Annotated in this window: 86 protein-coding genes, 13 tRNA genes, 3 rRNA genes and 1 pseudogene (2 of these 103 running past the window's edge); 75 read left to right on the top strand and 28 right to left on the bottom strand. The window is 52.9% G+C overall.

The features are described from left to right. The 3 genes from NYE26_RS02175 to NYE26_RS02185 all read left to right on the top strand — a co-directional run. On the top strand, window positions 1–71 hold the 3' portion of the coding sequence (locus NYE26_RS02175; protein ID WP_339253547.1) for an N-6 DNA methylase. 1,354 nt of this gene lie to the left of the window's left edge; the window shows 71 of its 1,425 coding nt (coding positions 1,355–1,425); the start codon falls outside the window, past its left edge; the stop codon is at window positions 69–71. Further along, the gene (locus NYE26_RS02180) at window positions 64–1,431 is read left to right on the top strand and encodes a restriction endonuclease subunit S (protein WP_339253549.1); all 1,368 of its coding nucleotides are present in this window, start codon (window positions 64–66) and stop codon (window positions 1,429–1,431) included. Before NYE26_RS02175 ends, NYE26_RS02180 begins: the two co-directional genes overlap by 8 nt. 135 nt (window positions 1,432–1,566) lie before the next feature. Further along, complete coding sequence (locus NYE26_RS02185) at window positions 1,567–1,866, top strand: hypothetical protein (RefSeq protein WP_339253550.1); 300 nt, start codon at window positions 1,567–1,569, stop codon at window positions 1,864–1,866. A gap of 554 nt (window positions 1,867–2,420) precedes the next feature. Here the strand turns inward: NYE26_RS02185 and NYE26_RS02190 are convergent. Beyond that, window positions 2,421–2,666, bottom strand: a complete 246-nt coding sequence (locus tag NYE26_RS02190) for a helix-turn-helix transcriptional regulator (protein ID WP_339253552.1) — start codon at window positions 2,664–2,666, stop codon at window positions 2,421–2,423. 152 nt (window positions 2,667–2,818) lie between these two features. Between NYE26_RS02190 and NYE26_RS02195 the strand changes: the two genes are divergently transcribed. From NYE26_RS02195 to NYE26_RS02215, 5 genes are all read left to right on the top strand, one after another. Next, on the top strand, window positions 2,819–3,316 hold the full coding sequence (locus tag NYE26_RS02195) for a hypothetical protein (RefSeq protein ID WP_339253553.1): 498 nt from the start codon (window positions 2,819–2,821) through the stop codon (window positions 3,314–3,316). A gap of 140 nt (window positions 3,317–3,456) precedes the next feature. Next, complete coding sequence (locus NYE26_RS02200; protein WP_339253555.1) at window positions 3,457–4,146, top strand: nuclease-related domain-containing protein; 690 nt, start codon at window positions 3,457–3,459, stop codon at window positions 4,144–4,146. Between the two features lie 3 nt (window positions 4,147–4,149). Further along, window positions 4,150–4,473, top strand: coding sequence for a nucleoside triphosphate pyrophosphohydrolase (locus NYE26_RS02205; RefSeq protein WP_339253556.1), 324 nt, complete (start codon window positions 4,150–4,152; stop codon window positions 4,471–4,473). A 54-nt stretch (window positions 4,474–4,527) separates the two neighbouring features. Then, window positions 4,528–5,259: a copper amine oxidase N-terminal domain-containing protein gene (locus NYE26_RS02210; RefSeq protein WP_339253558.1), complete on the top strand. Its 732-nt coding sequence runs from the start codon at window positions 4,528–4,530 to the stop codon at window positions 5,257–5,259. 1,289 nt (window positions 5,260–6,548) lie between these two features. Continuing rightward, window positions 6,549–7,652: a slipin family protein gene (locus tag NYE26_RS02215; RefSeq protein ID WP_339257290.1), complete on the top strand. Its 1,104-nt coding sequence runs from the start codon at window positions 6,549–6,551 to the stop codon at window positions 7,650–7,652. A 64-nt stretch (window positions 7,653–7,716) separates the two neighbouring features. On the opposite strand, the gene NYE26_RS02220 is transcribed toward NYE26_RS02215, so the two are convergent. From NYE26_RS02220 to NYE26_RS02240, 5 genes are all read right to left on the bottom strand, one after another. After that, window positions 7,717–9,474 (bottom strand): hypothetical protein, encoded by a 1,758-nt coding sequence (locus NYE26_RS02220; RefSeq protein ID WP_339253559.1) that lies wholly within the window; start codon window positions 9,472–9,474, stop codon window positions 7,717–7,719. A gap of 57 nt (window positions 9,475–9,531) precedes the next feature. Then, window positions 9,532–10,422 (bottom strand): carbohydrate ABC transporter permease, encoded by an 891-nt coding sequence (locus tag NYE26_RS02225; protein WP_339253561.1) that lies wholly within the window; start codon window positions 10,420–10,422, stop codon window positions 9,532–9,534. 11 nt (window positions 10,423–10,433) lie between these two features. Then, complete coding sequence (locus NYE26_RS02230; RefSeq protein ID WP_339253562.1) at window positions 10,434–11,396, bottom strand: ABC transporter permease subunit; 963 nt, start codon at window positions 11,394–11,396, stop codon at window positions 10,434–10,436. Between the two features lie 192 nt (window positions 11,397–11,588). Continuing rightward, window positions 11,589–13,154 carry a response regulator gene (locus tag NYE26_RS02235; RefSeq protein ID WP_339253564.1) on the bottom strand — a complete coding sequence of 522 codons (1,566 nt, stop codon included), beginning with the start codon at window positions 13,152–13,154 and terminating at the stop codon, window positions 11,589–11,591. A 12-nt stretch (window positions 13,155–13,166) separates the two neighbouring features. Beyond that, window positions 13,167–14,933: a histidine kinase gene (locus tag NYE26_RS02240; RefSeq protein WP_339253565.1), complete on the bottom strand. Its 1,767-nt coding sequence runs from the start codon at window positions 14,931–14,933 to the stop codon at window positions 13,167–13,169. Between the two features lie 215 nt (window positions 14,934–15,148). Here NYE26_RS02240 and galA point away from each other — a divergent pair, with 215 nt between their 5' ends. Continuing rightward, a complete protein-coding gene (galA, locus tag NYE26_RS02245) occupies window positions 15,149–17,920 on the top strand; it encodes a beta-galactosidase GalA (protein WP_339253567.1) in 2,772 nt (923 codons plus the stop codon). Window positions 17,921–18,347: 427 nt separating this feature from the next. Here the strand turns inward: galA and msrAB are convergent, their stop codons facing one another. From msrAB to NYE26_RS02270, 5 genes are all read right to left on the bottom strand, one after another. After that, complete coding sequence (gene msrAB, locus NYE26_RS02250; RefSeq protein WP_339253569.1) at window positions 18,348–19,901, bottom strand: bifunctional peptide-methionine (S)-S-oxide reductase MsrA/peptide-methionine (R)-S-oxide reductase MsrB; 1,554 nt, start codon at window positions 19,899–19,901, stop codon at window positions 18,348–18,350. A gap of 18 nt (window positions 19,902–19,919) precedes the next feature. Further along, the gene (locus tag NYE26_RS02255; protein WP_339253571.1) at window positions 19,920–20,636 is read right to left on the bottom strand and encodes a cytochrome c biogenesis protein CcdA; all 717 of its coding nucleotides are present in this window, start codon (window positions 20,634–20,636) and stop codon (window positions 19,920–19,922) included. A 44-nt stretch (window positions 20,637–20,680) separates the two neighbouring features. Then, a complete protein-coding gene (locus NYE26_RS02260; protein ID WP_339253573.1) occupies window positions 20,681–21,721 on the bottom strand; it encodes an ATP-binding protein in 1,041 nt (346 codons plus the stop codon). Next, entirely contained in the window at window positions 21,721–22,425 is a 705-nt protein-coding gene (locus NYE26_RS02265; RefSeq protein ID WP_339253575.1) for a response regulator transcription factor, read from the bottom strand. Before NYE26_RS02265 ends, NYE26_RS02260 begins: the two co-directional genes overlap by 1 nt. Before the next feature lie 75 nt (window positions 22,426–22,500). Beyond that, window positions 22,501–23,097: a hypothetical protein gene (locus NYE26_RS02270; RefSeq protein ID WP_339253577.1), complete on the bottom strand. Its 597-nt coding sequence runs from the start codon at window positions 23,095–23,097 to the stop codon at window positions 22,501–22,503. Between the two features lie 223 nt (window positions 23,098–23,320). On the opposite strand from NYE26_RS02270, the gene NYE26_RS02275 reads away from it, so the two are divergent. From NYE26_RS02275 to NYE26_RS02290, 4 genes are all read left to right on the top strand, one after another. After that, window positions 23,321–24,478 carry a 5-methyltetrahydropteroyltriglutamate--homocysteine methyltransferase gene (locus NYE26_RS02275; RefSeq protein WP_339253579.1) on the top strand — a complete coding sequence of 386 codons (1,158 nt, stop codon included), beginning with the start codon at window positions 23,321–23,323 and terminating at the stop codon, window positions 24,476–24,478. An 894-nt stretch (window positions 24,479–25,372) separates the two neighbouring features. Further along, window positions 25,373–26,440: an iron-siderophore ABC transporter substrate-binding protein gene (locus NYE26_RS02280; protein ID WP_339253581.1), complete on the top strand. Its 1,068-nt coding sequence runs from the start codon at window positions 25,373–25,375 to the stop codon at window positions 26,438–26,440. 1 nt (window position 26,441) lies between these two features. Next, window positions 26,442–27,209: a (2Fe-2S)-binding protein gene (locus tag NYE26_RS02285; RefSeq protein WP_339253583.1), complete on the top strand. Its 768-nt coding sequence runs from the start codon at window positions 26,442–26,444 to the stop codon at window positions 27,207–27,209. A 51-nt stretch (window positions 27,210–27,260) separates the two neighbouring features. Next, window positions 27,261–28,985, top strand: a complete 1,725-nt coding sequence (locus tag NYE26_RS02290) for a helix-turn-helix domain-containing protein (RefSeq protein WP_339253585.1) — start codon at window positions 27,261–27,263, stop codon at window positions 28,983–28,985. A gap of 31 nt (window positions 28,986–29,016) precedes the next feature. On the opposite strand, the gene NYE26_RS02295 is transcribed toward NYE26_RS02290, so the two are convergent. Both NYE26_RS02295 and NYE26_RS02300 read right to left on the bottom strand, forming a co-directional pair. Then, entirely contained in the window at window positions 29,017–29,448 is a 432-nt protein-coding gene (locus NYE26_RS02295; RefSeq protein ID WP_339257292.1) for a hypothetical protein, read from the bottom strand. Then, window positions 29,448–29,651, bottom strand: coding sequence for a helix-turn-helix transcriptional regulator (locus NYE26_RS02300; protein WP_036730779.1), 204 nt, complete (start codon window positions 29,649–29,651; stop codon window positions 29,448–29,450). Before NYE26_RS02300 ends, NYE26_RS02295 begins: the two co-directional genes overlap by 1 nt. A 170-nt stretch (window positions 29,652–29,821) precedes the next feature. Here NYE26_RS02300 and NYE26_RS02305 point away from each other — a divergent pair, with 170 nt between their 5' ends. The 5 genes from NYE26_RS02305 to NYE26_RS02325 all read left to right on the top strand — a co-directional run bounded on the left by NYE26_RS02305 (window position 29,822) and on the right by NYE26_RS02325 (window position 37,125). Continuing rightward, window positions 29,822–31,555, top strand: coding sequence for an ABC transporter ATP-binding protein (locus tag NYE26_RS02305; RefSeq protein ID WP_339253587.1), 1,734 nt, complete (start codon window positions 29,822–29,824; stop codon window positions 31,553–31,555). Further along, entirely contained in the window at window positions 31,552–33,306 is a 1,755-nt protein-coding gene (locus NYE26_RS02310) for an ABC transporter ATP-binding protein (RefSeq protein ID WP_339253589.1), read from the top strand. The genes NYE26_RS02305 and NYE26_RS02310 overlap by 4 nt, the downstream gene beginning before the upstream one ends. Before the next feature lie 73 nt (window positions 33,307–33,379). Next, the gene (locus NYE26_RS02315; RefSeq protein ID WP_339253591.1) at window positions 33,380–34,927 is read left to right on the top strand and encodes a GGDEF domain-containing protein; all 1,548 of its coding nucleotides are present in this window, start codon (window positions 33,380–33,382) and stop codon (window positions 34,925–34,927) included. Beyond that, on the top strand, window positions 34,917–35,858 hold the full coding sequence (locus tag NYE26_RS02320) for an aminoglycoside phosphotransferase family protein (protein ID WP_339253593.1): 942 nt from the start codon (window positions 34,917–34,919) through the stop codon (window positions 35,856–35,858). Before NYE26_RS02315 ends, NYE26_RS02320 begins: the two co-directional genes overlap by 11 nt. Window positions 35,859–35,955: 97 nt before the next feature. Beyond that, complete coding sequence (locus NYE26_RS02325) at window positions 35,956–37,125, top strand: DUF4317 domain-containing protein (RefSeq protein ID WP_036730773.1); 1,170 nt, start codon at window positions 35,956–35,958, stop codon at window positions 37,123–37,125. Window positions 37,126–37,801: 676 nt separating this feature from the next. On the opposite strand, the gene NYE26_RS02330 is transcribed toward NYE26_RS02325, so the two are convergent. Beyond that, window positions 37,802–38,404 (bottom strand): DUF4304 domain-containing protein, encoded by a 603-nt coding sequence (locus NYE26_RS02330; RefSeq protein WP_209991962.1) that lies wholly within the window; start codon window positions 38,402–38,404, stop codon window positions 37,802–37,804. A gap of 152 nt (window positions 38,405–38,556) precedes the next feature. Here NYE26_RS02330 and NYE26_RS02335 point away from each other — a divergent pair, with 152 nt between their 5' ends. The 3 genes from NYE26_RS02335 to NYE26_RS02345 all read left to right on the top strand — a co-directional run bounded on the left by NYE26_RS02335 (window position 38,557) and on the right by NYE26_RS02345 (window position 46,836). Then, window positions 38,557–39,291 (top strand): hypothetical protein, encoded by a 735-nt coding sequence (locus tag NYE26_RS02335; protein ID WP_339253595.1) that lies wholly within the window; start codon window positions 38,557–38,559, stop codon window positions 39,289–39,291. Window positions 39,292–39,573: 282 nt separating this feature from the next. Beyond that, complete coding sequence (locus NYE26_RS02340) at window positions 39,574–45,885, top strand: S-layer homology domain-containing protein (RefSeq protein WP_339253597.1); 6,312 nt, start codon at window positions 39,574–39,576, stop codon at window positions 45,883–45,885. 528 nt (window positions 45,886–46,413) lie between these two features. Beyond that, window positions 46,414–46,836 carry an NUDIX domain-containing protein gene (locus tag NYE26_RS02345; protein ID WP_339253599.1) on the top strand — a complete coding sequence of 141 codons (423 nt, stop codon included), beginning with the start codon at window positions 46,414–46,416 and terminating at the stop codon, window positions 46,834–46,836. A 7-nt stretch (window positions 46,837–46,843) separates the two neighbouring features. Here NYE26_RS02345 and NYE26_RS02350 read toward each other — a convergent pair whose 3' ends face one another. Then, window positions 46,844–47,785 (bottom strand): AraC family transcriptional regulator, encoded by a 942-nt coding sequence (locus NYE26_RS02350; protein ID WP_339253601.1) that lies wholly within the window; start codon window positions 47,783–47,785, stop codon window positions 46,844–46,846. Between the two features lie 194 nt (window positions 47,786–47,979). On the opposite strand from NYE26_RS02350, the gene NYE26_RS02355 reads away from it, so the two are divergent. The 4 genes from NYE26_RS02355 (at window position 47,980) to NYE26_RS02370 (ending at window position 55,646) form a co-directional block, all read left to right on the top strand. After that, window positions 47,980–48,999 carry a glycoside hydrolase family 88 protein gene (locus tag NYE26_RS02355; protein ID WP_036730724.1) on the top strand — a complete coding sequence of 340 codons (1,020 nt, stop codon included), beginning with the start codon at window positions 47,980–47,982 and terminating at the stop codon, window positions 48,997–48,999. Window positions 49,000–49,011: 12 nt separating this feature from the next. Next, window positions 49,012–51,183 (top strand): 1,3-beta-galactosyl-N-acetylhexosamine phosphorylase, encoded by a 2,172-nt coding sequence (gnpA, locus tag NYE26_RS02360; protein ID WP_339253603.1) that lies wholly within the window; start codon window positions 49,012–49,014, stop codon window positions 51,181–51,183. A gap of 79 nt (window positions 51,184–51,262) precedes the next feature. Next, the gene (gene yaaA / locus NYE26_RS02365) at window positions 51,263–52,021 is read left to right on the top strand and encodes a peroxide stress protein YaaA (protein ID WP_339253605.1); all 759 of its coding nucleotides are present in this window, start codon (window positions 51,263–51,265) and stop codon (window positions 52,019–52,021) included. 241 nt (window positions 52,022–52,262) lie between these two features. Beyond that, window positions 52,263–55,646 carry a HEAT repeat domain-containing protein gene (locus NYE26_RS02370; RefSeq protein ID WP_339253607.1) on the top strand — a complete coding sequence of 1,128 codons (3,384 nt, stop codon included), beginning with the start codon at window positions 52,263–52,265 and terminating at the stop codon, window positions 55,644–55,646. Here NYE26_RS02370 and NYE26_RS02375 read toward each other — a convergent pair. Continuing rightward, window positions 55,641–56,096: a GNAT family N-acetyltransferase gene (locus NYE26_RS02375; RefSeq protein WP_339253609.1), complete on the bottom strand. Its 456-nt coding sequence runs from the start codon at window positions 56,094–56,096 to the stop codon at window positions 55,641–55,643. The two genes, NYE26_RS02370 and NYE26_RS02375, sit on opposite strands and share 6 nt — an antisense overlap. A 463-nt stretch (window positions 56,097–56,559) precedes the next feature. On the opposite strand from NYE26_RS02375, the gene NYE26_RS02380 reads away from it, so the two are divergent. The 6 genes from NYE26_RS02380 (at window position 56,560) to NYE26_RS02405 (ending at window position 63,068) form a co-directional block, all read left to right on the top strand. Next, window positions 56,560–57,687 carry an ROK family transcriptional regulator gene (locus tag NYE26_RS02380; protein WP_339253611.1) on the top strand — a complete coding sequence of 376 codons (1,128 nt, stop codon included), beginning with the start codon at window positions 56,560–56,562 and terminating at the stop codon, window positions 57,685–57,687. A gap of 203 nt (window positions 57,688–57,890) precedes the next feature. Next, a complete protein-coding gene (locus NYE26_RS02385; RefSeq protein WP_339253613.1) occupies window positions 57,891–58,931 on the top strand; it encodes an NAD(P)-dependent alcohol dehydrogenase in 1,041 nt (346 codons plus the stop codon). A 455-nt stretch (window positions 58,932–59,386) separates the two neighbouring features. Beyond that, a complete protein-coding gene (locus NYE26_RS02390; protein WP_339253615.1) occupies window positions 59,387–60,010 on the top strand; it encodes a glycoside hydrolase family 11 protein in 624 nt (207 codons plus the stop codon). Window positions 60,011–60,175: 165 nt separating this feature from the next. Further along, window positions 60,176–61,036, top strand: coding sequence for an SUMF1/EgtB/PvdO family nonheme iron enzyme (locus NYE26_RS02395; RefSeq protein WP_339253617.1), 861 nt, complete (start codon window positions 60,176–60,178; stop codon window positions 61,034–61,036). Window positions 61,037–61,264: 228 nt separating this feature from the next. Next, the gene (locus NYE26_RS02400) at window positions 61,265–62,830 is read left to right on the top strand and encodes a glycosyltransferase family 39 protein (protein ID WP_339253619.1); all 1,566 of its coding nucleotides are present in this window, start codon (window positions 61,265–61,267) and stop codon (window positions 62,828–62,830) included. Further along, on the top strand, window positions 62,820–63,068 hold the full coding sequence (locus NYE26_RS02405) for a hypothetical protein (protein ID WP_339253621.1): 249 nt from the start codon (window positions 62,820–62,822) through the stop codon (window positions 63,066–63,068). The genes NYE26_RS02400 and NYE26_RS02405 overlap by 11 nt, the downstream gene beginning before the upstream one ends. Before the next feature lie 62 nt (window positions 63,069–63,130). Here NYE26_RS02405 and NYE26_RS02410 read toward each other — a convergent pair whose 3' ends face one another. Both NYE26_RS02410 and NYE26_RS02415 read right to left on the bottom strand, forming a co-directional pair. After that, complete coding sequence (locus NYE26_RS02410) at window positions 63,131–63,661, bottom strand: ClbS/DfsB family four-helix bundle protein (protein WP_339253623.1); 531 nt, start codon at window positions 63,659–63,661, stop codon at window positions 63,131–63,133. Between the two features lie 315 nt (window positions 63,662–63,976). Then, the gene (locus tag NYE26_RS02415) at window positions 63,977–64,531 is read right to left on the bottom strand and encodes a histidine phosphatase family protein (RefSeq protein WP_339253625.1); all 555 of its coding nucleotides are present in this window, start codon (window positions 64,529–64,531) and stop codon (window positions 63,977–63,979) included. Between the two features lie 66 nt (window positions 64,532–64,597). Here NYE26_RS02415 and NYE26_RS02420 point away from each other — a divergent pair, with 66 nt between their 5' ends. Together NYE26_RS02420 and NYE26_RS02425 are read left to right on the top strand one after the other, a co-directional pair. After that, window positions 64,598–65,515 carry an AraC family transcriptional regulator gene (locus tag NYE26_RS02420; RefSeq protein ID WP_339253627.1) on the top strand — a complete coding sequence of 306 codons (918 nt, stop codon included), beginning with the start codon at window positions 64,598–64,600 and terminating at the stop codon, window positions 65,513–65,515. A gap of 24 nt (window positions 65,516–65,539) precedes the next feature. Further along, window positions 65,540–66,103: pseudogene (locus NYE26_RS02425) on the top strand (GNAT family protein); the annotation flags it as partial. A 636-nt stretch (window positions 66,104–66,739) separates the two neighbouring features. Here NYE26_RS02425 and NYE26_RS02430 read toward each other — a convergent pair. Both NYE26_RS02430 and NYE26_RS02435 read right to left on the bottom strand, forming a co-directional pair. Beyond that, complete coding sequence (locus NYE26_RS02430; protein ID WP_339253629.1) at window positions 66,740–68,515, bottom strand: ABC transporter ATP-binding protein; 1,776 nt, start codon at window positions 68,513–68,515, stop codon at window positions 66,740–66,742. Next, on the bottom strand, window positions 68,502–70,277 hold the full coding sequence (locus NYE26_RS02435) for an ABC transporter ATP-binding protein (RefSeq protein ID WP_036730671.1): 1,776 nt from the start codon (window positions 70,275–70,277) through the stop codon (window positions 68,502–68,504). Before NYE26_RS02435 ends, NYE26_RS02430 begins: the two co-directional genes overlap by 14 nt. Before the next feature lie 231 nt (window positions 70,278–70,508). Here NYE26_RS02435 and NYE26_RS02440 point away from each other — a divergent pair, with 231 nt between their 5' ends. Then, entirely contained in the window at window positions 70,509–71,888 is a 1,380-nt protein-coding gene (locus NYE26_RS02440; RefSeq protein ID WP_339253632.1) for an amino acid permease, read from the top strand. A gap of 252 nt (window positions 71,889–72,140) precedes the next feature. On the opposite strand, the gene NYE26_RS02445 is transcribed toward NYE26_RS02440, so the two are convergent. Beyond that, window positions 72,141–73,118 carry a DUF4003 family protein gene (locus NYE26_RS02445; RefSeq protein ID WP_339253634.1) on the bottom strand — a complete coding sequence of 326 codons (978 nt, stop codon included), beginning with the start codon at window positions 73,116–73,118 and terminating at the stop codon, window positions 72,141–72,143. Between the two features lie 170 nt (window positions 73,119–73,288). Here NYE26_RS02445 and NYE26_RS02450 point away from each other — a divergent pair, with 170 nt between their 5' ends. The 12 genes from NYE26_RS02450 (at window position 73,289) to NYE26_RS02505 (ending at window position 89,796) form a co-directional block, all read left to right on the top strand. After that, on the top strand, window positions 73,289–75,682 hold the full coding sequence (locus NYE26_RS02450) for an NdvB protein (RefSeq protein WP_339253636.1): 2,394 nt from the start codon (window positions 73,289–73,291) through the stop codon (window positions 75,680–75,682). Between the two features lie 19 nt (window positions 75,683–75,701). Next, window positions 75,702–76,541, top strand: a complete 840-nt coding sequence (locus NYE26_RS02455) for an aldo/keto reductase (protein WP_339253638.1) — start codon at window positions 75,702–75,704, stop codon at window positions 76,539–76,541. Window positions 76,542–76,699: 158 nt separating this feature from the next. After that, window positions 76,700–77,596 carry an SDR family oxidoreductase gene (locus NYE26_RS02460; protein WP_036730661.1) on the top strand — a complete coding sequence of 299 codons (897 nt, stop codon included), beginning with the start codon at window positions 76,700–76,702 and terminating at the stop codon, window positions 77,594–77,596. 174 nt (window positions 77,597–77,770) lie between these two features. Next, a complete protein-coding gene (locus NYE26_RS02465) occupies window positions 77,771–78,472 on the top strand; it encodes an ABC transporter ATP-binding protein (RefSeq protein ID WP_339253641.1) in 702 nt (233 codons plus the stop codon). Between the two features lie 13 nt (window positions 78,473–78,485). After that, window positions 78,486–81,032 carry an ABC transporter permease gene (locus NYE26_RS02470; protein WP_339257294.1) on the top strand — a complete coding sequence of 849 codons (2,547 nt, stop codon included), beginning with the start codon at window positions 78,486–78,488 and terminating at the stop codon, window positions 81,030–81,032. 596 nt (window positions 81,033–81,628) lie between these two features. Further along, on the top strand, window positions 81,629–83,374 hold the full coding sequence (locus NYE26_RS02475; RefSeq protein ID WP_339253643.1) for a peptide-binding protein: 1,746 nt from the start codon (window positions 81,629–81,631) through the stop codon (window positions 83,372–83,374). A 120-nt stretch (window positions 83,375–83,494) separates the two neighbouring features. After that, on the top strand, window positions 83,495–84,466 hold the full coding sequence (locus tag NYE26_RS02480; RefSeq protein ID WP_036730648.1) for an ABC transporter permease: 972 nt from the start codon (window positions 83,495–83,497) through the stop codon (window positions 84,464–84,466). Between the two features lie 59 nt (window positions 84,467–84,525). Then, window positions 84,526–85,485 (top strand): ABC transporter permease, encoded by a 960-nt coding sequence (locus tag NYE26_RS02485; protein ID WP_339257296.1) that lies wholly within the window; start codon window positions 84,526–84,528, stop codon window positions 85,483–85,485. Next, entirely contained in the window at window positions 85,452–86,468 is a 1,017-nt protein-coding gene (locus NYE26_RS02490; protein WP_036730645.1) for an ABC transporter ATP-binding protein, read from the top strand. The genes NYE26_RS02485 and NYE26_RS02490 overlap by 34 nt, the downstream gene beginning before the upstream one ends. Beyond that, complete coding sequence (locus tag NYE26_RS02495) at window positions 86,465–87,490, top strand: ABC transporter ATP-binding protein (RefSeq protein WP_339253646.1); 1,026 nt, start codon at window positions 86,465–86,467, stop codon at window positions 87,488–87,490. The genes NYE26_RS02490 and NYE26_RS02495 overlap by 4 nt, the downstream gene beginning before the upstream one ends. Before the next feature lie 185 nt (window positions 87,491–87,675). Then, window positions 87,676–89,106 (top strand): hypothetical protein, encoded by a 1,431-nt coding sequence (locus NYE26_RS02500; RefSeq protein ID WP_339253648.1) that lies wholly within the window; start codon window positions 87,676–87,678, stop codon window positions 89,104–89,106. Window positions 89,107–89,139: 33 nt separating this feature from the next. After that, window positions 89,140–89,796, top strand: a complete 657-nt coding sequence (locus tag NYE26_RS02505; RefSeq protein WP_036730739.1) for a SprT family zinc-dependent metalloprotease — start codon at window positions 89,140–89,142, stop codon at window positions 89,794–89,796. Window positions 89,797–90,161: 365 nt separating this feature from the next. Here the strand turns inward: NYE26_RS02505 and NYE26_RS02510 are convergent, their stop codons facing one another. Further along, the gene (locus tag NYE26_RS02510) at window positions 90,162–91,037 is read right to left on the bottom strand and encodes a GNAT family N-acetyltransferase (RefSeq protein WP_339253650.1); all 876 of its coding nucleotides are present in this window, start codon (window positions 91,035–91,037) and stop codon (window positions 90,162–90,164) included. 59 nt (window positions 91,038–91,096) lie between these two features. After that, window positions 91,097–91,681: a GNAT family N-acetyltransferase gene (locus NYE26_RS02515; RefSeq protein WP_036730637.1), complete on the bottom strand. Its 585-nt coding sequence runs from the start codon at window positions 91,679–91,681 to the stop codon at window positions 91,097–91,099. A gap of 270 nt (window positions 91,682–91,951) precedes the next feature. Between NYE26_RS02515 and NYE26_RS02520 the strand changes: the two genes are divergently transcribed. From NYE26_RS02520 to NYE26_RS02550, 7 genes are all read left to right on the top strand, one after another. After that, the gene (locus NYE26_RS02520) at window positions 91,952–93,877 is read left to right on the top strand and encodes an asparagine synthase-related protein (protein WP_339253652.1); all 1,926 of its coding nucleotides are present in this window, start codon (window positions 91,952–91,954) and stop codon (window positions 93,875–93,877) included. 28 nt (window positions 93,878–93,905) lie between these two features. Continuing rightward, entirely contained in the window at window positions 93,906–94,031 is a 126-nt protein-coding gene (locus NYE26_RS02525) for a paeninodin family lasso peptide (protein ID WP_036694602.1), read from the top strand. Between the two features lie 138 nt (window positions 94,032–94,169). Continuing rightward, window positions 94,170–95,108, top strand: a complete 939-nt coding sequence (locus NYE26_RS02530) for an aldolase (protein WP_339253654.1) — start codon at window positions 94,170–94,172, stop codon at window positions 95,106–95,108. Beyond that, the gene (locus NYE26_RS02535) at window positions 95,105–95,410 is read left to right on the top strand and encodes a lasso peptide biosynthesis PqqD family chaperone (RefSeq protein ID WP_036730627.1); all 306 of its coding nucleotides are present in this window, start codon (window positions 95,105–95,107) and stop codon (window positions 95,408–95,410) included. The genes NYE26_RS02530 and NYE26_RS02535 overlap by 4 nt, the downstream gene beginning before the upstream one ends. Then, the gene (locus NYE26_RS02540; protein WP_036730624.1) at window positions 95,407–95,865 is read left to right on the top strand and encodes a lasso peptide biosynthesis B2 protein; all 459 of its coding nucleotides are present in this window, start codon (window positions 95,407–95,409) and stop codon (window positions 95,863–95,865) included. The genes NYE26_RS02535 and NYE26_RS02540 overlap by 4 nt, the downstream gene beginning before the upstream one ends. Window positions 95,866–95,878: 13 nt before the next feature. Next, complete coding sequence (locus tag NYE26_RS02545) at window positions 95,879–97,675, top strand: ABC transporter ATP-binding protein (protein WP_339253657.1); 1,797 nt, start codon at window positions 95,879–95,881, stop codon at window positions 97,673–97,675. Window positions 97,676–97,768: 93 nt separating this feature from the next. Further along, window positions 97,769–98,260, top strand: a complete 492-nt coding sequence (locus NYE26_RS02550) for a hypothetical protein (protein WP_339253659.1) — start codon at window positions 97,769–97,771, stop codon at window positions 98,258–98,260. A 62-nt stretch (window positions 98,261–98,322) separates the two neighbouring features. On the opposite strand, the gene NYE26_RS02555 is transcribed toward NYE26_RS02550, so the two are convergent. Continuing rightward, the gene (locus NYE26_RS02555) at window positions 98,323–99,519 is read right to left on the bottom strand and encodes a nucleotidyltransferase family protein (protein ID WP_339253661.1); all 1,197 of its coding nucleotides are present in this window, start codon (window positions 99,517–99,519) and stop codon (window positions 98,323–98,325) included. 229 nt (window positions 99,520–99,748) lie between these two features. Between NYE26_RS02555 and NYE26_RS02560 the strand changes: the two genes are divergently transcribed. Then, entirely contained in the window at window positions 99,749–100,459 is a 711-nt protein-coding gene (locus tag NYE26_RS02560) for a DUF554 domain-containing protein (protein WP_339253663.1), read from the top strand. 55 nt (window positions 100,460–100,514) lie between these two features. Here the strand turns inward: NYE26_RS02560 and NYE26_RS02565 are convergent, their stop codons facing one another. Both NYE26_RS02565 and NYE26_RS02570 read right to left on the bottom strand, forming a co-directional pair. Beyond that, window positions 100,515–100,931, bottom strand: a complete 417-nt coding sequence (locus tag NYE26_RS02565; protein WP_339253665.1) for a hypothetical protein — start codon at window positions 100,929–100,931, stop codon at window positions 100,515–100,517. 164 nt (window positions 100,932–101,095) lie between these two features. Beyond that, the gene (locus NYE26_RS02570; protein WP_339253667.1) at window positions 101,096–102,043 is read right to left on the bottom strand and encodes an NADP-dependent oxidoreductase; all 948 of its coding nucleotides are present in this window, start codon (window positions 102,041–102,043) and stop codon (window positions 101,096–101,098) included. 202 nt (window positions 102,044–102,245) lie between these two features. Here NYE26_RS02570 and NYE26_RS02575 point away from each other — a divergent pair, with 202 nt between their 5' ends. Then, a complete protein-coding gene (locus NYE26_RS02575) occupies window positions 102,246–102,686 on the top strand; it encodes a HEAT repeat domain-containing protein (protein ID WP_209875235.1) in 441 nt (146 codons plus the stop codon). An 83-nt stretch (window positions 102,687–102,769) separates the two neighbouring features. After that, window positions 102,770–103,360 (top strand): hypothetical protein, encoded by a 591-nt coding sequence (locus NYE26_RS02580; RefSeq protein WP_339253670.1) that lies wholly within the window; start codon window positions 102,770–102,772, stop codon window positions 103,358–103,360. Window positions 103,361–103,497: 137 nt separating this feature from the next. On the opposite strand, the gene NYE26_RS02585 is transcribed toward NYE26_RS02580, so the two are convergent. After that, window positions 103,498–105,036 carry an AMP-binding protein gene (locus tag NYE26_RS02585; RefSeq protein ID WP_339257298.1) on the bottom strand — a complete coding sequence of 513 codons (1,539 nt, stop codon included), beginning with the start codon at window positions 105,034–105,036 and terminating at the stop codon, window positions 103,498–103,500. A 281-nt stretch (window positions 105,037–105,317) separates the two neighbouring features. Here NYE26_RS02585 and NYE26_RS02590 point away from each other — a divergent pair, with 281 nt between their 5' ends. Both NYE26_RS02590 and NYE26_RS02595 read left to right on the top strand, forming a co-directional pair. Further along, window positions 105,318–105,875, top strand: a complete 558-nt coding sequence (locus tag NYE26_RS02590) for a GNAT family N-acetyltransferase (protein WP_339253672.1) — start codon at window positions 105,318–105,320, stop codon at window positions 105,873–105,875. Between the two features lie 107 nt (window positions 105,876–105,982). After that, a complete protein-coding gene (locus NYE26_RS02595; protein WP_339253674.1) occupies window positions 105,983–106,699 on the top strand; it encodes a hypothetical protein in 717 nt (238 codons plus the stop codon). A 90-nt stretch (window positions 106,700–106,789) separates the two neighbouring features. Here NYE26_RS02595 and NYE26_RS02600 read toward each other — a convergent pair whose 3' ends face one another. Then, complete coding sequence (locus NYE26_RS02600) at window positions 106,790–106,915, bottom strand: DUF4023 family protein (RefSeq protein WP_076081926.1); 126 nt, start codon at window positions 106,913–106,915, stop codon at window positions 106,790–106,792. Between the two features lie 397 nt (window positions 106,916–107,312). Here NYE26_RS02600 and NYE26_RS02605 point away from each other — a divergent pair. The 17 genes from NYE26_RS02605 to NYE26_RS02685 all read left to right on the top strand — a co-directional run. Further along, window positions 107,313–108,873, top strand: a 16S ribosomal RNA gene (locus NYE26_RS02605). A gap of 285 nt (window positions 108,874–109,158) precedes the next feature. Then, a 23S ribosomal RNA gene (locus NYE26_RS02610) occupies window positions 109,159–112,085 on the top strand. A 145-nt stretch (window positions 112,086–112,230) separates the two neighbouring features. Next, a 5S ribosomal RNA gene (rrf, locus tag NYE26_RS02615) occupies window positions 112,231–112,347 on the top strand. The 16S, 23S and 5S rRNA genes sit together here with 13 tRNA genes alongside, the layout of an rRNA operon. Before the next feature lie 51 nt (window positions 112,348–112,398). Then, a tRNA-Asn gene (locus NYE26_RS02620) sits at window positions 112,399–112,474 on the top strand. A 3-nt stretch (window positions 112,475–112,477) separates the two neighbouring features. Continuing rightward, window positions 112,478–112,567 (top strand) — tRNA-Ser (locus tag NYE26_RS02625). A 22-nt stretch (window positions 112,568–112,589) separates the two neighbouring features. Then, window positions 112,590–112,664, top strand: a tRNA-Glu gene (locus NYE26_RS02630). Between the two features lie 134 nt (window positions 112,665–112,798). Next, window positions 112,799–112,874 (top strand) — tRNA-Val (locus NYE26_RS02635). A 32-nt stretch (window positions 112,875–112,906) separates the two neighbouring features. After that, window positions 112,907–112,983: transfer RNA gene (locus NYE26_RS02640), tRNA-Met, on the top strand. A 4-nt stretch (window positions 112,984–112,987) separates the two neighbouring features. Next, window positions 112,988–113,065: transfer RNA gene (locus NYE26_RS02645), tRNA-Asp, on the top strand. 95 nt (window positions 113,066–113,160) lie between these two features. Further along, window positions 113,161–113,235 (top strand) — tRNA-Gln (locus NYE26_RS02650). A gap of 26 nt (window positions 113,236–113,261) precedes the next feature. Further along, window positions 113,262–113,337, top strand: a tRNA-Lys gene (locus tag NYE26_RS02655). A 16-nt stretch (window positions 113,338–113,353) separates the two neighbouring features. Further along, a tRNA-Leu gene (locus NYE26_RS02660) sits at window positions 113,354–113,437 on the top strand. 7 nt (window positions 113,438–113,444) lie between these two features. Then, window positions 113,445–113,519 (top strand) — tRNA-Gly (locus NYE26_RS02665). A gap of 10 nt (window positions 113,520–113,529) precedes the next feature. Further along, window positions 113,530–113,606 (top strand) — tRNA-Arg (locus NYE26_RS02670). Window positions 113,607–113,758: 152 nt separating this feature from the next. After that, window positions 113,759–113,832, top strand: a tRNA-Pro gene (locus NYE26_RS02675). 17 nt (window positions 113,833–113,849) lie between these two features. After that, window positions 113,850–113,920, top strand: a tRNA-Gly gene (locus NYE26_RS02680). 1,027 nt (window positions 113,921–114,947) lie between these two features. After that, a protein-coding gene (locus NYE26_RS02685) for a WYL domain-containing protein (RefSeq protein WP_036731198.1) crosses the window boundary here: on the top strand, window positions 114,948–115,343 show its beginning. It continues 558 nt past the right edge of the window; only the first 396 of its 954 coding nucleotides appear in the window; its start codon is at window positions 114,948–114,950; the stop codon falls past the right edge of the window.

The raw sequence follows: 115,343 nt of genomic DNA on the forward strand, positions 1-115,343 counted from the left end.
AAGCAGCAGTTCTTTTAATTCAAAGCGTGGTAAAGGAATTGAGGTCATTGGAGGTTAAATCTAATGGCTAAGAAAAATCAGCTGTCTGCAGAATTAACTTTAGAACAGGCGTTAATATCAATGGATAGACAGCCGTATACAGTGCCTGACAACTGGATTTGGACAACAGTGAGGAATATTAATAAATACACGGGCTCCTCTGTTAATCCCTCGCTTACCCCAGCTGAACTATTTGAACTATACAGTGTTCCGAGTTGTGAGGATGATAATCCAGAGCTCTTAGTAGGGAGCGAAATAGGTTCAACGAAACAAACAGTAACTAAGGATGATGTGCTGATTTGCAAAATAAATCCAAGAATTAATAGAGTTTGGATTGTCTCGCAACACACCGAATACCATCAGGTGGCATCATCTGAATGGATTGTTGTACGTAATCAAAGTATTAATGCTAAGTATCTTATGTGGTATTTTAGATCGAAATACTTTAGAGAATATATGCTTTCGAACGTCTCTGGAGTAGGAGGCTCCCTCATGAGAGCACAACCGAAATACGTTCAAACTTATCCTGTACCAATACCGCCGCTTGCTGAGCAGCAGCGTATTGTTCGTCGCATTGAAAGTCTCTTCGCTAAACTTGATCAAGCGCAAGAAATGGCACAGAATGCTTTAGATAGTTTTCAATCACGTAAAGCTGCTATCCTACACAAAGCGTTTTCAGGGAAGCTAACTGTGAAGTGGCGTCAAAATCATGGTATAAGTATGGATAGTTGGAAAACTACACCATTATTCGAATTGGCGTCTATTCAAACAGGTTTAGCAAAAGGGAAACAGATTACTTCAGATACCACTACTATGCCTTACCTACGGGTTGCAAATGTCCAAGATGGATATTTGGATCTTTCTGAAATCAAATTAATTACTGTGGAAAAAGATAAAATTGAACGTTATCGTTTAATAGAAGGTGATGTACTTTTTACTGAGGGTGGTGATTTTGACAAACTCGGACGAGGTACTGTTTGGAGAGCAGAAATAGATAATTGCTTGCATCAAAATCATGTTTTTGCCGTGCGTCCTGAGCCAACGGTTTTAAACTCTTTCTATTTGGCTTATTTAGCAAGCAGTCGATACGGGAAAGCCTACTTTTTAAGTTGTTCAAAGCAGACAACCAATCTCGCTTCAATAAATTCTACACAATTAAAAGCATTTCCAGTGATTTGTCCTAGTATTAATGAACAACTAGAAATTGTACGTATACTGGACAAACTGTTGAAAGAGGAACAGAAGGCTAAAGAGCTGTCTAATATCATAGTAAAAATCGATCAGATGAAAAAGGCAATCCTAGGACGTGCATTTCGTGGCATGTTGGGCACTAACGATAACAATGAGGAAAGTGCCGCAGAGCTGTTGACTGGGGAGTCTGTTACTAATTAGTTAGAGAAGTAAACACATAAGCACTTGAAACAGAGGTACGGCCTACTGTTTATAAGTGCTTTTCTTTTCATTGATGATAAATTACATGTTTGTTTAGCGAATGGGGTTCTTTGGATTCGTTAATTAAAAATAGTAATGGCACACCAATTTAGACCGTTGAGGGCTGGTTCGGACTTGCTCCTCCAACTAGAGGCAATCACAGGATTGACGGAAGAGGCTCCAAGTATTTGGAATAATATGGGTTTAAAGTTAGAAGAGCTGGTGCAGTTACTACTGAGTTATGATAATACTACCGCTGACTTTGAATTTACTTACAGTACACCTGAATACAATACCACGCTTGATCGTTTTAAAGAGGGCACAAGAACTCACGATGTTGTGTTAATTGGAAACTCCTTAAAGGGCGAACCTTTATTGGTATTGACACTAAGGTAGACGTACCTTTGGGTGACATAGCTTCACAATATATGCTGTCAGAAGCGTAAGGGCGAATCCTAAATCAAGGTTGCAAAGTGGTTTAAACAACTCCTACTTCGTTTTTGGTTTAGCTGATGCAAGCTACTTAAGATATCAACTGATACAAGCTGTGGCTGGGACAGATTTTAAGGCGCACAATCAGGAGCTCTACAAGCTGTTCTGCGATCTACGCCGACGCGATTCCAAAATATTATATTCAAGGCTGATATAGGCTTAAGTTATGCGGTGCCTGTTAGCCACAGAAATCAGACGGTAAGTCCCTCTTTCGTAACTTGTTCAAGCAAGCCGGAGGAGGTTTCTTGAAAAGAACTTTACTTCCTTGTTGATATCTTGTTGATGAAGAGTTTCTACAAGCAAAAAATGTATGCAGATAGAATTAAATTAAAAGTTATAAATATGTGATTTATGGGTTTAGCTACATGGATTGCCGATGATCTCATATGTTCATAATATATGTGAGATGCTACGCACTTTTGATTACATATTAAATGAGGAATTTGCAGTATCCTTCTTCACCTATCCCCCAACAATTCTCCAACCGAAACCTCCAACGCCTTGGCAACCGCCACAACCTCATAATCTTGTACCAGCCTATGCTGGCCTTCCAATCTTGATAAACTGGTTGGGCTTATGTCCAATCCAAAGGTTTGTAACCGGGCAAGGAAATCCTTCTGCTTCATTTTCTTAGCTTTGCGAATTGCTACAACTCGGCTCCCAATGATGTTTTTGTCACCTGGGGGCTCTTTACGATGTCTCATTTCCGTGTCACCTCACAATATTAACCAAATTGTATGCGAGGTAGGAGTTGTTTTAATGCGAATATCGAATTAAAATAAAATAAACCGATAAACGCATTAAAATCTCTATACATCATCTACAACCATAGCTTTGTCAGAAAGGTGAGGGTGCAATGCACAATCTAATTCACAAGTATGAGGAGGAGAAGCAAAGGCTGAATGAACTCGGGCAAAGGTTACTGGAAGAAGGGGTTCAGTTAAGCACTAATGAGGCGCTTCAGGCTCAGAGTCGTAGGGTGGATGAACTTATTAATCAGATGTATCAAGAAAGGAACGGATATTCAGAGGCTTTGCGGTTAAACTTTTGTCCAGGGGGAGATGTGGTGAGTTTTCCGGCATGGTTTATTCAAACGATTCAGGGTCGATTGAATGAGGTAACGGCACAAATAGAATATGAGTCTGAGCCTAGACAAGCTTTTGAAGAGGAAAGCGAGGCTTTTCAGGCGTTGTTCGACTCCTTAGATATTGCACGTAAGCCGCAATTTGAGGATTGGGAGAACAAACTTCAAGTAAAGCAGTCCGTTCTTTATGAGCGCCTATATCTACAAGGACTTAAGGATGGAATGCAGCTTGCAAATACCTTTAATGCTCCATCTGCGCTCTCGGAGTAATCACAATAGACAAATAAACATATTCATGTTTGGACTGTTCACGCGACAGTCCTTTTCTTATGCTCTTTTTGGGAGGGAATCCTTCCCATATTGTCGAATTACCATACATATTGTAAATCCAGAGGATATGAGGTTGGGTTATGTTTGAAGCACTAAAGAAACTCTTCCAAAAGTCAGACCCTAAGCCGCCACAGGCTGTACGTAAGGCACACGATCCAAAAGCTAAGCCCAAGGTTGCACCCACCCGCATTGGCGAGCTGGGCGAGCATAAAATTAACATTCAGCTTGATCAATTACCTAAGGACTGTAAATCTCTAAGTGATCTGCTGCTTCCTAATCCTAAGTCTAGAATAGGTTACGCCCAGATTGATCATGTTGTTATTTCCCCGTATTGCGTATTTGTCATTGAGACGAAAAACTACAATGGAGAAATTAAAGGTGGGCGGACGGATCAGCAGTGGTCAGTGAGCAACCGTTACAATATGTATAACCCGCTGAAGCAGAATTATGGGCATATCAAGGCCATTGAGAGTCTGCTGAAAGATGTAGCCGTCATAAAATACATCTCTATGATTTCATTCACAATGAGATGTCGGTTCAGTATTGACCCGGAGCTGCGGAACATTCAATCGGATGAACTGGTTGTCTATGACGTAGAATTAAGTGAGTTTATCTCTAGAAAGCTGATCAGCTTGAAGACGGTGAACCCCGAGCCTCTTATTTCTATGGCGCAGATCCAAACTATATATGATCATCTGGTTCAGGCTAATATCACCGATACCGAGATTCGTAAGCTGCATGTGACAAAATCAAGAAAAGGAGCTGAATAAGGAATGCTGATCTACAACAAGCTTGTTCGTGACAAAATCCCTGAGATTATCCAAGGCACAGGTAAGGTCTCTAATTGCATAACTTTAGAGTATGAATCCTATGTTTCTGAACTGAAAAAGAAGCTTCGTGAAGAGGTAGAAGAGTATAACCAAGCTGGTGGTGATGCAGAAGCGGTGGAAGAGTTGGCCGATATTCTAGAGGTGGTCCATGCTCTTGCTCAATTACATAAGATCCTGCCAGAGGATCTAGAAAAGGTACGCGCAAAGAAAGCTGAGGAACGTGGAGGCTTTGCAGATCGAACTTTTCTAATTGAAGTGAAGGAGTAGTCATTAGGCATCTAACTCTATTCAAATCATAAACAATAAATGGAGAGAATAATTATGAATCATCGCCAACGTCCATTCTTTAGGCTCGCTATGAAAGCCTTGATTATGCTGCTGTGCGCCGGTCTGCTGCCAGTCGTACATACGGCGGCTCAGGTGCAGGCTGAACCGGTAGTGGGGAATCAGATCAGGCCGCTGCTGATCAATAACCAATATGTGTTGTTTCCAGGTAAGCTGGCGCCCTATATACAGGCAGGTAAATTAATGGTACCTGTCCGCTCGTTCGCAGGAGCACTGGGTGCGAAGCTGACGTATAATGCCGCCAGCAAGAGCTCTACGATCTCGCTTCTTGGGGAAAGTGTGGGGAAACTGCGGGCTGGGCAGGCTACGGCGGTAACCAAAGACGGGAGTGCGATAGCGCTGGGAGTGTCCCCGCAGTTGCGGGATGGTGTGCTGTTTGCACCCATGAGCCCAATCCTCACCGGACTGAAGAAGGTGAAATGGGAGAACATGTCCAACCTGCTTAACCGCAATGTACTGATAGTGCAGGGCCGGGGTGACACAGTGCTGCCGCAGGCCAAGTCGTGGCAGAGCGTGACTCCGTTTGGAGATGTGCCTGGGGAGAACCAGAATCCTTTTTACCCTACACTGTTGACACAATCTGCTGATGGGAAAGGCTTCCGGCTAAGCCTCAGCGTGCTTAATGACTCCGGGTTCGTCATTCCTAAGGGCGCTTCCAGCTTGGAGTTCGTCGCTGTGAACAGCCAAGGGCAGGCGGTAGTCCGGTAGCTTCCCGGCCCTTCTCAGGCTACTCCTAAGGCAGGAGCCTTGTCATTCACAATCAATGTCCCCACAGCACCGGATTATGTGATTTTCAATTCACGGATCGAGTAAAGAACACAAGGAAGTAAGGTACGGAAGAGTGGGCTCGGGCTAATGAGAAATTCTAAGAGAGTGGTGCAATAGGCAGGAGAAAGTATAATAAAAAAAGAGAGCCGTGCTGGACACACGACTCTCGGAGCAATAGCCACCTTTAAGGGCGGAGGCTTCTAAAGGTTATCCATTGAAATAGGACGCTTACCGTTGGCCGGGGTGGCCTGATTCTTTTTGTGGAAAGAGAGAATCAACACAACCAGAGTCACGAACGAAATCATTAGGGTCAATGCTTGGTATACCTCCACAGGCATTACCTAAAAGCTCTCGCAGAAAGCTACTTCATAAGCTTAAGCTTTTCCAGGCTACTGAGTAATTCTAAGAGAGTGGTGCAATAGGCAGAAGAAAGTATAATGAAAAAAGAGAGCCGTGCAGCGAACACGACTCTCGAAGCAGTATCCACTTTTAAGGGCGGTGGCTTTCGGAATAGCAGTCAAGAAATAGACCGATTCCTTTGGTGAGGGCGGTCTATTTTTTTGTAGTAATTTTTAATATACAAACGCAATCGCCATACCCAAGCTCAAAAGCAGGCTCCCCACCTGCTTTTGGGCTTTTTCCTGTGCCTCTTAAAATCCCCCTCTGGAAATTTATTCTCCCATCGTAATACTTCCGCCATGTTCGTTCCGCCCGATCTAAGCGATGATGGACCCTGTAAGATAACGCTGAGCGCGTTCATCCTACATCCGGTTCTTATCCGAACGGGCGTAACGAGGCGGGGATCTCAGGTGATCCCGCAGTGCCGGCATGTATGTTACGGTATCCTGTACGGTCCGTTGCGGTAAGAGCAGATAAGGGGTTCGATTCCCCGATCGCCTTCACAGCGACGTTGGTTACAGTACTCGATTTCCATCGAGCCACAATTGAAGCACAATCGGAGTAAGGAAACCAATGGACAGAATCTCTGGCGGCTAGTCTAGCGCACTGCGGAAGGGCTTTGCAATCCGTGGATACCGATGGTGCGGCAGCAGGGGAGGACTAGGTAAGGACGGAAGGGAACGAAGGCTGGCTGAAGGTTGGGTTAGCCTCGGACCTCAAGCAGTCCTCCCGGACCTCCCGGCAGACCGCCTGTCTCAAACGTGATTCCGCCCGGTCTGCAGCGGGATTCTGTCATCCATTGGCCAAACATGAAGGGGGTAATACATATGATGTTGAAGCCAATCACGATTCAAGCGGACCAGCGCGGTCTGCTCTTTCATAAGGGAAGTTATGTGAAGCGGCTGCTGCCAGGAACCTACCGTTACTTCTCATGGTCGCAGCATACGGTAGTAGTATTGAACATTGGCAGACCTTTTAGTGTCGAGGGCAAAGATCTGGAGCTGTTCTTACAGGAGGATGAACTCCTGAAGGAGCTTGATGTGGTGCGCGTACAGGATCATGAGAACGTGCTGCACTATGAGGATGGTCAATTCATGCAGCTGCTGAAGCCGGGGGTGTATGCGTATTGGAACCTCCTGAGGAAGCACACCTTCGTGCATACGGATATCCGGCAGCCGGAGCTGCCTGTCGGGATCGACCGCTCGATTATCCCGAAGCTTACTCCATATGTGCAGTGCTACGAAATCGCGAGCTACGAGCAGGGATTCCTGTTCTATGACCATACGCTTCAGCGGGAGCTTACGCCGGGTAAGTATTATTTCTGGAAGGGACCGGTCTCGGTGCTGACGAAGACGGTCGATCTAAGACAGCAGCAGATGGATCTGGTGGGCCAGGAAATGATGACTGAAGATAAGGTCTCGCTGCGTCTGAACTTCGTATGCCAGTACACCATCGTAAGTCCGCACCGCGTTCTGGAGATGAAGGGGTTTGACGAGCAGATCCACATCCAGCTTCAGCTCCTGCTCCGGGAATATGTCGGGACGCTGAAGTTGGACGATCTCCTGAAACGAAAAGAGGATGTTGCCACCTTCATTCTGTCCCGTATCCAGGAGAAGGGAGAAGAATTCGGGGTACGTTTTGTCGGGGCGGGGGTGAAGGATGTGATTCTGCCGGGGGAAATGAAAGACATCCTGAACACCGTCCTGCTCGCCGAGAAGAAGGCGCAGGCGAACCTGCTTACCCGCCGGGAAGAGACAGCTTCAACACGCAGCCTGCTGAATACGGCGAAGCTGATGGACGAGAATCAGACGCTGTTCCGGCTCAAGGAGCTGGAATTCCTGGAGAAGATATGCGACCGGATCGGTTCCATCTCGGTTACGGGCGGCGGCGATCTGCTGGAGCGGTTAAGCTCGCTCATCGGCAGCAATAAGTAGACCACTTAAGATATAAGTAAAAGACGCCCGGGAATGTCTCCCCGCAGCGTCTTTATTTGTTGCCTTATTGATAAGTTCCAGTATACTTAGGCGATACCAGCTTAGTGCCAGTGGCTTGCTTGAGTTCCTGGACACGGGCATTCTTCGCGGCTTCGATATCCTTCAGGCCCAGCTTGTCCAGGGTGGCGAGGGCTTCGGTGTAGACGGATTCGAATTCGGCATCACTTTTAGCGAAAATGATTTTGGGAACGACTTGTGCCCAGTAGACATTGATTTTCGCTTCGGCATTGGCTTCCTTGGAGCCGGGCTCATAGGCATCGAACAGGTTGCCGGAATCCATAACGTCATTACTGAACATATATTTGGCTGTGCCGGAGAACAGCTTGTCCATGTATTCCGTCTGCTCGGTCTTTTCGGCTTCTTTGACATCCTTCAGCCATACTTCATTGACCATCCACCAGATGGAGTCGAAGCCCCATTTCTTGGAGGCGGCGTTCCAGTCCTTATTGATGGCTTCCTCAATCTCGGTGTTCAGCTTGTATTTGCCGTCTGCCGTTACCGTGAAGGTCTCGCCTTCCTTGCCGAAGCTGTTGACGGTCTGGCCATGCTCGCTGTACAGATATTCCAGGAACTGAATCGCGCGGTCCTGCTGCTTGGACTTTTTGTTAATAAAGGTTAAGGTCCAGCCTTTGTTGAGCGATCTGCCGTATTGCGGCAGCGTGCCTTCCTTGGACTGAATCGCGTCAACGGTTACATATTTCGCTTCTTTATCGGCTTGGTAGAGATTGTTGACCGGGTCTTTGTAGTCGGCGTAGCTGCCGATCTTCATGAAGATCGAGCCCTGCGTCATTTTCTCCGCAATCTGGTTGTGGTCGCTTGTGAAGTTCTCCAGTGACAGCAGATCTTCCGAATACAGCCGGTTGACGAATTTCAGCACGTGCTTGAATTCGCTGGTGCGGCGGACATCCGAATAAGAGCCATCCTCTGTCTCGCTAACGGCGCCGAAGGAGCCGCTCAGCACACTCAGGGAGTCGTTGATATATTTATCCTTATCGTCCAGATAGACTGGAATGACATCCATGCCGTTATATTTCACCCCGGCGGCCTTCACCTTCTTCAGCGCTGCAATCAGGGAATCCTCCTGCTGCAGGTCTTCCATGGTAATGCCAAGATCATTCATGATGTCCTGGCGGACCAGAATCTGGCCGTTGGAGCGTTCATTGTAGAACTTCTTCACCCCGGGATACTGATCCAGCATCTCCGGAGATACATAGTAGTTCGGAATGGAGTAGAGATTGCCGTCCGGCTGGGTGTACCAGTCTACCATGGATGGCGGCAGAATGGTCGTCAGGTACGGATCATACTCCTCCATCAGCTTGTTAAGGGGAGCCACTGTGCCGCTGCTCATCAGCGTCTGGATCAGCGAGTTGCTGTTCCAGCGGTCGAGCGTGATAATGTCAGGCAGATTGCCGGTTGCCATCATCACGTTGAATTCGGAGTTCACATCATTCCCGGCGAGTACATAATCGACGCTGACGCCGGTCTCCCCGGTAATAAGCTTGTCTACATAGTTGTTCTGCGCATCCCATTTCTTGGAGTACCCCGGTACGCCTACATACCAGGACAAGGTAGCAGGCGCCGTGTTAGATTTCCAGCCGGGTTCTGAGGATGTCGCTGCATTCGCGCTTGCGCCTTCGCTGCCGGCAGCCGCTGTAGGTGACGGGGTGGTTTCGTTAGTGGCGTTGCCCGCTTTGGAGCAGCCGGTTAATACGAGTGTCAGACTGAGACAGATGGATAATAAGGCCGTTGCTGTTTTCTTCATTTTTTTACCCCCAAGTTATCATCGTAAGCTATATGTTCATCCCACCTTAAGGCGGATTTATCCTTTGACAGAGCCAATGAGCATGCCCTTGATGAAATACTTCTGTACAAAAGGATAAATCAGCACAATCGGGAGCGATGCGGCGACCATGGCGGCCAATTGCAGGGTTGTTGTCGTGACGGTACTGTGCGATGTGCCGACGGTTCCCGACATATTAGCCAGCAGTAGAGCGGCTTCCGTGCTTTGAACCAATTTCAGGATATAGAGCTGGACCGTCTGCAGATGATCGCCGAACGTATAGATCATGGCGTCATAATAAGCGTTCCAGTGGCCGACGGCCGTGAAGAGCGAGACCGCGGCGATCACGGGCTTGGACAAAGGCAGGATAAACTTGAAAAAGATGGTGTATTCCCCGGCGCCGTCGATTTTGGCCGATTCGATCAGCGCTTCCGGCAGCTCGGCGAAATAGGAGCGGAACAGTATCACGTTCCAGAAGCTGAACAAGGCCGGAATAATGAACACCAGGAAGTGATTATACAGCCCCAGCGAGTTGATCAGAATGAAGAACGGAATCATTCCGCCGCTGAGGTACATGCTGCTTAGTCCCAGCATGGAGTAGAATTTCCGGTATTTGAGGTTCCGGCGGGAGAAGGCGTAAGCGAACATAGCTGTAAACACAATATGGGTGAACGTACCGATCACCGTCCGGGCCACCGTAACCCCGAAGGCCCGGATCAGAGCGCTGTCGCTGAACAAAGCGCTGTAGTTGTCCCAGGTGAACTGCCGGGTGAACAGGTACACGCCGCCTCTGGCGTAGTCTGCGCCTTCGTTGAAGGAGCCGATCACGGAATACCAGAACGGATAGAGCGTAAATACAATCAGAATGAGCATAATCAGAACATTGCATGCATTGAACAGATGTTCCCGCCATGAGCGATCCTTAACCACGAGCGTACCCCCTAGAAGATTCCTCTTTTTGTTATTTTTTTGGCCGTGAGGTTGGCAAGATAGAGCAGGACGAGCGCAATGACCGTCTTCATTAAGCCAACAGCCGTAGCGTATTCCATACGGAACTCCCTGAGCCCCACCTTGTAGACATAAGTGTCAATGACCTCGCTGCTATCAATATTCAGAGGATTCTGAAGCACGAAGAACTGGTCGAAGCCGCTATTCAGGATATTACTAATGGAGAATACGAGTAAAATGACAATCGTGCCGGTAATGGACGGCAGCGTAATATGCCAGATGCGCTGGAAGCGTGTGGCCCCGTCCATATAGGCTGCTTCATACATTTCCTGATCAATGCCCGCAATGGCGGCGAGATAGAGAATGGCCCCCCAGCCCAGCTCCTTAACGAGATTCGTGAGCACGGCAAGCAGCCAGAAGTAGTCCTTTTCCCCAAGGAAATGGATTGGCTCGGAAATGATCCCAAGCTGCAGCAGCACATAGTTAACGACACCGCTGCTCGGCGACAGAATGTTGATAATCAATCCGCCGAAGATGCTCCAGGAGATAAAGTGAGGCAGATAAGTGACCGTCTGCGTCAGCTTTTTGAAATGCTGGGAAGTCAGCTCGTTAAGCATCAGTGCGAACAGGATGGTCAGGGGGAAGTTGATGAGCAGCCCCAGGATATTGATGCCAAGCGTATTGCGCAGCATATTCCAGAAGTTGATATCGTTCACGAACTCTTTGAAATTGTCCAATCCGACCCACTCTGCCGTAAAGATGCCTCGAATTCCGGTGACGATGTTATATTCCTTGAAGGCAATCAGTACACCGTAGAGCGGAATAAATGTAAAGACGAGAATGAATATAATACCGGGAAGAATCATGGTCTGAAGCGACAGCTGATCCTTGTTCCGGAAGTTCCTGCCTGTGCCCGGGGATTTGCGCGCCGCGAGCGTAGCCTCTGAATCTGTCATCTGGCAACCTCTTTTCTCTTGTGCTTCATCAATTGTAAGCGGATTAAGAAAGCGATAACAGGATTGGAGGTTATGAAAAGGTATCATTATTCATCCTGATCAGACAAAAAGCCCCTCATTTCGCGTCAGCGAAACGGGGAGCTTGCTGTCATGAGGCAGAGTGGGGCGGAGGAATCACCGCTTAGGTTGAATTCACCGGGATTGCTTCTGGAATTCCTTCGGACTGACCCCGAAATAGCTTTTGAAGACGCGGGAGAAGTTCTTGGGGTTGCTGTAGCCGAGCTGCTCGGATACTGTGTGGATTTTGACATTGAGTCCGCTGAGGGCCTGCCTGGCGTATTCCATCCGCTTCATCGTGACATAATCCTGGAAGTTGACCCCGGTGCTGTCCTTGAACATTTTACTGAAATAGTTATAGCTCATATTACAATAATTGGCGATAAAAGCCATGTTGATGCCGTTCAGCAGCTGCTCCTGCACATAGGTCTTGGCAATCTCCACTACATCGCCGGTGTGCACCAGACTCTCGCGGGCTTCGATCATGTGCAGGATGCAGGACTTGAGGTACAGCCGCAGGGCCTCGCTTCGTTCGAAGGTAGAGAAGTCGCGCTTCTGGCCGGGAATCCAGCCGATCGTGTGCAGAATGATATCGTAATTGTGGCGAATGCTGCTCATGCTGCTGCTCTTCAGGGCCTCTTCGTTAAAATAATGCTGGATCAGCGGGAGCACCTGCTCCCGGCGCCCCATATCGATCAGCTCCACCAGCGTTCTCAGATGCTCCGGCTTGATCCGATTGTCTTCCTTGTTCAGTGTGTCCTCGTATACAATAAGGCTCTGGCGGGAGGTGATCAGCTTGTACTGGAGCGTGTCCAGTGCGCTCTGGTAGGCAAAGGCCAAGCCGCTCGTGCGGCTACCGGACTCAGTAGCACCGGCTGCTTCGGGATGAACCGCGCCGGGTGCGCAGTGGACCGCAGCACCGACGGCAACCGCGGCGGAGCCGTCCGCCAGGAACGGCTGGAGCAGCTTGCGTATGGCGCCAGCATCATACAACTGATCATTATAGTTGAGCCAGAGGACCAGGTCATTATGGCGGTTATAGAAGGGGAGCAGACTGAGATGGGGCTGCTCCCAATCGGCAGCCAGCAGAAGATGCTCCCAGTTGCCGCCGGTGGAAGGCTCGTGCGGAGCCGGTTGGCTCACGGAGACGATGGCCGCCGCAGTGACAGGATGAGGGAAGCGGCAGCCCAGCTCACCCAGTACGGCCTGGATGGCATCATGGTCATCCGGGGCAGTGTGCAGAACCTGATTCATGCTGCGGCTGGCTTTCTCCAGCAGGGCCAGCTTGTTCTCGGAATGGCCTTCGAGGTCCTGCTGCTGCTCCTGCTGAAGCTCGTGCACCGTCTTGTTCAGCACCTCGGCAAGGTCGCCCGAATGGACCGGCTTCAGCAGATAGTCGCGCACGCCTAGCTTGAAGCTCTCCTTCACCAGATGGAAATCATCGTATCCGCTGATGACGATGATCTTATGGCGCTGGTGCCGTTCCTTAAGCGTACGGATCATCTCCAGCCCGCCCATGCCGGGCATGTTGAGATCCGTCAGTACGATCGGCGGTTCTTCCCGCGCGATCAGCTCCAGCGCATCCGCGCCATCGCGCGCGGTCAGCAGCGGGCCGATATGAGGCACCTTCAGGTACTCAATAATATCCTGAAGGCCCTCGCGCACGATTTTCTCATCATCTACGACCAACAGCTTGTACATCCCTGAGCCCTCTCATTCATAAGGAATTCTAATCTGAACCTTCGTATAGTCATTGGTCTTGCCCTCCATGGTAATGGGGTAGGCGTCGCCGTAATACAGGCGCAGTCTGGAGTTGATATTGTGCAAGCCGATGGAGCGGCGGGGCGGCTCGGCCGCAGGGTCCTCGTAATGGAGCGGGGCGCGGAACTGTTCATTCAGGCCGGCAATCTGTTCTTCCTCCATCCCCCAGCCGTTATCGGTGATATCGATGATGACCTGCTGCTGAATGGCGTAGGCCCGCACCTGGATATGCAGCAGCTCCCGCCGGGCGGTTTGCCCGTATTTAATACTGTTCTCGACGATCGGCTGGAGCAGGAACTTGATCACCGGAAAGGTTTTTAACGATTCCTGGACCTCGATGTCCAGCCTGATCTCCTTGCTGCTGCTCAGCGATTGCAGACTGACGTACTTGCGGATTAAGCCGATCTCCTCGTTCAGCGTCGTATGCAGGGTATTGTCGCTCAGGTTGTAGCGCAGGATCTGCCCGAAATCCGCCAGCCGGTCCGCCGTATCGAAGATCCTGGCCTTAATCAGCTGCATCCGGAAGATGTCTAGAGTGTTGTATATGAAATGCGGGTTGATCTGATATTGCAGCGCCTTGATCTGGGCTTCCTTGCGCAGCCGCTCCTTCATGACCACCCGGTGGATCAGCTCGTTATTGCGCTCGATGAGATCGTTGAAATCATGCGCGAGTTGTCCCAGTTCATCCGGCCTGTTGTCGGGAATGCGGAGCGAAGTGTTGCCGGTAATGACCTGGCGCATGACCGACACAATTTTGTTGAGCCGCAGAAAAATCATTTTGAACATGAAATAACAAGTGATCATCAGCAGCAGAATACTGAACACGATTAGCAGGATCTGATTCCACACATTTTTGCGGACAGAGGCATTGAGCTGCTCCAGCGACACCTTGTACACCAGGCTCTGGCCGATGGAATCGAGGTTACGATGCAAATATAAATATTCTCCATGGATAAAATAAGCTCGCTTATCGCCGATATGCTGCTGCAGGATGGCTGCTTCCTCTGCTTCGTCCAGCTCTGCGGTAGACAGTCCAATATGGCCGCCGGCATAGAGGAATTGGGCGTTCGACAGATTGGCGGGCTCCTCCTCGATGCTGAACAGGCTGTCCTCGGCCAGCGTGACCACGGCGAGTCCGAGCATGTCGCGGGCAGGCGAATACAGCTTGGTAAGCAGCGTATACTTCCTGCGCTCATCGTGTAAGCTGGCGGGGCCCAGCTCACGGTCATCCGGCAGCAGCCACAGCCGGGTCTCCGAATCCTTTTGCATAAATTGCTGTAGCTTCGGATGAGAAGAATAGTTGCTCAGATGAAAGAAATAAGGCCACGACTCCGGGATGGCGTCATTCCCCATATAGACACGGATGGAATAATCGTCACTCTCTGAGAAAGCGGTCGCATATTTGATAATGGGCGTGACGGTGTCCAGATATTCCTTCAGAAATTCCGATTGATCCCCCAGATAGGGGTCATTGATGAATTCGAGCATTTTGTTGTTCCGGCTGACCATGGAGGTCAGATCCGATGCCACCTGGATGCGGCCTTCAATATCCCGATAGGATTGGTCGAAGGCATGGGACATATTGGTGATGAAGCTGTCCTGGATGTTGCGCGTGGTATGGGTGCTGTTCCACACGAGCAGGACGGAGAGCAGAATAAAGGGAATGGTATAGAACACTATCATTTTGACCATAATGCTGTTTCTTCGTTTGGATATCATGGCTTTGTCACCTTCTGCGGCAGATCTTTACGGGTCCGGGAAGCCGGTCGCCGTATGGGTATTTATGATCTACTATGAATGCTGCCGTCCAAAAGAACAATCGAAAATGCATTAATGTTCATTTTGTGCGATTGGTTCCCTCCCTTTGTACTAACGTCTTTCGTTCCGCTTTTCTACAATAGAAGTATTACAACGATAGAGAGGTATTGACCTATATGAGAGAACGGTTAAGCATGGACAAGGATTGGCTGTTTCATCATGGGGATGTAGCCATCCCGGTGGAGAACAGCCACAAAGCGGTATACGGCAACGCCAAGGCAGGCGGCATTATGGGAGCAGCCAGTATTGAATGGAACGATAATGAGTGGGAGACGGTGGGGCTTCCGCATGACTGGTCTTACCGCCAGCCGTTCGACCGCGAGGGCGGGGTGCCGGACTTCGGCTACAAGCCGCGCGGCATTGGCTGGTACCGCAAGAAGTTCAAGCTGGAGCCGTCCGACAACGGCAGACAGCTGCTGCTGGAGTTCGACGGGATCGCCACCTATGCGACGATTTATTTGAACGGCAGCGTGCTGGGGCGGAACTTCTGCGGCTATACCAGCTTCGTTGTGGATATCACGGACAACGTCTTCTATGGCGACCGCCCTAATCTGCTGGTGGTGAAGGTGGACGCCTCGGTGTCCGAGGGCTGGTGGTATGAAGGCGCGGGCATCTACCGCCATGTGTGGCTTACGAAGAAAGACCCGCTGTCCATCGCCGATCGCGGCATCTGGGTCAATCCGGTGAAGCAGGACGGGGAGAACTGGTTGACGAACGTGGAGACGAGGATTACGAATGAGCGGGAGACGGCAGCGGAGTACGAACTCTTGTCCCGTGTGGTGCATGCCGATGGGACAGTGGTGGCGGAGGAACGGACCGTAGGCCGCGTGGAAGCGGGGGAAGCCGCCGTTCTGAAGCAGGAGCTGCCGCTTAGCTCGCCGCTGCTGTGGGATGTGGAGGCTCCGCACCTGTACAAGCTGCACTCCACTCTGCTGGTGGACGGAGAAGAGCGGGACACGGTTACGACCTCTTATGGTTACCGCAGCATTCGGATCTGCCCCGATACCGGATTCTATCTTAATGAACGCCCGCTCAAGATCAAAGGCACCTGCAACCATCAGGACCACGCCGGGGTTGGCGTTGCGTTGCCGGACTCGCTGCATGAATACCGGATACAGCGGCTGAAGGAAATGGGGAGTAACGCTTACCGCTGCGCCCATCACAATCCTGCGCCGGAGCTGCTGGAAGCCTGCGACCGTCTCGGTATGCTGGTGATGGACGAGAACCGTAATTTCGACAGCTCGCCGGAAGGGCTGCGCCAGGTCGGGAATATGGTGACGCGCGACCGCAATCACCCATCTGTTGTGTTCTACAGCCTGTTCAATGAAGAGCCGCTGCAGGGTACACCGGTCGGGCGCAAAATGTTCAAGCGGATGAAGCAGGCAATCCTGCGTCTGGACGATACCCGTCCGGTTCTGGGGGCCATGAACGGCGGCGTGATGGAAGACGGCGGAACGGTCGACGTGATGGATATCGCCGGATTCAACTATATGCACGGCGGCTATGACCGCTTCCACGAGAAGCATCCGGGTCAGCCGATGATCGGGTCCGAGACGGTCAGTGCTTTTGCCACAAGAGGGACTTACGTCAGCGACACCGCGCTGCAGTTTTTTGACAGCTATGACCGGGAACGGGCGAATTGGGGTAACACCGCAAGAGAGTCGTGGCAAGCCATTAATACCCGCGACTATATGATGGGCACCTTTGTCTGGACAGGCTTCGATTACCGCGGCGAGCCGACGCCTTATGAGTGGCCCAGCGTCAGCACCCACTTCGGTATTCTGGATACCTGCGGATTCCCGAAGGATTCGTATTACCTGTACCAGGCGTTCTGGCTGGACGAGCCGGTTGCGCATATCACAGGCGGCTGGAACTGGCCGGGGAAGGAAGGTCAGCCCGTGACCGTCATGACGCATACCAACTGCGATGAAGTGGCGCTGTATGTCAACGGGGAGCTGCGGTACAGACAGGCTGTCGAACTCTATGAGCAATGCCAATGGGAAATTCCTTACGAGCCGGGAACGCTAAGGCTGGAGGGGTATCGTCAGGGCAAGCGGGTCGCTGTGGATGAGAAAATAACGCCCGGGGCAGCTTGCGCGCTGCGCGTGGAAACGAGCAAGCCGGCCCTGCTTGGCGACGGGCGGGACGCGGTAGTTGTCAATGTCTACGCCATCGACGCCGAAGGGCGGTTTGTGGAGACGGCGGGGCAGCGGGTAGCCTTCTCGCTGACCGGCAGCGGCATTATTCTGGGGGCGGGCAACGGCAATCCCAACTCCCACGAGCCGGATCATCTCATGGAGCGCTGCCTGTTCAATGGCTGTCTCCAGCTGATTGTTGGCAGCGTTGGCAGCGATGCGGGGCATACCGCTATTGAACTGACGCTTCAGGGGGAAGGCTTGCAGCCTCTGGTGCAGGTCATCCCGGTAGAAGCGGTGGACGAGCCTCCCTATGTGTTATCCGTTCACGAGCGGTATATCAACAATTGGCTGCTGACACAGGAGCTCTCTCCGGAGCGTCCGGACCCGAATGTGGAGATTCATCCTACGGATATGAATTCCTGGGAGAAGGTCGACGTCAGCTTCGGGCCGCAGCAGCTGCTCCAGGGAGCGGACGGCTATGTGATTTACCGCAGCTCCATCGCCCTGACAGAGCGGGAGAGAAGCAGCAGCCCGTATCTATATTTCCACGCGCTTAGCGGGGATACCGAAATCTATGTCAATGGCCGGCTGCTGGCTAAGCAGTCCTCTCCATGGCCAATGACCCTGGAGGTTGCGCTTGACGATGTGGAGCTTGGCGACGAGACTGTATTGTCCGTGCTGGTTGGTATTCAGCCGGATGTGTACAAACCGGGCATTAACGGTGCTGTTTTGATGGGGTTGAAGGGGTAGAGAGCCGTGCGGCTAACACGGCTTTCGGAGCAATAGCCGTTTCTACTTGGTTAACTACACGCTGCATCAGTGGAAATGTTGTAATTATTGCAACATGAATACGAAGATGCCATGTGTTTGTGAGGCTTGTTGCACAAATTGCAACATTTGTCCCGCTAATCCGCGTGGAGAAGAGGAAATGTTTCCTTTTGTGCAGCAATTTTGAAATTGAGCCGAAATAAACAGAGGAATGTTGTATTATAGGCAGGATTTTTAAGTCGGCAGATTCACGTGGCAATGTCAGCTGCCCGCGAAGTCCCCTTATTCACTTGGGGCAGACTGGATGATGGGATCTTAACAAAATCGCCCTCCTCACAGCTCAGCTTATGAGCTAGCGGAGGGCGATTCTTGGTTGAGAAGCTTCTTCCTCTGTATCATTCCGCTTAATCTACTCCACCAGCCCGAGCAAATACCCGTAATGCTCCGCTTCCATCTGGTCCAGAGGGATGAAGCGGATGGAGGCGCTGTTGATGCAGTAGCGCTTGCCGCCGCGGTCAGCGGGACCGTCGTCGAAGACATGGCCTAGATGAATGTCACCGGATTGGCTGCGGACCTCGGTGCGTTCCATGCCGAAGCTGGTATCCGTATCATAGGTGACGACCTGCGGGGCTATCGGCTTGGTGAAGCTGGGCCAGCCGCAGCCGGAATCGTATTTATCCTTGCTGGAGAAGAGGGGCTGACCCGTGGCGATATCGACATACAGGCCAGGCTCATAGTTATCCCAATAGTCGTTGCTGAAGGCACGCTCGGTGTCATTATTGACGGCTACCCCGTATTGGTCGGCGGTTAATCGCTCCTTCAGTTCTGCGTCGGAAGGGCGCGGGTACTGGGCCGGATCGATAACCGGCTCTTGCTCATCCAGGATGCTTAAGTCGATGTGGCAGTACCCGTTCGGGTTCTTCGCCAAGTAGTCCTGATGATATTCCTCCGCCAGATAGTAGTTCTCCAGAGGAAGGACCTCCGTTACAATCTTCTTGTCATACTTGGTCTGCTCCTGCGCTACGGCCTGCTGGATAACCGCTGCATCCTCCGGGGAGGAATAGTAGATTCCTGTCCGGTATTGAACGCCCCGATCATTGCCTTGCTTGTTGAGGCTGGTCGGATCAACGACCTTGAAATATGCTTCCATGAGCTGCTTCAGGGTGACCTGCTTCGGATCATACTTCACATGCACAGTCTCCGCGAATCCCCGGTCCCCGCGAATGACATCCTCGTAGGTCGGATTCTCGCCTTTCCCGTTGGCGTAACCGGAGGTGACATCCTGAACTCCTTGAATGCGAGCCATATACGCCTCAACGCCCCAGAAGCAGCCGCCCGCCAGGTACAGGTCACGCAGATCCTTCTCGGCTATAGCTGCGGTCTTGACCGCTGGAACCGGAGCGGCTGCTGAGGCGGAGCTCATTCCCGCGAAGGTGTCCTTAATCTGCTCGTTGGAGGCATGACCCGGGAGGGACTTCACCAGCAACCCTTCTTCATCGATATAAAAAGAGCTGGGATAGGCCCGTACCTGAAACTCCTTGGCCCATGTCCCATCTTCATCGAGCAGCACGGTCAGATTGTCATACGACTGCTTGTTGAACCATTCCGTGAACTCCTTGGCGGATTTCTCGCCTTTGTAGCCCGGAGTTACAATCGAGACCACTTGGAAATCCTTCTCCTGTCCGGCCAGCGTATTCAGTTCCTCCAGACCGGCAAGACAGATGGAGCACCAGGAGGCCCAGTATTTCACATACACGTTCTTGCCTTTCAGATCCTCCAGCTTCATAGGGTCGCCCTTCAGATCATTTAATGCGAATGCGGGTGCTGGCTTCCCCTTGTTCATGGTTGCCGGGGAGTCCGTCTTACCAGATGCTGTATCGGGCTTCGCACCGCATGCAGCCAGGATCGACAGCAGGCCGCCAATCACCAGCATATATCCCATCCACTTCCATATCTTTTTCATACCAGATTCCTCCACCGGTTATTGAATCCAGCTCACAATCGTATTCAGCTGGTCTGTCATTAGCAGCAGCCCCATGGCGATCAGCATACAGCCGGAGGCGATCTTGATCCCTCCCATGAACCGGTACAAGCGGCGAATCCGCTGCACCAGATAGTCCGAGAAGACGGATAGTACGAGAAAAGGAATCGCCAGACCCAGCGTATACAGCAGCATGAGGAATCCGCCGTAAGCAGGGGAGCCTTCCCCAGCGGCGATGCTGAGAATGCCCGCAAGTACCGGGCCGATGCACGGCGTCCACCCGAAGCTGAACGTCAGGCCGAGCAGGAAGGCCCCGATATAGCCGCCGCGTGCTGCGCGGGGACTGGACAGCTTTTTTTCCCGTTCCAGCCAGGAGATCTTGATCAGTCCGGTCTGGTAGATTCCGAATAAGATGACAATCGCTCCGCAGACGGCAATGAACCTGGAGCTTGAAATGACACTGCCAAGGATACCGGAGCCGAAGCCCAGGGTAATGAAGACCACAGACAGTCCAAGCACGAATATTAGCGTCCGCAGCATGAATACCGAACGGAACCGCATGGAGCCTGTGTCCACCCCTCCCTGATTCACATTGCCCGCCAGGCTTCCGGACAGATACGAGACATAGACCGGAAGCAGCGGCAGAATACAGGGTGCAAAAAACGATAATACCCCTGTGCCGAAAACGCCGAACAGGAATACAAAATCACCAGCCATCTCTGTCACCACCTATATGAGTACTGCTTCTCTAACGCTAAGGCTTACCGGCTGGTGTAGATGGGAACAGTGAACCAGAAGCAGCTTCCTGAACCCTTATTGCTCTCTACACCAATCTTGCCGCCATGCAGCTCCACAATGGATTGTGCGATAGCAAGACCCAGTCCGGCGCCTCCGCTATTCTTACTGCGCGATTTATCTATCCGGTAGAACCGTTCGAAGATCCGTGCGGTCTCCGCCGCTTCAATTCCCTGCCCCTCATCGCTAACGGCGATCCGCAGGAACGGGCCTTCCTCGGCGGCGGACAGCACGATATGGCCTTCTTCAGGAGAATGTTGAATGGCATTCTGCACAAGATTGGACAGTACCCGCTTGATCTGCGTGGGCATCATCAGGGCCGCGGGCAGCTTATCCGGCAGCTCAATCTCGGCCTTCAGCCGCTTCTCCGCCAGATGGAAGGAGAAGCTCTCCAGCGTGCTGATCAGCAGCTCATCTGCATGGCAGGGCTGCGGGTCGAAGGTTCCGCCGCTCGCCTCCAGACTGGATAGCTCAAAGAGGTCCTGGATCAGCCCCGCCAGCCGCTTCGTCTCCAGCCGGATCGTATTCAGATACCGCTGGAAGGTCTCTTCGTCCTTGATCACGTCATCCTCCAGCGCTTCCACGAACGACTGAATGGAGGCAAGAGGGGTCCGCAGATCGTGGGAGACATTCGCGATCAGCTCCCGGCGGGCGGATTCGGACTGGTGGAGATGGTCGAAGCTCTCTTTTAGCTTACTGCTCATCTCATTGAATTGCCGGGCCAGCAGCTTGAACTCGTGCGGGCCGATCGTGGGGACTTCGGTGTGAAAATCCCCCTCGGCAATCCGTACCGTCTGCTCCGTAATCCGGGCAATGGACTTCTCCACCGGCCGTGTCAGCAGATGCTGGAGGATGAAGGAGAACAGGCCGATCCCGGCTGTGATGCCGGACAGATAATATAGCTGATCGATGGTCAGCAGCATCCGGGAATAACTGACGAATAGACAGACTAGCAATACGCCGATCCCCGTAAGACTGGACAATAGTAGATAGGTACGCAGCTTCATTAGATGCCATCACCCGCAAACTTATAGCCGATTCCCCAGACCGTCTTGATGTATTTCGGGTCAGAGGGGGTCTGTTCGATCTTCTCCCGTAATCTCCTTATATGCACCGTAACGGTAGTCGTATCTCCTTCATAGCTGAAGTCCCAGATCTTGCTCAGCATCTGCGTCCGGGAGAACACCTGCCCCGGATGGCTCGCCAGCAGATAGAGCATTTCGAATTCGGTCACCGTCAAGTCAATCGCCTGCCCGCTGATCTCCACGGTACGCTTCCCGACATCGAGAGTCAGTCCTTCGTACTTGATCGTGTGCTCAGCGGCGGTAGCCGGCGATACCTGGACATATCTCATTCTGCGCAGAATCGCCTGCACCCGCAGTACGAGCTCCCTTGGACTGAAGGGCTTGGTCAGATAATCATCCGCTCCCATCGTCAGCCCCATCAGCCGGTCCTGCTCCTCGCCGCGCGCCGTCAGCATGATGATCGGGAGATCTTCGGTCTGCCGGATCTCGCTGCACACCTCCCAGCCATTCTTATGCGGCATCATGAGGTCGAGCACAATCAGGCTTGGAGACTGGCTGCGCCATAACTCTAGCGCTTCCAAGCCGTCCTTGGCGGTGGTGACCAGATACCCCTCCCGTTCCAGATATCTGCGGCACACATCGGTAATATTCGGATCATCATCCGCGACCAGCACTCGTTCATTCATCCTAACCCACCCCATATCCGGAAAAATCCATTTGATTCCATCATATCACAGGGTGAGGGCATCGCTCATCCCGTCTTATTTCATGGCCTTGGCAGGCTTCATGTACATGGTCACTACCGTATCCGCTACATACGTGCTGCCATCGTACAGGGCCGGAGCCATGCTCAGATTGACCGTTTTACCATCGACCATCATTTTTTTCGACCCGATCATAACCTTGATCATCTTGCCCATCGGCATCATGCTGTTGTCCATCATCTTGCCATCATCCATCATCTTGCCGTCGTCCATCATCTTGCCGTCGTCCATCATCTTGCCGTCGTCCATCATCTTGCCGTCGTCCATCATCTTGCCATCATCCATCATCTTGCCGTCGTCCATCATCTTGCCGTCGTCCATCATCTTGCTGTCATCCATCATCTTGCCATCGTCCATCATCTTGCTGTCGTCCATCATCTTGTCCATGTACATCAGCGATACGGAGCGGTCCTTGCTGTTCCATTCAATGCTGTAGCCGTACATCATGGCGGCCTGTCGTAGGTTCATCAGCTCCATGCCGTCTTTCTTCATCGTCTTGATGCCTGCCGCTGCGCCGGCGATGCCGGACACCGCCAGAGAGAGTACCAATACTGCCGCCATCATGAACCGTTTGCCTGCTTTTCTGTTACCCATGCTTATCACGCTCCATATCTTTTTAGTGGTTTACATGGAACAGCATAAGCGGCAGAGCTTACGATTCTCTAAGCGAAACCTTACGATTGTATTACGGCAGCGGAGTGAGTGTATAACTTCTCCCTATAGCCAGATATCAGTTATAAGTGTTACTCCTAAGGCCGCACTCCATGCTAGAATTTATACACAAAGACAGAACAGTGGAACTAGAGGAGGGCTAATCATGTGTGATAGATTTCAGATCGTAGGCAGCCTGCTGCGTCCGGCGGAGCTATTAGAATATAAGCAGCAAATCGAACACCGGGACGATATCCAGTATCCTTTTTACGAGGATTTCCAGGGCTATGAGCAGTGTGAAGCGAAGGCGATACAGTCGGTAGTCGAGCAAGCGAGCGAGAATGGGCTGACGATTCTGACGGATGGGGAGTACTCCAAGTCGATGTGGCATCTGGACTTTGTCTGGGGCTTCCAGGGCATTGAACGCTATATTGCGCCTCACGGGTATTTCTTCAGAGACATTGACGGCACCTCCAAATACGAGACGCGAAAAGACATCGGTCTGCGCATCACAGGTGAACTCGGCGGGAAGAATCACCACTTCCTTCAGGCCTACCGCCAGCTTCAGGAGCATGCGGGAGACCGGGAGACGAAGCTGTGCGTGCCTTCACCGTCCCATATCTTCGGAGAGCTGTCCTGGTCGGATAACCTTGGCGGCGAGGGTGCAGTGTACCAGAACCGTGATGAGCTGAAGGCGGGTCTGGTGACGGCGTATAAGGATTTCGTAGGGGAATTCGCAGCCGCTGGCGGTAAGATTCTGCAATTCGACGACTGCCTCTGGGAGCTGTTCGCGGACGATAATCCGAATTCGCCATTTACCGGTGAAGCAATCAACCATGAAGAAGTACAGAGTCTCGCCACAGAGTTCATCGATATTAACAACACCATTATTGATTACGGACATAGCTTGGGGCTGAAAATGTGGACCCATAACTGCCGCGGCAATTATGATTCCCGGAATATGGGCGGCGGCTCTTATGTGAAGATTGCCAACCTGTTCCTGAAGCAGCTGAAGTACGACCGCTTCTTCCTGGAGTGGGACGACGAACGCGCGGGCTCGCTGGAGGCACTTGCCGTGTTCAAGGATCGACCGGAGACGGAAATTGTACTTGGCTTGCTGTCTTCCAAAACCAGTACGCTTGACGATGAGACCCGTGTCCTCCGCATGCTGGATGAAGCGTCCACGATCATTCCGAAGGAGAGATTACTGCTCTCCCACCAATGCGGCTTCGCGTCCTGCGACGGCGGCAACGAATTGACAGAAGCGGAGCAATGGGCGAAGATCAGACAGGGGCAAAAGATTGCCCAGCAATATTGGGCTTAACTTCATTAATAGGTAGCAACTGTTCATAAAAGCAAGCCCGCACCTGGCAACAGGATGCGGGCTTGCTGCTGTTTATGAAACTAAGTAGTCTTTGAAACATCTGAATGAGGAGCAGATGGAATGTATATGAAAAACCGAACACAATATGCTACCACGAAGGTAAGTTGCCCAAAGTATACGGAAATCCGAATACATTGGGTGCTGCTATGCTCCACAGCCAGTAACATTTATAGAGAAATCCTGCAGGAAGTGCAACAATACTGCCCCATAGATGCGGTCTATGCTGAAATCCTGCAAGAAATGCAACAAATTCAGCGCTAATCTGCTCTAAACACCGAAATTTGTGCAAATAATGCAACATTGTACTTCAGCCAGTAATAGGTGAGGAGGAATCCTGCAAGAAGTGCAGCAATTCTCTATACAAGCGGCTGGTGAGAGAAGGCATCAGCATCCTTCACCCGGTAGGGTGATTTCCTAATGTTTCCGTCTATATCACCTGCTATATAGATTAAACTTGAAAATTTAAGTTAAGGGAAAAGTAGCGGAGGGGAATTTTGGAACTGTAGGAGCGGTAGCGTCCGCCTGAAAGCTTTCCGCAGGAAAGCTCGCATCGTAAGCATAGGCTGTGTTTGGATTTCCACCGTGCGTAGCAGTTTTAATCAAGAAATTCAAACACAACAGCGGCCGGAAGTCCAAAACTTCTCTGGAGTCACGGCCATCCCAAAACAAAAAAAATCATTAGTTCAATTTATATAGCTAAACAACATGTCGCATTTATCCGGCTGTAATGTCGCAAAAGTACATGGAAACATAGGCTGCAGATCGGCTATACTCGCTGTAACAATTATGATAATGAAAATCATTATCACATAATACATAACAGGGGGAGTCAGCGTGAACAGAGCAACACAGAAACAAGGGGCCGGCAGAAAGAAATTCGCCGCTGGGCAATCAGGATTATTCATGGTATGGATGCTGGTACTGGTACTGGTACTTACAGCTTGCGGTTCTGGGGGAGGCACGAATGCAGGTACAGCCGCACAGCCGTCTGCATCAGCGGAGCCGTCTCCATCGCCTGAAGCACAGACGCAGGCAACACCGGAGGCACAGGCTACAGCAGCCTACCCGGTTACCTTCAAACATATCAAGGGTGAATATACGCTGAGCGAGAAGCCGAAGGTGATCGCTGTGCTTGATGTGAAATTCGCCGATCAGCTGATCGCGCTTGGAGAGAAACCGACAGGCAGCGTGGTTGCCGGAACAAAGGACGAGTTCCCGGAATATCTGAGTGCTCAAATGGACGGGGTGAAGGTCCTGGGTACACGCGATGAGCCCAATCTGGAAGCAATTGTGGCGCTGAACCCGGATCTGATTTTGATGACTGATTTTCAGGAGGAGGCCTATGAGAGTGTTAGCAAAATCGCGCCTACCATCGTCCTTGACTTCTATGAGGATTGGCGGGATACGCTGGCTACCATCGGTACAATAACAGGGAAGCAGGCAGAGGCTGAAGTGGTGAAGAAGGCCTACGAGGACAAAATCACCGGACTGCGTGAGCAGCTGTCGGCGAAGCTGGGCGACGAGACGGTGGCTCTGATTCGTCCAAGACCGGAAGGGATTCGGGTACATGGTCCCGAGCACCGGACAGGAAGCATTCTGTATGAGGATCTGGGATTAAAGGCTCCAGCGTTCGTTCAGGCGATCAAGGATGATACCTCAGTTGAAATATCGATGGAGACTGTCTCTGATATCGGGGCAGATCACTATTTCCTGCTCTCGGATGATCTGTTCGCCAAAGAGGCAGAGGCTCTGGCCAGCAGTCCGATCTGGAAATCCCTTGATGCAGTCAAGAATAACCGTGCCTATGATGTGAATTCAACGCTCTGGATCGCGTACTATGGTCCTCTTGCGATTAATATTATTGTAGATCAGGCCTCGGAAGCGCTGCTTGGAGCTCACTGAGATGGACCACTATCTGTCGTCGGCCCCCTGGAGGGAACTGGCGGAGGATTACCGGATGAGGCTGGGGGAGCCGCCTGCGGGCACCGTTCGCACCATTGCTCTGAGTGAGCTGCAGGACAAAGCGGTGTGCCGCGAGTATGTTAGCTGGCTTAAGGATTATATCGGTGCGCCGGACATGCAGGTTGCGGCTTCCATGCTGGCCAAGCGGATCGGCTATCTGTGGATCGCGCCAATACTGAGCGCCATGACCGTTCATAATCGTGAAGTCTTCTTCCCGCTGGACAGAAGCTTCCTCTATCATCCGGCTTCTACAGAAGAGACGACATTCCCTTTCCTGGCACTGGACGGGCTTCAGTCAGCCTCCCCACCGGAGGATAGGGGAGTGTGGCGTGAAGCTGTTATTGAGGAGAATTTTGCGGTACGGCTTGCGCCGCTGCTGCAGACGCTTGCCGCCGTGGGCCCCGTCTCCATGGCCGTGCTGTGGGAGAATATTATGGTGCGTATTGCCCCGCTCTATGCCCTTGGAGCAGACTCATCCGGCGAAGAAAGGCTGCGGATGCAAGAGGATTTTGTGTATCTGACCCGGACGGCTCCCGGCGCATTGTTCGGCGCAAGACGCAATCCATTCACCCGGTTCACCGAGGGGAATGACGGGGCTCAGGTTGCGAAGAGCAAGCGCATTACCTGTTGCTTTTACTACCGGATGTCCGGAGAATATTGCAGAAAGTGTCCGAAAATTGACAATGAGAATGAATCTCAATTAAAATGACAGCAGGTCTATCCGTTAAGCAAAGGATACTGTTGTCAGGAGATGAGAGAAATGCCGCAACAAGAACAGGCAAGTCTATGGAGTGATACAGCGGTCAAGACACTTGATGTGCGCAGTGGTACTGTGCCGCCCGGCGGTGTGCTGAGCGAAACGGGACTGGCGGCAAGTCAGCTGCTGCTGGCCATCGGCGGGCAGGGAGGGCTTGTGATGAATGGTGAAGGCTGCCATGTCCAGGCCTCTTTTGCTTGTCATGCCGTCAAGGGATCAGCCTACACTCTGAGTGCGGAATCAGACAACATTCATTATACAGCTATTAGCTACAAGGCCATTCCTGTGGCGGGAGCTGCACATGTCCTCTTCCCGCAGCGCAATCACCCGCTGCGCACTTCGTTCATTCACCATTCCGGGTCCCCGGCGGAGCTGCATATGGAGGCGGAGAGAATTGCCGCCAAATGGAGCCGGGGAGAAGGGCTGGAACGCTTCCATGCCAATGCGCTGCTGCAAGGTATGCTCTACGAGCTTATTATGGAGCATGAACGCGGTCAGGGCGGGGTAGAGCCCGATATGGTGGAGGTTGTTGCTGCCTATATCGAGGGGCATTATCGTCAGGAGCTGGGGCTTAAGGAGCTGGCCGCGCTAGCCGGATGCGGCGTGCGGCAGCTCCAGCGGCGGTTCAAGCAGGAGAAGCGGCTCGGGCCCATGGAATACGTAATCCGGCTGCGGATGGAGAGCGCAGAGCGGATGCTGCGTTATACGGATGCTTCCATCGGTGAGATCGCTGAGCGGACAGGCTACCGCGACATGTATTATTTCAGCAGGGCGTTCAAGAAGCATTATGGAGTCCCCCCGCAGCTCTTCAGGCGCACTGCCGCTTCAGCTCCCGCTGCGCTCTCCGCTCCTTCGGGACGGTTAGAGAGCGTGGCCTTCCCGCAAGGGTCACCACAGGGTCCGGTGATCTTCCATCTGCGGGGCGAATATCGTGTCACCGCTGCCCCGCGGCGGATCGCCGTGCTTGACGTCCAGTATGCTGACCATTTGCATGCGCTGGGGATATCTCCCGCAGGAAGCGTAGGCTTCGGAAGCGGGTCGCTGAATTTCCCCGCTTATTTCCGGGAGAGACTATTGCAAACGGAAATGCTCGGAACTTATGAGTACCCGGACCTGCTGGCTGTTGAACGGCTGCGCCCGGATCTAATTATCTGCACCGAGGTGCATGCTCCTCACTACGAACGCTTAAGCCAAGTGGCGCCAACGATCATGTTCAAGCGCAATGAGAGCTGGCAGACGATTCTGAGGCTGTTCGGCGAACTGACAGGCAAGCAGGCGGAGGCGGAACGGATTATTTCCGATTACCTGCGCCGTACGGCATTGCTGTCCGCAGAGCTGGCTCCGGTACTCGCGGGTAAGAGTGTGGCTCTGATCCGTCCGCGGGAGTCCATCGTCCGGGTACATACGGCTTCTCACCGCACAGGCGCTGTGCTGTACCGCGACCTTGGTCTGCCTGCTCCGCGATTTGTGGCGGAACCCGCCTCCGACACGGCTTACCATATTTCCGTCGACAGGCTGCCGGCCGTGCATGCCAACTACTACTTTTTGCTTAGTAATGAGAGGATGCAGGAGGGAATATCGATGACAGAGCACAGTGTGAGGGGCATGCTAGGTGCAGACAAGCGGCAGCTTATATACCCGGTAGATGCTGCTACCTGGATCGGCTGTTATGGACCTACAGGCATCAACTGCATTCTGGATCAGGTGGCCCAGGCGTTACTGGCTTGAGCGGACTAGCGGCAGACGGAACCGCTGCCAATTACATCTCCCGATCATACTTGAACCGGTAATAGATGCCGTATCCAATCGTGAAAAGGTAGGCGAATACCAGTAACAGCACCACGGTGAGATCAGCCTCCATCAAGGCAAAGGCGAGCATTAAAGCCCCGAATACAAAAACCATCATATCATAGGCCTTCGCCTTCGCCCGGGTTGCAATGGCGATATTGCGTTCATCGTTGTTGTTGATCTCCATCTGCTTGGCGATGGCGGGGCTATTCTTCAATGCGCGCCGTTCGATGAGTTCCCCCATCCCGCTGCCGAACAGGCCAGAACCCAGTCCGATACAGATAAAGGGCAGTGTCCGCAGCACCCCCTCCGGCTCTTGAACTGTTCTAATGAAGTACAGACTGCCTGCCAGCAGGACTACACCTGCAATAACCAGAAGATAAGCCGAGACGGATTTCTTCATCAATTCTCTTCCTCCTCATAAATAAAAATCTCCTCAATGCTCAGCCCGAAATAACGGGCAATCTTGAACGCCAGCAGGATGGACGGATTATAGCGGCCGTTCTCCAGTGAACCAATCGTCTGCCTGGACACCTCAAGCGCCGCTGCTAATTCCTCCTGCCTGATTCCGCGCTGCTTGCGTAATTCTTCCAAACGGTTGTTCATGGAATCACTCTCTTCATGGAAAGTTAACTTTACATAGAGAGTGTATAGCATGACGATCTGAATGTAAAGTTAACTTTCCATAATTGAATGAATGGAGAGGTTGGTCACTCCCTATATACGAACATCCGTGCTACAATACTCTCTGTGAATATATGGAAGGTGGTGGAGCAGTGACTGCAAGACGATGGGTGATGACGTTCATACGGATGCACAAGCTGGTATTTGTATGCGGTTTCCTGGTAACTACGGTAATGACCCTGGTGAATCTGATATATCCGTTCCTGGGCGGACGGCTGATTAATATCGCTTTTTATGACCAGGATCTGAAGGCCTTCCTGAAGCTGTGCCTGATCTATGCCGGCATTCTCCTGTTCAATCAGTTCATTGTGGCAACGCTTAATAATTTGATCTCTTCTCAGATAATGACGGGATTCGTGTTCGATATCCGGCGGGCGCTATTCCGCAAGATTCTGCATCAGAAGGGGAAGGATCTCTCCGGGATGTACAGCGGCGACCTGATCAGCCGGATGAACCGCGATGCCAAGGACATTATGAATCTCCTCTTCTGGAGCGGACTGTGGGGGTATTCCAATCTGCTGCATATTGTGTTCGCCGTGGGCTTCATGTTCTATTATCATGTCCTGCTGGGCGTGTTCACGGTTGTGCTGGTTCCTGTGGTGTTCATGGCCTCCAGATATTTCAAGCGAAGAGCGCTCCGGGTCAACCGGGATCTGGCGGCAGAGCAGGGCAGGCTGTCCTCGTACTTATTTGAAATTGTGGCCAATATGCGGGAGATCAAGCTGCTGAATGCCGGGGGGCTGGTAACCCGTACCTTTCTCAGGCGGACAGTCTCTATCCATCACAAGAATGTGGATAATGGAAGAATTGAGGTATCCACCGAGCGGGTGAATGCATTCATCACACTTGCCGCACAGCTGCTGCTGTTTATCATCTGCGCCCGGCTCATTGTGAAGGGGCAGATGCAGCTTGGTGTTTTTGTGGCTGCCGCCAGCTATTTCAATATGGCGGTGACCTACTTCAGCTCGATCAATAGCAAGATTACCGATACCTGGGGCCAGAATGTATCCCTGCAGCGTGTTGCGGAGCTTCTGAATGAAGAGGAAGAGGACTACAGGGAAGCCCGTCTGCCCACACTGATTAAGGAGGGGACAATTGAATTTCGTAATGTCAGCTTCGGATATACGGAGGAGAGGCCGGTACTGGACGGGTTCAATCTCCGTGTCGAGGGAGGAAGCACCGTGGGCATTGCCGGAAGGAGCGGAGCCGGGAAAACAACGCTCGGAAGCCTGCTCTGTAGCCTCTATCCCGTTGACGGCGGCGAGCTGCTGATCGATGGCCGCAACGTGAACGAATATAACCTGCACAGCTTGCGGAGTCAGGTGGGCGTGGTTCATCAGGAGACGGTTCTGTACGATAACACACTGCGGTATAATCTCTCTTTTACGAATAACCGTGATCAGGACAGCCTGTTACTCGAAGCATTTAAGAGAGCTGCGCTGGATGAGCTGGTCCAGAATCTCCCGGAGGGGCTGGACACAGTGCTGGGGATTTCCGGGCAGGAATTATCGGGCGGCCAAAAGCAGCGTCTGGCTATTGCACGAATCCTGGTCAAGAATCCGAAAATTCTGGTCTTCGATGAAGCGACTTCGTCCCTCGACAGCAAGAATGAGGCGCTGATCCGGCAGATGACCGGTGAGCTTGCGCAAGACCGGACGCTGATCATCATCGCCCATCGGCTGTCCACGCTTAGAGGCTGTGACCGGATTGCAGTGCTGGAGGATGGCCGGGTCACAGGCTACGATACTCACGATGTATTGATCAGAAGCAACAAAACGTACATAGATCTATTCAGCGAACAGCGTGCAGGAGGCGAAGCGGTATGACTATGACAAGATGGGCCGCCTATAAAGCGCTGACTCAGGGAATTGAAGGTGTCCGTAAGCCGCTGCTGGCGCTCGTGCTGTTCAAGCTGTGGAATCTGGTCTGCGGACTGCTTCCGTTATTCCTGTACTCTCTGCTCGTCAACCGCGTGCTGGTGGAGAAGCACCTAAGTGGGCTATGGCCGGTTATCGCGGGTTATCTGGGAGTATTCGTGCTTACGACGGCCGGGATTGCGGTCAGCAAGCGCTACTCCAACCAGCTGCTTCTGAAGTATGACCTCAGGCTTAAGCGCAAACTGCTGAATAGAGTGAACAGCCTGGATTATGAGGAGTATAGCGGGTACAGCATTGGTGATCTGAAAAGCCGGATCGAGCAGGATTCAGCCGCAGCCGGGCGGTTCTTCACGGTACATCTGTTAGATTTCACATACGCTGTCCTGTATGCTGCTGCGCTGGCTGCGATTCTTGTAAGCTATGACTGGCGGATCGCCCTCCTCAGCTTCGTCTTCGTTCCGGTCTCCCTGCTGACCGTGAATCTCCTGGGCGAGAAGACGAGGAAGGCGGGGGAGGAGCTATGGAGGCTGCAGAACGGGTACGAATCCTTTTTACATGCGAGTCTGCAGAACTGGAAAGATATGAAGACCAATAACCTGGAGGAGGCCCAGCTAGAGGAATTGAACGGGCATTATGCGGCTATTCGTCCGGTGTGGTTCCGCAGCCAGCTCTATCAGCATCTGGGCGTTACGTATTCGTATTTCACCAAGAACTTCATTACCCAGCTGTTCATCTATTTCATTGGCGGACTCTTCGTGATTAAGGGCTACTCGGAGGTCGGAGTCCTGCTGGTGTTCATCAGCTTCTACGGGCAGTTCTTCGGGTTCATCGAGACGATCAGCAATGGCCTGATGAGTTACAAGAATGATTCTGTGAATATCAGTAAAGTAATCGGACTCTTGCAGGCAGAAGCTGACCAGCGGCCTTACAAGCACTTTAGTGGACAGGAGATTGAGGTTCAGAATTTGCAGTTCCGCTATGAGGGGACGAAGGCCTTCGCACTGGACGGGATTTCGTTCTCGGTGGGGAAGGGGGAACATCTAGCCATCGTAGGGCAGAGCGGCAGCGGCAAGTCTACTCTTGCCAGACTGTTGACCGGACAGATGAAGCCTCAGGGCGGGAGCGTCCGCATCGGAGGCACGGATCTGCATGCGGTGAACAGCGGGAGTGCGGCGGCCAAGGTAAGCATTGTGGTGCAGGAGCCTGTTCTGTTCAATATGACGATCCGGGAGAACCTGCTGCTGGCGGGGGACGGGGCAACGGAAACAGAGCTGATTGCCTGCTGCCGCAGCGCCAATATCTATGACTATATTGCATCCTTGGAGGAGGGGCTGGATACGGTTATCGGGGAGAAGGGGGTGAAGCTCTCCGGGGGCCAGAAGCAGCGGCTGTCGATTGCGCGGGCGCTGCTGCAGAAGCGGGACATTATTATTTTCGATGAAAGTACAAGCGCCCTGGACCCTGAGAATGAGAGCGGCATTAGGAATGAGCTGAAGCGTCTGTCTGCCGGAACTACCATGATCTCGATTGCGCACCGTCTTTCTACAATTCAAGACTGTGACAAGGTGCTGGTTCTGCAAGCCGGGAAGGTGGCAGCCTGCGATACCCATGCTAACCTGCGTGGCCGGAATGAAGCCTATGATCTGCTGTTCCGCAGCCAATACGCCGCCTTAAGCCATACCACAGAACTTGTTCATTGACGGCGTCTCCGCCCGGTAATATATTAAAATTAAGATTAACTATGTCCGTGACAGACTGTAAAGGAGAAGAGAAATGAGCCCGACCCATGTATGGATACCTGTCGTATTTTATTGGCTGCCGATGCTCTTCTTTTTATACATGGGAATGGATGTGCTGCTGCGCAACCCGCGGCAGATCGAACATCGTCTGGTAAGCGCTACAATTCTGTGCTATTTCCTGATGTTCCTGGAGGAGTACTTCCGGTATATGCTCCCCATGGAATATAGTCCGCTGCTGGCTGCGGTCTGGTTCGCCAATGTCGGTATCCTTATTCCAGGGTTGGGGTTCCATCTGATTGCCCGGTTAATCGGCTTACATAAGCGGATGTCCCGGCCATGGTACCCCTATCTGTTCCATATCCTAACGCTGGCGATCCCGGCGGGACTCATTGGTCAACGTTCCTATACCTCCGTCCAGCTGTTCATGGTATCCGGGGTCTGGAAATGGCCGATAGCCAATGCAGCCTACTACGGGACCTTAACGGCAAGTCTGCTGCTTAGCTTCATTCCCATCGTCATGCTGCGAAGTGCGCGCAAGTGGAGTGCCGCCGATCCTGATTATCAGGAGCATGGCGGTATCTTCAAGCTGCTGGAGTATGGCTCCTGGGTGACATTCCTCTGGGTAGCGGTGTTCGGCTATTTCCGCTTCAATGAAGTGCTGCCGCCTTATACGTATATCTACGGAGGACTGATCTGGTGCTTCGTTCTTCGGCTGTCCATGCAGCGGTATGAGTTCCTTAATCATGCGGGACAGCGCTACAAGAAGATGTTCCAGATCAATTCACAGGCTGCGCTGCTCGTCTCGTTGTCAGGCAGCATTAAGGAAGCGAATCCGAGTGCCGGTAAGATGTTTGGCCGTCTGACCCTGGGGAAGGCTAATCTTACCGATCTGGGCGGTGCAGAGATCGTGGCGAAGCTTAAGGTACAGGACGATATCAGTGAGCTGGAAATGGTTCTGCATAACGGGGAGAGTCCGGTCGAGGTGATGATTAACGGAGATTACGTGACCGTGGATCATGAGATCCATGCGGTGCTGCTCATCCGGGACATCCGGCTGCGCAATGAGCATGTGCGGCAGATTGCCTTCATGGCCTACCATGATCCGCTCACAGGGCTGCCGAACCGCAGGCAATTCTATGATAAGCTGGAGGAGACTCTTGCAGAAGCAGAGCGCAGCGGCGGGGAAGTAGCCATCCTCCTACTTGATCTTGACCGGTTCAAGCAGGTGAACGACCGCTGGGGTCATGAGGCCGGGGACCAGATGTTATGCAAGGTGGCGGGCATGATCCATCAGCTGGTTCAGCCGGACGGGCTGGCGGCCCGCTTCGGCGGAGACGAATTCGTGCTGTTCTGCCCCGTGGGCGGGGACGGGCTGACCGCCGCAGAGCTGGAGCACCGGCTGCTGGCGGCGGCTGCACAGGCCACGCTGGATTATGAAGGCGAAGAGCTGAAGATCGATATGAGCATCGGCATCAGCTTGTATCCGCAGGACGGAACGGCTCCGGATGCTCTTTTGCGCCAAGCCGACAAGCGGATGTATGCGATCAAGCGGGGAGAGACGGAGGGAAATCATGAGATTTGAGATTGGCGGGGGGATGGATTTAATTGAGGAGACTGTGCGGAAATTCCTGTCTGATAAGGCAAAGGTCCTTGATGTCGAGAGCACCCAATTGCATTCGGGCTATCAGGCGGTGGATTTATTCCGGCACAGGATTCTCGTGGAGATTGAAGGCAGACAAGAGTACAGCTCTGTGATTACCAAAATGGCGAATGGAATTGAACGCCGGGTAATGAACCGGTTATTGGATCAGGGGGCTAATGTCCCTTTTAATAGAGCGGGTAATCTGGATTCGGACCATCGGGTGCTCCTATGTATTCAGGACGTAGATTATAAGACGAATTATCAGAATCTGGATATTGGGATGCTTCAGCACAAGGAAATGCAGGCGCTGGCTTATATTCATAACCGTAATCGCGGATTGCAGGAGGAGTTATCCTGGCTCCCTAGGGTTAGCCGTACATACATAGAGACTATAATTCATGGAGTATGGCGACCCGCATGGGAAGAGGCCAAGCACAATGAACGGTTCGTGGAGACCTTCGGGACGTATATTTCTGAAATCGATGCCGTATCGGGGAAAATCGTGGACGAGCTCGAAGCCGTCTGGAAGGATGAGACCACTCACACGCTTATACATAATGATCTGAATCCCGGAAATGTACTGGTACACAATAATGATGACGTTATGTTCATTGACTGGGAAGAAGCGCGGTACGGTTCCCTGTTCCTCGACATCCCTATGCGGTTTGACCGGTCTCAAGCTGGAGAATACCGTGAAGTGCTGGCTTCGCTGGGATGGGAGCTTCCTGCGGATACGTTCGGGCAGAGCTATAGAGCTGCTTCATGGTATCTCGGCCTGCGTTATATGACTTGGAGCTTGGGGGCCTGGCTAAGGGACCCTGGCACTGAGGCGGGGCTGCGGCGGTATTTGGATATGGTTACAGCCATATAACTACGATCACTGGATGGAATACTGAACTAGCGAAGGTTAATGCCTATCGTTTATACTGATACAACCAATTCATTTCATAGGAGCTGTGTCACATACCATGATCAAGAAAGAAGCCGCACATATACGCAAGCAGTTCAAGATGGACCATGATCAGCTGAATCTGTACGATATTCTGAATGTCTATATTATGAAAGAAACGAATGAAATCTACCACTTCGAACGCCAGCCGTTCGCCATGCTGGAACGCGAGAAGCAGGAGCTGTATATGAGTAACTTCCGGAAGCTGCTGACGGGCGAGCTGGACCAGAAGCTGTTCGAGCTGAAGTTCCTGGAGGAAGCAGAGGAGCCGTCGCAGGTGATGCTGCACCAGGGGCTGATAACCGGTGACCCGGAGGAATGGCAGGACCTGATGCTTATGCTGGTGGACAAAATGCTGGTGGATGCCAAGTATGAGAAGGATGCGGTCATCACCTTCGTACGGGGACAATACTTCCGGCCGACCAAGGCGCGTAATGATGAGGCCGAGGAGACCGGGAAGGACGAGGTATTCGCGCATCCGTTCATTCTGTGCAGCGTGAATTCCACGGAGCAGCAGCGTAAGACGCTTTTGTTCGATTATGTGGAGCGGGAGTTCAAATACAATATCATGGTGGATCCCATCATCAAGCTGAGCACGCCGGAGCAGGGCTTCTTCTACCCGAGTGTGACCGACAACTATTCGGATATCAACCGGGTGCTGTACTGCACGGGAAGCGCGAATAATCCGAACCCGCAGTTCATCGAGCAGGTGCTGAATGCGGAGCGGTCGGTGACGGCGCTGGAGGAACGGTCTATTTTTGAGGACATTGTGAAGGAAGTGGCGGGCGAGCAGATCGATGTGGCGACCATTGCTCAGGTGTACGAGGAGATTCATCAAGTGATTGAGGACAACGCGGAAGAGGAAGAGCCGCCGAGACTTGATTACCGCGATGTGGAGCGTGTGCTGAAGGCCAGCGGCGTGGAGGATGTGACGGCGGAGAAGGTGGAGCGCGCGTTTGAGACCATCGTGGATAATAAGCACTATGAGCTGAAGGCCAGCAGCGTCATCCCGAAGTTCACCTCCAAGTCGATCAAGATCGATACGAAGGTTGCATCCATCACGATCAGCCCGCAGGACCTGAGATATGTGCGGCAGGTGAATTACCAGGGCAAGCGCTGCATCATGATTGAGATTGATGAGGATGCGGTGATTGAAGGCTTCACGCTGTTGACGGAGAACTTATCCTAACCTGTACACATGTATATTGAAAAAGGGCTATCCCGATGTCTCCTTACGAGAGCGGGAAGCCCTTTTTGTGTAGGGCTGGTACGAGTGCGCACGGCCCAATGCCAACAAACCTGCCTTTCAAGGCACAACGCCAGCATGAAAATGAGTAGCGAGAGTTTATCGCAGGTTGTACCAAATGTAATTTCACAGAAAACCGACTACAATTGGACCGTGTGCGCTGGGTACGCGAAGTGTAGTCGGAAAAGCGACTACATTTGGACCGGGTGCGCTGGGTAGGCGAAATGTAGTCGAAAAACCGACCACAATTGGACCGTGTGCGCTGGGTACGCGAAGTGTAGTCGGAAAAGCGACTACAATTGGACCGTGTGCGCTGGGTAGGCGAAATGTAGTTGGAAAAGCGACTACATTTGGACCGTGTGCGCTGGGTAGGCGAAATGTAGTCGGAAAAGCGACTACAATTGCACCGTGTGCGCTGGGTAGGCGAAATGTAGTCGGAAAAGCGACTACATTTGGACCATGTGCGCTGGGTAGGCGAAATGTAGTCGGAAAAGCGACTACAATTGGACCGTGTGCGCTGGGTAGGCGAAATGTAGTCGGAAAAGCGACCACAATTGGACCGGGTGCGCTGGGTAGGCGAAATGTAATCGAAAAAGCGACTACAATTGGACCGGGTGCGCTAGGAAGAGCTCCCGTATTTCTCCCAGACCGCTGCATACTTCTTCTCCAAGATCGCCCAGCGCTTCTCGGCGCCGTATTTCGCTTGGAGCTGCTTCAGATATTGCTCCGCAGTCTCTGTATCCCCTGTATCCAGCAGGAACCCGAAGGTCTCCTCACTTAAATGCAGTGCTATCTTCGGCATATAGTATTCAATAATGGCCCTGGCATCGGTTAGGGTATACATGAATTGGAGCCCCTGATCCAAGTGGAGCAGCAGGTCTGCCGTGAACTTGTCCACATCTACCTCCGGAGTCAGGAAGTAGCGTTCCGGGGCGGCGGGGACGATGTTCCTGATCCGGACATAGAAGTGAGGCAAGCCCAGAGACGAAGCAGGCCTATATTGCGCAAGCTCTTCGGAATTAAGGCTGTAATTCACATAGAAGCTGAGTTCCTTGTGTGTATTGTACTTGAATTTCTGGATATTGATTTTATAGCTGAGTTGGCCTTCTGTTTTGTAGAAATTCAGATCCTTTGTGCGATAACCCCGTTCGGAGAAAAAAGGTTTGACGTCCTGCTTGATGATCTGCGTGAACAATTCCTTCATATTTAATAATTCATTCATAGTAAGTAAATCCTCCTTCACCTGGGTTGATAATAGGCTGCATATTATAACGTGTTGGCTGACAGCTATAATTGTACTATAAACAGAATAACCTCAAAATACTTCATTCTGGGTAAATATAGGATAGGAGGCAGGAAAGGAGAATGCAGGAAGTGAAGAAGAACGTTAAGATTTTATTGTTTTTCTTTGGGTTTGCGGCTGTGATGGTGCTGCTGTTCGGATGGGGGCTGCCGGTAGTTTTTCAATTATTCCTACATAACGATTACATAAGAAGTCTGACTTTGCTGGTTGTGTTCATTATGGTGGTGTTAGTCAAAAGGTTGAATTGGTCCACTTATTTGGTCTTTGCCGTCGCCCTCTTCTCGTTCTTGGGCATGATGATCGACACGGCCGGGAACCCCATAACCAACAAGCCGCTGGAATGGATCATCTCTCCTATAGGTCAATTGCAGCTGGACCAGGATGTCAATAATTATGCGCCAGGCCAGTACGTCATTTCGGAGAACCTCTCCATTCTGAAGCCAGGCGGGGAGATGGTTACGCTAAGTACAGTATGGTTATACCTGTACCGGTGCGCTCAGTATCTGGTGCTCTACTCGATTGTAGGCACCTTGCTTGCAGTGATCCGGGGGAGTAAGCCAGAGCGCTGGCCGGTGCCTGCTGCGACCGTAGACGAGACGTTGACACCGGATATGGAGCAGCGGGTAGCTGCGGAACTGAAGCGCCGGGAGGCAGCAAGCACTACGCTGAGGGTCTTGCCCGAAGAGGTCCAGGAGCATGTCCGGCAGTTAAAAAAGGACGGCAAGCTCATTCTTGCCATCAAGCTCGTCCGTCAGCATACGGATATGCCCCTTGGCGAAGCCAAGCGGTATGTGGAAGAAATGTAGAGGATATTTTTCAGCCCGTTCTGTCCAATCGACAGAGCGGGCTTTTTTGCGCGCATTTTCGTCTTTTTAAATTATACAAGGACTTAAAGCGCACTTATTGACGATATGACTGATATTTATTTGTCGAATTTGTTAACTTTAGCGCGAAAAATGTCGATAAACCATTATGGAAAACTAATGCTTGCTAATGCCGGGCATGTGCAGAGTGTGTGCAGCATGTTCAGAGGTTTACGGAAGCGTTATCAATATTATGGAAATGTTCATTCGACAAGGAGGAAAGCGATGTTTAAGAAAATGGGCAAAATCGGGCTGGCTGTGGTATTGGTGATCGGACTGCTGCCCATGATGTCACTCCGTGCTTATGCGGCGGTACCGTCATTTAATGAAGCGGCTGATTTTGTAATTGAGCCTCCGGTTACGTATTCGGCGGGCAAGAATCTGGCAGATGCGAAGGGTCTACAGGATGGAAGTACGGCGGTTCTGCTGAATTCATTCGTCTATCAGGGGAATTCTTACACAGCCTCTAATTTCTTAAGGGTCTTTAACAGCACAGGAACGCTTATAACGGACGTTAACCTGGGCAGCCTGATGGACACCTATTACAAAATGACGTATGTGAGCATGCTTGCGCTCAATAACGGCAATCTGCTGATTATGTACAGTAAAAGCGACTCCAGCGAATACAACCTGCAACTGGGCACAGTTACTGAGAGTACGCCGAATGCCTATTTCATGGTGCTGGATAAGAACGGCCAGAAGGTGACCGGCCAGACCCGGCTGAACACCTTCAGTGCGGCCAGTCTGCCGCAGCTCACGCGCTTTATCTCTGCGGCGGAGCTGTCTAACGGCGATATCGCTTTTTCCTGGCAACGAAATGATAATAAAAGCACGGTTACCCGTGTCTTCACTGCTGCGGGCGTACCAGTGTCAAGCGAAACCCTGCTGGTAGATGCTAATGCGAGCATGTCCTACGTAGCCGCTGGTGATGGCGTGTATATGGCTGCGTATAATTCAGGACCCTCGAATGATAATATCTATCTGCAGTTATTCAATAACAACGGAACCTCCATAACCACCATTAATATTGGGGCGAGAACGAATGAGAAACAGCTGTATCTGTCTACGCTGAGCAACGGGAATTTCATGTTCAGTCAATACAGCTGGCAAACCGGAATCACCAGTGTCTCCTTATATGACAATGCGGGTGTAAGCCAAGGCGGATTCAACGTAAATGGTTCGCTGGGCGAGGCAGCTGCCGCAGTCTACAAGAAAGGCGCGATGCCGGGATTCGTAACGGTTAGTACGGACCCTTTGTCCAATAAAGCCATCGATGATGCCTACAATTACGGTACAGAATGGTCTGGAACCCAGTACGCTTACTTGAATTACTATGACAATGACGGGACCCTGCTGTATACAACGGATCAGCCGGTGGATTCCGCACCTGCTGTATTCCAGGGATACAATGAAGACACCTGGATGTTCAATGTGGAATATTATCCGAAGTTTGCCGTATATCCGGCCTTCGGCGACAAGATCGTTTTCATCACAACAGATAATACAGACGCCAGTCATTTCAGAGTAACCGGCAAGCTGTTTAACAGGGAGGCCTTAACTCCGGTTGTGCTGCAATCGGCTGTAGCGGACGGTGTGCCAGGAACCACAACTTCAACGAAGATTGATCTGACCTTCGATGCTGCGATTGCCGGACTGACGGCAGATGATATCACGATTACAGATGTTACAGGCTCTGCGGTAAAAGGGTCCTTAAGCGGGTCGGGAACCGCTTGGAGCCTAGCGCTTACTTCAGTCACCGGCGAGGGCGATGTGTCCGTGGCTGTGAATTCGCCAAGCGGATACACGGTTAGCGGTTCGCCGCAGACGGCAACTGTATCGCTGTTCAAGCCAGCGCTGGAGCCGACTCCGGCAGCGGTGATCGATTATGAAGCCGAGCAGCTGAGCGGTCTGACGGCGAATGGTACGTATACCGTGAACGGTACAGCGGTAACGGCGAGCGCAGCTGGTACGCTTGCGCTGGAGCAAAGCTGGCTGGGAGAGTCCCTGAGTATTGTGAAGCAGGGGAATGCTTCGACAACCGTAGATAGTGCAGCGCAAATGCTGAGCATTCCCTCCCGTCCAGCGGCACCTACAGGTGTGACGGCAACGGATGAACTGGCGATAGAGGCGAACAACGGTAAGCTTGAGAATGTAACTTCAGCGATGGAGTACAAGCTAAGTACCGGGGGAGTATGGACAGATGTGACCGGTACAGCAGTGACGGGACTGGCTCCGGGGACGTACGAGGTCCGTGTGAAGTTGACGGCGGCGTCTTTTGTATCGGAAGCGCATAGTGTAACGGTGAATGCTTATGTGCCATTAGCAGAGCCAACCCCGGAAGCGGTGATCGATTATGGAACCGAGCAACTGAGCGGTCTGACGGCGAATGGCACGTATACCGTGAACGGTACGGCGGTAACGGCGAGTGCGGCTGGCACGCTGGTGCTGGAGCAGAGCTGGCTGGGAGAGTCCCTGAGTATTGTGAAGCAGGGGAATGCTTCGACAACGGTAGATAGTGCGGCGCAGATGCTGAGCATTCCATCCCGTCCGGCGACACCAACAGGTGTGACGGCAACGGATGAAATGGGAATAGAGGTGAACAACGGTACACTTGAGAATGTAAATTCAGCGATGGAGTACAAGCTAAGTACCGGGGGAGTATGGACTGATGTGACCGGTACAACGGTGACGGGGCTTGCTCCGGGTACGTACGAGGTCCGTGTGAAATGGACGGCGTCGTCTTTTGCCTCGGAAGCGTATAGTGTTACGGTGAATGCGTATGTGCCAATGGTAGAGACAATCCCGGCAGCGGTGATTGACTATGAAGCCGAGCAGCTAAGCGGTCTGCTGGCGAATGGTCTCTATACGGTGAATGGCACGTTATCGATATACGCGGATGCGGCGGGCAAGCTGGCACTGGATAGCTCTTGGCTGGGAACCACTCTGAGCCTTGTGAAGCAGGGAAATGCGTCCACGACCATTGACAGTGCGGCGCAGACCGTGAGCATTCCTGTTCGTCCGGCAGCACCTGCTGGAGTTACGGCAACGGATGAGACGGCGATTAACGCGAAGAACGGTACGCTTACGAATGTGACTCCGGCCATGGAGTACAAGCAAGGTGCCGCAGGCGTGTGGACGGATGTGACGGGAACAACAGTGACGGGGCTGGCTCCGGGTACGTACTACGTCCAGACCAAGGCGACTTTGAAGGCTTTTGCCTCGGTAGCACACATCGTGAATGTGGTAGCGTATGTAGCGATACCGGAAGCCACTCCAACAGCGGTCATTGACTACGAAGCTGAGCAGCTGAGCGGTCTGACTGCGAACGGTACGTATACACTGAATGGTTCGTTGACCGTAACAGCAGATGCAGACGGCAAGCTGGCGCTGGATAGCTCTTGGCTGGGCAGCTCCCTGAGCCTAGTGAAGCAGGGGAATGCATCGACAACCATAGATAGTGTGGCGCAGAACTTGACTATTCCTGCCCGTCCGGCAGCGCCTGCCGGAGTTGCGGCAACGGATGAGAAGGCGATTAACGCGAAGAACGGTACGCTCACGAATGTGACTACAGCCATGGAGTATAAAAAAGGTTCAGCAGGCGCATGGACAGATGTCACAGGCACTAGCGTAAGCGGGTTGGTCCCGGATACGTACTCTATCCGTACGAAGGGTACGGTGACAGCTTTTGCCTCGGAAGCACAAGTTGTAACGGTGAATGCCTACGTACCCACACTGGAAGCCACTCCAACAGCGGTCATTGACTACGAGGCTGAGCAGCTGAGCGGTCTGACTGCGAACGGTACGTATACACTGAATGGTTCGTTGACCGTAACAGCAGATGCAGACGGCAAGCTGGCACTGGATAACGGCTGGATGGGCAGCCCCCTGAGCCTAGTGAAGCAGGGGAATGCATCCACAACCATAGATAGTGCGGCGCAGAGCTTGACTATTCCTGCCCGTCCGGCAGCACCTGCGGATGTAGCTTCAACAGACGAAACGGCGATTCAAGCGAAGGATGGCACGCTCACGAATGTGACAACAGCCATGGAATACAGAAAAGGTACAGCAGGCGCATGGACAGATGTTACAGGCACCACCGTCACAGGCCTTGCACCAGGCGTCTATGAAGTCCGCACGAAGGCGACAGCAACGGCGTTCAGCTCAGCTGCGGTGGAAGTGACAGTGACCTCCTTTGCATCTGAGGCGGAAGTGACGCCTGCGGCGGTGATTGATTACACCGCTGAGCGATTGACAGGTCTGATTCCAGAAGGGGTATACACCTTAAATGGTACGGCTGTAACGGCCGCCACAGATGGAACGCTACTGCTAGACAGCAGCTGGCTGGGAACCACCCTGATTATCGTGAAGACGGGCGACGGGGTGACTACCACCGATAGTGATGCGCAAATGTTGAGTGTTCCCGCGCGTCAGGCCGCTCCAGTCGGAGTGAGTGTCACGGATGTGACCTATAACGGAGCCAATGACGGAACACTGCAGAATCTGACCGTCCAGATGGAATACCAGATTGTGGACACTGAGGCTTGGACAGAAGTTACAGACACTTCGCTTACCGGTCTTGCACCGGGCACGTATTATGTGCGGTTGAAGGCTACGTCAACGGACTTTGCTTCTGCTATTGCTCAGGTGACCGTGCATGACTCAGATGCCGTGATCCCAGCGGCTCCAGAAGTGGTAGCGGATGATCTGAACAATACGATTATGGGCCTGAACACTAGCATGGAATTCTCCTTGAATGAAGGACCCTTTGTACGTTATGACGGAACCAACTTGCCGGACCTGAGCGGCGAGCATACGGTGAAGGTACGGGTGGCGGCCAGCGGATCGGTTCCGGCGGGACCGGCAACTACGCTGACTTTTACAACGAATGTCTTGATCCCTGCCGGGGACTTGGGTGTGAGTGCCAGTGATCCGGGTGGTGCAGAGAGTAACGGCTATACACAAATCAAGGTTACCCCTGCACCGGCTGAAGGACATAAGCTGCTGTATAAGAACTTTGGTTCTGGCAGCATCATCGTGCCGAATGTGGGAGACCTTCTGACCGGATACACGCTTGTAGGCAGTGAAGGGCTGATTCCGGCAGCCAATGGGGATACGATTGGCATTGCTGAGGTAGATGCGGAAGGCATGGTGGTAAAATACGGCAGCGTCATTGCAGTAGTTGCGCTGACTACTCCGGTAACGCCAACTCCCGATCCGGTCAGCCCGGGCAGCGGAAGTAACCCGAACAGCGGGACCCCTTCCGGGAATGCGGCCAGTACGGTTACCGATGTGATTGTCCTTGTGAACGGCAAGGAGGAGAACGCGGGCAAAGCAACGACCACGATCTCCGGTAACCTTAGAACGACGACCATCGCGGTAGATCCGGCCAGATTGCAGGCGAAGCTGGATGCCGAGGGGAACGGCGCTGTAGTAACTATCCCGATGATGCTGGATTCGAATGTGATTGTCGGCGAATTGAGCGGCCAGATGATCAAGAATATGGAGAATGTGGCGGCCACCCTGGTGCTTCAGACCAGCAAGGGAAGCTATACGTTGCCTGCATCCGAGATTAACATCGGCGCATTGGCCGCAAGATTAGGTAACGGGGTTAAGCTGGAGGATATTACGCTGAGGATTACCATTGGAGATGCTTCGGCTGCCATGAATCAGGTGGTTACCGCTGCGGCAGTCAGAGGCGGCCTGACTCTTGCAGCGCCAGTCCTGGATTTCACAGTTACCGCTTCTTCCGGGAACTCGACAGTAGAGTTGAACAGGTTCAATGCTTATGTATCGCGGACAGTAGCGCTTCCGCAGGGGGTTAACCCGAACCGGCTTACAACTGGTATCGTTGTCGATCCGGATGGAACGGTGCGTCATGTACCGACCAGAATCATCCAGAAGGATGGTAAATACTACGCAGAGATCAACAGTCTGACGAACAGCACCTATTCTGTGGTCTGGCATCCGCTGACATTCGCGGATGTGGAGAAGCATTGGGCGAAGAATGCTGTGAATGACATGGGCTCCCGTCTGGTCATTAACGGGGTGAACGAATTCACGTTCAACCCGAACGCCGACATCACCCGTGCAGAGTTCGCAGCAATCATCGTACGCGGTCTGGGCCTGAAGCTTGGAGAGGGAGCTGCGAAATTCGCAGATGTTCCGGCGAATAGCTGGTATGCAGCAGCAGTTGGGACAGCGTCCGGGGCGGGGCTGATTACCGGCTTCGAGGATGGAAGCTTCCGGCCCGGAGACCGGATCACACGCGAGCAGGCCATGAACATCATCGCTAAGGCGATGAAGCTGACCGGTCTCGCAGAACAGACCGGCACAGTGGACACCGCTGGTGTGCTTGCAGCCTTCACAGATGCAGGCCGCGTTGGCGCCTGGGCGAAGGACAGTCTGGCGCTCGCAGCATCCGCCGGCTTAATCAGCGGCCGCAGTGGCAATAAGCTGGAGGCACAGGCTAACGTCACCCGCGCAGAAGTGGCGGTGCTGATCCAGCGTCTGCTCCAGAAGTCAGAGTTGATTGATTAACGGTATAAACTATACTATGTAAACTAGAAAAAGCGGATTCAGTCATTGAGCTGAATCCGCTTTTTTGCAATATAAGGATTTATATGTTTTACGCTATGAACTATCCTTCTATTTCTCGCTGAAACGGTATCGTCCTTTAAAAGGACGGCAAATACGTTTCCACTTGGCGATTGAATTTTGGCATTAGGCATGTAGCCAATTATAGGAAATTTCGAGCTGGGAGGGGCGGGGTGCTGCGCGGAAGCAGTTGGATTTTATACACTTGCTGTAGAGCGGACGAGTCCTGAAGGGACAGTAGTTGGATAAATGTTACTTATTGAATCACAATTCAGCGGAATTGGCACAATCACTAGAATTAGTTGCTGTTTTTCCACCTGTTTGCGTACAATCGCCAGAAAGCGATAAATTAAGATACGTTTGTCCACTTGCTGATTACCCGGGCGATTGGAAGCCTTGTATTTGCTATATGAGGTCTGGTATTTGCTATAATTGGCTTTAACAGAATTTTCAGGAGAGGGGCATGGCGGTATGTTCATTGTTAATGTAGAAGCAGCAATCTGTAAGGAAGATAAGTGGCTTGTGATTACCCGGAGTACCAAAGAAGAGCATGCAGGAGGAACTCTGGCTCTTGTAGGGGGAAAAGTGGATATTGAGGGCAACTCGCTCGAAATCCTCGAACGGACGGTGAAGCGCGAATGCGATGAGGAGGTTGGCATCGTGATCAAGGATGCGGTTACTTTTGTGTATAGCTCCTCCTTCGTGACAGAGGACGGACGCAATGTCATCAATATGGTCTTCCTATGTGAATATGACAGTGGTACAGCCACTAACCGGAGTCCTGATGAAGTCGAAGCCGTACATTGGATGACCCACGATGAAATCATGGATCACCCCCTGGCTCCTCCCTGGACCAAAGAAAGTATAGGAAGAGTAGCACTGGCAAGAAAATAACCTGCACTCACACCCACCCCGTGAACTCCAGAATACTCGCTTTCGCCGATTGCGCCTCCGACTGCGCACCCTTGCGCCATTCCTTGGGCGGGACGCCCATCAGCTTGGAGAAGCAGCGGTTGAAGCTGGAGATGGAGTGGAAGCCGACCTTCTCCGAGATCTCCAGAATTGAATCCTCGGTGCTCTTAAGCTGCTTGCAGGCTTCCTCAATCCGGGTGCTGCTCAGGAAATCCAGGGGGGCGGTGCCCATCGTATCATGGAATTTGCGGCGGAAATGGGTGGTGCTCAAGTGGCACAGCCCGGCCAGGTCATCGATGGTCATCGGCGCCATATAGTTGCGGGTGATATACTCCAGCGCGGGGGCGATAGCGAAGTCACCGAGGAGCGTATGCCCGGCCTCCTGGCCGCTCAAGGCTTCGTTCGTAGAATGAATGCGGAGCAGCTCAATGTACAGGGACAGCAATAAGCCGTACGCACTCTCCTGATAGTAAGGCTTCTGCTGCTGCAATTCGAGGACGATGGAGGTAGCCAGCGTATAGACTAGGGGGTGCTTTTCCCTGCTCAGAATACAGTTCCTGCCCTGCACTGCCCAGAGATTCGGCTCGAAGCCAGCGTAGGCGCTCTTGAAGGAATGCTGAAACAGATCCTCCGGCGAGAAAAACAGATAGGACCACAGACTGGCCTCTCCCGGTGAACTGTACGTCGTATGGGGCAGATACCGCGGCAGGAAGGTCACATCCCCGGCGGCAAAAGGCACGTTCTCGCCCTTAATCTCCATAATCCCGCTATCTGAATAGCAGATCCCGATCTCCAGGTGGTTGTGGAAATGCAGGTGCTCGCTCTTGATATCAGAGATCCTCCAGCGTTCGCCGCTGAGCAGCAGGACAGGGAAACGGATCGGCAGGCTGTAGTGGCGGTACTCAATGACGGGTTTCTTTTTTCTGGGCATCTTCAGCAGCTCCTGTCCTTCTTGCGTTAGAATAGGAATGAAGAATAAAGGGTCGAAATTGCGCAGTTTTGATGTGAATGTGCTTAGATGTAGAACATTTTACTGCTTACAATAGATTCTGTAAAGCGCTTCCAAGCGGTTGGACGAATAATAGCTGCCTTCAGAGACGCAGGGAACAGGAGAGGGGAATACACATGCTTCAAGTTAAATATAACCGTGAAGAAATCTTAAGTGTAATCGATAAAGTGGCAAGGAAGACACTGGCGATGGATTTAACATGGGAGTGGCCTTGCGGCGTTGCCTATTATGGGGTATCCAGAGCCTACCAGACCACGGGGAACCAGGAGTATCTGAACCAGCTGGTGAAGTGGGTGGATGAATATATTGAGCTGGGGCTGCCCGACTGGACGGTTAACACCTGTGCGATGGGCCATATGCTGATCACCTTGTACGAAGAGACCGGGGACCAGAAGTACTGGGATATTGTCATGAGTAAAATCGGCTATATCCGGGGGAGCGCGCTGCGGTTCGGGGATCAGGTGTTGCAGCATACGGTCTCGGTGTCCAATGACTTCCCGGAGCAGGCCTGGGCGGATACGCTGTTCATGGCTGCGTTCTTCCTGCTGCGTGTGGGCAGCAAGCTGGAGGATCAGGAGCTGATCCAGGACGCGCTTAACCAGTATTACTGGCACATCAAATATTTACAGGACCCCAGCACCGGCCTCTGGTTCCACGGCTATAACCATGTGAAGCAGGACCATATGTCCGGGCTGTACTGGGGCCGGGCGAACGCCTGGGGAGCCTATACCATGTCGCAGGTGAAGCCGCTGCTTAAGGAGTGGTACCTGTACCCGCAGTGTATGGATGTGGAGTGCTCGCTCCGGGATCAGCTGGCGGCGTTGAAGCTGGTACAGACGGAGGACGGCCTGTGGCGTACGCTGCTGGACGATGAGGAGTCCTATGAAGAGGTGTCGGCATCCTGCGGGATCGCTGCGGCCATGGTGAATAACGGCAATCCGCTGCATACCAAATATGTGCAAAAGGCCCTGAAGGGCATTCTGGAGAACATCACTGAAGACGGACGCGTATTGAACGTATCGGGCGGGACCGCCGTCATGAAGGACCGTGAAGGGTACCGCCATATTCCCAAGGACTGGACTCAGGGCTGGGGCCAGGGCCTCGCGCTTGCGTTCCTGTCGGATCTGCTGAAATAGGAGGAATTCCCGTTGCCGAAATTATCTATAGGCTCCACAGGAGCTTTTACCCTGCCGGGGGAAGCCGGTTATGAAGCACTGACGCTGAAGCTTGCCGAACGCTGGGGGGCCGATGTCATTCGTGACAGTGACGGCACGCAGTTGTCAGAAGAGATTATTAATGCCGGTTACGGCATCTATTCGACCCTGTGCATCATCCGCGACCATAACGGCTGGGCGGCGAGGAACCCGGACAAGCTGCAGCAGGCCTTCCTGATTACGAGTCCGAAGGTGGCTGTGCAGGATTACATATCCATCTATCTGCTGGAGGATTTCTTCGCAGAGCAATTCAGGGTGAATGATTCCCCTGAGGCATTCAAGTACTGGCAGGTGTACGACCGGACAACCGGGAAGGAGGTGCCGGGGGAGCAGTGGAATTACGACCGGGAGTCCGGCAATGTGGTGTTAACCGGCATTACGCCTTGGCATAAATATACCGTCAGCTTCATGGCCTACCGGATCTGGGAAGAGATCTCCATGTACAACCACACGACGAATCACTGGGACAAAGAGCATCTGATGCAGATCGATCCGATGTATAAGGGGACCCGGCAGTACCTGCTGGACTGGATGGAGGACTGGTGCCGGGAGCATCAGGCAACGACAGTGGTCCGGTTCACCTCTCTATTCTATAATTTTGCCTGGATCTGGGGCAGCAGCGTGCAGAACCGCCATCTGTTCTCGGACTGGGGCTCCTACGACTTCACGGTTAGTGCGCGGGGCCTGGATCTGTTTGCGGAGCAATACGGTTATTCGCTGACTGCAGAGGATTTCGTGAACGGCGGCAAATACCGTGTCAGCCATATTCCGGCGGAGCAGCGTAAGCTCGACTATATGGCTTTTATCAACGATTTCGTCATCGGGTTCGGCAAGCAGTTAATTGACATTGTCCATAAGCACGGCAAGCTGGCCTATGTCTTCTACGATGACAGCTGGGTGGGCGCTGAGCCCTACAATGACCGCTTCGGGGAGTTCGGCTTCGACGGGATGATCAAATGCGTGTTCTCGGGTTATGAAGCCAGGCTCTGCTCAGGGGTGAAGGTGGAGACGCATGAGATCCGGCTGCATCCGTATCTGTTCCCGGTTGGCCTGGGCGGTGCACCTACCTTCATGGAAGGGGGCAATCCCACACTCGATGCGAAGCAATACTGGATCAACATCCGGCGCGCCCTCCTGCGTGAGCCGGTCGACCGGATCGGCCTGGGTGGCTATCTGCATCTGGTTGAGCCTTACCCGGATTTCTGTGCGTACATGGAGAAGATTGCGGATGAATTCAGGGAGATCAAGGAACTGCACCGGCAGGGGCAGCCTTATCACATCAAGACTAAGGTAGCTGTTCTGCACTCGTGGGGCAAGCTGCGGTCATGGACCCTGTCGGGCCACTTCCATGAGACGTATATGCATGACCTGATTCATATCAATGAGGCCTTGTCCGGCTTGCCGGTGGAGGTGCGCTTCATCGACTTCGGGGATGTCCGCCAGGGGGCTTTGCAGGATGTGGATGTGGTGATCAATGCAGGCAGCGCCGGTTCAGCGTGGAGCGGCGGGGACCACTGGAAGGACAGCCAGGCGGTGGATGCCTTGACAGAGTGGGTATATAAGGGCGGTGCGCTCATTGGAGTGAATCAGCCTTCCGCCGTGGACGGCTATGATCACTACTTCCGGCTGGCGCATGTTCTCGGGGTGGATGAGGACACCGGCGCCAGGGTAGCGCATGGCAAATGGGCTTATGAGGCTCAGCCGGTGCAGGGTCTGGTGCCGGATGGCGTCAGTCTCACGCCGAAGAACGGGGTCTATCTGACGGACGGGGCTGCTGCGGTGATCCATGAAGCAGAGGGCAAGCTGGCCCTGACTGTGAATAGCTTCGGAAAAGGGAAGGGCATCTATCTGCCATCCTTTGCCTTCAGCTGGGAGAATACGCGCCTGCTGCTGAATCTGATCCGCTTTGCCGGCAATGAACTGGAGGAGACCCGTTACCTTCCGGATAATCTCTACACCGAGTGTGCGTATTATCCGCAGAGCAAGCGCCTGGTTGTGATTAACAATAGCGGCCAGCCGCAGCAGACCACCATCGAGACGGACTATGGTCCGCAGGTTGTGGAGCTGGAAGCTTTTGATACGGTGATTCGGGTGATTGGGGGATAGCGGGCGGGGGCCGGCGTGGAGATAATATGATACTATAGAGGTACATTTATTTTCCCGTAGGGGTAGAAAAGAGCATATCATGAGAATCATCATTTCACCTGCCAAAAAGATGAAGACGGACACGGATTTCCTGGAATCCCGCCAGGCTCCGCAATTCTTAAACGAGTCACAGATGCTCCTGGCCCTGCTTCGTAAATTGAGTTACACAGAGGCCAAGGCGCTGTGGAAATGCAATGACGCTATTGCTGCGCTGAATATGCAGCGGATTGAAGAGATGGATCTAACCCGGAATCTGACCCCGGCGATCTTCGCCTATGAGGGCATCCAGTACCAGTACATGGCGCCGGGGATTTTTCAGACGGAGGAGCTGGACTATCTGCAGCAGCATTTGCGGATACTGTCCGGGTTCTATGGCATCGTCCGGCCGTTCGACGGGGTGGTCCCTTACAGGCTGGAGATGCAGGCCAAGCTCGGCGGGCCGGGCTTCAGTACCCTCTATGAGTTCTGGAACAGAAGATTAGCGGACCAGTTGTTCGCAGAGACTGACACGATTGTGAATCTGGCCTCCAAGGAATACAGTAAATGCATCTCTCCGTACTTGGGCACCCATGTCCGGATGGTTAGCGTAGTATTCGGTCAGGAGATCGGCGGCAAGGTGGTGGAGCGGGCGACGCTGGTCAAGATGGCCAGGGGTGAGATGGTCCGGTTCATGGCGGAGCAGCAGATTACCAGCGTCGAGGAGATTCAGGGCTTCAACGGGTTTGACTTCCGGTATGAAGCGGCCTTGTCGGACGAGAACACGTATGTGTTCGTCCAGGCGAAGCAAGACAAAGAGTAGACTGATAGAGTGAGCAGTATAGAGGGTAATCTTGAAGATGGTGGAAGCACCGGATTCGGGGTTACCCTTTTGTTTGAAATATAAGAATTTATACGCTTCACTCAATAACTTATCCTTATATTTCTCGCTGAAACGTTACCGTCCTTCAAAAGGACGGCAAAGCCGTTTCCACTTGTTGCGGGCGGAAGCTCGCTTTTTGTAAAATAAGGAATAACTGAGAACAGATTCAGGAGGAGGACTTATGATTAGGAGACGAGGCCCACTTACTAAAGAGCGCTTACTGGGGGAGCTGGATGCACTGGGGTATTCCGATAGAATCAAAGCAGTCACAGGACTAGGCCGCGATCACCTGGGGTCCCCGGAATATTCACAGTTACTTACCTCCTTACTGGAGGACGGGGCTTATGAAGCGCGTCTGGCCCTGATGGGGGCGATCGCCACGCTGGATGCTTCTGTGATTCTGGCGGGGCTGAAGCACCCCATGGCAAGCATCCGGAATATGGCTGCGGGCCTGCTGCCCAAAGTCGCCTCAGGCGAAGAGATTGAACGCGAGCTTCCGCAGCTCTCACAGGACTGCCGCCGCAAGCTGCTGCGCACGGTAGCCCTGATGAACCGCCAGGAGCTGGCGGAACGGTTATTGCCGGTGGTACAGGCCCGGTGGGGCCCGGAGGAGGCAGCGATTGTGCTGCAGGCCTGCTCTGCGGCAACCGTCCGCGCGCGGCTTGCTGAGCTGGGGTACGCCATTAAGGATTGGAAAAAGCTGGCCAGCCGCCACCTGGAGGTGGTCGCGGAGTATTTCACCAGAGAGCTGGAAGCAGCTCCGCTTAGGGCCAAGGGGACGGTCTGGTCACGGTTCTCCTCCGCGCTGGAGCATCTATGCAATCGCAAGCCTGACCTGGTGCTGGCTTATGCGGTGAACCATGGACCGGCAGACATGCTGCCGCCTGCGCTTAAGGCGAATCTCGGCACACTGATGCGCCTGAGACCAGGCGCGGTGTATGAGCTGCTGATGCGGACGCAGACGCGTGGTGAGCTTATGACTTACGGTGTGCCTGAAGCTGTGCTCAAGCGGGCGAAGCTCCTCTCCATGGACGAGTGGTCGCAGCTTGCCAAGCTGCTGGCGGACCAGCCTCACCATGTGGCGCGGCTGCTGGAGCATCTTGCGCCATCTAAGCGCCAGGAGATTTTTGATGCTGTGTATGAGGAGGAGAAGCGCGGGGAGTGGATTTTCCCGGAGGGGCTGCTATATGTATTGCCGCATGAGCTGCGTGACCGGGAGGCTGCCCGCATGCTGGGCCTGCGTGAGATCAAGGAAAACCGGGAGTGTACCCTGCGCATTACTGCTGCCCGCTCCATTCTTCAGGTCCGTGAGCAGCTTGAGCAGGCCACCCGGGTATCGAATGCCGACGAACGCGCCACGGCGCTGATGCAGCTAATCCGCAGCACGGTTCTTGCAAGGCAGGGAATGGATGCCACACTGCTGACCTTAGGCCGCATCCGTAATGATCAGGACCCTGTGCGGAGCGCGGTGTTCAAGGAGCTGTCAGAGAGTCCGGCGTCTGTGTACGAGGCTGCTCATGTCCCTGCGCTTACTGTGCTGGTGGACAGTGTGATTGATGCCAGAGACACCTCCTACGGTACTAGGTACTCTGTGCAGCAATTGGCCTTCTCGATTCTGCGCCATCAGTCGGCAGAGCCGGGCGGGGAGCTGTTCAAGTTCGCGCTGAACACGCTCCAGAAGCTGGCGAAGCAGGACGGGCAGCTCTCTTTGCCGCCCCTTGCGAAGAATATGCCGCGGGGCGTGGAAGAGATCATCTTTGACAGTATCTATTCCTACGCCGCACAGGCGGGGAAGCGTGAGAATTACAACCTGGTGCTGAGCCTGGCAACTTCATTTGGTAAAAGAGGCTATGGCATCGTCAAGCTACAGCAGCTCTTACGGGAAGCCACCCGAGCCAAAACAGAGGCAACTGCGATACAGGCAACCAGGCTCTGGCTGAAGCCGCTGCAGACGCGGGATGAACGGGTGAAGGAGCTGCTGGATGCAGATCCATCGTATATTACCATCCACGAGGTATTCTTGCATCTGCACCTGAAGCGTCAGGAATGGCTGGACCCTTATCTGTCGGGGGCTGCGATCAAGGGCAAGTTCCTCTCGGGCAAAACGGTGTATCCTGTTCCGGCTGCGGACGGATTCTACCGCTGGCTGCCGCGCCAGCAGGAGGCGTATAGTGCCCTGTTAAGCACAATCGCCTTCGGTCCCAAGTACAGCCTATTTGAGCGTTCGCGAGCGATTAGAATCATGGCGAGTATGCCGGACAGGACCCCGAAGCTGCTGTATGAGCTGGTACAGGACAAAGAGGTGGCGGTAGCGGAGGCAGCGCTTCATGCCTTGTCCCTGCTGGAGGAGCCGGAGAAATCCCTGCCTGTGCTGCTGGAGCATCTGGATAGCGACCGGGCCCGTGTAGCGATGTACTCCATCCCAAGGTGCATCCGCCGGGTCAGTCCGCAGCAGCTGTCTCAGGCTCTGAAGGCGCTGCTGAGCCGGGAGAAGCTGAAGATCACCGTCCGCAAGGAAGCCATCCGCCTGCTTGGTGCGTATAGAAGTGAGGACAGTCTTTCGCTGCTGTTGAATGAATTCACGAAGCCTGCTGTGCATAAGGATGTGGTGATTGCTGTAGGGCATGCTGCCAGAGGGCTGCTGGACGATGAACGGAGCTGGGAGGTGCTGCGCGCCATCGCGGCTTCTCCAGAGTGTGATATCGCAGTGAGCTTGTTGTCCCAGCAGCCTGATGCGCTTCCGGCGAATTATAGACCCCGCTATCTGGACTTACTTATCGCCATTGCCGATCACCCGGATATATTCGCCCGCAGGCAGGCCTATCTGTCCATGAACAGGTGGACGAACGGTTATGAAGATGTTGTTGCGGCGGCTGCGGCTCAGGCCATTACGGACCTGGCGGACAGCACTTGCTGGGAGACTGCGCTGATAACCCTGATGGAGGCCAGCCGGGACGGTAAGGTCAATGCAGTGGTAACCGGTATCTGCCGGAAGCTGGCGGGGACCGCCGTGACGCAGGAATGGAATGCAGCGGCAGACAGGGATCTGCCCCACCGGCAGCGTCTGCAGGTGCTCATCAAGCAGTTAACCGGTCTGCCCAATAGTACAAGGGCACAGCTTACCCCGTTGTACCTGGAGCTAACCGATATTCTGGCTGCCGATGAGACGTTACAAGAGCTTGTCTTGACCTTATATATTGCATTGATCGATTGGAGTAACCTAGAGGAGGCGTCCGGGTATGTGAAGCGGATGGCGCAGGGAGTAACCCGTCAGCCGCAGCTCTTGAGCGAGTTGTACCGCGGGCTTGCCGTCAGCCTGGAGAACAGCGCCGGATACTGGACACCGGAGACACTGCTTGAGATTGTGGATGTGTTGCGGGCAGAACCGTCTTATGAAGCTCCGTATCTCGGACTGTCCTTGCTGGAAGCAGCGGGAAGCGCGCTGCGCTGGAGCCCGGAAACGTCAGAGCGTCTGCGGGAGTACAGGAATTATGCGAATCCCGCAGTCCGCACACAGGCGCTGAATATTTGGACGGCGGGGGAATCCCGGCTGTTCATGCTATAACCGCATATGCAGGATGGGCCAAGGCTTGCCTTGCTCATCCTGTTCGGAGCGGGCGTAGACCCGGAAGCCTAAATGTTCATAGAATCCGGTAGCCTGGGGATTGTCTTCATTCACATCGACGGAATGCACGTTCAAGTGGTGTATGGCATAGTCCACCAGGCTTTTGCCGATACCCATTCCCCGGACTGCCGGGTCTACGAACAGCATCTCAATCTTCTCATCCTGAACACCGATGAAGCCGAGGGGATGCCCCTCCGGTTGGGTATGCGTAATCAGATGCTGGATCTCTGCAATCCCTTGCAGAACCAAGGGACGCAGGTCTTCAATATCCTGCAGGGTGAGGAACAGGTGCGTAGCCCGCACAGCGTTCTCCCAGATGACTAGCAGTTCTTGAGAGAGTGTCTGGTTTCGATTTTGGTCTGTAAGGATCTGTACCGGGTTTGGGTTCATAGCGTTAGCGTTCTCCTTAATCCATTTTTTTAAAATATAGAACTTATAGTTGCACACGATAACTTATCCTTCTATTTCTCGCTGAAACGGTACCGTCCTTTAAAAGGACGGCAAAGCCGCTTCCACTTGGATTATAGCATTAAGAATAAATAAGAATCGAGATGAAGCGATATGATGACCCGTCAGCGGCTGATCCGGAATGGCGGAATGGCGTTTATTTGTTCCGGCCTGGCAATAATCACGGCAGCCCTCGGCGTTAACATACGAATACTTGCGAAAAGAGGGGCGAATTAAGGCCATCGTCCCAAAAGATTAATGACGGGACTTCCAATTCTTGATACAATAAAACCACATAAGTGAAATTATTCACAATTAAAGCGGCTAATGATTGCTATAACGGGTGTGATTGCATATTATATGTATAAAATTATAAAGTACATTTGTAAAAGTAAGGGGGATTCGAATGGCGACACATCGCTTGAATAGTATGGAAGTTAAAAAGATGAACCGGAACGCCATTTACCGGTACCTGTATCACCGTGAATCCACTTCCATTCAGGAGATTGCGCAGGCGCTAGGTCTAAGTCTTCCCACCGTGACACAGAATCTCAAGGAGTTGCAGGAACGCGGGCTGATTGAGGAGACCGGGCTGTATGAATCCACCGGAGGCCGTAAGGCCAAGTCGTTGGCCTGCAACAGGGTGGCGGGTTATGCTGTCGGATTGGATGTTACCCTGAATCATGTGGGAATTGTCGTCATTGACTTGAGCGGCAGGATCATTAAGAATGTCAGGAATCATTATCCATTTGCGAACGAGGAGACTTACTTCCGGGGAGTAGGCAAGCTGGTGGAGGATTTCATAGAGACTTGTCAGCTGGACCGCAGCCAGATTCTCGGTGTAGGCATTGCGCTGCCCGCAATTCTATCCGGGGACCGGCAGACAGTGAGCTATGCTACAATCATAGATTTCAAGGGAGGCAGTGTCCGGCGGTTCGCCGAATACATCCCTTATCCCTGCGTCCTGAGCAATGATGCGAATGCGGCGGGACTCACTGAACTGTGGGGAGAGCAGGACATACACAATGTGGTCTATCTGTCCCTTAACAATAGCGTGGGCGGTGCCATTATAGTAGGTAATCAGATCTATGCAGGCCAGAATTACCGCAGCGGGGAGTTCGGGCATATGACAATTCTGCCTGGAGGCCGGACCTGCTACTGCGGGCAGAAGGGCTGCGTCGATGCCTACTGCTCCGCGAGACTCCTCTCGGACAGCACCGGGGGCAGTATTGTGGAATTCTTCAGGCTCTTGGGAGAGGGCAAGAAGGAGCAGCAGGCCATCTGGCAGGAGTATGTGGGCTATCTGGTCATTACAGTGAATAACCTGCGGATGTTGTACGATTGCGATGTGATTCTCGGCGGCTATGCCGGGGCTTACATGGAGGAATACATCGATGATCTTCAGGCGTTAGCAGCGAGTAAGAACACCTTCGAACAGGACGGCTCCTATCTGCGGGTCTGTAAATATAAGCTTGAAGCCACCGCTGTGGGCGCTGCTCTGGAGCTGGTGACGGAGTTTATCGACAGCATCTAGATCCGGGTTGATTTTATCCAAATACAATATCTGCTTTCCCCGCTCCTCCAGAAGAGGGACGTTGCTGCAATCGCGGCACTGTCTTTCTCTGGGGGAGTTTTTGTTGACTTCACTTTAAATCTGATTATAATCTTATTTAAATAGTTTTATAAAAGTATATTATTATACTAAGAGTACCTAATGTCCCTGAGGAGGAGAAACAGATGAAGAACAGAGCTTGTTATATGACAGATCTGAAGCAAATGGCAATGAAGGAAATCGGCATGCCTGTAGCCCAAGCGGGCGAGGTCATTGTGAAGCTGGAGGTTGTCGGCATCTGCGGCTCGGATGTGCATTACCTGGAGCATGGCCGGATCGGCGATTTTGTGGTGAACGGAGATTTCATTCTGGGGCATGAATGCGCCGGAGAAGTGGTGGAGCTTGGCCCTGGCGTGAAGCATCTGAAGGTGGGGGACCGGGTGGCCCTGGAGCCTGGTGTGACCTGCGGACAATGTGAGTTCTGCAAGAGCGGCAAGTATAATTTGTGTCCGGATGTACAGTTCCTGGCTACGCCGCCGTATCATGGCTGTCTGATGGATTATATGGCTTTTCCGGAGAACATGGCCTTCAAGCTGCCGGATAATGTGTCTTCGAAGGAGGGGGCGCTGGTGGAACCGCTGGCGGTGGGACTTCATGCTGCGGCACAGGGCGGCGTTAAGCTGGGGGACCGTGTGGTGATTCTGGGAGCGGGCTGTATCGGGCTGGTCACTTTGCTGGCCTGCAAGGCATACGGGGCTACGGAGATTGTAGTGGTGGACATCATTGAGAAGCGGCTGGAGGCGGCGATGAAGCTAGGGGCTACGCGGGTGATTAACGCCAGACAGGAGGATGTACTGGAGGTCATTGCGGCCTGGACCGATGGCGCGGGCGTGGATAAGGTCATCGAGACGGCAGGCAGCGAGCATACGGTGAAGCAGACCCCTTATCTGGTCAAAAGAGGCGGAACCATCGTCCTGGTCGGCCTGGCCGCCAAGGATATCATCGACTTCGACTTCATGCAGATTATGTTCAAGGAAGCCGACATCAAGTCGGTCTTCCGGTACCGCAACCTGTATCCGGCCGCCATCGGAGCCATCGCGGACGGCAAGATTGACGTCAAGGGCATCGTCACCCACGAATTTGGCTTCGAGGAGACGCAGCAAGCGTTCGATTACGTGATCAACAATAAGGAGGATGTGGTCAAGGCCGTTATTCGGATGGGCTAAGCGGCTGCAGGCGAACGGTGAGTATGTAGCGATGGATGAATAGTGACAGTAGTGACAAGTGAGCTATAGCTGAGTGTTGAGCTGTCCCGTTCCGGGGCGGCTTTTTGGCGTTGGGCGGATATGAAGGCGGGACGAGGTGGAAGAAAGGGACCCATCTCTTTGGTGGGCTGAAGGAGCCAATGTTAGTCCGCCGCTGCCGAAATTTCACGAATTTCCGCCACTTGCTTCCCGCGAGAGCAAAGATCCCGTCGAATAGACCCAATAATTTCATAATATCAATAAAAATTGGGGGTTAATCTTTAGTTTGCAGAGAGAAATGTAAACGCTTACTAGATATAATCATCTCGAAAGGAGGACAAGTAAATATATGGGATAACCATCAGGATAAGTTATATTCTACGGAGAGAAGCAAGCTGCAAGCAAACACCATTATAATCGGGAGGTATTAATTTACAATGAAAAAGAAACTTCTGACGGTATTAATGACAGCGGCACTGAGCTTCAGTGCGTTCGCAGCGACTGCAGGCGCAACAGATTATTGGCAGAACTGGACTGATGGCGGAGGAACCGTGAATGCGGTGAACGGAAGTGGCGGGAATTACAGTGTGAACTGGTACAATACCGGGAACTTTGTTGTAGGTAAAGGCTGGACCTATGGTTCCCCGAACCGGGTGGTGAATTATAACGCGGGAGTCTTCTCGCCTTCCGGCAACGGCTACCTGACCTTATACGGATGGACCCGGAATGCCCTTATTGAATATTACGTGGTAGACAACTGGGGAACTTACAGACCTACCGGCCAGTTCAAAGGCACTGTGAACAGTGACGGGGGTACCTACGATATCTACACCACAATGCGTTACGATGCTCCTTCGATTGACGGGAATGCCACATTCCCGCAGTACTGGAGTGTAAGACAATCCAAAAGACCGATCGGCAGCAATGTTCAGATCACGTTCAACAACCACGTGAATGCCTGGAAGAGCAAAGGCATGAATCTGGGAAGCAGCTGGTCTTACCAGGTACTGGCTACCGAAGGATACCAGAGCAGCGGCTCCTCCAACGTAACCGTGTGGTAATGGACAAGCTGACCGGCACTTGCTGTTCCGGCAGCGCCGTAAGCTCAGCTAATCGTTGACAGGCTAAGGCCGGCCGGGTGGACAAGCTGCCGGCCTTATCATTTTCGCGCACCGAACTACGCTTAGGTCCTGTACCTTGCCCATCTGCTCAAAGGAGAGGTATTCATGAGAAAACCATTAATGATTCTGATTCTGTGCATGGCAATCGCGGTTATAGCCAGTGCCTGCTCGCAGGAGAAGCCTGCCGCTGATGAGCGTTTAGTGCGGGTGGAAGGCGGTACTTTTAAGGATACGAAATCCAATTATTACGGGACAGAGATGACCCTCCCGGACTTCTACATCGGAAAATATGAGGTCACCCAGCAAGAATGGCTGGAAGTGATGAAGAATAACCCCTCGCAGTTCAAAGGAGATAAGCTGCCGGTAGAGAGCGTAACCTGGTATGATGCCGTGGAGTACTGCAATGAGCGGAGTGTGAAGGAAGGCCTGGCCCCCTATTATAATATAGACAAGAACACGGTCGATCCGAATAATACAAGTGACCGGGATTTCATGAAATGGACTGTAACGGTGAATGAAGGGGCGGACGGTTACCGTCTGCCGACAGAAGCCGAGTGGGAATATGCAGCAGGCGGAGGCCAGATGAGCACAAGCAGCCCGTATAGCGGAAGCAGCAATCCGGAGGAGGTTGCCTGGTACTGGAGGAATTCCGGCGATCAATTCCTGACCGGAGACTGGAACTGGCCTGCGATTGAGAACAACCATAGCCAGCCGAGGAATACGGGCCTCAAGCAGCCCAATGAGCTGGGACTGTACGATATGTCAGGGAATGTAAGGGAATGGTGCTGGAACTGGTATGGAGAATCTGATCCGAATAGCAAGAGCGGCTCGGTCCGGCTGGTGAAGGGCGGCGGCTGGATCGGCGGGGTGAACAACACAGAGGTATCCTTCCGCGGCAAATTCGAGCCGAGCAGCCGGGGAAATGACCAGGGTTTTCGTGTGGTTCGGGCTGTAGCTGGCAAGTGATTCACCCGTACGTATTCAACAGGAACAGAATAGTTTAAGCAGCAAGCCTTCGGGAAGCTTTTCCGGCATGAGCGCATCTATGGATGCGGCGGCTGGAGAGGACACGGAGGCTTTTTTATGCTCAGGCAGCATCCTTTCAACTTACATTCAGATTCACTATGTATACTCCGTATATGGATTAAGGCACATGCGAAAGACTCGCCGGACGCTGCCGATCAGGAGGGTATCATGGTACAAAGAATCCAGCAAATCGTAACGTTCATCCTTGCCTTGTTCATTGGGCTGTTCATCGCTTCATCCTTCTTGTTCCGGGCGAAATATAATTATTCCGTGTATGGTGACCGGGCGGTGCTGGAAGGGCAGCAGCCGCTTGTGTTCCTGCTATGGATTGCAGTTGTTCTGGGACTGGGCTTCGTACTGTACAGACTCTCCCAGAAGCTTGAAGGGTATAGCCGGGCCAAAGTTATTCCAGCCGTTCTGCTGTTGTCGGGTATCCTGCAGCTCGTGATTATTTTCCTGTTCACCCGCATGCCTACAGATGATTCACAGACGGTGCTGTCCCTGGCCTGGGCTATGCTCTATGACAAGGACTATTCCTCCTTTCAGTCAGGGGGATACCTGTACATGTTCCCTTTTAACTTCTCCATCGTGCTGTATCTGAAGACGCTGCTGCTTCTGTTCCCAGACAATTACCTGGTGATCAAAAGCTTCAATATTCTCTTCTCGCTCGTCACCACGCTGGTTATCTATCTGCTCTGCCAAGAGCTTAGCCCTCAAGCCCGCAAAAAAAACTATGGCCTTCTGATTGTGGCTGCGACCTATGTTCCGGCTTTGTTCATGAGCAACTTCATCTATAATGATGGAATTGCCACAGCTCTGCTCACCAGCGCGCTCTACTTCGGAGTCAGGTTCATCCGCAGAAGATCCATGAAGGATATGCTGTTCGCGGCAGTACTGCTGACACTCGGCAACTACTTCCGCAGTATAGGTATGATCTTCCTGATTGCCATTGTTCTCAGTCTGCTCCTCAACCTGCGGGCGATTGGCGCGAAGAAGTTCATTGCCGCCCTTGGAGTAACGCTGCTGCTGTGGGTTCTTCCTGCCTGGATTCAGAATACGGCGCTTCAGGCAACAGGCATTGTGGACGAATCGCCGTCCAGCAATTCTGCTCCAGTGTACATGTGGCTGAATATGGGGATTAATCTGGAGACGCTCGGGTTCTGGGATGACCGGGAGAGCTATAATATCTACCAACAGGAAGCCGGCTATAATAAGGCGGAGAGTGTCGAACTGTTCAAGGCGTCTATCTGCAGCAAGCTCTCCGGTGCGACCTTAACCGGGCTTGCAGAAATGTATTATAAAAAGCTGATCTGGACCTGGACGGAAGGGACGTATCAGATGGAACGCTACGGGATCGGAAATGAAGCAGCCTCCTCCGGCGGAGGAAGGGGCGGCATGGTGATGGGCCATTACAGCTATTCCACAGCTGCAAGCAGGTTGTTTCAAGGCGATTCCGCCTATCGGAGTGGCTTGCTGTGGACCTTATATGTCCAGAATTTCCTGATGTACGTCTTCATTCTGATCCGGTTAATCCGGGGACTGCGGGCTAAGCGCTTCGCGGAGACCCCGCTCCTTCTGGTGATTCTTGGCTTCATCGGGTTCTACCTGCTCTGGGAGATTAAGTCCCGGTATCTGTACCCTGTGTATCCGCTGTTGCTTGTCTTATCCTACTTGGGTGTTCAAGACTTATATGTATTACTGACCGGGACAAGGAGGTCTAATCATGCGGACTAAGAAATATTACATCACCTTAATGATTAGTATGCTTAGCTGTTCGCTGCTGCTCACTTCCTGCGAAGCAGTCACGGCTCAGAATATTACCAGTGCAGACTTCAATTCCCGGCCCGGCGGGTTCCCCGGCATGAACGGCGGCGGCACCAACTTCAAGGAGGGCAGCAGGGGAATGAACCGGGAAGGCCCTGTCAGAAGGGGGATGCCAGGGCCAGACGGGAGGGCAGACAGCACGCAATGATTGCGAAGCAGTGGACGCTAAGCTGCTGTACCCCTTTGGCATACTGCCACTCTGGCACTATGTCACTCTGCCAGTCCTTCAGGACAATGCTTTTTCCACTTCCGGATCTTTCCCCGAAAGGTCTTGAACGGGGCCGCCGAATTAATGTGAATCCACCGGGCCATCGGCCAGTTCTCCTTGGTCCCGGTCCACTTACGCGCGCCTTGGATGAACAGCTCCTCCTCTGTTAATGTTCCAATCCAGTCCAGCCACTTCTGCTCGGCTTGCCGGAAGAGCTCACGCAGCTCAGACAAAGAATACTCTGCATATTTACTGTAGAAGGACTGATACAACCCGCCGAGCTGATTCCACTTGTAATCCGCAGCGGGCATCTGGACTGTTCGTTCCGCCAGCTCATCCTTCTCCCAGCTCCGCACCAACTCCAGCCAACCCAGCTGATAAGCGATGATCTCGGCTGGGGTTTTGTCCACCTCGGAAATTCGCGTATCCTTATATGTATTGTTAATTCCATCATACTCGGCATCCAAGAGCAGGTACAGATTATGGATCGTGTCTATCAGCTCCTGACGGGACGAGTATTCATAGCTTGCCATAACAATCACTCCTTTCCTCTGGTTATACCACAGGGTTGTGACAACAGTCTGTCCAGTTTACCCGCGCATTTAGAAACTAAGAGTAACATTGAAGCCGATTTTCAGTGATAGCTGTATTTTATACAATTAAAAAGCGTGAAAAGGAGACTTTTCCTCTTCTAACTGTAGTCTGTACAACTAAATCTGCCCCAATGGTGAGAATCCCGGTACAGATGAAAATTTAATTGTACGAAATGCAGCTAAACGGATATTTGGTTGTAAATCAGACGATTTAGTTGTACAGAGTGCATTTATGCACGCTACCTTCGCACCTTACTAGCGCCAAATACGTTGCACGCCCACAAGCTTGTCCTCACGGAAGCTTAGCTTATAGATGTCGGGCATTTCTAACTGCTTCCAGAAGCTATAATCATAACGCTTATCCAGAGCATTCATGATCAGGACCATCATATTACCGTGCGTTCCGATAGCGATCGAATTTCCTTTATATTGCTGCAAAACTTTATAGAGTGCTTGTACGCCCCTATTCTGGGCAACCCGATTGGATTCTCCTCCCGGCCAAGCGAAGGAAAAGTCCTCCCATACCTTGGTCATTGCCTGCCCGAAGTCGGTTACAGGTTCTGCAGACAACACTCTTTCTTTAAAATCATCTTCGATTACAATCTTAGTCTTAAGCGGTTTCTCCAGTCCCTGAATGGTCTGTATAGCCCGTTGATAGGGACTTGAGATTAGAATATTAATATTCTCATGGAGGAGTAGTCGGGTAACTCTCCAGGCGTCTGCCCGCCCCTTCTCAGATAAAGGTCTATTCAATTCATCGGTAGAATAAGTAGAGTGGGCATGTCGTACGAAGTAGAGAGTGGTAACCATTGACTATCGCCTCATCCATTTATATTTGTACAGTATTGTAACACGAAGGAGACGGAGGATTCAGCGATGAAGGAGCAGTATGGGGAGAGGATCAAGCAGGTTATTGCCTACATAGAAAATCACAGCAGCCAGCCGCTGCGGCTGGATCAGCTGGCGGAGGTCTCCCATTTCTCCAAATATCATTTCACCAGAATATTTACAGCCTTCACGGGCATGACGCCCATGGCCTTCGTAACCAGGAAGCGCATTGAGCGGGCGTGGGCGCTGCTGACTGAGACGAACCTGACCATTCTGGAAATCTCGGGGAATTGCGGGTTCGAATCCGTATCTGCGCTGGGCGTTCATTTCAAACGGCATTTCGGCTGTACGCCCAGCAGTGTCAGGAATAGCGGGCAGAAACATAGCAATTTCCCATCAGTCCTCAGCAATAAGCAGGCAGAGCCGGCCGCCCTGGCAGATTACAATGTAGCAGAAGGTAATCCGCTGTTAAGGAGGGCATGGGACAGTATGGTAGAACTTAGAGAAATTGCAGAAGTTGAGGTCGCTTATGTCCGGCATATTGGAAGGTATCTGGACACATATCACACATGGGACAAGCTAAGCCGCTGGGCAGCTCAGCAAGGGTTCCATCCGGCGAATCAGCAGTTCATCGGAATCTCACTGGACGACGGGGAACTTACGGAAGAGTCTGCCTGCCGCTATGATGCTTGTGTTACACTCCCGGAGGGATTCGAACGGGAAGCCCCCCGGAAGGAGGTAGAATACAAGACTCTATCCGGCGGGCTGTATGCGGTGTATTCCTACTATGATACGGTAGATAGATTTGTCCTTGCGTACGATACTATGTTCAGCGTATGGTTACCTCGCAGCGGCTATGAAGCCGATGACCGGCCATGTCTGGAATTCTGTCTGAATGATCCTGCGCAGGACCCGCAGGGCAAGTGCATGGTTGATTTGTACGTCCCCATTAGGCCAAGCGCTTAAGGATCAGAGAAGGGAGTGCCCCGGGTGAAGATGGAGATAGTGTTTGACCAGTTCCCTGTCTTAAGGTCAGAGGAGCTGGTACTGGGCAAGATTGAGGAGGAGCATCTGGACGGGCTGTTCGAGATTTACAGCAATGACCATGTGTTCGAATATTGCGGGATTATCCCCAAGCACAATAAGACTACAGTCAAGAGCATGATCGGTCATTATGAACGGGATTATGGCAAAAGATCGCGGATCAAGTGGGGCATCTTCGCCCCAGCAGACGATACGCACCTGCTCGGGATTATTGAAGCCTGTGACTTCAATCAGAGGGTCAATATGGTCACCATTGGCTACTTCCTCGCGGAAGCCCACTGGGGGAAGGGCCTCGCCTCCAAAGCCGTTGAGCTGCTGACAGCATTCCTGTTCCAGCAGGCTCAGGTGAACAGAATTCAAGCGGAAGTGATGCTGAATAATGAGCCGTCCAAGAAGGTATTGCTGAAGAACGGATATGTCAAGGAAGGGATGCTGCGGCAAGCAGCCCTCTGGTCCGGCAAGGGTGTTGTTGATCTGGAGATCTACAGCATGCTTAGGGAAGAGTATATGAAGGTTCTACAACCGGACCATGAGGCCCTTATTTTGCAAGTGGAAACGGCATTGCCGTCCTTTATAAGGACGGTACCGTTTCAGCGAGAAAGATAAGGATAATGATAGCGCGAAGCATATAAATTCTTATCTTTTGAAAAAGACAGCTTTACCACTCGCCCGCGGACTGAGAGGCCGCTATAAGGCCAGTTGGTGATGGAAATGCGGCAAGAGCGACTAGTTAAGTGCATGTGAGTCCGCTTAGCCCGCAAAATGGTGCAATTTACAGGAATAGCGGCTCTCCAGTCCGCATGGATCGCAGCAGGAGTGCTGCTTAATTGCACAAATTGATGAAGCCAGCAACCAGCAGACTTAGGTGGTAACGGATCATGCATGCGGACATATCCTTCACTGAATATGTGCTGTATGGTTCATCCAAGCACGCCAAAAACCGCAGACAGGGACGAACCCTTGCTGCGGTTTTTGGCGATTTCTTAAAATATAAGAATCTATATGTTTCACACGATAGATTATCCTTCTATTTCTTGCTGAAACGGTACCGTCCTTTAAAAGGACGGCAAAGCCGTTTCCACTTGTTTGAGACTATATAAATTGAACTACAAGTACAATCTATATATCCTTATCCTGCACTGCACATCAAGCTTCCATCTTCTGCGCCGTATACAGCCGGTGGTACAGGCCGCGGCGGGCGATCAGCTCGTCATGCGAGCCGCTCTCGGCAATGCCCTTGTTCGAGACATACATGATCCGGTCGCAGTTCTTCACCGTAGACAGGCGGTGCGCAATGATGAACGAGGTGCGTCCCTTCAATAGCTCGTTCAGCCCCTTCTGGAGCAGACGCTCGGTCTGTGCATCGATGGAGGAGGTGGCCTCATCCAGGATGAGAATCCGCGGGTTGGCCAGCAGCGTTCTGGCGAACGAGATCAGCTGCCGCTGCCCTTGGGAGAGCTTGGAGCCGCGTTCGTTCACCTCGGTCTGGTAGCCCTGATCGAATTCGCGGATGAAGTCGTCCGCGCAGACTGCCTTCGCGGCAGCGATAACCTCTTCCTCGGTCGCATCCGGTCTGCCGTAGCGGATATTATCCAGAATAGTTCCCGAGAAAATGAAGCTGTCCTGCAGCATGATCCCCATCTGGCTGCGCAGCGATTTCAGCGTGATCTGCGAGATATCCTGCCCGTCGATCAGAATGCGTCCGCCAGTCAGGTTATAGAAGCGCGAGATCAGGTTGACGACGGTGGTCTTGCCCGCACCGGTCGGACCGACCAGAGCCACGCTCTCTCCCGCTGCGACATCGAAGGAGATGTTCTCCAGGATATTCAGGCCCGGATCGTAGGCGAAGGTGACATCATCGAACGTCACCCGGCCCTGAACCGGCGGGAGCGCCTTCGCACCGGGGATATCGCTGACCGTTACCGGCTCATCCAGCGTCTCGAAGATCCGCTCCAGGTAAGCTACGGCATTGATGAAGTTATTGTACAGGTTCGACAGATTCAAGATCGGCTGCCAGAAGCGGGCCGCGTAGCTGCTCATGGCGAGAATGACGCCTAGCGTCATGTTCTGCGGGTCCAGAGTCAGCAGGCCGACCAGGAAGATCATAGCCGTGACAATGGTAGACAGGTTATCGACACTGAACGGAATCAGAATGTTGTAACGCAGCGCCTTCATCCAGGCCGTGCGGAAGTTACTGGCCAGACGGGTGAAGATACCTTCATTGCGCGTCTCCCGCGAGAACATCTGGGTGACGCCGATGCCGCTGATGCTCTCCTGCAGATAGGCATTCAGGTTGGAGCTTTTGTTCGATACCGCCTGCCAGGCCCGGCGCTGCCGGGTCTTGATCAGCAGCATGACGCCGAGGAATACCGGCAGTCCGGCCAGAATGATGAACGAGAGCCGCACATCCACGGCGAACATGAACACCGCGATGAAGATCAGGTTCACGATTTCCAGGATGAAGTTGATAATTCCGTTCGACAACACATCGGAGACCCCGTTGACGTAGTTCACGACCCGGATCAGGATTTTACCCTGCGGCCGGTCGTCATAATATTTGAACGGCAGCTCCTGTAGATGCTTGAACAGGTCGGTGCGGATATCGAAGATAATATCCTGTCCGACGCTCGTCATAATTCGCGAGCGGATCGTAGCCAGAATGACACTGACCACGATGGTTGCCAGCATCAGCAGGGACCAGCCCGCCAGCGCTCCCATGTCTTTGGCCGGAATCGTCACATCCACGACATGCTGCATGATCAGCGGAGCCGACAGGGCAATCGCCGCCGACAATGCGCTAAGCGCGAACGCGATAAGCATCGGCTTCTTCTTGCGTCTGATATAGACCATGGCCCGCCGGAAATGCTTGATATTGAACGGCGATTCCAGATTCTCATCAACATCGAATTTATTTCTGGCCACTTTCGGTCACCTGCCTTCCAATACCCTCGTTCTGAAGCATGAATACATCATAGTAATACCCCCGCTTCGCCAGCAGCTCGGCATGGGTTCCTTCCTCAATCAAACGCCCGCCCTCCAGAATCAGAATGCGGTCAGCCTGGGCGGTAGTGGATACCCGCTGCGCAATGATGATCTTCGTGCAGGGATACTCCAGCTCACGCAGGCTGCGCTGAATATGCTCCTCCGTCTCCAGATCGACCGCAGAGGTCGTATCATCCAGGATCAGAATCGGACGTTGGACCGCCAAGGCGCGGGCCAGCGCAATACGTTGCTTTTGACCCCCGGACAATCCGACACCGCGTTCCCCCACTACGGTATCGTAGCCTTCAGGCATTTTGACAATGAAATCATGGGCAGCGGCAAGAGCCGCGTAAGCCTTCGCATCCTCCTCAGGCAGATCGGGATCGCCGTAAGCGATGTTGCCGTCAATGGTATCGGAGAACAGCAGGACATCCTGCGTAGCCATCCCGATATTCCCCCGCAGCTCATCCAGCTCCAGCTCCCGGACATCTCTGCCGTCTACCAGCACTCGCCCGCCCGCCACATCATAGAAGCGTGGAATGAGATTGATGAGGGAGGTTTTGCCGGAGCCGGTGGCTCCCATGATCGCAATGGTCTCGCCGGGGGCTATCGTGAAGCTCACATCATCAAGCACGGTAGCGTTATCATATTTAAACCGGACATGGTCGAATTCAATCCGTCCCTCATAGCGGCGGCGCTCCACCGGGTTATGGTCATTGGCAATTGCCGGACGGGCGTAATAGATATCGACGATTTTGGATAAGCTGGCAAAGAAACGCTGAATATCATTAATAATAATTCCGATATTGCGCATGGGGTTCGAGACGGCCCAGATCAGCGAGGAGAACGCCGTGAACTCACCGAAGGTAATCCGCCCCTCCATCACGTAGTAACCGCCGGCCAGCATCAGCACCACGTTGAAGCCTTGAGCGAAGGTCTCCAGATAAGGGAAGTAGTCAAGCCAGACGAGGGCTGCTTTTTTATTCGCCACCGCGTAGTTGACATTCTTCTCCGTGAACTTGGCAATCTCGAACTCCTCACGGGCAAAAGCCTTCACCACACGGTTCCCTGAGATATTCTCCTGTGTCGTCGTATTGAGCTGGGACAGCCGCTCGCGCAGGTCGATGTACATCGGGCGCACTTTCTTGGCGAAGATAAAGGCCACCACAAAAATCGGCGGTGACAGGATCAGCATCCACAGCGTCAGCTTCACATCAATCGTGAGAAAATAAATGACGGCTGCCAGGAAAATCGTGAGCGATTCAATAATCGTCTTGAAAATCCAGGCCATTGAGTGGCGGACCATATCCAGATCCCCCGTCATTTTGGTCATCAGGTCCCCGGTGCGGTTGCGGTCATAATATTCCCGGTCCTGGCCCTGAATCTTGTTGTACAGATAAATCCGGATATTGTACATCATATTCTGTGAAGAAATTTCGTACTGCATGGTCGTGAAGTATGCCAGCCCTGTACGTAGCAGGGAGAAGCCGATCATGCCCAGGCAAAGCGCAATGAGCAGCCCGCGTCCTGTAGCAAGATTCGCTCCTGCGTGGTCACCGGCAATGAACGTATCGACAATGCGCTGGCTGATGTAGGGGTTCACAATCGTAAGACTTGAGCCCACGACCGAGAGGCAGAGCGCCACGATATACCGCGCCCGGTTGCCCTCCAGGTTCTGCCACAGCCATTTGATTTCAAACATCTGATCACCTGTTTCCTGTTGTCTTGTGATAAACAAAGTGATTATAACACTATGAACCAAAATGTATAGGGATACGCTTAATTTCTTTTTACAAAAGCTTGAACTTTGTAATGGAGTAATTCTGCATTGCGTTAATGTATGTCACAGCATACAATGATGCTTACATATTAAGATAGATTGCGTTGAGTACATGTGAGGTGTACAGGTGTACATATGAGGGGGAGCATTTCGTTGGAATCCAAACAGTTAACCAGAGGACTTAAGCCACGGCATATCGAGCTGATCGCACTGGGCGGCACGATTGGCGTGGGATTATTCATGGGCTCGGCAAGCACGATTAAGTGGGCGGGGCCTTCCGTGCTGCTTGCGTATCTGTTGGCAGGCATCATTATGTTTTTTGTGATGCGGATTATGGGGGAGATGCTGGTGGTGGAGCCGGTGACTGGTTCGTTCGCCACCTTTGCCCACAAATATATCAGCCCGCTGGCCGGCTTCCTGACCGCTTGGAGCTATTGGTTCCTATGGGTGACGGTCGGCATGGCCGAGGTTACGGCAATTGGAATCTATGTCGGGTACTGGTTCCCGGATATCCCGCAGTGGATTCCGGCGCTAATTGGTGTGGGCATCATTGCAGCAGCCAATCTGGCGGCGGTGAAGCTATACGGGGAGTTTGAATTCTGGTTTGCGATGATCAAGGTGGTTGCCATTGTGGTCATGCTGGTGATTGGCACCGGGGTGATTTTCTTCGGTCTCGGGAATGGCGGGCAGCCGCTCGGACTGTCCAATCTGTATAGCCATGGCGGTTTTTTTGCCGGAGGACTGAAGGGCTTCCTGTTCGCGCTCTGCATTGTTACAGCCGCCTATCAGGGGATTGAGCTGGTGGGGATTACGGCAGGGGAAGCGGAGAATCCGAAGCATACGCTGCGAAAAGCGATCAAGAATATCATCTGGCGCATTCTGATTTTCTACGTGGGGGCCATCTTCATCATTGTGACCATTTATCCGTGGAATGAGATCGGCGAGATCGGCAGTCCGTTTGTGTTGACCTTCGCCAAGGTAGGGATTGTCGCTGCGGCAGGCATTATCAACTTCGTGGTGCTGACAGCGGCCATGTCGGGCTGCAACAGCGGGATCTACAGTGCGGGTAGAATGCTATACACCCTTGCCCAGAACGGACAGGCTCCGAAGTTCTTCGGCAGAGTCTCGGCCAGCGGAGTGCCCCGCAACAGTATTATTACAACGATCTCCCTGCTGCTGGTCGGCGTGCTGTTCAACTATCTGATGCCGGACTCCAAGCTGTTTCTCTATATTTACAGCGCCAGCGTGCTTCCGGGAATGATTCCGTGGTTCGCCTTGGCCCTCAGCCAGTTCAGATTCAGAGAGCGGTGGGCGGGCGAGATGGCCGCCCATCCGTTCAAGTCCCGCTTTTTCCCGGTCAGTAACTATATTATCATTATCTTCCTGTCGCTGGTCATCATCGGCATGTGGTTCAACCCGGATACCCATCTGTCGCTGATCGTCGGCGCGTCGTTCCTGGCTATTGTTGTGGCGGGGTACTATGCGTTTGGAATTGGTAAACGCCGGGTGCCCGGGGATGGGGAGGAAGTGTAGGGCTGGGAATTCTGAACTAATCAAATTAACAAAAAGCAAAAAGAAGCGGAGGGGAAATTTGGAACTGTAGGAGCGGTAGCGTCCGCCTTTGTCTCCGGATTTCTACCGCAAACAGCGGTCTAAATCAAGAAATTTGGAGACAACAGCGGCCGTAAGTCCAAATGTTCACCGCAGTGACGACCCTGCTTAGAGTTACAATCAAAAAGGCTTCCGAAGCAAACTACGCTCCGGAAGCCTTTTGTATGTCAATTCCTAAGACGAAGCTGCCGCCGCCGCAGCAGAGGCCGCAGCTACAGCAATCGCTGTCTGCTGGGCAATGATGATGTTGGTCAGGCTGGTAGACAGCGTGGATTCAATGATGCCGTTTCTGACATCATCGACATATTGATAGGAGACGAGTGCGGCAGACAGCAGGAGCAGCTCCTGCTTGTTGATCGACCAGCCGCCGAAGCCCTTCTGCGGGCGCAGGAACTCATAGGTATCCGAGACATCGCTTACCAGCTGCTGCTGCTCGTAGGGGATCAGGGACAGGATGCCAAGGGACGAGAGAGTATACTCTTTATCCATCCGGATATCCCGTGCCCGGAACGCTTCACGCAGGCTAAGCACCCGGCTTGCAAGATCCCCGCCGCCCAGCACCAGTACCTGTGTCAGCGCCTGAACACTGTTGCCGGAGAAGAACTCGGGCTTCAGCGTAACATAGAGCTGTTCCAGCTGCTCCAGCCCTTGCTCTACAGGGATATCGGAGAGTCCAAGCATGGCAGCGAAGATGTAGTCATCCCGTCCGGTCAGGAAACGGTGCTTGGACCGCATTCCTTCATAGAAGGCTTGTGTGCGGTCTAAGGCTGCGGCATATTGATCGTACGGAGTATGGGCAGCGATCTGATAGGCGGCAATGACCAGGTAGTCGGAGGCCCGGAATTTGCGTTCCTTGAGCAAATCATATACAGCCAGCGTATTTGCAAGCTGCTGCTGCGGCTGGGGAGACAGGGAGAGCAGCGCAGCAATACAGATGGCTGAGGTTCCCCGGAAGGACGAGAAGCCCCGGGTGTTATCCTTGACCATCTCATGGTACAGGCGGATCGCTTCCACATTGGCCATCTTGTCTTCCACGGCGTAGAGCAAGGCGGCCAGCCGGTTCACGGAGGCATTTTGCCAAGGGAATTCCTGTTTGATCTGCTGGGCGTTAGTTACGAATAATTCAAGCCTGGCTATGTATGATTGCTTCATATGATGCACCTCTCATCTAGTGGTAGTTATTTGGGTTTATTCTACTATAAAAACCAAAACGATGAAATTGAATCTCTTCCCGCAGACTTGCCCCCAAACCTATGAGAGCGTATTCTTGAATAAAGATTACTAGAATGATGGATATTTATTCCGGAAAGAGAGGCAAGAGAATGATAAGAGCATCTGAAGATAACGAATACTTTGAGCTGTCCAGTCCCACCGTTCTCCCCAAAGCTTCGGGGTTTCTGTGGAATGAACAGATGATGATTCATATGAACTGCCGGGGCTATGCGGTAGCCCAGTTCATGCAGCCGGAGCCGGCCAAGTACTCCTATGCGCCGAATCTGGAGGCCAAGACGTTCATGCAGCCGGAGCAGCCTTATTATGCCCATCACCCCGGCCGCTTCGTCTATGTCAAGGATGAGGAGAACGGAGAGCTGTTCTCTGCCCCATATGAGCCTGTCCGCACCCCTCCGGATCATTACACTTTTGCGGTGGGTAAACATAATATTGTATGGACCATCGAGAAGAACGGGATCGCGATAGAGATGATGCTAAGCCTGCCTAAGGATGAGCCAATGGAGCTGTGGCGGGTGAAGGTGACCAATCTGTCTGCGGCGCGGCGGAGGATCAGCATCTATCCCTACTTCACCATCGGCTACATGTCATGGATGAATCAATCCGGCGAGTATAAGGAAGCCTTGCAGGGAATCGTGGCTACAGCGGTCACACCTTATCAGAAATATCAGGATTACGACAAAATCAAGCATCTGAAGGACAAAACCTTCCTGCTGGCCGACCATGCCCCGGCCTCCTGGGAAGTGAATCAGGAAGCCTTCGAGGGCGAAGGCGGAATCGGCTCGCCGTCCGCGCTTAAGAGCGAACGGCTGGCGCAAGGCGAAGCCCGTTATGAGATCCCGGTCGCCGCTTTGCAATACAGTCTGGATCTGGCTGCGGGGGAAGAACGTGAATACCGCTTCGTCTTCGGCCCGGCCCGGAGTGAGCAGAGAATCGCGGAGATCCGCCGGAAGCTGTTCCTGGATACCGATGCGGCAGGCGAGGACGGATTCGTGCGCGCCGAGCGGGAATATGCGCAGTACATTGCGGAAGGCAGAGGGAGCATTGAGATCTCCACCCCGGATGCGGACCTCGACAATCTGGTCAACCACTGGCTGCCCCGGCAGATGTACTATCACGGGCAGACCAACCGCCTGACGACCGACCCGCAGACCCGGAATTATCTGCAGGATAATATGGGGATGAGCTATCTTAAGCCGCAGACGGCAAGAGAAGCGTTCCTGACGGCCTTAAGCCAGCAGGAGGCCAGCGGAGCGATGCCGGACGGCATTATTTTGCATGAAGCGGCTGAACTGAAATATATCAATCAGGTTCCGCATACAGACCATTGTGTCTGGCTGCCGATTTGCCTCAGTACCTATCTGGATGAGACCGATGATTACAGCATTCTGGATGAGGAAGTATCGTATGCGGGCGGCCTGGAGACAGGACCTGTGCATGAGCATATCGACCGGGCGGTGCAGTGGCTGCTGCATGAGCGGGATGAGCGCGGCCTGAACTATATCAATCAGGGGGACTGGTGCGACCCGATGAATATGGTAGGGTACCGGGGGCAAGGCGTGTCCGGCTGGCTGACCATCGCTACCGCGTATGCGTGTATGGTCTGGGCGGATATTTGTGAGCGGAGCGGCCGTACGGATATCTCCAAGACCTTCCGCCATGCAGCAGAAGAGACGAACGCGCTCGTCAATCAGTACTTCTGGGATGGCGAGTGGTATGCGAGGGGAATTACAGATGACAATGTGGTGTTCGGAATCAGCAGCGACAAGGAAGGCCGGATCTTCATTAATCCCCAGGGCTGGGCGCTGCTCAGCGGTGCGGCCGATGAGGAGAAGCGGGCGAAGCTGATGAAGTCGGTCCATGAACAGCTGGAGACCCCGTATGGAGTGGAAAAGCTCGCCCCGTCCTATACCGCCATGCGCGAGGATGTGGGCCGGGTGACCCAGAAGCATCCAGGGACAGCCGAGAACGGCGCAGTCTATAACCATGCCGCAGCCTTCTATATCTATGGCTTGTATGCGGTGGGTGAGCAGGACCACGCGTACCGTCTGCTGCGTAAAATGCTCCCCGGGCCCGATATCGAGGATATCATCCGGCGGGGCCAGCTCCCGGTGTTCATTCCTAATTATTACCGGGGCGCGTATAAGCAATTCCCGCAGACTGCCGGACGCTCCAGCCATCTGTTCAATACCGGAACCGTTCCCTGGGTATACCGCTGTCTGATCGACGGATTGTTCGGGCTGCAAGGGAACCGGGAAGGGCTGCAGGTGAAGCCGCAGCTTCCTTCCGGCTGGCAGGAGGCCACCGTGAAGCGCAGCTTCAGAGGCGCTGAGCTGCAGATTGAGATGAAGCGTGAGTCCGGCGTAGCGGCAATCGAGGTATATCTGGACGGACAGCTTGTGAAAGATGGTGTTCTGAAGGAACTGAAACCGGGTAAGCAGTATCAGGTGCTGGTTAAGATTCCGGCTGGGGTTGTTACTATCTAAATACAGGAGGCGCATGAACATGACGAATCATATTCCGGAAGTACTGCTGAACGATGGGATGAAGGTGCCTGCGATTGGCTACGGAACGGCCTGGATCAAAGGTACAAAGGGCATGCAGAATCTGAGGACTGCCCTGGATTTGGGGTATCGTCTGATTGATTCGGCATTCAACTATGAGAATGAAGGCGTTGTCGGGGAAGCGGTACGGCAGAGCGGGGTACCCAGAGACCAGCTGTTCATTACATCCAAGCTGCCCGGACGCCATCACAAGTATGATGAAGCGGTCGAGACGATTGAGGAATCGCTGTACCGGGCCGGACTCGATTATTATGACCTGTATCTGATCCACTGGCCGAATCCCAAGGTGAACCTGTATGTGGAGGCGTGGCAGGCGCTGATCGATGCGCGGGCAAAAGGGCTGATCCGTTCGATCGGCGTCAGCAACTTCCTGCCGGAGCATCTGGACCGCCTGATCAAGGAAACGGGGGTGGTACCGGCTATGAACCAGATTGAACTGCATCCCTTCTATCAACAGGCGGAGCAGCGCGCATATCATGAGCAGCACGGAATCGTCACAGAATCCTGGAGTCCGCTGGGACGCGGCACGGAGCTGCTGAAGAATGAACAGCTGATTGCGATCGCCGCAGCCCATGACAAATCGGTCTCACAGATTGTTCTGCGCTGGCATGTGCAGCTGGGAGCGGTTCCGATTCCAAGATCGCAGTCGGAGGAGCATCAGAGGGAAAATTTAGGGATTTTCGGCTTCGAGTTATCGGAGGCGGAGATGAAGGTGATTGCGGAACTCCCGTCCACCGGACCGCTGTGGGACCAGGACCCGGCCGTGTACGAAGAGTTCTGATGCGTTGATGTTATAGTTATGGCCCCTTGCTCTTTGGCAGGGGGCTATTGTTTTGTTACAGCGCTCATACATAATTCGTTTAAGAAAAAGGGAAGCTGGTTACATAGAAAGAGTCAGAAGCCTACACAATCAGAAGCGAACAGAGGAGGAATATTATCATGAGTAATCAATATAAGATTCAAGATCCTGTGCAGCAATATGAAAAGGCTACGCCTGAATTCGAGCAGCAGCAGCCCAGTCCGGGCTTAGAGACGAAAATGCACCCGCGTCCCGATGACGGAGCGGGCACCTACAAGGGCAGCGGGAAGCTCACCGGACGGAAGGCCGTCATTACGGGAGCGGACAGCGGAATCGGGCGGGCGGTAGCGATTGCTTATGCCCGTGAAGGCGCCGATGTGGTGCTGGCCTATCTGCCGGAGGAAGAAGCTGATGCGAAGGAAGTCGTTAAGCTCATCGAGGAAGCCGGACGCAAGGCGGTGGCCCTGCCGGGCGATCTGAAGGACGAGAAGTACTGCGAGCAGCTGATTGCCAAGGCCGTAGAAGAGCTGGGCGGGATTGATATCCTGGCTAACATTGCCGGTAAGCAGCAGTTCGTGAAGGACATCGCCGACCTGACTACAGAACAGTTCGATGCTACCTTCAAGACGAATGTCTACTCGCTGTTCTGGCTCTGCAAGGCAGCGGTGAAGCATATGAAGCCTGGTAGTACAATTATTAATACCTCATCGATTCAGGCCTACGAGCCTTCAGAGATTCTGCTGGACTATGCCACCACGAAGAGTGCCATTAATACCTTCAGCAAAGCTTTTGCCCAGCAGGTGGCCCCTAAGGGAATCCGGGTGAACGTGGTTGCCCCTGGACCGGTATGGACTCCGCTTCAGATCAGCGGGGGACAGCCGGAGGAAGTCCTGAAGGACTTCGGAGCTAAGACCCCGCTGGGACGCCCCGGCCAACCGGCTGAGATGGCTCCGGCCTATGTGTTCCTGGCCAGCCAGGAATCAAGCTATGTCAGCGGTGAGACCCTGAATGCCAACGGCGGAATGCCGACCCCATAAATAAGCATGAGTAACAACACGCTTGAGCAGGAACCTCCGTCAGGAGGTTTTTTGCTGTGACCCCACTTTTGCCATCATAGGGGGTTCATGTGCTACACTTGAGTCATGGAATTGAAATCGTATCTGCCAGTTCTGGTGCATTAGCGGTTTGTGGAGAAGACAGGAGGAGACGGCATGGCATTCGTAACGGTGAAGGGCGAATATAAGCGCTATAAGATGGGGGAGAACCTGATTGTTGCCAACGACGGCATTGAGTTCGAGATCGAGAAGGGTGAATTTGCTGTAATTGTAGGGCCCAGCGGGGCGGGAAAGTCAACGGTGCTTAACATACTGGGCGGGATGGATTCCGCCGACGAAGGCCAGGTCATTGTGGACGGTACTGACATCGCACGTTATAGCGCCAAGGAATTGACCGGCTACCGCCGTAATGACGTGGGTTTCGTGTTTCAGTTCTATAATCTGGTCCCTAATCTGACCACTCTGGAGAATGTCGAGCTGGCTTCGCAGATCTCGCCCCGGGCCCTCGATGCCCGGAAGGTGCTGGAGGATGTGGGCCTTGGCGCGCGGCTGAATAACTTCCCGGCCCAGCTCTCGGGCGGGGAGCAGCAGCGCGTGGCTATCGCCAGAGCGCTGGCGAAGCAGCCGAAGCTGCTGCTCTGTGATGAGCCGACCGGTGCGCTCGATTACAATACCGGCAAGCAGGTGCTTAAGCTGCTGCAGGATACCTGCCGCGACACCGGCACAACGGTGATTGTGATCACGCATAACCTGGCGATTGCTCCGATGGCCGACCGGGTCATTGAGATCAACAACGCCAAGGTACGGAAAATGGTGAAGAATCCAGCGCCGGTATCCGTGGAAGATATCGAATGGTAAGGAGCCGGGAATGATGAAGAAACGGGCACTATGGAAGGATGTTTTTCGGGAGATCGGCCGCACCAAGGCGAGGTTCCTCTCGATCTTTGCGATTATTATGCTGGGGGTCAGCTTCTTCTCCGGGATCAAGTCGGCCGGGCCGGATATGCTGGACACCGCAGCGACGTATTATAAGGATCTGCGGCTGATGGATCTGCGGGTCCAGTCCACTTACGGCCTGTCAGAGCAAGGGATCGAGAAGCTTCGGGGGATACCCGGGGTGCAGACAGTTCAGCCTGTATACAGCTCCGATGTCTTTCTTGGCGACAGCGGGCTGATTGCCAAGGTCTATTCGTATGCGGACAATAATGAACTGAACGGCTACAAGCTCACCGCCGGGCATCTCCCGGCAGCCTCTGGAGAGATTGTACTGGATGAACACCTGCGCGAACAGGAGAAATTCAAGCTTGGCGATTCCATTATCTTCGGCGGCGAGGCCGGGGAGACGCCTGAACAGAGCTTCCGGACCAAGACCTATACGGTAGTAGGCTTCGCGCAGAGCCCACAATATATTGAGACCGCGAACCGTGGAACGAGCCGGATCGGCAAAGGGACTGCCGATGCGTTCGCCGTCATCCCGGAAGAGGATTTCACACTTCCGGTGTATACGGAGGCCTATCTCAGCTTCAAGGATACGGCTGCGGAGAGGGCCTATACTCCGGCCTATGACACGTTGGTTGAGCGCCACCTCACAGAGACAGAGCAAGCGCTCAAGGATTACCCGGCGCAGCGTCTGGAGGAGCTGAAGGCGGAAGCGGCCGCCAAGCTGGCTGCGGGCCAGCAGGCAGCGGATGCCTCACAGCAACAACAGCAGACAGCGGCGCAGAGCCAGCCGGAGCTGCCTAAAGTATATGTGGCCGATCGCACAATGAACCCGGGATACGCCGAATACAAGGATAATGCGGACCGTCTGTCCGCGATTGCGTCGGCTTTCCCGGTATTCTTTTTCCTGATTGCAGCACTTGTCAGCTTAACCACGATGACCCGCATGGTGGAGGAGCAGCGGCTCCAGATTGGGACGTTGAAGGCACTCGGATACGGTGCTATGGACATTATGACCAAGTTTCTGGTGTACGGAACACTTGCCAGCCTAGCGGCATCCATCGCGGGTCTGGTGGTCGGCTTCACGTTCTTCCCGGACCTGATCTATAATGCTTACAGCTCTCTCTATAACCTGCCGGATGTGATCAAGAGCTTCTACCCTTCTTACGCCGTTATTTCTATAGTCGTGGCGCTAATCTGTACAACGATGACGGCCATGGTCGCTTCACGGGTGGAGCTGCGGAGCAACGCGTCTGTGCTGATGCGGCCCAAGGCACCCAAGAGCGGGCAGCGGATTCTACTGGAGCGCTTCAAGTTCCTGTGGACCCGGCTCAGCTTCGTGCAAAAGGTGACAGCCCGCAATCTGTTCCGCTACAAGCAGCGGATGTTCATGACTGTTATCGGGGTGGCAGGCTGTACCGCGCTGATCCTGACCGGCTTTGGACTGAAGGATTCCATCGGCAGCATCGCCGAGCGGCAGTTCGGCGGGATTATGAAATACAGTGCCCTGGTAGCCCTGCATGATAATGCAGCCGCCGCAGATCAGGCTTCCTATAAGAAGCTGATTGAACAGGAGACTGCGGTGACAGGCACGCTGAATGTGCTGCAGGAGGCTGTGACCGCCCGGGCCAAAGGCGTGAACGACCAGGAAGTGCGGATCTTTGTTCCCTCGGATACAACCGCACTGGCGTCTTTCGTTAATCTTAAGGACCGCAGCACCGGTAAGCCGCGTGTACTGAGTGACGAGGGCGCGGTCATTACAGAGAAGCTGGCTAAGCTGTATGATGTTGCCCCCGGGGGTACGTTGACGCTTCTGGACAGCAACAATGAGCCATTCCAGATCAAGGTAGCGGCGGTCACCGAGAACTATGTGCTGCATTATGTATACATGACCCCGGCTTACTACACGGAGGTGTTCGGCAAGGAGCCGGTCTATAATACTCAATTATTGAACTACAGCGGCAAGGATAAAGGGTGGGAGAGCGCCTTCGGGGAGAAGCTGACTGCGAATGGGCAGGTGGCCTTGGTCAGCTTTTCCAGCGGTGTGGGAGAGGCCTTCGAGGAAACTATGGACAGTATGGACATCGTCATTGTGGTGCTGATTGTCTCTGCTGCCGCGCTGGCCTTCGTGGTCCTGTACAACTTGACTAATATCAATGTGTCTGAGCGGGTCCGCGAATTGTCTACGATTAAGGTGCTCGGCTTCTATGATAAGGAAGTCACTCTGTATATTTACCGGGAAAATATTCTGCTGACCTTGCTTGGTATCTTGTCCGGCAGTGCCCTGGGGGTGATCCTGCACCGGTTCGTCCTGTCGACTGCCGAGCTGGATGCTACCATGTTCGCTCCGCTCATCAAGTGGCAGAGCTACATCTATGCAGCCTTGCTGACCATACTATTCTCAGGCATCGTAATGGCTTTCATGCACATCAAGCTCAAGCGGATTCATATGATTGAAGCGCTGAAGTCGGTAGAGTAGTTCAGTCACGATTTTGTCAAAAAAATAAAAAAAGCATCAGCATACAAGGAAGGATAATGAGCCGAGGGCAGAGGGAGCCCGGAGCCGTTATCCTTCTTTTTTGTGTCTGAAAAGGAACCGATGGCTGGGGAATTAGCGCTGAAACATACGAAAATATGACGAACAGTGTCGGAAAATCGCGAAAATGATAAGAAAGTGTCATTAAAACTAACCCGATTAAACTTATTATAATAATGTGTAAAAGGTATTTTTACAGTTATTTCAAGATACATTGGAAGTAAATGTTTCAGGAGCAAAAAAGTAAGATTGTACAGCGGTAAATAAATATATTGACGTAAGATATATTCACATGTAATATAAACCATAATTTATGAGGGAAGTTGTGAGGCTTCCCGCCGGGAATGTTATCCCTGACCTTAATTGACCCGCGGTCTATTCAACGCATTTCTACAATATATATTAGGTGTGATGTTATGTCACATGTAATGCGTAGGCGGTCATTAGTGGTCTTAGACGGATAACGATCCGGAGCATCCCAGTCTCCCGAGAAGCTTTGAAGAGCAGGTACAAGCACTTAACTAAGGAGGAGTAAAGGAATGGCGAAAAAGAGAAAATGGTGGTCAGGTTTACTAGTCTTATCGTTGGTAGGGGTTCTATTTACAGGTTGCAGTACGAATAACACTGCGGGTTCTTCAACAAATGCGCCTGCAGCCACTACAGCACCGGCAGAGAGTGCGGCGCCTGATGCTACGGAAGCACCTGCAGCTGACGCGCCGGTTGACGGCGGAACACTAGTTACAAGCTCATTCTCCGATATTGTTAATATTAATCCGCTCTTAGTTAATGACACCGCGTCTGGTGATGTGGCCCAGTTCGTCTTCGCCAAGCTGTACAATCTCGACCGTGAAGGCAATGTACAGGCAGAGGATTGGTCGCTGGCTGCCGCGCTGCCGGAGATCTCTGAAGATGGCTTGACCTATACTGTGAAGCTGAAGGATACCGCCAAATGGAGTGACGGTCAGCCCGTCGTTGCAGATGATGTAATCTATACCATTGAAACGGCCAAGAATAAGGAGACAGGCTCTCCGCTGATCAGTGCCTTTGACAAGGTGAAGAGTGTTGAGAAGGTGGATGACCACACCGTCAAGATCACAATGTCCCAAGTCTATGCGCCGTTCCTGTATGCGCTGGTCCAGGAGATTGTTCCAGCCCATGTCCTGAAGGATGTGAAGCCGACCGAAATGCAGAAGAACCCCTATGGTACTGATCCGGCCAAGACCGTTACAAGCGGACCGTGGAAGTGGACAGCCTGGAAGCAAGGCGAGAGCCATACCCTGGATGCTGATCCGAACTATTGGGGAACCGTGAAGCCTCATATCGCTCAGGTGATCTACAAGATCTATGCTGACCAGAACACTGAGGTTCAGGCGATTATGAAGGGCGACACGGATCATATCAGTGCGATTCCTGTAACCCAGGTTGAAGCAGTTAAGGCTGACGGGAAAATCGATATCATCCAGAAGCCGGGCGCGCAGTACGAATATGTTAACTTCAACTTTGACGGCAAGAACTTCCCGGATGGCTACGGCCTGTTCCAGGGACAGAAGACCAGACAGGCGATTGCCCATGCCTTGAACCGACAAGGAATGGTGGATAATATCCTGAAGGGCGTAGGCGCGCTGATGAATGCGCCGTTCCTGCCGGATACGTGGGCTGACCCGGGTGATGCTGCTGTGAACTATGATTACAATGCTGAAACGGCCAAGAAGCTCCTGGCTGAAGACGGCTGGGTTGCGGATGCCAAGGACGGCATTCTGGTCAAAGACGGCCACCGCTTCTCCTTCGAGCTGCAGTATAATGCCGGCAACAGCCGCCGTGAACAGGTAGCTGCTGTTATCCAGCAGAACCTGAAGGATGTCGGCATTGAGGTGAAGCCTAAGGCGATCGACTTCGCTGCATGGATTGACCAGAACGTAACGCCGGGTAAATATCAGGCCCTGCTGCTGGCATGGTCCCTGAATACACCAGACCCGGATGCAGAGAGCATCTTCTCCTCCAAGTACTTCCCGCCTGCCGGACAGAACAGCGGCTGGTATAAGAATGAGAAGCTGGATAAGCTGTGGGTAGACGGATATTCTACGGTAGATCAGGCTAAGCGCAAAGAAATCTACAAAGAAGTAGGTAAGGAAATTTCAACCGACCTTCCTTATGTATTCCTGTATCAGTATGGTCAGGCGATCGGAACAGGACCTAGAGTGCACTGGGCAGAGGAGGATGCTCCTGAGCCGTCACTGGGCTACGGACAGTTCTTCCACGCTATCAAATGGTGGGTAACCGAGTAACGTACCGACTAACTGAATAGACTTGCGGGAGGTGAAAGAGAATTCTCTTTCACCTCCCCCTTTTGTATAAATGGGGGGCCTCCGTAATCTATCGCCTTACCATCTCTAGGAGGATAGCCAATGACAGAATACCTGATACGTAGAGTGCTTCAATCGGTACTGGTCATCTTTCTGATTACCATACTAACCTTTCTTCTCATCCATGCGGCTCCGGGCGGACCCACACAAGTGATGCTGGCCCCGGGCTTGACTCCCGAAATCTTCGAGCAGCAAGCCAAGAATCTGGGTCTGGATCAGCCGATTCATATCCAGTATATCCACTGGATCGGCGACCTGCTGCAAGGGGATCTGGGGTATACCTTCAAGAACCATATTGCGATCTCGGACCTGCTCTGGCCGCGTATCGGCAATACCATAATCCTGATGGGTGCGGCTTGGCTGGTATCCCTGCTGATCGCAATCCCCTGGGGAATCTACAATAGTACCAAAGTCTATGGTTTATCGGATCAGACGGCTTCGTTCATTTCTTATCTGGGCTTCGCCATGCCGACCTTCTGGTTCGGGATTCTATTGCAGCAGTGGCTGTCGCTCAAGCTGGACTGGTTCCCATTGTCGGATATGCATACAAGAGGCAAGGAAGACAGTATCGCTGATTTATTCATGCATCTGGTGCTGCCGGTAACGGTACTGGCACTTGGGTTCCTGGCTTCTTATATGAAGTATGCGCGGGCCAGTATGCTGGAGGTGCTGGATCAGGATTATATCCGGACGGCACGGGCCAAAGGCGTCAAGGAACGGAAAGTCGTCTTCCGCCATGCCCTGCGCAATGCACTAATTCCAATTATTACAATACTAGGCCTTGATCTTCCGATCCTGGTGGGAGGGGCCGCACTAACAGAGAATGTATTCAACTGGCCGGGAATGGGCCGTTGGTTCGTAGAGATGGCCACTGCACGCGAATATTCGGCACTGATGGCTGTGACTATCGTCACGGCTGTGATGGTCGTCATTGGCAATCTGCTGGCAGATATACTGTATGTCGTAGTTGATCCCCGGGTGAAGCTCGGCAAGCAAGGGGGGAAGGCAGCATGAGTACAGATAATACAGAGCTTATCAAAGGGAAGGTCTCCAAGCCGCTGGGAACGCCCGATATGAGTCCGATGCCGGGCGGGACCGACCCGGAAATTCCGGTGGTGGATATGGACAGACCTCCCGGCCCGTGGAGAGTGCTGTGGAAGAAGTTTTCACGCAATCCTTTTGCCATGGGCGGGTTGGCCGTCCTGCTTATCTTTGTCCTGCTGGCGATCTGCGCACCGTACCTGACCTCCTATGGGCCGGAGAAGATTGATCTGATGTTCGCCAACCTGAAGCCGGGGGCGGAGGGACATCCCCTCGGCACCGACGAGCTGGGCCGCGATATTCTAAGCAGACTGCTGTATAGTGCGCGGATTTCGCTGCTTATTGGTTTCTCTGTTGCTTTTGTATCCGTGCTGGTCGGCTCGATAGTCGGAGCCATTTCGGGTTACTTCGGCGGATTCGTGGATACGGTATTCATGCGGATTGTTGACGTCATGAACTCTGTACCGTCTCTGTTCCTGAATATCCTGGTAATGGCGCTGTTCGGAACAAAGATTGAATTCATGATCCTGATTCTGGCGTTCACGAGCTGGATGAGTATTGCCCGGCTGGTCCGGGGAACCTTCCTGCAGCTGCGGGAAATGCAGTATGTGGAGGCGGCCAAAGCCATCGGCGTATCCAGCTGGGGAATCATCTTCCGGCATCTGCTCCGCAATGCGAGCTTCCCGATCATTGTTAATGCCACATTGATGGTCGGCGGCGCGATTCTCAGTGAATCCGCATTGTCCTATCTGGGTCTTGGTATCCAGGCTCCGGCTACGAGCTGGGGGCTGATGCTCAGTAACGCCCAGGAGTTCATGCTGATTGATCCGATGCAGGCGGTGTATCCGGGCTTTTGCATCCTGATGGTCGTACTGGCGGTTAACTTTATCGGCGACGGCATCCGGGATGCCCTTGATCCCAGACAGCAAGTGACCAAATCCCGGAGGAGGCTGGAACAATGGCGCAAAAACTACTCGAAATCCGGAAACTAACCGCCGGCTTTGCGACAGAGAAGGGACTGCTCAAAGCAACCGACGGCATCTCCCTTACGGTGAATAAAGGTCAGACAGTCTGTATTGTAGGCGAATCCGGCAGCGGCAAAAGTGTCACCTCGCTGGCGATCATGCGCCTGATCGATTATGCGGGCGGTATGATCCTGGATGGACAGATTGACTTCCATGGACAGGATCTGGGGGCGAAAAGCCAGGAGGAGATGCGGGAGATCCGCGGCAACCAGATCGCTATGATCTTCCAGGACCCGATGTCTTCGCTGAATCCGGTCTTCACCATAGGGGAACAGATTGCTGAGAGTCTGCGGCTGCATCAGAATAAGAAGGATGCAGAAGCGCTGAAGCTGGCGGTCGATCTGATTAGATTGGTGGGCATACCGGCACCGGAGATCCGTGCGAAGCAGTACCCGCATGAGCTGTCCGGCGGGATGTGCCAGCGCGTAGTCATTGCGATTGCACTGGCCTGTAACCCCGAGCTGCTGATTGCCGATGAGCCGACCACCGCACTTGATGTTACGGTCCAAGCGCAGATTCTGGACCTGCTGCGCAAGCTTCAGTCAGAGCTTGGCATGTCCATCCTGCTGATTACCCACGACATGGGAGTTGCCGCTGAAATGGCGGACCGCATTGCTGTCATGTATGCGGGCGCTATCGTGGAAGAAGGCGGTGTGGAAGAGATCTTCGACCATCCCAGTCATCCTTATACGATAGGTCTGCTCCAGTCGATTCCGGGGTTCGAAGGCGGACGGGGAGGCGAGCTCTATACGATCAGCGGAACGATTCCGCCGATAGGACAGCTGCCTGCGGGCTGCCGCTTCCATCCGCGCTGTCCGCATGCGATGGACATCTGCCGGAGCCAGGAGCCGCCGGATTTCCTGATCTCTGATGATCACCGGGCCGCCTGCTGGCTGTTCAAGGATAAGCCGGTTTCAGCGTATACCAGCGGGGAGGCGAAGCGCGCATGATGAACAAGACATTGGCCAAGCCAGATCGTAAGGTAGCTGCCTCCTCAGAAGTACTGGTGGAGGTTAAGGATATTAAGAAGTATTTTCCGATCACCAAGGGTCTGCTTAACCGGACCGTCGGGCAGGTTAAGGCGGTGGATGGGGTCAATCTGGCGATCCGCCAAGGCGAGACGTTCGGGCTGGTCGGGGAATCCGGCTGCGGCAAATCCACCTTCGGACGGGTACTGCTCCGGCTGCAAAGTGCGACCGGGGGGCAGGTGCTATTCAAGGGCCAGGATATCCATTCGCTGGGTTCGCGTGACATGCGGAAGCTGCGGGAAGAGATGCAGATTATTTTCCAGGACCCGTTCGGGTCGCTGAATCCGCGCTTCCTCGTCAAGGATATTATCGGCGAGCCGCTGCGCATTCACTGGAAGATGTCCGGCAAGGAGATCGATGCCCGGGTGGTCGAGCTGATGGAGCTGGTGGGTCTGGATGCCAGCCGCCGGAACCGCTATCCGCATGAATTCTCCGGCGGACAACGCCAGCGCATTGGCATCGCCCGGGCGATTGCGCTGAATCCGCAGTTTATTGTGGCCGATGAGGCCGTGTCCGCGCTGGACGTATCCGTGCAATCCCAGGTCATTAACCTGCTGATGAAGCTGCAGAAGGAGCTGGGCTTAACCTTCCTGTTCATTGCGCATGGTTTGAACGTAGTCCGTCATATCTCTGACCGCGTTGGGGTCATGTACCTGGGTAAGCTGGTGGAGGTGGGAGAGACGGAGGAACTGTTCGCGGCCCCGCTGCATCCGTATACTGCCGCCCTGCTCTCGGCCATTCCCAAGCCTACGCCAAGGCGTAAGCAGGAGCGCATTATGCTGGAGGGAGATGTGCCCTCCCCGGCTAATCCGCCCTCCGGCTGCCGGTTCCATACCCGCTGCCCGTTCGTCCAGGACAAATGCCGCTTAGTGGAGCCGCTGCTGGAAGAGGTCCTGCCGGGCCGTCCGGTAGCCTGTCATTTCCCGTTGCTTCCGAAATCCTGATCAACGAGTACCTATGCTGTACCGAAGAGGAACGCTGCTGAATCTTACGCGGTGTTCCTTTTTTTTGATTTTGGGGCCCCCGCAAAGTACCTGGGTCATCATCGAAGCTAAAGCCCCGCTTTGTGGGGTTATTTTGTAATTCCGCTTCAAACTAATCATTGTGCTACAGGCGTTTCTATAAGAAAATGAGAAAAAGACTAATCAATACCGCAAAGCTTGCGGAACCGGAGGCTATGGTGAAAAAGGTCAATACAGCAATTTCAGCACTCTTTATCCTTGTTATGATAATAGCTGTCTGGGTATGGGCAGTGTCGGTACATACCTGGACCCTGGCGGGGGCCTTGGCTTCCCTGCTCTGTCTGGCCCTGTTTATCTGGACGGGCCTGCGGGCCATCCCCGCTATAACCGGGTACATCAATAGCCCAAGCGCACTGCGGACGGTGAATACGGATGACTCCCCGGAGGAACGGCAGCGGATCTGGTGGAAGATTGTGCTGTGGGTGATCGCTAGCCGGGTGCTGCTAATCCTTGCGGCTTATGTATTCTGGGTGCTTCGGGAGGGAGGCTCCGGCAGCCTGTTCTCCCGCTTCATTGAGATGTGGCATATCCGCGGAATTGATGCGATGTCTTACCTGGGCATTGCCGAACGGTGGTATGTGACGGAAGGAGATCCCAGATTTCATATTGTATTTCTGCCGTTCTTTCCCGTTATGATCAAGCTGGCGCAGTTCTTCACAGGCAATTATATGGCTGCAGGATTTGCCGTGGCCAATCTCTGCACGCTTGCAGCGGCGTTGTTCGCTTATGAACTGGCCCGGCTGGATATGGGGCGCAGGAATGCCCTGCGGGTAGTGAAGTACATCTTCATCTTCCCGTCGGCCTTCTTTTTCTTCCTTCCCATGACAGAGGCGCTGTTCCTGCTGCTCTCCCTGATGGCACTGTATTTTGTGCGCAAAAAGCGATGGCTGCTGGGCTGCCTCTGTGCAGCGCTGGCCGGATTCACCCGTTCCCCGGGGATTCTGCTGGCCGTGCCGATTGCCGTGGAATTTGCCCGGGAGCTGGCCGCTGGCTACAGGTCAATGGACCGGAAGGCTTTTACGAATAAGCTGATCTTGGCTGTTCTCTCCCTGGTGAGCGTCTCGTTCGGTCTGCTGGCTTATCTCTACATCAATTACAATGTGACGGGCAACGCGTTCCAGTTCAGTATTTATCAGCGGGAGCACTGGTCGCAGCGGTTCTACTTCTTTTTCGATACTGCGAGATATCAGATGGAATATGCGGTGAATACCTTCAAGGATGCCGATTACCGGTCGTTCTTAGGGCTGTGGCTGCCGAATTTGTGTGCGATCTTCCTGGTTCTCTTCATGATGCTCCGCAGTACGAAGAAGCTTAATCCCGCCTACATGGCGTACATGATCGCCTATTTCGTCTATGTAGTGGCCCCGACTTGGCTGCTGTCTGCTCCGCGTTATTTCGCTGTTGCGTTTCCGCTGGCGTTCGCGGCTGTGTTGTTGACGGAGGATAAGAAATGGAAGGATATCCTGCTCACTACGCTATTTATTGCGGGGGGTCTGCTGTATCTGGCAGTGTTTGTATCCGGTTATCCGGTATATTAGTGTGTATTAGAAATTACAGAAACGATGGTGGCTATGCAGATTCAACTAGAAGATCAGATGGTTACGTTACATGTCCAGTATGCCAAGCGCAAGAAGCTATCCGTAACGGTGGACGGCTCGGACCTCATTACCGTTAAGGCGCCCAAGGGAACGAGTGAAGAGGCGATCCTCGGTGCGGTAGCAAGTCTAGGCCCGAAGATTCTGGAGAAGCTGCGCAGCAATGCGGCAGCCCGGCAGGTGCCGAGGGTTAAGGCTTATGAGGGCGACGAAGAAGCCTTCTTGTACTTGGGGAAGGAATATGCGCTGCATGAGCTGATTGGGGACCGGCAGGCGGATGCGGAGGAGCTGAAGCTTGCGCTGAAGAAATTCTATACAGCCAGTCTGAAGAAAATCATCGCAGAGCGCATCAAGCCCTACCAGACGCAGCTCAGAGTGAAGCCGAAGAGTATGGAGATTGTGGAGTCGCGGACCAAGTGGGGGAGTTGCAGCTTTGACGGCAAGCTGACGTTCAATTACCGCCTGGCCATGGCGCCGCCTGAAGTGATTGACTATGTCATCATTCATGAGCTGTGTCATCTGCTGCATATGAATCATGACCGTTCCTTCTGGCGGCGCCTGGGCAGTATCATGCCGGACTATAAGGAGAAGGAAGCGTACCTGGCCCGGCAGGGGCAGTTCATGACGCTGTGACCTATGTGACCTATAAAAGAAATGAATTCATTCTAAAGATGCGGTAATGTATGGACTATCGTTCTTTCGCCGAAGCGAACATTCGGTGATAGTTGTATTCTGTACACTTAAAAACAGTGGAAAAGAAAGAATTCCTCTCTTAAATGTAGTCTGTACAACTAAATCCGCCTGAATGGGTGAGAACCCGGTGCAGAGGGCATTTTAGTTGTACGAAATACAGCTAAACGGAGATATGGCGGCACATCAGACGATTTAGTTGTACGGATTGCAATTAAGCATACCACTTGTACCTTCATCGGGGCATGGCAAACCTTCAACAAGCGACTTAGTTAAGCTGTTCTCACATATTGCAATCTGATGCTTCACTAGGCGATGGAAGTAGCCGGATGCTTGACGTTCGCAGGATAATGCTGCCCGCCCTGAGTCCGGACGAATAGGCCCTCTGAATGTCTGCTGCCTGACAGCTCCAGGCCGGGTTCATCCGGGGTGAAGTGGAAGACGATCGTCTCCGTATCGCTGTCCGCAAGCTTCAGGGCGATGTCGCGGCAGGAGACGGGCTGTGTGCTAATCAGATCGAAGAGCTCAAGCTGCCCATTCTCCTGCTGGCAGATGGCAATGAGATTCTCGTCCTCCAGGTAGTAGAGCTGATCGCTGAACACGTTCAGGCAGTAGAACATTAGCAGGCCATGGGCGCCGCTGATGCCAAAACGCTCAGATACCGGCACCCGCTGCGCTCCGAGAGAAGAGACCAGGCTCAGATCACGCGGGTCGGCTAGATCCAACTTGCGGATTGGCGCAGATCCGGCAGTGCCCCCGGGGCAGGCCATGGAGAAGATCTGCTCTTCCACCGGGTGGAAGCCGAACTTAGGATAGAACTCCAAGACTGACTCATTGGCAAAAAGATACATGAATTCACACGCTTGCCCATACTCCTCCAGTACCTTGTCCATCAACCGTGCAGACAGGCCGCGTCCTCTATAGTCAGGATGAGTCATCACCGTCCCGATCTGCACAGCAGGGGACTTCACTCCATTAATAATTAGCTCTATGAGATTCACCGAGACATTCGCCACGATCCGGTCTCTCTCCGCATAAGAATAAGGGACATACTTATCCGTCCAGCAGCCCTCCTCATACCAGCGCTCCAGCTCCAGCTCGAACGTGTCTTTTGCCAGCTCCAAAAAGCTGTTCCGCAGCGGCTCATGATCTTTATAATTGTAGACAAATTGAAGAGTATTCATAGGTAGTTTCTCCTTAGGTGTATTGGTAAAAGTTTAACCCCAACTATACTAAATCCCCCTTAATATTCAACCCCGCGAACCTTTGAGTAGACCATTGTGTCTCTCAAGCTCCCCTGTACATCGGTCTTGTCATTGCGCAGAATACCTTCCAACGTAAAGCCAGTACGTTCGGCTACGCGTGCGCTCTGCGTATTGCGGGAATCGCAGCGGATCTCCAGCCGGTTAGCTTGTAGCTCCTGTATGGCGAAATCTGCAATGGCATTCACCGCTTCCGTGATGTAACCTTGACCGGCGAACGAGGTGTGTACCCAATATCCGATTTCAAATTTACGCACCTGCCAGTCGATCCGGTGCAGGCCGCTGCTCCCGATAAGCTGCCCTGTCTTCTTATGGAAGAGCAGCAGCCGGATATCGCTGCGTTCCAGGAACTGCAGCCGTGATTTCCGGATGGACACCTCCGATTCATCTACAGAAGGGATACGCTGGGCCCAGGGCATCCAAGGGCTTAATTCAGCGGCACTTTGCCGAACGGCTTCGTTTACAGCAGGGCCGTCCCCCCAGCGTGCTGCACGGATTTGCAGGCGGCTGCTTTCGAAGCTCTCCGGTACGGGAATCAGGATGGGGTCTATTGAATAATTGTTCATAAAATCTAGCTCCTATAGAGAGTATTTGGTGAATCAGTTACTTTCAGTATAAGCCATTATATACCATAGGTCATATTTCAGGGTTTTAATACCATAGATTTTAACTAAAGTCAATACGCTAAAGGATACCTAAAAGTACTCTCTGGTACTATTCACATTTAATGGCAAGAACGTTATCTTAGGTAATAAGAAGTGTTCACTATTAAGAACCTGTTGTAATGAACCTAGTACTGAAACGGTAGCGAAATTATAGACAGCTGGAGGTAACCCATGAGTGCAATCGCCGGGATCTATTCTATGCAGCATGGGCCGCTGGACCCGGAGCTCGGCCCGCGCCTGATGCAGGAGCTGCAGCGTTATCCGGCGGATGATGCCCGGGGCTGGAATACGGAGGGGCTGTTCCTCGGGTGCCACGCACAGTGGATTACCCCGCAGTCCCGGGGCGAGGTGCTTCCCTATTATGATCCGCAGCGGAAGCTGGCGATCGTAGCGGATGCCATCATCGATAACCGCAGCGAGCTCTACGGACAACTTCAGGTTGTCCGGGAGGATCAGGAGTCGATGCCGGATAGCCTGCTGATTCTTCTGGCCTATGAGAAATGGGGAGATCAGGCTCCGGTGCATCTGGTCGGAGATTTTGCCTTCATGATCTGGGATGCCGGCAGGCAGACGCTGTTTGGAGCGAGGGATTTCTCGGGGAGCCGGACGCTGTACTTCCACCGCTCAGGCAGACAGTTCTCCTTCTGTACCGTGATTCATCCGCTATTCACGCTAATGGATGGAGGACACGCGCTGCATGAAGGCTGGATCTCGGAATATCTGGCGGGCCAGGGCCGGATGGATGTCGGGGATATGTTCTCCACGGTATATGAGGGTGTGGAGCAGCTGCCCCCGGCGCATTCGATGACAGTCAGCCCGCAGGGGATTACCTTCTCCAGGTATTACACCTTCCAGACACCGTCTCCACTCCGGCTGCGCAGCAATGGCGAGTATGAGGAAGCGTTCCGTGAGGTGTTCGGACGGGCCGTCCGGGACCGGCTGCGTACCCACCTTGAAGCTGGTGCGAACTTAAGCGGCGGACTGGATTCAGGGGCGGTGGTGAGCTTTGCGGCGGAGGAGCTTCGCCGTACCGGCAAGCCGCTCCACACCTTCAGCTCGTATCCTCTGGATCACTTTACAGGGTTCAAGCTCGGCCAGCGGGTGACTGATGAGCGTCCATATATTCAGGAGACCATCGACTATGTCGGGAACATTGAGCCTAGCTTTTACAATTTTCCTGACCGAAGCTCTTATGGCGAAATCGACGAATGGCTCGATATTATGGAGATGCCTTACAAATTCATAGAGAATTCCTATTGGCTCAAAGGCATATATGAACAAGCCGGACTGAAGAATGCCGGAGTGCTGCTCAGCGGACAGCGGGGCAACTGGAGTATCTCCTGGGGACCGGCGCTGGATTACCAGGCGAAGCTGCTGCGTGAATTCCGCTGGTTCCGCTTTTACCGGGAGAATAAGCTGTACAGCCATTCGATGGGAGTAAGCCGCAAAAGAATGCTGAAAATAGCGGGACGCAAGGTATTTCCCTCTCTGGGCCAGCTGATGGCCGGGAAGCAGGAGGCTGCGCCGGAGCTGATCCATCCTGAATTTGCCCGGCGGACCGGGGTGCAGGAGCGGCTGAAGGAGCTGGACCAGTCGCCTGCTTCCCAGACCGTGTACGATATCCGCAGAGAGCATTTCCGCCAGCCGCATGTCTGGAATGTGAACGGAACGGCGGCTACCAAGCTGTCGCTGAAGTACAGGGTATGGGACCGGGATGCGACGAATGACCTGCGTGTCATCAACTTCTGTATGTCGGTGCCTGAGGAGCAATACGTTCAGAACGGAATGGACCGCTCGCTCATCCGCCGGGCGATGGAAGGGCGGCTGCCGGATAAGGTCAGGCTTAACCAGACCCGGCGCGGTATCCAGGGGGCGGACGGCATTACACGTATGCTGCCCGAGTGGCAGAGGTTCCAGCAGGAGCTGAGGGAGATGCTGCAAGACCCCCGTACTTCTTCTTATCTGAATCGTCCCGGGCTCGCCGGATGCTTGGACCGGCTGGGTAGTGAGCCCGAACCATTATTAATCTTTAACACGGATTTCCGCCTTCTTACAAGAGGACTGGTGTTTTACCGCTTTTTGAAGCGGCTCTCCTGAAGGACGTTTCTTGAAAGGGGGTGACAAGATGAAAAAGGAATACAGCAAGCCTGCATTGGAAGTGTTGGATGTGAAAATGACTATGGCTGGCCCGGGGGTATCCATTGCCGATGCGTTCCAAGCCGATCCAGATGAAATCGTTAGTCACTCCTAGTCTTCCTGCATTACCGCTCAGCCCTAATCCCTCTTAGCTTGCTGGAGGGGGATCAGGGCTATCCCTTTATCCGAAGTAATGTTTCCACTTGTCATCCGCAAGACAACGGGTGAAATTGACTGAGATGGAGTGAGCAGTATGGCTGGCACAGTGAAATGCCTCGGTTATAAGGCTTTTGGCCTGCAAATCCTCAGTGAGTTCGCGCTACCAGAACTTCCCCGTACAGATCACCCTGGAAGGATAGGGAGCCTGTCGGTAGTTGAAGGCCGTCTGGCGGAGCGATGGGAAGCGATACCGAAGATTACGCCGAATCTGGGCATCGCGGCGCATGAAGTGATGTTCATGGTGAAGGGCACCGCTATTTTTTCGATACAGAATGGCAGTACGATTACAGTCTCTCCAGCAGCAGGCGCAGATCCGGATAGCATCCGCTTGTTCATTCTGGGCAGCTGTATGGGTGTAGTATTGATGCAAAAAGGCATACTGGCCCTGCATGGCAGCTCGCTTGTGCTGGACAATAAGGCCTATGCGCTGGTGGGGCGTTCAGGTGCGGGTAAATCCACGCTTGCCTCCTATCTGATGGATCAGGGGCATCTCCTGGTCAGTGACGACGTTATTCCCGTGTTGGTGCATAATGGACATCCATTGGCTGTTCCAGGTTATCCGCAGCAGAAGCTGTGGCAGCAGAGCCTGGACTATTTGGGAATGAATTCGTCTGCGTACCGTCCGCTTTTTCAGCGTGAGACCAAGTTCGCCGTACCGGTGCATGACCGGTTCCAGAGTGAGCCGCTGCCGCTGGCCGGCATATTTGAACTGTCTGTGGTGCAGGACGGGCCGGTGGCCGTAGAGGCAATAAGCGGCTTGGACCGGCTTCATACCTTATACAATCATACTTATCAAAAAGCGCTGGTCGACCCAATGGGTGTCAGAGAATGGCACTTCGGGCTGCTGGCCTCGTTCGTAAACCGGCTGCCGATGTACCGGCTGACCCGCCCTGAGCAGGGCTTCAGTGCACCGCAGCAGACGGAAAAGATTATGGAGACGATTATGCCCAAGGTGAAGGAGATGAACCTATGAATATGAATACTACAGAAGTGCTGTCGCCGGATTCGGTACTGGTTCAACGGGAAGGCAATATCGCAAGTGATATGGACGGCGAGAAGGTCATGCTGAATGTTAAGAACGGCAAATACTACAACCTCGGCGAAGTTGGCGGTGAGATCTGGGAAGCGCTGGCTTCACCGGTATCGATTCGGCAGATTGCCGGGAAGATGCAGGAGATCTTTGAGGTGCCAGCAGAGGTGGCGCAGCAGGATGTCATTGATTTTGTACAGAATCTGCTGAATGAGGATCTGGTCTCCATCGTTAGCGGACCATGATGACCCTCCGGAGGCTCCGTCTTCTGCTGGTGCATGACAAGGCGTTGCTTGCGCTGCTTCCCGAGACATTATGGCGGCTGATGCTGGTCCGAATCCAGCTGTTGTTCCCCTTTGCCAGGACAGCCCCTCAGCTTGGGGTGAAATCCCTGGAGAGTCCCGCAGTATCCAAGCCTTCCGATCTTCGCCGCATCCAGCAGATTACCAAGGCAATCCGGGTGATGAGCCGCTATACTCCCTGGAAAAGCACCTGTATGGTCCGGGCGGTAGCCGCCCTGAAGATGCTGGAGAAGCGGGGCATTGAGAGCACCCTCTACATGGGGGTCGCCCGCGATAAGCAGGGACAAATGATTGCCCACGCCTGGCTGCGCAGCGGATCCCATTATGTCTCCGGGGATGATGCGATGCAGGGCTTCGTGGTGGTGGAGAAGTTCGCGAAGGTGTTACAAGCCGAGTAATCGAGGTGGGTCCATGCAAGCCATAATCTACTACGTCCGGCAGCTTCAGCGGTTGTCGGGCATGAAGCTGTATCTTAATCTGTTTGGCATGGTGATCAGCGGTCTGCTGGAGAGCTCTGCCATTCTGCTGCTGGTTCCCATGCTCGGCATGGCCGGCATTCAGCTGGGCGGCGCGGCGGCGGGCTATCATCTTCCCATGCTCGGATTCATCAGTGAGCTGCCGCAGTCCACAGCACTGCTGCTGGTGCTGGGCAGTTATGTTCTAATTGTGCTCTGCCAGAATCTGATCGCAAGGTTCGTGGCGATCCGCAATGTCGAGATTCAGCAGACCTATGGCAGGCAGCTGCGGGTTGAGGTTTATAGCGCATTGCTGCGGGCGCAGTGGTCTTTTTTTCTGAGAAAACGCACCTCTGATCTGATCAATATGATGACCACCGAGCTGGCCAGAGTCCTGGCGGGTATCAGCGGCTTCCTGCAGTTTCTCACGTCGCTGTTGTTCACCCTGGTGCAGATTGCCTTTGCCTTCTGGCTGTCCCCCAAGATGACACTCGCGGTTCTCGTCTGCGCGGCGCTGCTGTCCATCTTCTCCCGGCGGTTCATCCGTAAGGCAAAGAGGCTGGGTAGCCGCAGCACAGAGCTGGGCAAGACGTATCTAGGCGGCATTACCGATCAGTTGAACGGAATCAAGGATATCAAAAGCAATAATCTGGAGCAGTCCCGCCTCGAATGGCTGCATGCCTTCACCGGCGAGGTGAAGCAGGAGCAGCTTGACTACACGCGCCTGCGCTCTAACTCCCAGCTCCTGTATAAGCTGTCTTCCACGCTGCTGATTGCCGTATTTATCTTCGTATCCTTCCGGTTCATGCAAGTGGAAGGGCCGAATCTGCTGCTGGTCATTCTCGTCTTCACCCGGTTGTGGCCGACCTTCTCGACGCTGCAGTCGCTGCTGGAGCAGCTTGCCTCAGTAGTGCCATCCTTCAAACAACTGCAATCGCTGCAGGAAGAATGTCTGGCCGCTGTCGAGCATGAAGCGGATCAAGCCGGAGAACGGGTGCTGCCTATGACGCTGGAGCAAGGCCTTGAGGCCCGGAATGTCGATTTCCGTTATCATGCGGACGAGCCGCAATATTCGCTCCAGAACGTCAATGTGCGGATTCCCGCCCGGCAGATGACGGCGATTGTTGGACGTTCAGGTGCCGGCAAAAGCACGCTCGTTGATCTGCTCATGGGACTGATGCAGCCGGAGAACGGGGAGATTCTGGCGGATGGTCAGCCGGTCAGAGGGGAGCGGCTGCTGTCCTACCGGAGGTCCATCGGATATGTGGCACAGGACCCGTTCCTGTATAACGCGACCATCCGCGATAATCTAATGATGATCAAGCCGGATGCGGAGGAAGCGGAGCTGTGGGAGGCGCTGGAATTTGCTTCCTCGGCGGACTTTGTCCGCAAGCTGCCGGACGGACTGGATACACTGCTCGGCGACCGGGGTGTCCGCCTGTCGGGCGGGGAGCGGCAGCGCCTGGTGCTGGCGCGCGCCATTATCCGCAAGCCGTCGATACTGGTACTCGATGAGGCGACTAGTGCGCTCGACACTGAGAACGAGCAGCGGATTCAAGAGGCGCTGGAGCGGATCAAGGCTTCCGTAACGGTCATCGTCATCGCCCACCGCCTGTCTACGATCCGTGGAGCCGATCAGATTCTGGTCATCGACCAGGGCCGGGTCATCCAGCAGGGAGTCTACAGCGGTCTGGCTTCGGAGAAGGGCGGCATGTTCAACCGATTGCTGAAGGGCCAGGAAGAGGCAGGATAAGGGTATACCTTAAACGCGAATGTAATCGAAAAACCGAACACATTCGGTGCTGAGTGGGAGTGTGGTCCAAATGTAATCGAAAAACCGATTACATTGGGCGAGCGCAGAGGTTGTGGCCTGAATGTAATCGAAAAACCGATTACATTGGGCGAGCGCAGAGGTTGTGACCCGAATGTAATCGAAAAACCGATTCCATTGGGCGAGCGCAGAGGTTGCGGCCCGAATGTAATCGAAAAACCGATTACATTGGGCGAGCGCAGAGGTTGTAGCCCGAATGTAATCGAAAAACCGATTACATTGGGCGAGCGCAGAGGTTGTGGCCCGAATGTAATCGAAAAACCGATTACATTGGGCGAGCGCAGAGGTTGTAGCCCGAATGTAATCGAAAAACCGATTCCATTGGGCGAGCGCAGAGGTTGTGGCCCGAATGTAATCGAAAAACCGATTCCATTGGGCGAGCGCAGAGGTTGTGGCCTGAATGTAATCGAAAAACCGATTACATTGGATGGGCGCAGAGGTTGTAGCCCGAATGTAATCGAAAAACCGATTACATTGGCTGACCGCCACCCGGCTCCGAAACCGTAAAAAGGCACGTGCTGCAATTAACTAGCAGCACGTGCCTTTCTATATGCATTGGTGGGCCTCCGCTAATTCTCCTTCTCCGAACCCGTCACCTTCCGCCAGCTCCACAGCAAAGGCCGCAGCGGGAAATACAAGAAATGCAGCGGCTTCGGCAGTGGCAGGGTCTTGGCATCCGCTGCATAGGGATAGAGGAAGCTGGCGGAGCGGAGCATCCGGCTTCGGGTGGATAGGATGCTTGGAAGGTACCGGTTGAAATGCTGCTCCACCTCCGGCTCGAGCGGAGGGGTATTCAAATTCACGATGCGCGGAAGATAGAACAGAATGTCCTGTGCCAGCCTGCGGGCCTTGGGGTTGTCCATCAGCGGGGACAGCGCCGGGTCAACCGGCGTCTCCAGCAGCTCTCTGGCCAGAATCAGCGTCTGTCCTCCTATGGCGTTGTGATCATAGTGTTGTAGTAAGCGGACTAGCTTAGCGGAATCGGGCGGCTGCTGTCCCATTAGCAGCATCTTGATGTCCTGCAGCCATCTCAGCCGGGACCAGGCATGTCTGGCACCGTGTACAGCCAGGAACATGAACAGATCCTCCGGCCCCAGATAGCGGACATTCTGGCCGAAGGTGCTGCTGGTCCGCGAATGACGCCAGAGCTCGTCGAACGCAGGCTCTTTGGCGGGCCCCGGTCCTGACCGCCAGTGCAGCTCCAGGTTGACGTTGCTGACAGGATGCACGAACGTTGAATGATGCTCCCGCCATTTCCAGTCGCCAAGCAGGCTCTCGAACTTGTCTTCCTTCTCATAGCCCAGCCGGATCAGCAAGGTTTCGGCATCCTCCAGCTGTTCCATCGGCACCAGAAAGTCGAGATCCCGGGAGGTGCGCTGCGACAGGTCTCCGTACAGCTCCTGCCCAAGCACCGGCCCTTTGAGGAACAGACAGCGGATATTCAGCTCGGCCAGCTGACCTGCGATATTGCTCATTTCGCCGCTAAGGTGGAGCATCTGTACCGTATTCCTGCGGTATTGCCACTTCAGCTGCTCCAGAACGTCAGAAGGGATCACCTGCTCCTCCATCTTGCTCAGCCTGGAATATAGGTAGGGATACACCCTGTGCTGACGGTTCAGCTCCACGAATAAGTCCCAGTTCACCTCTGTGAACAACTGCGGATGCTTCCGCGCCGTCTCATCTGGACTTCCGGAATTCAGTAGTGCAAGAATAAGGTGTACTTCCTTGGTTAAGCTTGCCTGATCAAGAATCTTCCGGTCAGTCATAGGGACGCTCCTTATCTGAGTTGTGAACAGATCCGCACCGGATTTGTTCTATATAAAAGAACGATATTAGTGAGCGTACCATCGATAACCGAAATTTGTCAATTTTTCGCCAGGTGCGTCACGGAACTTATCATTCCTGCCAGTAGAGAATCATCTTGACTCCACAGGGACGGCTGCCCTTATAATGCAGATTAAGAGAGAAAAGAATCGACGGGAGAGTTGCTGAGGAATGGTACTGCTCGGAGCAATCGTGAATGGAATAGCAATAATTGCCGGAACTCTGCTGGGCAAGCTGCTGGAGCGGATACCGGAGAGTATGAAGAACACTGTGATGCAAGCGATTGGACTGGCGCTAATGCTGCTGGGGGTGCAGATGGGTCTGAAAAGCGGGAATTTCCTCATCGTCATCCTAAGTCTGGTGATCGGCGCTGTAGCCGGGGAGTGGATCAACATTGAAGACAAATTCACCCGTGCGGGCGATTGGCTGGAGCGCAGAGTAGGTGCGGGCGGCCGGGGAAGTATCTCGCTGGGCTTTGTCACGGCAAGCCTGGTGTGTGTTGTAGGAGCCATGGCTATTCTAGGAGCACTGGACAGCGGCATCAAAGGCAACCATGAGATCCTCTACGCCAAATCCATTATGGATGGCTTCATTGCCATGATTCTGACTTCTACGCTGGGCATCGGAGTGATGTTCTCGGCCATTCCTGTAGTTCTGTATCAAGGGGCCATCGCTTTACTGGCTACGCAGATTACCCGGTTTGTGCCTGATGTGCTGCTGAGCGACTGTATTGCAGAGATGACCGCTACAGGCGGGGTGATGATTATCGGCATCGGGCTGAACCTGCTCGGGATCACCAAGATCAAGGTAGCCAACCTGCTGCCCGGTATCCTGGTGGCTGTGCTGCTGGTCGTGCTGGTACATAACTTTCAATTCAATTGAGAGAATCTGAACTGTCTGTACACCTTTCTCGAGCCGGATGTTCTCCGCTTGTGCTTCAATGAACCTGCTTGCGTCTCTCGTTGATCGAACTAACCCACTGCTGAGTTTGATCTACTTTCCAAGCGGCGCATTCCTCCTGTTCTCCGTCTGTGTATGTAATTCTTAACAGTGGCTGACCGGCCTTCCCGGTTTTGCCGAGATGTGCAGTGGCTGTATCAACACTTAGGATAGATTTCAGCGGGAGGATCAGGCTTCTGGCGGGCAGATACATTTCCCATATCAGATCGTCCTTCAACAGAACAAGCCAGCCATTACCCCGGATTTGTCCCTGACCCAGTGTAGAGCGGCCATAGAAGTTGGCAAGACGGTCCGAGACAATAATCGTCTGGTCCTGCAACTGGCGGCGGATTCGCAAGATCCTGACACTTACTATGATTGCAGCAAGCAACAGTACTGTGAATACAATGATCATTGTAATGTCAATCAGCCCCTGACCTGATTTGAGATTATTCTTTGTGCAGCTTCTATGAGGAAATTATCATATGCTGTGGCCGACGGAAATGAGGTTGCGCACAGTATAGTCAGATGCGCTCGCACGGCTACAGCTAATGCTCCGGATGTTCCTCTTTTATCCCTCTATTCTTTGATTACAATAGCAATAACACCCCGCGCCTTTCCGCTTGCGCTAAGCGCATGGGCAGTGCGCAGCCCTTCTTCACTAAGTGGAAAAGCACCGCCGATCAGCGGCTCCAGCCTCCGCCCTGCCGTCAGCCGGGCCAGCTCGCTCAGCTGGTAGGGATCGGCAGCAGGAGTCAGATAAGCTGTTGTAACTCCCTGCTGTGCTGCCAAGGCCGGATCAGGCTGTTCAGCAGTGGAGATCAGCCTTCCGCCCGGAGCCAGTACTGCGAAGCTTCTGTTTAGCACACTGCCTCCTGCGGTATCAATCACCACATCGATGCTCTGCCCCAGAATCGCGGCAAAATCCTGCCCGCCGCTGTGAATCGCCTGATCGGCCCCGAGGCCCCAGGCAACATCCAACTCATCACCGCCGCTGACGGTAGTAATCACCGTAGCGCCCCGGAGCTTAGCCAGCTGTACCGCGAAGCTGCCGGTTCCGCCTGTACCGTTCTGTACCAGCACGCGGTCCCGGCTGGAGACCTTGGCGGCAGCCAGCGCCTGCCAGGCGGCAAGCCCGGCAGCAGGTAACACCCCGGCTGCTGCGAAGGATAAGCCCGGGGGCTTAAGTGCAAGCTGATCCTCCTTGGCACACGTGTATTCCGCGTAACCTCCGCTCTCGGCAGCAGGCTTCAGACCGAATACCTCGTCGCCAGGCTTGAAGCGGCTCACCGCTGCGCCGGTGTCCGCAATGATTCCGGCTACAACCACGCCGGGAACAAACGGACAGGCAGCAGGGCGTTCTCCGCTGACATTCCTTGCTTCATCCAGTATTCTGCAATCTGCCGGATGAACCGAGGTCGCATACATCTCAATCAGCACCTCATGTTCACCCGGAACAGGCAGAGGAATATCTATTTCTTTTAAGCTCCCGGACGAGTCGGACACTTCTAAGGCAATGGCCTTCATCTATAGTGGGCCTCCTTTATCTACTGGCGGATGATTTGGTACATACTATACGCATACGGCTACCGTTAGTCAAAATCCGTGATTCCAAGTCTTTTTCCATGAATGTTTGGACAAAAGATTGAAATCAAGCAGCGCAGTACGGTAGAATTGCACTAGGTAACGTTCTATATATCAGATTTAACCAAGAAGGGGATTGTAACGCTTGAATAATGAAGAAGTAATCCAAGAGCTGCCAGAGAACTATGACGAACTGAAGAGAGCCGCCGGCCGTTCCGCAGACTGGAGAGCGCGTCTTGAAGCGGTAGAAGAGCTGGGCCGCTACAACCACAAACAAATTATCGATATCCTTAATCGCCTGATGATCAGCGATCCTGTATATACCGTGCAAGAAGCTGCATATAACAAGTTGGTGGCTTTTGGCGAAGAGGTCAAGGTTCCATCGAAGAACAAAGCTGAACTGTTCAAAGGGGTATCCAAGATTATTCTGCGCATTAAGAAGAGTCTGCCCAAGGACCATTCTTACGAAGAGTTCAAAGAGAAGCTGAAGAAGATGCGGGTTGATATCTACGATGCCTATGAAGGCGAGAAGGGCGCGGATTTCGATCAGTGGCTGGAGAAGATGTGGGCTTCGGCTGCCAAGTAACCAGTCTCAAATAACATAGTTAATTAGCATGACAGCACCAAGCGGAGAGATAGGGGCGTTCCTTATCGCTCCGCTATATTTTTGTGAGAAAGGATGATTACATGCTTACGGTTACATTTCAGGAATTCCTTAAGCTGTCCACGCAGCTGCGTCCCGGGTACACCGCCAGTCTGGGGAAGGCTCCGGCAGGGGGCAGTGAGGCGATATTAGAGTTTACACCCGAAGTTCCTGCGCTTCTGCGGGCGGTCTATGATACAGTTCTTGGAACAGGCGGCGCCGAGGAAGATCCCAGTCTGCTGGAGTTCATTCCGGGCTACCGGCTGATTCATATCGGGGAATACGGCCATGAAGTGAAGATACTGTCAGGGATTCTGCAGGAGAAGGGATATACCGGCGGTGGAACCGTGTTGCCGCTGCTGACCAACTATGGAAGTGATTATATCTGCTATTACCGCTCTGAAGAAGGGGTGGAGCGGATCTGCGATCTGCTGCACGACTACGGCGATTTGGTGGTAATGTACGATTCGCCGGAGAAGTTCCTGGAGACGCTGTGCGAATTCTATAAGCAGGAGGTCTACTTTCTGGATGAGGAAGGCTACCTGGACTGCGATCTGGTAAAAGAAGGCGAAGTAGGCACAGCGCTCAACCCGGAGGCGGAATATTGGTCCGAGTAAGGTACGCACTGCACGATTAGGCGTCCAAAAACACAAAAATCCCCGTCCTGCATCACTGTAGGAACGGGGATTTTAAGGTTCTAAGCTGGTGGGGAGAGCTACCTGCTTGCAGTACTCCCTTGACTGAAGAGCTTCTGCTACTGGTTAGCCTTCTTCTCCTGCTCACGCAGCTCGATTCTGCGGATCTTCCCGGAAGTGGTCTTCGGCAGATCCGTAATGTATTCGATTTTGCGCGGATACTTGTAGGGTGCGGTCTGCTCCTTCACATGGGATTGCAGCTCTTTGGTCAGCTCCGGTGTTCCGGCATGGCCGTCCTTGAGTACGATAAAAGCTTTGACGACTGACCCGCGGATCTCATCCGGGCTTGCGACCACGGCACATTCCTTAACGAGGGTATGCTTCATTAGCGCCTCTTCGACCTCAAAGGGTCCGATCGTGTAGCCCGAGCTGATGATGATGTCATCGCCGCGCCCCTCGAACCAGAAATAGCCGTCCTCATCCTTGCGCGCCCGGTCGCCGGTTACGAAATACTCTCCATGTGAGCAGTTCGCTTTGCGCTCGGGATCCTTATAGTAGTTCTGGAACAGAGCAGGCATGCTCAGATGTACGGCGATATCACCGACCACTCCGGCCGGCAGCGGATGTCCGTTCTCGTCGATCACCTCGACAATGCCCGGAGCAATCGATTTGCCCATGGAGCCGACCCGAATCGGTTCATCCTTCAGCGCTGCGATGATGAGTGTGCTCTCTGTTTGTCCATAGCCGTCACGGATTGTAATATTGAAGTGTTGCTGGAATGTATGAATGACTTCCTGATTCAGCGGTTCACCGGCGGATACGGCGCAGCGCAGATTGGACAGATCGTATTCTGCCAGGCCCTCAGTCTTCGCCATCAGGCGGTATTCAGTCGGAGTGCAGCATAATACTTGAATCTTCTCGTCTTGCAGCAGCTGCAGGTAGCGCTCCGGATGGAAGGCTCCGTTATAGACGAAGCCAGTTGCCCCGTTGCCGAGTACCGTCAGGAACGGACTCCAGATCCACTTCTGCCAGCCCGGTGCGGCTGTAGCCCAGACCGTATCTGATTCACGGATATCGAACCAGAGGGAGGAAGTGATCCGCAGATGGGCATATCCCCAGCCGTGCGTGTGAACTACTGCTTTGGGATTGCCGGTGGTTCCGGAGGTATAGGCCAGAATGGCGATATCATCGCGGCGGCTGGCAACCGTAGGGTAAGAATCAGCTTGTCCTTCCATTAGACCTTCCAGGTCAATCCAGCCTTCTTCAGCCTCAGCCTCACCGCTGGAGACGGACAAGCGGTAGTCCAGTGCGGGCAGATCGTCGGAGATTTTGTTCACTTCTCCGGTAACCTCAGACCAGACAATAACAGCCCGCGCTTCGGAATGGCGCAGCCGGTACGAGAGATCCTTCGCCCGCAGCATTTCAGACGAAGGAATAACAGCCAGTCCCAGCTTCAGGCAGGCCAGATATATCGCATAGGCGATGATGCGGCGGGGGACCATGACCAGGATCCGGTCGCCTTGCGTAAGTCCGAGACCGGCCAGTCCGCCGGCGAGACGGTTAGCCTGAGCCATGAGCGCACCATAGGTGATTTGCTCCAGGCTCCCATTTTCATGTAACCATTTAATTGCAAGCTTATCTTCAGGATGCTGCTCCATTTCCGAAGTGAGATTGTAGAATTCAGGTGCGATCCAACGTTGATTATCCAAATGAACCTCTCCTATATAAGTGTGATGATGTATCTGTTGACTACAGTATAGCACGTTCTCCTAGTACCAGATGCTAATCGGCTCATAGGGAAGCGGAGAATGTTCTGTGACAGTCTTTATTTTGAAGCATCTTGATTCATACAGAATCCCTGAAGGTATTTCTAACCGGATAAGGGAACCATACATTAGAGCCCTTCACGCAGTGAAGCGGCAGAAAGCAGGCCATTGCAATGGACGAGAATACAGTGATCGATGAGACATTTATTAATGAAGGAAGTATTAGTGAAGCAGAATTCAATGAAATATTCGCTATCATGGAAGCCTCTTTTCCGGTAAGTGAGCTTAGAACCCGCAGCGGGCAGCAGGCTTTGCTGGATCAGCCGAATTATCATCTGTATACCAGCAAGGATACGGAGGGGCAGATACTGGCTTTTCTGGCGGTATGGGAATTACCCGAACTGCGGTTCATTGAGCATATTGCCGTGAATCCCCAGCGCCGGAGCGGAGGGATCGGCCGCAAGCTGATGAGCAGCTACCTTATGCGTTCGGACAAGCCGGTGCTGCTTGAGGTAGAGCCGCCGGACGGGGAGCTGGAGCAGAGAAGAATCGGATTCTATGAGCGGCTGGGCTTTTACCTGAATCCCTATGACTATATGCAGCCGCCGCTGCGTACGGGGCAAGCCGATCTTCCGCTACGCATTATGACCTACCCGGAGCCGGTAACGATGAAGGAGTTCCTCCATTTCAGAGATGTTTTGTACACAGAGGTGTATGGGGTGAGCATTTGAATTACTTCTTTACAATCCGGATACAAGTTAGAAACAAGTTAATGGTTTAATAAGTCTATAGCAAGGAACACACACAACAACATCACAACTAAGGGAGACGATATTCAATGAAAAGCAAAAAAATGATCATAGCAACGATGGTATTCGGAATGGCCGTTACAGGTTCAGCAGGGGTCTACGCAGGAACGAATATGCAGAAGATCAGCGCTTATCTTAATCACGGAATCGGGTTCAAAGTGAACGGAGCGGCCTATACCCCAGTCGATAACAACGGCAAAACGATGGCGCCAATCACTTATAAGGATACAACGTATCTTCCGGTCCGGGCGATGGCAGATGCACTGAAGGTGCCGGTGACATTCAATGCCTCCACGAATGAAGTTATCCTTGGGACTGGAACAGGGGCCACAGCGCCTGATAATGGTTCATCTGTGAAGCTGACGGCCGTACAGTACAGTGCAGCGCAGAAGGAGCAGATTGCTAAGGCGTTTTCGAACTTCCAAGGTTTTGAGACAGCCTATGCTCCGACACAGATGGTCAGCGGAGATGCCTTCCAGAAGGTTGCGGGCGGCGATGACGGCGTAAGCTTCCTGTTTAATAAAATGCGTGTAAATGTCTCGCCGCGTGACTACTCCGATGGTTACGACAGCACTACAGTGAAGCTCTCCAATGGAACAGAAGCGAAATGGTACACTCCTTCGGATACGCCAATGCTGACCTTCAAGCTCGCAGACCGTTTTGTAACCATCAGCTCCGCTGACAAAGCTCTTAGCAAAGCACAAATCGAGAAAGTGGCTGTAGGCGTAACGAAACTAAGCAAATAATTACTACTGCTTCTATAGAATAGAATGCAAAAGGGATGTCCGCAGAGCCGTAACTGGCCGCGCAGACATCCCTGCTTTGTTTTGTCACCGTTATTTGTTAGAGCTATGCTGTTTATTGGCCAGTCTTGCTCCAGGAGTTCCTTTACCGCGTTTTCTGTTCTTTAGCGCTTTACGCTGATTCTCCTGGAACTTCTCCACGAATTCATGAGTGTCCATAACAATCCCCCTAGAAGGTTAGATAACGTAGGCTTGAGGCTTCCAAGCATACGTTTAGATATTCGGTTATTCTGTCCATTTGCGGTGGATATCATTCTAAACTTATGGTTGAAAAAATGCTTGCAATGAATGTCTATCCGTGATATATTCTATTTCTGGCCGCGAAACATCAACGCCTGGCTCGAAAAGAAGTTAAAAAAAGAGCTTGCATTGATCGGCTGTATGTGATATATTATAAGAGTTGCTGGTGACGACAACATCGACACTAACAACGAGCTTGATCTTTGAAAACTGAACAACGAGTGAGTATCTGGAGATCACTTCGGTGAGATCCAAAAATGAGAATGTAAATTCTCGTCAGATGTTTCAAAATGAGCAATCGCTCTTTCTAAATACCAATTTGGAGAGTTTGATCCTGGCTCAGGACGAACGCTGGCGGCATGCCTAATACATGCAAGTCGAGCGGAGTTTGAGAGGAAGCTTGCTTCCTTTCAGACTTAGCGGCGGACGGGTGAGTAACACGTAGGCAACCTGCCCTCAAGCCTGGGATAACTACCGGAAACGGTAGCTAATACCGGATAATTTCTTTTTTCTCCTGAGAGAAGAATGAAAGGCGGAGCAATCTGCTGCTTGGGGATGGGCCTGCGGCGCATTAGCTAGTTGGTGGGGTAACGGCCCACCAAGGCGACGATGCGTAGCCGACCTGAGAGGGTGAACGGCCACACTGGGACTGAGACACGGCCCAGACTCCTACGGGAGGCAGCAGTAGGGAATCTTCCGCAATGGGCGCAAGCCTGACGGAGCAATGCCGCGTGAGTGATGAAGGTTTTCGGATCGTAAAGCTCTGTTGCCAGGGAAGAACGTCCGGTAGAGTAACTGCTACCGGAGTGACGGTACCTGAGAAGAAAGCCCCGGCTAACTACGTGCCAGCAGCCGCGGTAATACGTAGGGGGCAAGCGTTGTCCGGAATTATTGGGCGTAAAGCGCGCGCAGGCGGTTATTTAAGTCTGGTGTTTAAACCTTGGGCTCAACCTGAGGTCGCACTGGAAACTGGGTGACTTGAGTACAGAAGAGGAAAGTGGAATTCCACGTGTAGCGGTGAAATGCGTAGATATGTGGAGGAACACCAGTGGCGAAGGCGACTTTCTGGGCTGTAACTGACGCTGAGGCGCGAAAGCGTGGGGAGCAAACAGGATTAGATACCCTGGTAGTCCACGCCGTAAACGATGAGTGCTAGGTGTTAGGGGTTTCGATACCCTTGGTGCCGAAGTTAACACAGTAAGCACTCCGCCTGGGGAGTACGGTCGCAAGACTGAAACTCAAAGGAATTGACGGGGACCCGCACAAGCAGTGGAGTATGTGGTTTAATTCGAAGCAACGCGAAGAACCTTACCAGGTCTTGACATCCAACTAACGAAGCAGAGATGCATCAGGTGCCCTTCGGGGAAAGTTGAGACAGGTGGTGCATGGTTGTCGTCAGCTCGTGTCGTGAGATGTTGGGTTAAGTCCCGCAACGAGCGCAACCCTTGACTTTAGTTGCCAGCAGGTGAAGCTGGGCACTCTAGAGTGACTGCCGGTGACAAACCGGAGGAAGGTGGGGATGACGTCAAATCATCATGCCCCTTATGACCTGGGCTACACACGTACTACAATGGCCGGTACAACGGGAAGCGAAGCCGCGAGGTGGAGCCAATCCCAGCAAAGCCGGTCTCAGTTCGGATTGCAGGCTGCAACTCGCCTGCATGAAGTCGGAATTGCTAGTAATCGCGGATCAGCATGCCGCGGTGAATACGTTCCCGGGTCTTGTACACACCGCCCGTCACACCACGAGAGTTTACAACACCCGAAGTCGGTGGGGTAACCCGCAAGGGAGCCAGCCGCCGAAGGTGGGGTAGATGATTGGGGTGAAGTCGTAACAAGGTAGCCGTATCGGAAGGTGCGGCTGGATCACCTCCTTTCTATGGAGAATCGTTTCCTGCAACGGAAACATTCAAATCTTAAATCTAGCCGGTCGGCTAGTTACTCACTCGTTGGTCAGTTTTGAGAGCTCAAACTCTCAAGTAACACTGTCTGTTATTCCGAACATCACAGTCGTGATTGTTTCATAATAACAGCAACTTGATCCTTGAAAACTGGATACCGAAACGAATTTGCGTTTTAGAACATCTTTTAGCTGAAACTTGTGTAAGCAAGTGGAAATAGTTATTAGTTGCTACCGTGATTTTCCTTAGGGAAAACACATTGGTTAAGCTACTAAGAGCACACGGAGGATGCCTAGGCGCCAGGAGCCGACGAAGGACGTGGCGAACAACGAAACTGCCTCGGGGAGCTGTAAGCAAGCTTTGATCCGGGGGTGTCCGAATGGGGAAACCCAGCTGTGGTAATTCGCAGTTACTCATTTCTGAATACATAGGAAATGCAGAGGCAGACCAGGGGAACTGAAACATCTAAGTACCCTGAGGAAGAGAAAACAATAGTGATTCCGTCAGTAGCGGCGAGCGAACGCGGAACAGCCTAAACCAAGGGGCTTGCCTCTTGGGGTTGTGGGACGTCTCACATGGAGTTACAAAGGAATATGGTAGGCGAAGAGGTCTGGAAAGGCCCGCGATAGAGGTAAAAGCCCTGTAGCCTAAACTGTGTTCTCTCCGAGACGGATCCCGAGTAGTGCGGGGCACGTGAAACCCCGTATGAATCCAGCAGGACCATCTGCTAAGGCTAAATACTACCTGGCGACCGATAGTGAAACAGTACCGTGAGGGAAAGGTGAAAAGCACCCCGGAAGGGGAGTGAAATAGAACCTGAAACCGTGTGCTTACAAAAAGTCAGAGCCCTCTTTATGGGTGATGGCGTGCCTTTTGTAGAATGAACCGGCGAGTTACGTTTAACATGCAAGGTTAAGGTGAGAAGCCGGAGCCGCAGCGAAAGCGAGTCTGAATAGGGCGACTAAGTATGTGGACGTAGACCCGAAACCGTGTGATCTACCCCTGTCCAGGGTGAAGGTGCGGTAACACGCACTGGAGGCCCGAACCCACGCATGTTGAAAAATGCGGGGATGAGGTGGGGGTAGCGGAGAAATTCCAATCGAACTCGGAGATAGCTGGTTCTCCCCGAAATAGCTTTAGGGCTAGCCTCGGTGAATGGAGTGGTGGAGGTAGAGCACTGATTGGGTGCGGGGCCCGCAAGGGTTACCAAGCTCAGTCAAACTCCGAATGCCATTTACTTCTTGCCGGGAGTCAGACAGTGAGTGCTAAGATCCATTGTCAAAAGGGAAACAGCCCAGACCATCAGCTAAGGTCCCCAAGTGTGTGTTAAGTGGGAAAGGATGTGGAGTTGCACAGACAACCAGGATGTTGGCTTAGAAGCAGCCACCATTGAAAGAGTGCGTAATAGCTCACTGGTCGAGTGACTCTGCGCCGAAAATGTAACGGGGCTAAACACACCACCGAAGCTATGGCTAGATGCTTTGCATCTGGGGTAGGGGAGCGTTGTGTAGGGGTTGAAGGTGTACCGTAAGGAGCGCTGGACACTACACAAGTGAGAATGCCGGTATGAGTAACGAAAAGATCAGTGAGAATCTGATCCGCCGAAAGCCCAAGGTTTCCTGAGGAAGGCTCGTCCGCTCAGGGTAAGTCGGGACCTAAGGCGAGGCCGACAGGCGTAGTCGAAGGACAACAGTTTGAAATTACTGTACCACCGTAATCCGCTATGAGCGATGGGGTGACGCAGGAGGGTAGTGACGCGGACTGATGGATGTCCGTCTAAGCAGTGAGGCTGGTGTGCAGGCAAATCCGCACATCGTTAAGGCTGGGCTGTGATGGGGAGCGAAAATTATAGTAGCGAAGGTCATGATCTCACACTGCCAAGAAAAGCCTCTAGCCAGGAGAAGGTGCCCGTACCGCAAACCGACACAGGTAGGCGAGAAGAGAATTCTAAGGCGCGCGGAAGAACTCTCGTTAAGGAACTCGGCAAAATGACCCCGTAACTTCGGGAGAAGGGGTGCCTCGGTAGGGTGAATAGCCCGAGGGGGCCGCAGTGAAAAGGCCCAAGCGACTGTTTAGCAAAAACACAGGTCTGTGCGAAGCCGCAAGGCGAAGTATACGGGCTGACGCCTGCCCGGTGCTGGAAGGTTAAGGGGAGCGGTTAGGAGCAATCCGAAGCTGTGAACCGAAGCCCCAGTAAACGGCGGCCGTAACTATAACGGTCCTAAGGTAGCGAAATTCCTTGTCAGGTAAATTCTGACCCGCACGAATGGCGTAACGACTTGGGCGCTGTCTCAACGAGAGATCCGGTGAAATTTTAATACCTGTGAAGATGCAGGTTACCCGCGACAAGACGGAAAGACCCCATGGAGCTTTACTGCAGCTTGATATTGAATTTGGGTACGATCTGTACAGGATAGGTGGGAGCCGGTGAGGCAGGAGCGCAAGCTTCTGCGGAGGCGCCGTTGGGATACCACCCTGATCGTATCTAGGTTCTAACCTAGTGCCCTTATCGGGTACGGGGACCGTGTCAGGCGGGCAGTTTGACTGGGGCGGTCGCCTCCTAAAGAGTAACGGAGGCGTTCAAAGGTTCCCTCAGAATGGTTGGAAATCATTCGCAGAGTGCAAAGGCATAAGGGAGCTTGACTGCGAGACCTACAAGTCGAGCAGGGACGAAAGTCGGACTTAGTGATCCGGTGGTACCGCATGGAAGGGCCATCGCTCAACGGATAAAAGCTACCCTGGGGATAACAGGCTTATCTCCCCCAAGAGTCCACATCGACGGGGAGGTTTGGCACCTCGATGTCGGCTCATCGCATCCTGGGGCTGAAGTAGGTCCCAAGGGTTGGGCTGTTCGCCCATTAAAGCGGTACGCGAGCTGGGTTCAGAACGTCGTGAGACAGTTCGGTCCCTATCTGTCGTGGGCGCAGGAAATTTGAGAGGAGCTGTCCTTAGTACGAGAGGACCGGGATGGACGTACCGCTGGTGCATCAGTTGTTCCGCCAGGAGCATGGCTGAGTAGCTACGTACGGACGGGATAAGCGCTGAAAGCATCTAAGCGTGAAGCCCCCCTCAAGATGAGATTTCCCAGTATGTAAGACCCCTTGAAGACGACGAGGTAGATAGGTTGGAGGTGGAAGTGCAGCAATGCATGGAGCTGACCAATACTAATCGGTCGAGGGCTTATCCAAGAACTACCCCAAAAAGTGAAGATGAAGCTGACGAAGCGGATTCCGAATACTTTCCGGGGGCCCCGTAAGAAGGGCGAGCGCAAATTCGTTTCGGATTCAGTTTTCAGGAATCAATTTCCTGAAGCATTTACGCTGTAAATGCCCGTTTGGTGGCGATAGCGGAGGGGTTCCACACGTACCCATCCCGAACACGACCGTTAAGCCCTCCAGCGCCGATGGTACTTGGACCGAAGGGTCCTGGGAGAGTAGGACGCCGCCAAGCGGACTATCCACACACATTGTGGTATTTTTTTTGTCCTAATTGGTTACATATTCCCTGATAGCTCAGTTGGTAGAGCACTCGACTGTTAATCGAGTTGTCACAGGTTCGAGTCCTGTTCGGGGAGCCATATGGAGAGGTGTCCGAGTTTGGCCGAAGGAGCACGATTGGAAATCGTGTAGGCGCCACAAGCGTCTCGAGGGTTCGAATCCCTCTCTCTCCGTAGCAATACTTTTATACAGCATGGCTCGTTGGTCAAGGGGTTAAGACACCTCCCTTTCACGGAGGTAACATGGGTTCGAATCCCATACGAGTCACCAATTTCTTCTCTGAATGATGGGATGAGAATTCCCTGGGTTCGTTGAAGCATAGGCATCGTAAGGAATACTTCGCAATCTCGTAACGGAGTGAAGAGTATCCCATACGAGTCACCATTTTTTTTGAACTGATATATGGAGGCTTAGCTCAGCTGGGAGAGCATCTGCCTTACAAGCAGAGGGTCGGGGGTTCGAACCCCTCAGCCTCCACCATCTATCTTAACCGAATAGATAATGTTCAATGACGCGGGGTGGAGCAGCCCGGTAGCTCGTCGGGCTCATAACCCGAAGGCCGCAGGTTCAAATCCTGCCCCCGCAACCAATTTGGAACCGTGGTGTAGTTGGCCTAACATGCCTGCCTGTCACGCAGGAGATCGCGGGTTCGAATCCCGTCGGTTCCGCCATTTTAATTGGTATTAAGACATGAGGGATTGAGCATCCTATATCTCGAAGTATAGAGTATCCATCCGATTCCGTAGTATTTTGCTAATTATAATATTGGGGATTAGCCAAGCGGTAAGGCAACGGACTTTGACTCCGTCATTCATAGGTTCGATTCCTATATCCCCAGCCATCTTTTTTGGATTGTTTCTCTTATGAGAGCCATTAGCTCAGTTGGTAGAGCACCTGACTTTTAATCAGGGTGTCGAAGGTTCGAGTCCTTCATGGCTCACCATTTTCTTGTAACGTGTGCGCGTGTGGCGGAATGGCAGACGCACCAGACTTAGGATCTGGCGTTTCACGACGTGGGGGTTCAAGTCCCTTCACGCGCACCATGTTTTTGCGGACGTGGCTCAGCGGTAGAGCATCGCCTTGCCAAGGCGAGGGTCGCGGGTTCGATTCCCGTCGTCCGCTCCATATAGATTTTGCGCCCTTAGCTCAGCTGGATAGAGCGTTTGACTACGAATCAAAAGGCCGGGAGTTCGAATCTCTCAGGGCGCGCCATTAATACTTCTTGAATATTCAAAGTGTCCTCTAGATTCGAACGAGTTCGTTGGAGTATAAGCTTCGATAGCACAACTTCGCAATCGGATGCGTAGCATCCGTATCTCTCAGGGCGCGCCATTATTACTTCACTGATTTAACTTTTGTATTAACGGGATGTAGCTCAGCTTGGTAGAGCACCTGGTTTGGGACCAGGGGGTCGCATGTTCAAATCGTGTCATCCCGATATTTCATTTCACCTATGCGGGTGTAGTTCAATGGTAGAACTTCAGCCTTCCAAGCTGATAGCGTGGGTTCGATTCCCATCACCCGCTTATATCTGTATTACGTGAGTCCGTCATCCCTATGGGGAAGGCGGACTTTTTTTGCTATTTGGAAATGTATGCGAAAAACAGAACACATTGGGCTGATATAAGTGCGCGTGTCCCATTGTATGCGAAAGTCCGAATACAATCGCTCCTTTGCGATGAAAGGATGGGGCCCCATGCTCCACAGCTCGTAACATTGTTTAGAATTCCTGCAAGAAATGCAGCAATACTGCCCAATAGAAGCGACCGATGCTGAAATCCTGCAAGAAATGCAACAAAGCCAGCGCTAAGTTGCTCTAATCACCGGAATTCCTGCAATTGATGCAACAATATAGCGTAGCCCGTAACATTTTTAGAGAAATCCTGCAAGATATGCAACAATGCGGCTCAATTCAAGCGGTCGGTGAGAGAAAATGCTTAGAATTGGTAAGAGATAGGAGGTGGAAGCATCGCCATTATCGCCATTAAAGTAAGAAACAAATCAGAACGTGTGCGGAAAACCGAATACATTTGCTGCGGAGGAACTAAACAGGGCGGATGTATGCGAAAAACCGAACACAATGTGATTCTGGGAAGGCGAAGGGGGCAAGTGTGTGCGGAAAACCGAATACATTTGTTGCGGAGGAGCTAAACGGGGCGGGATGTATGCGAAAAACCGAACACATTTGGACTGGGAGCGCCATGAAGGCCGAATGTAATCGAAAAACCGAATACAATTGGACTGGGAGCGCCACGTAGGCCGAATGTAATCGAATAACCGAACACATAGAACTCAGAGTATCTGTGAGCCAGAGCGCTTAGGGCTGTAGTTGTCAAATGGCCGCCAGAAGGCAGAGAGATGGAGAAAAGTGAGCTTCGTATACGAGTGGTATAGAGGCACCAGTATCATTCACCCGCTAGGGTGATTTGTTGTAAGGGCTGGAATGTTGCAATAGTATGGGAGGGCGTTATGTTTCTATAGAACTGATATAGTATAACTATTGGACTATTGGATCATAGGCAACACTTACTTGGAAGCTGAGGAGCATTTGTTATGACAGACAAAGTAATACGGATTTTCAGAATCATTAACGCCATTCAGTCGAACCCGGGGATTACCGCAGCAGACTTGGCTTTTAGGTGCGAGGTGAATATTAGAACGATCTACAGGGATCTTGAGGTGATCAGCCACTTTGCACCGGTTACGAATGAGGGAAGAGGCACGGGCTACCGGTTCATGGGCAAATTCTTTTTATATCCGCTGGATTTCTCGGAGCAGGAGTCGCTGGCGTTCTCTTTGCTGCCTTCTGTGCTGAATCCGGATAGAATCCCGCCGGGTTTTCATTCTGCTTATGACAAGGTGATGGGGACTCATCTGAAGGAGAAATCGCGGCAGAATGGCCTGCTGGAGAATATCGCGGATATTATTCAAATGGGTACCCCTGCCTAC

This window comes from Paenibacillus sp. FSL P2-0136 (genome assembly GCF_037975325.1).
Classification (GTDB): Bacteria; Bacillota; Bacilli; order Paenibacillales; family Paenibacillaceae; genus Paenibacillus_AQ; species Paenibacillus_AQ silagei.

Coding starts and splice junctions, on each gene's coding strand:
- NYE26_RS02420 (WP_339253627.1), top strand. CDS start 64,598: ATGAAGGAGCAGTATGGGGAGAGGATCAAGCAGGTTATTGCCTACATA.
- NYE26_RS02190 (WP_339253552.1), bottom strand. CDS start 2,666: ATGAGACATCGTAAAGAGCCCCCAGGTGACAAAAACATCATTGGGAGC.
- galA (WP_339253567.1), top strand. CDS start 15,149: ATGAGAGAACGGTTAAGCATGGACAAGGATTGGCTGTTTCATCATGGG.
- NYE26_RS02570 (WP_339253667.1), bottom strand. CDS start 102,043: ATGAAGGCCATTGCCTTAGAAGTGTCCGACTCGTCCGGGAGCTTAAAA.
- NYE26_RS02560 (WP_339253663.1), top strand. CDS start 99,749: ATGGTACTGCTCGGAGCAATCGTGAATGGAATAGCAATAATTGCCGGA.
- NYE26_RS02515 (WP_036730637.1), bottom strand. CDS start 91,681: ATGAACAATTATTCAATAGACCCCATCCTGATTCCCGTACCGGAGAGC.
- NYE26_RS02535 (WP_036730627.1), top strand. CDS start 95,105: ATGAATATGAATACTACAGAAGTGCTGTCGCCGGATTCGGTACTGGTT.
- NYE26_RS02390 (WP_339253615.1), top strand. CDS start 59,387: ATGAAAAAGAAACTTCTGACGGTATTAATGACAGCGGCACTGAGCTTC.
- NYE26_RS02315 (WP_339253591.1), top strand. CDS start 33,380: ATGAGCCCGACCCATGTATGGATACCTGTCGTATTTTATTGGCTGCCG.
- NYE26_RS02220 (WP_339253559.1), bottom strand. CDS start 9,474: ATGAAGAAAACAGCAACGGCCTTATTATCCATCTGTCTCAGTCTGACA.
- NYE26_RS02410 (WP_339253623.1), bottom strand. CDS start 63,661: ATGGCAAGCTATGAATACTCGTCCCGTCAGGAGCTGATAGACACGATC.
- NYE26_RS02345 (WP_339253599.1), top strand. CDS start 46,414: ATGTTCATTGTTAATGTAGAAGCAGCAATCTGTAAGGAAGATAAGTGG.
- NYE26_RS02470 (WP_339257294.1), top strand. CDS start 78,486: ATGAAGAAACGGGCACTATGGAAGGATGTTTTTCGGGAGATCGGCCGC.
- NYE26_RS02490 (WP_036730645.1), top strand. CDS start 85,452: ATGGCGCAAAAACTACTCGAAATCCGGAAACTAACCGCCGGCTTTGCG.
- NYE26_RS02400 (WP_339253619.1), top strand. CDS start 61,265: ATGGTACAAAGAATCCAGCAAATCGTAACGTTCATCCTTGCCTTGTTC.
- NYE26_RS02480 (WP_036730648.1), top strand. CDS start 83,495: ATGACAGAATACCTGATACGTAGAGTGCTTCAATCGGTACTGGTCATC.
- msrAB (WP_339253569.1), bottom strand. CDS start 19,901: ATGAAAAAGATATGGAAGTGGATGGGATATATGCTGGTGATTGGCGGC.
- NYE26_RS02290 (WP_339253585.1), top strand. CDS start 27,261: ATGCCGCAACAAGAACAGGCAAGTCTATGGAGTGATACAGCGGTCAAG.
- NYE26_RS02510 (WP_339253650.1), bottom strand. CDS start 91,037: ATGAATACTCTTCAATTTGTCTACAATTATAAAGATCATGAGCCGCTG.
- NYE26_RS02555 (WP_339253661.1), bottom strand. CDS start 99,519: ATGACTGACCGGAAGATTCTTGATCAGGCAAGCTTAACCAAGGAAGTA.
- NYE26_RS02320 (WP_339253593.1), top strand. CDS start 34,917: ATGAGATTTGAGATTGGCGGGGGGATGGATTTAATTGAGGAGACTGTG.
- NYE26_RS02520 (WP_339253652.1), top strand. CDS start 91,952: ATGAGTGCAATCGCCGGGATCTATTCTATGCAGCATGGGCCGCTGGAC.
- NYE26_RS02300 (WP_036730779.1), bottom strand. CDS start 29,651: ATGAACAACCGTTTGGAAGAATTACGCAAGCAGCGCGGAATCAGGCAG.
- NYE26_RS02590 (WP_339253672.1), top strand. CDS start 105,318: ATGGACGAGAATACAGTGATCGATGAGACATTTATTAATGAAGGAAGT.
- NYE26_RS02235 (WP_339253564.1), bottom strand. CDS start 13,154: ATGTACAAGCTGTTGGTCGTAGATGATGAGAAAATCGTGCGCGAGGGC.
- NYE26_RS02185 (WP_339253550.1), top strand. CDS start 1,567: ATGGCACACCAATTTAGACCGTTGAGGGCTGGTTCGGACTTGCTCCTC.
- NYE26_RS02205 (WP_339253556.1), top strand. CDS start 4,150: ATGCTGATCTACAACAAGCTTGTTCGTGACAAAATCCCTGAGATTATC.
- NYE26_RS02240 (WP_339253565.1), bottom strand. CDS start 14,933: ATGATATCCAAACGAAGAAACAGCATTATGGTCAAAATGATAGTGTTC.
- yaaA (WP_339253605.1), top strand. CDS start 51,263: ATGAGAATCATCATTTCACCTGCCAAAAAGATGAAGACGGACACGGAT.
- NYE26_RS02600 (WP_076081926.1), bottom strand. CDS start 106,915: ATGGACACTCATGAATTCGTGGAGAAGTTCCAGGAGAATCAGCGTAAA.
- NYE26_RS02525 (WP_036694602.1), top strand. CDS start 93,906: ATGAAAAAGGAATACAGCAAGCCTGCATTGGAAGTGTTGGATGTGAAA.
- NYE26_RS02380 (WP_339253611.1), top strand. CDS start 56,560: ATGGCGACACATCGCTTGAATAGTATGGAAGTTAAAAAGATGAACCGG.
- NYE26_RS02505 (WP_036730739.1), top strand. CDS start 89,140: ATGCAGATTCAACTAGAAGATCAGATGGTTACGTTACATGTCCAGTAT.
- NYE26_RS02445 (WP_339253634.1), bottom strand. CDS start 73,118: ATGAAGCAATCATACATAGCCAGGCTTGAATTATTCGTAACTAACGCC.
- NYE26_RS02385 (WP_339253613.1), top strand. CDS start 57,891: ATGAAGAACAGAGCTTGTTATATGACAGATCTGAAGCAAATGGCAATG.
- NYE26_RS02260 (WP_339253573.1), bottom strand. CDS start 21,721: ATGAAGCTGCGTACCTATCTACTATTGTCCAGTCTTACGGGGATCGGC.
- NYE26_RS02565 (WP_339253665.1), bottom strand. CDS start 100,931: ATGATCATTGTATTCACAGTACTGTTGCTTGCTGCAATCATAGTAAGT.
- NYE26_RS02180 (WP_339253549.1), top strand. CDS start 64: ATGGCTAAGAAAAATCAGCTGTCTGCAGAATTAACTTTAGAACAGGCG.
- NYE26_RS02215 (WP_339257290.1), top strand. CDS start 6,549: ATGTTGAAGCCAATCACGATTCAAGCGGACCAGCGCGGTCTGCTCTTT.
- NYE26_RS02530 (WP_339253654.1), top strand. CDS start 94,170: ATGGCTGGCACAGTGAAATGCCTCGGTTATAAGGCTTTTGGCCTGCAA.
- NYE26_RS02435 (WP_036730671.1), bottom strand. CDS start 70,277: ATGTTTGAAATCAAATGGCTGTGGCAGAACCTGGAGGGCAACCGGGCG.
- NYE26_RS02330 (WP_209991962.1), bottom strand. CDS start 38,404: ATGAATGAATTATTAAATATGAAGGAATTGTTCACGCAGATCATCAAG.
- NYE26_RS02465 (WP_339253641.1), top strand. CDS start 77,771: ATGGCATTCGTAACGGTGAAGGGCGAATATAAGCGCTATAAGATGGGG.
- NYE26_RS02585 (WP_339257298.1), bottom strand. CDS start 105,036: ATGGAGCAGCATCCTGAAGATAAGCTTGCAATTAAATGGTTACATGAA.
- NYE26_RS02285 (WP_339253583.1), top strand. CDS start 26,442: ATGGACCACTATCTGTCGTCGGCCCCCTGGAGGGAACTGGCGGAGGAT.
- NYE26_RS02500 (WP_339253648.1), top strand. CDS start 87,676: ATGAGAAAAAGACTAATCAATACCGCAAAGCTTGCGGAACCGGAGGCT.
- NYE26_RS02540 (WP_036730624.1), top strand. CDS start 95,407: ATGATGACCCTCCGGAGGCTCCGTCTTCTGCTGGTGCATGACAAGGCG.
- NYE26_RS02450 (WP_339253636.1), top strand. CDS start 73,289: ATGATAAGAGCATCTGAAGATAACGAATACTTTGAGCTGTCCAGTCCC.
- NYE26_RS02475 (WP_339253643.1), top strand. CDS start 81,629: ATGGCGAAAAAGAGAAAATGGTGGTCAGGTTTACTAGTCTTATCGTTG.
- NYE26_RS02270 (WP_339253577.1), bottom strand. CDS start 23,097: ATGGGTAACAGAAAAGCAGGCAAACGGTTCATGATGGCGGCAGTATTG.
- NYE26_RS02370 (WP_339253607.1), top strand. CDS start 52,263: ATGATTAGGAGACGAGGCCCACTTACTAAAGAGCGCTTACTGGGGGAG.
- NYE26_RS02265 (WP_339253575.1), bottom strand. CDS start 22,425: ATGAATGAACGAGTGCTGGTCGCGGATGATGATCCGAATATTACCGAT.
- NYE26_RS02350 (WP_339253601.1), bottom strand. CDS start 47,785: ATGCCCAGAAAAAAGAAACCCGTCATTGAGTACCGCCACTACAGCCTG.
- NYE26_RS02255 (WP_339253571.1), bottom strand. CDS start 20,636: ATGGCTGGTGATTTTGTATTCCTGTTCGGCGTTTTCGGCACAGGGGTA.
- NYE26_RS02230 (WP_339253562.1), bottom strand. CDS start 11,396: ATGACAGATTCAGAGGCTACGCTCGCGGCGCGCAAATCCCCGGGCACA.
- NYE26_RS02210 (WP_339253558.1), top strand. CDS start 4,528: ATGAATCATCGCCAACGTCCATTCTTTAGGCTCGCTATGAAAGCCTTG.
- NYE26_RS02375 (WP_339253609.1), bottom strand. CDS start 56,096: ATGAACCCAAACCCGGTACAGATCCTTACAGACCAAAATCGAAACCAG.
- NYE26_RS02485 (WP_339257296.1), top strand. CDS start 84,526: ATGAGTCCGATGCCGGGCGGGACCGACCCGGAAATTCCGGTGGTGGAT.
- NYE26_RS02195 (WP_339253553.1), top strand. CDS start 2,819: ATGCACAATCTAATTCACAAGTATGAGGAGGAGAAGCAAAGGCTGAAT.
- NYE26_RS02495 (WP_339253646.1), top strand. CDS start 86,465: ATGATGAACAAGACATTGGCCAAGCCAGATCGTAAGGTAGCTGCCTCC.
- NYE26_RS02355 (WP_036730724.1), top strand. CDS start 47,980: ATGCTTCAAGTTAAATATAACCGTGAAGAAATCTTAAGTGTAATCGAT.
- NYE26_RS02200 (WP_339253555.1), top strand. CDS start 3,457: ATGTTTGAAGCACTAAAGAAACTCTTCCAAAAGTCAGACCCTAAGCCG.
- NYE26_RS02295 (WP_339257292.1), bottom strand. CDS start 29,448: ATGAAGAAATCCGTCTCGGCTTATCTTCTGGTTATTGCAGGTGTAGTC.
- NYE26_RS02340 (WP_339253597.1), top strand. CDS start 39,574: ATGTTTAAGAAAATGGGCAAAATCGGGCTGGCTGTGGTATTGGTGATC.
- NYE26_RS02545 (WP_339253657.1), top strand. CDS start 95,879: ATGCAAGCCATAATCTACTACGTCCGGCAGCTTCAGCGGTTGTCGGGC.
- NYE26_RS02325 (WP_036730773.1), top strand. CDS start 35,956: ATGATCAAGAAAGAAGCCGCACATATACGCAAGCAGTTCAAGATGGAC.
- NYE26_RS02595 (WP_339253674.1), top strand. CDS start 105,983: ATGAAAAGCAAAAAAATGATCATAGCAACGATGGTATTCGGAATGGCC.
- NYE26_RS02455 (WP_339253638.1), top strand. CDS start 75,702: ATGACGAATCATATTCCGGAAGTACTGCTGAACGATGGGATGAAGGTG.
- NYE26_RS02275 (WP_339253579.1), top strand. CDS start 23,321: ATGTGTGATAGATTTCAGATCGTAGGCAGCCTGCTGCGTCCGGCGGAG.
- NYE26_RS02415 (WP_339253625.1), bottom strand. CDS start 64,531: ATGGTTACCACTCTCTACTTCGTACGACATGCCCACTCTACTTATTCT.
- NYE26_RS02460 (WP_036730661.1), top strand. CDS start 76,700: ATGAGTAATCAATATAAGATTCAAGATCCTGTGCAGCAATATGAAAAG.
- NYE26_RS02405 (WP_339253621.1), top strand. CDS start 62,820: ATGCGGACTAAGAAATATTACATCACCTTAATGATTAGTATGCTTAGC.
- NYE26_RS02310 (WP_339253589.1), top strand. CDS start 31,552: ATGACTATGACAAGATGGGCCGCCTATAAAGCGCTGACTCAGGGAATT.
- NYE26_RS02395 (WP_339253617.1), top strand. CDS start 60,176: ATGAGAAAACCATTAATGATTCTGATTCTGTGCATGGCAATCGCGGTT.